This is a genomic window from Streptomyces sp. NBC_00236, from assembly GCF_036195045.1.
Taxonomy (GTDB): domain Bacteria; phylum Actinomycetota; class Actinomycetes; order Streptomycetales; family Streptomycetaceae; genus Streptomyces.
This window is the reverse complement of the sequence record NZ_CP108100.1, coordinates 2116096-2227657: the sequence shown is the minus strand read 5'-3', so window position 1 is coordinate 2227657 and position 111562 is coordinate 2116096. Positions and strand designations below refer to the sequence as shown.

At 72.1% G+C, this 111562-nt stretch carries 104 protein-coding genes, 1 other RNA gene and 4 pseudogenes (2 of these 109 running past the window's edge); 46 read left to right on the top strand and 63 right to left on the bottom strand.

The features are described 5' to 3' along the window. The 10 genes and pseudogenes from OG446_RS09870 to OG446_RS09825 all read right to left on the bottom strand — a co-directional run. Positions 1 to 391, bottom strand: partial view of a helix-turn-helix domain-containing protein gene (locus tag OG446_RS09870; protein ID WP_328893665.1) — the 5' end (the start) only. It extends 1589 nt beyond the left edge of the window; 391 of the gene's 1980 nt are visible here — the first part of the coding sequence; its start codon is at positions 389 to 391; its stop codon lies beyond the left edge, outside the window. Between the two features lie 35 nt (positions 392 to 426). Next, on the bottom strand, positions 427 to 1245 hold the full coding sequence (locus tag OG446_RS09865) for a 3-hydroxybutyrate dehydrogenase (RefSeq protein ID WP_328893664.1): 819 nt from the start codon (positions 1243 to 1245) through the stop codon (positions 427 to 429). Positions 1246 to 1358: 113 nt separating this feature from the next. After that, positions 1359 to 2102, bottom strand: coding sequence for a class I SAM-dependent methyltransferase (locus tag OG446_RS09860; protein ID WP_328893663.1), 744 nt, complete (start codon positions 2100 to 2102; stop codon positions 1359 to 1361). A 56-nt stretch (positions 2103 to 2158) separates the two neighbouring features. Then, entirely contained in the window at positions 2159 to 3316 is a 1158-nt protein-coding gene (locus tag OG446_RS09855) for a hypothetical protein (RefSeq protein ID WP_328893662.1), read from the bottom strand. Continuing rightward, entirely contained in the window at positions 3313 to 3555 is a 243-nt protein-coding gene (locus OG446_RS09850) for an acyl carrier protein (protein WP_328898257.1), read from the bottom strand. The genes OG446_RS09855 and OG446_RS09850 overlap by 4 nt, the downstream gene beginning before the upstream one ends. A gap of 84 nt (positions 3556 to 3639) precedes the next feature. Continuing rightward, a pseudogene (locus tag OG446_RS09845) lies at positions 3640 to 4080 on the bottom strand (holo-ACP synthase); the annotation flags it as partial. Further along, positions 4077 to 5093 carry an NAD(P)H-dependent flavin oxidoreductase gene (locus OG446_RS09840; protein WP_328893661.1) on the bottom strand — a complete coding sequence of 339 codons (1017 nt, stop codon included), beginning with the start codon at positions 5091 to 5093 and terminating at the stop codon, positions 4077 to 4079. The gene OG446_RS09840 and the pseudogene OG446_RS09845, both read right to left, overlap by 4 nt. Continuing rightward, positions 5080 to 5940: a hypothetical protein gene (locus OG446_RS09835; RefSeq protein ID WP_328893660.1), complete on the bottom strand. Its 861-nt coding sequence runs from the start codon at positions 5938 to 5940 to the stop codon at positions 5080 to 5082. Before OG446_RS09835 ends, OG446_RS09840 begins: the two co-directional genes overlap by 14 nt. Before the next feature lie 36 nt (positions 5941 to 5976). Continuing rightward, positions 5977 to 6858 carry a diiron oxygenase gene (locus OG446_RS09830; protein WP_328893659.1) on the bottom strand — a complete coding sequence of 294 codons (882 nt, stop codon included), beginning with the start codon at positions 6856 to 6858 and terminating at the stop codon, positions 5977 to 5979. After that, positions 6855 to 8264 carry a condensation domain-containing protein gene (locus tag OG446_RS09825; RefSeq protein ID WP_328893658.1) on the bottom strand — a complete coding sequence of 470 codons (1410 nt, stop codon included), beginning with the start codon at positions 8262 to 8264 and terminating at the stop codon, positions 6855 to 6857. Before OG446_RS09825 ends, OG446_RS09830 begins: the two co-directional genes overlap by 4 nt. 605 nt (positions 8265 to 8869) lie before the next feature. On the opposite strand from OG446_RS09825, the gene OG446_RS09820 reads away from it, so the two are divergent. The 3 genes from OG446_RS09820 (at position 8870) to OG446_RS09810 (ending at position 14239) form a co-directional block, all read left to right on the top strand. Further along, positions 8870 to 10753, top strand: a complete 1884-nt coding sequence (locus OG446_RS09820) for an ABC transporter ATP-binding protein (RefSeq protein WP_328893657.1) — start codon at positions 8870 to 8872, stop codon at positions 10751 to 10753. Next, complete coding sequence (locus tag OG446_RS09815) at positions 10750 to 12531, top strand: ABC transporter ATP-binding protein (RefSeq protein WP_328893656.1); 1782 nt, start codon at positions 10750 to 10752, stop codon at positions 12529 to 12531. The genes OG446_RS09820 and OG446_RS09815 overlap by 4 nt, the downstream gene beginning before the upstream one ends. A gap of 232 nt (positions 12532 to 12763) precedes the next feature. Further along, a complete protein-coding gene (locus OG446_RS09810; protein ID WP_328893655.1) occupies positions 12764 to 14239 on the top strand; it encodes an extracellular catalytic domain type 1 short-chain-length polyhydroxyalkanoate depolymerase in 1476 nt (491 codons plus the stop codon). 55 nt (positions 14240 to 14294) lie between these two features. On the opposite strand, the gene OG446_RS09805 is transcribed toward OG446_RS09810, so the two are convergent. Next, the gene (locus OG446_RS09805; RefSeq protein ID WP_328893654.1) at positions 14295 to 15041 is read right to left on the bottom strand and encodes an SDR family oxidoreductase; all 747 of its coding nucleotides are present in this window, start codon (positions 15039 to 15041) and stop codon (positions 14295 to 14297) included. Between the two features lie 94 nt (positions 15042 to 15135). Between OG446_RS09805 and OG446_RS09800 the strand changes: the two genes are divergently transcribed. Continuing rightward, positions 15136 to 15744 (top strand): TetR/AcrR family transcriptional regulator, encoded by a 609-nt coding sequence (locus OG446_RS09800; protein ID WP_328893653.1) that lies wholly within the window; start codon positions 15136 to 15138, stop codon positions 15742 to 15744. A 58-nt stretch (positions 15745 to 15802) separates the two neighbouring features. Here the strand turns inward: OG446_RS09800 and OG446_RS09795 are convergent, their stop codons facing one another. The 7 genes from OG446_RS09795 to OG446_RS09765 all read right to left on the bottom strand — a co-directional run bounded on the left by OG446_RS09795 (position 15803) and on the right by OG446_RS09765 (position 22315). After that, the gene (locus tag OG446_RS09795) at positions 15803 to 16684 is read right to left on the bottom strand and encodes an alpha/beta fold hydrolase (protein WP_328893652.1); all 882 of its coding nucleotides are present in this window, start codon (positions 16682 to 16684) and stop codon (positions 15803 to 15805) included. Next, positions 16681 to 17790 carry a branched-chain amino acid ABC transporter permease gene (locus OG446_RS09790; protein WP_328893651.1) on the bottom strand — a complete coding sequence of 370 codons (1110 nt, stop codon included), beginning with the start codon at positions 17788 to 17790 and terminating at the stop codon, positions 16681 to 16683. Before OG446_RS09790 ends, OG446_RS09795 begins: the two co-directional genes overlap by 4 nt. Beyond that, positions 17787 to 18674, bottom strand: a complete 888-nt coding sequence (locus OG446_RS09785; protein ID WP_328893650.1) for a branched-chain amino acid ABC transporter permease — start codon at positions 18672 to 18674, stop codon at positions 17787 to 17789. The genes OG446_RS09790 and OG446_RS09785 overlap by 4 nt, the downstream gene beginning before the upstream one ends. Then, complete coding sequence (locus OG446_RS09780) at positions 18674 to 19417, bottom strand: ABC transporter ATP-binding protein (protein ID WP_328893649.1); 744 nt, start codon at positions 19415 to 19417, stop codon at positions 18674 to 18676. Before OG446_RS09780 ends, OG446_RS09785 begins: the two co-directional genes overlap by 1 nt. Then, the gene (locus OG446_RS09775; RefSeq protein ID WP_328893648.1) at positions 19414 to 20187 is read right to left on the bottom strand and encodes an ABC transporter ATP-binding protein; all 774 of its coding nucleotides are present in this window, start codon (positions 20185 to 20187) and stop codon (positions 19414 to 19416) included. Before OG446_RS09775 ends, OG446_RS09780 begins: the two co-directional genes overlap by 4 nt. A gap of 3 nt (positions 20188 to 20190) precedes the next feature. Further along, the gene (locus OG446_RS09770) at positions 20191 to 21447 is read right to left on the bottom strand and encodes a substrate-binding domain-containing protein (RefSeq protein ID WP_328893647.1); all 1257 of its coding nucleotides are present in this window, start codon (positions 21445 to 21447) and stop codon (positions 20191 to 20193) included. Positions 21448 to 21703: 256 nt separating this feature from the next. Further along, positions 21704 to 22315 (bottom strand): TetR family transcriptional regulator, encoded by a 612-nt coding sequence (locus OG446_RS09765; protein ID WP_328893646.1) that lies wholly within the window; start codon positions 22313 to 22315, stop codon positions 21704 to 21706. A 229-nt stretch (positions 22316 to 22544) separates the two neighbouring features. Between OG446_RS09765 and OG446_RS09760 the strand changes: the two genes are divergently transcribed. From OG446_RS09760 to OG446_RS09750, 3 genes are read left to right on the top strand one after another with little or no spacing between them, the layout of a single operon-like run. Then, complete coding sequence (locus OG446_RS09760; protein ID WP_328893645.1) at positions 22545 to 23885, top strand: glycosyltransferase family 4 protein; 1341 nt, start codon at positions 22545 to 22547, stop codon at positions 23883 to 23885. Between the two features lie 55 nt (positions 23886 to 23940). Then, entirely contained in the window at positions 23941 to 24687 is a 747-nt protein-coding gene (locus OG446_RS09755) for a class I SAM-dependent methyltransferase (RefSeq protein WP_328893644.1), read from the top strand. Then, positions 24684 to 25757: a prenyltransferase gene (locus OG446_RS09750; protein ID WP_328893643.1), complete on the top strand. Its 1074-nt coding sequence runs from the start codon at positions 24684 to 24686 to the stop codon at positions 25755 to 25757. The genes OG446_RS09755 and OG446_RS09750 overlap by 4 nt, the downstream gene beginning before the upstream one ends. 84 nt (positions 25758 to 25841) lie before the next feature. On the opposite strand, the gene OG446_RS09745 is transcribed toward OG446_RS09750, so the two are convergent. Continuing rightward, positions 25842 to 26132, bottom strand: a complete 291-nt coding sequence (locus OG446_RS09745) for a hypothetical protein (RefSeq protein WP_148017523.1) — start codon at positions 26130 to 26132, stop codon at positions 25842 to 25844. 140 nt (positions 26133 to 26272) lie between these two features. Here OG446_RS09745 and OG446_RS09740 point away from each other — a divergent pair, with 140 nt between their 5' ends. From OG446_RS09740 to OG446_RS09720, 5 genes are all read left to right on the top strand, one after another. After that, positions 26273 to 26833 (top strand): hypothetical protein, encoded by a 561-nt coding sequence (locus tag OG446_RS09740; protein ID WP_328893642.1) that lies wholly within the window; start codon positions 26273 to 26275, stop codon positions 26831 to 26833. A gap of 40 nt (positions 26834 to 26873) precedes the next feature. Next, positions 26874 to 27650, top strand: a complete 777-nt coding sequence (locus OG446_RS09735) for a maleylpyruvate isomerase family mycothiol-dependent enzyme (RefSeq protein ID WP_328893641.1) — start codon at positions 26874 to 26876, stop codon at positions 27648 to 27650. A 90-nt stretch (positions 27651 to 27740) separates the two neighbouring features. Further along, positions 27741 to 28787 carry a PHP domain-containing protein gene (locus tag OG446_RS09730; RefSeq protein ID WP_328893640.1) on the top strand — a complete coding sequence of 349 codons (1047 nt, stop codon included), beginning with the start codon at positions 27741 to 27743 and terminating at the stop codon, positions 28785 to 28787. Positions 28788 to 28847: 60 nt separating this feature from the next. Next, positions 28848 to 29069 carry a hypothetical protein gene (locus OG446_RS09725; RefSeq protein WP_328893639.1) on the top strand — a complete coding sequence of 74 codons (222 nt, stop codon included), beginning with the start codon at positions 28848 to 28850 and terminating at the stop codon, positions 29067 to 29069. Positions 29070 to 29279: 210 nt separating this feature from the next. Continuing rightward, positions 29280 to 29558, top strand: a complete 279-nt coding sequence (locus OG446_RS09720; protein ID WP_328893638.1) for a hypothetical protein — start codon at positions 29280 to 29282, stop codon at positions 29556 to 29558. A gap of 146 nt (positions 29559 to 29704) precedes the next feature. Here the strand turns inward: OG446_RS09720 and OG446_RS09715 are convergent, their stop codons facing one another. Next, positions 29705 to 29938, bottom strand: a complete 234-nt coding sequence (locus OG446_RS09715; RefSeq protein WP_328893637.1) for a hypothetical protein — start codon at positions 29936 to 29938, stop codon at positions 29705 to 29707. 328 nt (positions 29939 to 30266) lie between these two features. Here OG446_RS09715 and OG446_RS09710 point away from each other — a divergent pair, with 328 nt between their 5' ends. The 4 genes from OG446_RS09710 to OG446_RS09695 all read left to right on the top strand — a co-directional run bounded on the left by OG446_RS09710 (position 30267) and on the right by OG446_RS09695 (position 33935). Next, positions 30267 to 30869 (top strand): alpha/beta fold hydrolase, encoded by a 603-nt coding sequence (locus OG446_RS09710; protein ID WP_328893636.1) that lies wholly within the window; start codon positions 30267 to 30269, stop codon positions 30867 to 30869. Positions 30870 to 31221: 352 nt separating this feature from the next. Further along, the gene (gene rsgA / locus OG446_RS09705) at positions 31222 to 32331 is read left to right on the top strand and encodes a ribosome small subunit-dependent GTPase A (RefSeq protein ID WP_328893635.1); all 1110 of its coding nucleotides are present in this window, start codon (positions 31222 to 31224) and stop codon (positions 32329 to 32331) included. 68 nt (positions 32332 to 32399) lie between these two features. Continuing rightward, positions 32400 to 32915, top strand: a complete 516-nt coding sequence (locus tag OG446_RS09700) for a GNAT family N-acetyltransferase (RefSeq protein WP_328893634.1) — start codon at positions 32400 to 32402, stop codon at positions 32913 to 32915. A gap of 219 nt (positions 32916 to 33134) precedes the next feature. Further along, positions 33135 to 33935 (top strand): SAM-dependent methyltransferase, encoded by an 801-nt coding sequence (locus tag OG446_RS09695; protein WP_328893633.1) that lies wholly within the window; start codon positions 33135 to 33137, stop codon positions 33933 to 33935. 6 nt (positions 33936 to 33941) lie between these two features. Here the strand turns inward: OG446_RS09695 and OG446_RS09690 are convergent, their stop codons facing one another. The 7 genes and pseudogenes from OG446_RS09690 to OG446_RS09660 all read right to left on the bottom strand — a co-directional run bounded on the left by OG446_RS09690 (position 33942) and on the right by OG446_RS09660 (position 41636). Beyond that, positions 33942 to 34952: an LLM class F420-dependent oxidoreductase gene (locus OG446_RS09690; protein ID WP_328893632.1), complete on the bottom strand. Its 1011-nt coding sequence runs from the start codon at positions 34950 to 34952 to the stop codon at positions 33942 to 33944. 120 nt (positions 34953 to 35072) lie between these two features. Continuing rightward, positions 35073 to 35852 (bottom strand): hypothetical protein, encoded by a 780-nt coding sequence (locus OG446_RS09685; RefSeq protein ID WP_328893631.1) that lies wholly within the window; start codon positions 35850 to 35852, stop codon positions 35073 to 35075. A gap of 251 nt (positions 35853 to 36103) precedes the next feature. Continuing rightward, positions 36104 to 37066, bottom strand: a complete 963-nt coding sequence (locus tag OG446_RS09680; RefSeq protein ID WP_328893630.1) for an N-acetylmuramoyl-L-alanine amidase — start codon at positions 37064 to 37066, stop codon at positions 36104 to 36106. A gap of 145 nt (positions 37067 to 37211) precedes the next feature. Beyond that, complete coding sequence (locus tag OG446_RS09675) at positions 37212 to 37856, bottom strand: class I SAM-dependent methyltransferase (RefSeq protein ID WP_328893629.1); 645 nt, start codon at positions 37854 to 37856, stop codon at positions 37212 to 37214. A 110-nt stretch (positions 37857 to 37966) separates the two neighbouring features. After that, positions 37967 to 39298 (bottom strand): annotated as a pseudogene (locus OG446_RS09670) (M20/M25/M40 family metallo-hydrolase). Next, complete coding sequence (locus tag OG446_RS09665; protein WP_328893628.1) at positions 39295 to 40683, bottom strand: cytosine permease; 1389 nt, start codon at positions 40681 to 40683, stop codon at positions 39295 to 39297. The pseudogene OG446_RS09670 and the gene OG446_RS09665 overlap by 4 nt, the downstream one beginning before the upstream one ends. Then, a complete protein-coding gene (locus OG446_RS09660) occupies positions 40683 to 41636 on the bottom strand; it encodes a DUF1177 domain-containing protein (protein WP_328893627.1) in 954 nt (317 codons plus the stop codon). Before OG446_RS09660 ends, OG446_RS09665 begins: the two co-directional genes overlap by 1 nt. Before the next feature lie 156 nt (positions 41637 to 41792). On the opposite strand from OG446_RS09660, the gene OG446_RS09655 reads away from it, so the two are divergent. Both OG446_RS09655 and pepE read left to right on the top strand, forming a co-directional pair. Continuing rightward, positions 41793 to 42626 (top strand): IclR family transcriptional regulator, encoded by an 834-nt coding sequence (locus OG446_RS09655; RefSeq protein ID WP_328898256.1) that lies wholly within the window; start codon positions 41793 to 41795, stop codon positions 42624 to 42626. Positions 42627 to 42697: 71 nt separating this feature from the next. Further along, a complete protein-coding gene (gene pepE / locus OG446_RS09650; RefSeq protein ID WP_328893626.1) occupies positions 42698 to 43426 on the top strand; it encodes a dipeptidase PepE in 729 nt (242 codons plus the stop codon). Here the strand turns inward: pepE and OG446_RS09645 are convergent. Further along, a complete protein-coding gene (locus OG446_RS09645; protein WP_328893625.1) occupies positions 43389 to 45200 on the bottom strand; it encodes an MFS transporter in 1812 nt (603 codons plus the stop codon). The two genes, pepE and OG446_RS09645, sit on opposite strands and share 38 nt — an antisense overlap. A 261-nt stretch (positions 45201 to 45461) precedes the next feature. On the opposite strand from OG446_RS09645, the gene OG446_RS09640 reads away from it, so the two are divergent. The 3 genes from OG446_RS09640 (at position 45462) to OG446_RS09630 (ending at position 50506) form a co-directional block, all read left to right on the top strand. Next, the gene (locus OG446_RS09640; RefSeq protein WP_328893624.1) at positions 45462 to 47780 is read left to right on the top strand and encodes an acyl-CoA dehydrogenase; all 2319 of its coding nucleotides are present in this window, start codon (positions 45462 to 45464) and stop codon (positions 47778 to 47780) included. 11 nt (positions 47781 to 47791) lie between these two features. After that, positions 47792 to 48988, top strand: coding sequence for a lipid-transfer protein (locus OG446_RS09635; protein ID WP_328893623.1), 1197 nt, complete (start codon positions 47792 to 47794; stop codon positions 48986 to 48988). 87 nt (positions 48989 to 49075) lie between these two features. Continuing rightward, entirely contained in the window at positions 49076 to 50506 is a 1431-nt protein-coding gene (locus tag OG446_RS09630) for an MFS transporter (protein ID WP_328893622.1), read from the top strand. A 16-nt stretch (positions 50507 to 50522) separates the two neighbouring features. Here OG446_RS09630 and OG446_RS09625 read toward each other — a convergent pair whose 3' ends face one another. The 4 genes from OG446_RS09625 to OG446_RS09610 all read right to left on the bottom strand — a co-directional run bounded on the left by OG446_RS09625 (position 50523) and on the right by OG446_RS09610 (position 54468). Then, positions 50523 to 51155 carry a response regulator transcription factor gene (locus tag OG446_RS09625; protein WP_328898255.1) on the bottom strand — a complete coding sequence of 211 codons (633 nt, stop codon included), beginning with the start codon at positions 51153 to 51155 and terminating at the stop codon, positions 50523 to 50525. A gap of 441 nt (positions 51156 to 51596) precedes the next feature. Next, positions 51597 to 52793 carry a sensor histidine kinase gene (locus OG446_RS09620; protein ID WP_328893621.1) on the bottom strand — a complete coding sequence of 399 codons (1197 nt, stop codon included), beginning with the start codon at positions 52791 to 52793 and terminating at the stop codon, positions 51597 to 51599. 38 nt (positions 52794 to 52831) lie between these two features. Then, positions 52832 to 53554 carry an ABC transporter permease gene (locus OG446_RS09615; RefSeq protein ID WP_328893620.1) on the bottom strand — a complete coding sequence of 241 codons (723 nt, stop codon included), beginning with the start codon at positions 53552 to 53554 and terminating at the stop codon, positions 52832 to 52834. Continuing rightward, on the bottom strand, positions 53554 to 54468 hold the full coding sequence (locus OG446_RS09610) for an ABC transporter ATP-binding protein (protein WP_328898254.1): 915 nt from the start codon (positions 54466 to 54468) through the stop codon (positions 53554 to 53556). Before OG446_RS09610 ends, OG446_RS09615 begins: the two co-directional genes overlap by 1 nt. Positions 54469 to 54782: 314 nt before the next feature. Here OG446_RS09610 and OG446_RS09605 point away from each other — a divergent pair, with 314 nt between their 5' ends. The 3 genes from OG446_RS09605 to OG446_RS09595 all read left to right on the top strand — a co-directional run bounded on the left by OG446_RS09605 (position 54783) and on the right by OG446_RS09595 (position 57799). Next, complete coding sequence (locus OG446_RS09605) at positions 54783 to 55655, top strand: MaoC/PaaZ C-terminal domain-containing protein (protein ID WP_328893619.1); 873 nt, start codon at positions 54783 to 54785, stop codon at positions 55653 to 55655. Between the two features lie 77 nt (positions 55656 to 55732). Then, positions 55733 to 56809: a Zn-dependent alcohol dehydrogenase gene (locus tag OG446_RS09600; RefSeq protein ID WP_328893618.1), complete on the top strand. Its 1077-nt coding sequence runs from the start codon at positions 55733 to 55735 to the stop codon at positions 56807 to 56809. 48 nt (positions 56810 to 56857) lie between these two features. Then, positions 56858 to 57799, top strand: a complete 942-nt coding sequence (locus tag OG446_RS09595; protein ID WP_328893617.1) for a 3-oxoacyl-ACP reductase — start codon at positions 56858 to 56860, stop codon at positions 57797 to 57799. 438 nt (positions 57800 to 58237) lie between these two features. On the opposite strand, the gene OG446_RS09590 is transcribed toward OG446_RS09595, so the two are convergent. After that, complete coding sequence (locus OG446_RS09590) at positions 58238 to 59560, bottom strand: hypothetical protein (protein ID WP_328893616.1); 1323 nt, start codon at positions 59558 to 59560, stop codon at positions 58238 to 58240. A 197-nt stretch (positions 59561 to 59757) separates the two neighbouring features. Between OG446_RS09590 and OG446_RS09585 the strand changes: the two genes are divergently transcribed. From OG446_RS09585 to OG446_RS09570, 4 genes are all read left to right on the top strand, one after another. After that, entirely contained in the window at positions 59758 to 60801 is a 1044-nt protein-coding gene (locus OG446_RS09585) for an ABC transporter substrate-binding protein (protein ID WP_328893615.1), read from the top strand. 85 nt (positions 60802 to 60886) lie between these two features. After that, complete coding sequence (locus OG446_RS09580) at positions 60887 to 61723, top strand: Nif3-like dinuclear metal center hexameric protein (protein ID WP_328893614.1); 837 nt, start codon at positions 60887 to 60889, stop codon at positions 61721 to 61723. Beyond that, positions 61720 to 62463: a zinc ribbon domain-containing protein gene (locus OG446_RS09575; RefSeq protein WP_328898253.1), complete on the top strand. Its 744-nt coding sequence runs from the start codon at positions 61720 to 61722 to the stop codon at positions 62461 to 62463. The genes OG446_RS09580 and OG446_RS09575 overlap by 4 nt, the downstream gene beginning before the upstream one ends. After that, positions 62463 to 63746: a bifunctional RNase H/acid phosphatase gene (locus OG446_RS09570; RefSeq protein WP_328893613.1), complete on the top strand. Its 1284-nt coding sequence runs from the start codon at positions 62463 to 62465 to the stop codon at positions 63744 to 63746. The genes OG446_RS09575 and OG446_RS09570 overlap by 1 nt, the downstream gene beginning before the upstream one ends. A gap of 288 nt (positions 63747 to 64034) precedes the next feature. Here OG446_RS09570 and OG446_RS09565 read toward each other — a convergent pair whose 3' ends face one another. Continuing rightward, positions 64035 to 64655, bottom strand: coding sequence for a bifunctional 4-hydroxy-2-oxoglutarate aldolase/2-dehydro-3-deoxy-phosphogluconate aldolase (locus OG446_RS09565; protein ID WP_328893612.1), 621 nt, complete (start codon positions 64653 to 64655; stop codon positions 64035 to 64037). Between the two features lie 71 nt (positions 64656 to 64726). Then, positions 64727 to 65527: a peroxide stress protein YaaA gene (yaaA, locus tag OG446_RS09560; RefSeq protein WP_328893611.1), complete on the bottom strand. Its 801-nt coding sequence runs from the start codon at positions 65525 to 65527 to the stop codon at positions 64727 to 64729. Positions 65528 to 65696: 169 nt separating this feature from the next. Here yaaA and OG446_RS09555 point away from each other — a divergent pair, with 169 nt between their 5' ends. Next, positions 65697 to 67118, top strand: a complete 1422-nt coding sequence (locus OG446_RS09555) for an RNB domain-containing ribonuclease (protein ID WP_328898252.1) — start codon at positions 65697 to 65699, stop codon at positions 67116 to 67118. Here OG446_RS09555 and OG446_RS09550 read toward each other — a convergent pair. Next, a complete protein-coding gene (locus OG446_RS09550) occupies positions 67069 to 67932 on the bottom strand; it encodes a hypothetical protein (protein ID WP_328893610.1) in 864 nt (287 codons plus the stop codon). The two genes, OG446_RS09555 and OG446_RS09550, sit on opposite strands and share 50 nt — an antisense overlap. Further along, the gene (locus tag OG446_RS09545; protein ID WP_328893609.1) at positions 67929 to 68672 is read right to left on the bottom strand and encodes a MerR family transcriptional regulator; all 744 of its coding nucleotides are present in this window, start codon (positions 68670 to 68672) and stop codon (positions 67929 to 67931) included. Before OG446_RS09545 ends, OG446_RS09550 begins: the two co-directional genes overlap by 4 nt. Before the next feature lie 132 nt (positions 68673 to 68804). On the opposite strand from OG446_RS09545, the gene OG446_RS09540 reads away from it, so the two are divergent. The 3 genes and pseudogenes from OG446_RS09540 (at position 68805) to rnpB (ending at position 70247) form a co-directional block, all read left to right on the top strand. Then, positions 68805 to 69332, top strand: a complete 528-nt coding sequence (locus tag OG446_RS09540) for a TetR/AcrR family transcriptional regulator (RefSeq protein WP_328893608.1) — start codon at positions 68805 to 68807, stop codon at positions 69330 to 69332. Positions 69333 to 69438: 106 nt separating this feature from the next. Beyond that, positions 69439 to 69784: pseudogene (locus OG446_RS09535) on the top strand (hypothetical protein). 61 nt (positions 69785 to 69845) lie between these two features. Continuing rightward, an RNA gene (rnpB, locus tag OG446_RS09530) (RNase P RNA component class A) lies at positions 69846 to 70247 on the top strand. A 32-nt stretch (positions 70248 to 70279) separates the two neighbouring features. Here rnpB and OG446_RS09525 read toward each other — a convergent pair. Beyond that, the gene (locus OG446_RS09525; RefSeq protein WP_328893607.1) at positions 70280 to 70657 is read right to left on the bottom strand and encodes a VOC family protein; all 378 of its coding nucleotides are present in this window, start codon (positions 70655 to 70657) and stop codon (positions 70280 to 70282) included. 128 nt (positions 70658 to 70785) lie between these two features. After that, positions 70786 to 71448, bottom strand: coding sequence for a ScbR family autoregulator-binding transcription factor (locus OG446_RS09520; RefSeq protein WP_328893606.1), 663 nt, complete (start codon positions 71446 to 71448; stop codon positions 70786 to 70788). 126 nt (positions 71449 to 71574) lie between these two features. Here OG446_RS09520 and OG446_RS09515 point away from each other — a divergent pair, with 126 nt between their 5' ends. After that, positions 71575 to 72651 carry a ScbA/BarX family gamma-butyrolactone biosynthesis protein gene (locus OG446_RS09515; protein ID WP_328893605.1) on the top strand — a complete coding sequence of 359 codons (1077 nt, stop codon included), beginning with the start codon at positions 71575 to 71577 and terminating at the stop codon, positions 72649 to 72651. Beyond that, entirely contained in the window at positions 72648 to 73580 is a 933-nt protein-coding gene (locus OG446_RS09510) for an NAD-dependent epimerase/dehydratase family protein (protein WP_328893604.1), read from the top strand. Before OG446_RS09515 ends, OG446_RS09510 begins: the two co-directional genes overlap by 4 nt. A gap of 36 nt (positions 73581 to 73616) precedes the next feature. Here OG446_RS09510 and OG446_RS09505 read toward each other — a convergent pair whose 3' ends face one another. The 3 genes from OG446_RS09505 to OG446_RS09495 form a co-directional block, all read right to left on the bottom strand. Beyond that, complete coding sequence (locus OG446_RS09505) at positions 73617 to 74501, bottom strand: PhzF family phenazine biosynthesis protein (RefSeq protein ID WP_328893603.1); 885 nt, start codon at positions 74499 to 74501, stop codon at positions 73617 to 73619. Between the two features lie 97 nt (positions 74502 to 74598). Continuing rightward, positions 74599 to 74772: a hypothetical protein gene (locus OG446_RS09500; protein WP_328893602.1), complete on the bottom strand. Its 174-nt coding sequence runs from the start codon at positions 74770 to 74772 to the stop codon at positions 74599 to 74601. A 159-nt stretch (positions 74773 to 74931) separates the two neighbouring features. Then, positions 74932 to 75705, bottom strand: coding sequence for an SDR family oxidoreductase (locus tag OG446_RS09495; protein ID WP_328893601.1), 774 nt, complete (start codon positions 75703 to 75705; stop codon positions 74932 to 74934). Between the two features lie 291 nt (positions 75706 to 75996). On the opposite strand from OG446_RS09495, the gene OG446_RS09490 reads away from it, so the two are divergent. Then, entirely contained in the window at positions 75997 to 77625 is a 1629-nt protein-coding gene (locus OG446_RS09490; RefSeq protein ID WP_328893600.1) for an alkaline phosphatase D family protein, read from the top strand. Positions 77626 to 77647: 22 nt separating this feature from the next. Here the strand turns inward: OG446_RS09490 and OG446_RS09485 are convergent, their stop codons facing one another. Next, the gene (locus OG446_RS09485) at positions 77648 to 78652 is read right to left on the bottom strand and encodes a Gfo/Idh/MocA family protein (protein WP_328893599.1); all 1005 of its coding nucleotides are present in this window, start codon (positions 78650 to 78652) and stop codon (positions 77648 to 77650) included. Positions 78653 to 78730: 78 nt separating this feature from the next. Between OG446_RS09485 and OG446_RS09480 the strand changes: the two genes are divergently transcribed. After that, a complete protein-coding gene (locus OG446_RS09480; protein WP_328893598.1) occupies positions 78731 to 80044 on the top strand; it encodes a multidrug effflux MFS transporter in 1314 nt (437 codons plus the stop codon). Between the two features lie 169 nt (positions 80045 to 80213). Here OG446_RS09480 and OG446_RS09475 read toward each other — a convergent pair whose 3' ends face one another. Beyond that, positions 80214 to 81569: a hypothetical protein gene (locus OG446_RS09475; protein ID WP_328893597.1), complete on the bottom strand. Its 1356-nt coding sequence runs from the start codon at positions 81567 to 81569 to the stop codon at positions 80214 to 80216. A 175-nt stretch (positions 81570 to 81744) separates the two neighbouring features. Between OG446_RS09475 and OG446_RS09470 the strand changes: the two genes are divergently transcribed. Beyond that, positions 81745 to 82743: a small ribosomal subunit Rsm22 family protein gene (locus OG446_RS09470; RefSeq protein WP_328893596.1), complete on the top strand. Its 999-nt coding sequence runs from the start codon at positions 81745 to 81747 to the stop codon at positions 82741 to 82743. 45 nt (positions 82744 to 82788) lie between these two features. On the opposite strand, the gene ddaH is transcribed toward OG446_RS09470, so the two are convergent. Further along, a complete protein-coding gene (gene ddaH / locus OG446_RS09465) occupies positions 82789 to 83685 on the bottom strand; it encodes a dimethylargininase (RefSeq protein ID WP_443050071.1) in 897 nt (298 codons plus the stop codon). A 270-nt stretch (positions 83686 to 83955) separates the two neighbouring features. On the opposite strand from ddaH, the gene OG446_RS09460 reads away from it, so the two are divergent. Beyond that, positions 83956 to 84702: a bifunctional DNA primase/polymerase gene (locus tag OG446_RS09460; RefSeq protein WP_328893594.1), complete on the top strand. Its 747-nt coding sequence runs from the start codon at positions 83956 to 83958 to the stop codon at positions 84700 to 84702. An 83-nt stretch (positions 84703 to 84785) separates the two neighbouring features. On the opposite strand, the gene OG446_RS09455 is transcribed toward OG446_RS09460, so the two are convergent. The 5 genes and pseudogenes from OG446_RS09455 to OG446_RS09435 form a co-directional block, all read right to left on the bottom strand. After that, positions 84786 to 85718 carry a hypothetical protein gene (locus OG446_RS09455; RefSeq protein WP_328893593.1) on the bottom strand — a complete coding sequence of 311 codons (933 nt, stop codon included), beginning with the start codon at positions 85716 to 85718 and terminating at the stop codon, positions 84786 to 84788. Next, entirely contained in the window at positions 85651 to 86634 is a 984-nt protein-coding gene (efeU, locus tag OG446_RS09450) for an iron uptake transporter permease EfeU (protein WP_328893592.1), read from the bottom strand. Before efeU ends, OG446_RS09455 begins: the two co-directional genes overlap by 68 nt. A gap of 30 nt (positions 86635 to 86664) precedes the next feature. After that, positions 86665 to 87930 carry an iron uptake transporter deferrochelatase/peroxidase subunit gene (gene efeB, locus OG446_RS09445; protein ID WP_328893591.1) on the bottom strand — a complete coding sequence of 422 codons (1266 nt, stop codon included), beginning with the start codon at positions 87928 to 87930 and terminating at the stop codon, positions 86665 to 86667. Between the two features lie 23 nt (positions 87931 to 87953). Continuing rightward, positions 87954 to 89090, bottom strand: coding sequence for an iron uptake system protein EfeO (gene efeO / locus OG446_RS09440; RefSeq protein ID WP_328893590.1), 1137 nt, complete (start codon positions 89088 to 89090; stop codon positions 87954 to 87956). 190 nt (positions 89091 to 89280) lie between these two features. Continuing rightward, positions 89281 to 89529: pseudogene (locus tag OG446_RS09435) on the bottom strand (hemin ABC transporter ATP-binding protein); the annotation flags it as partial. Between the two features lie 202 nt (positions 89530 to 89731). On the opposite strand from OG446_RS09435, the gene OG446_RS09430 reads away from it, so the two are divergent. Further along, positions 89732 to 90412, top strand: coding sequence for a PhzF family phenazine biosynthesis protein (locus OG446_RS09430; protein WP_328893589.1), 681 nt, complete (start codon positions 89732 to 89734; stop codon positions 90410 to 90412). A gap of 172 nt (positions 90413 to 90584) precedes the next feature. Here OG446_RS09430 and map read toward each other — a convergent pair whose 3' ends face one another. Beyond that, entirely contained in the window at positions 90585 to 91442 is an 858-nt protein-coding gene (gene map / locus OG446_RS09425) for a type I methionyl aminopeptidase (protein ID WP_328893588.1), read from the bottom strand. A gap of 58 nt (positions 91443 to 91500) precedes the next feature. On the opposite strand from map, the gene OG446_RS09420 reads away from it, so the two are divergent. After that, positions 91501 to 91740 (top strand): hypothetical protein, encoded by a 240-nt coding sequence (locus tag OG446_RS09420; RefSeq protein WP_326735859.1) that lies wholly within the window; start codon positions 91501 to 91503, stop codon positions 91738 to 91740. Positions 91741 to 91770: 30 nt separating this feature from the next. On the opposite strand, the gene OG446_RS09415 is transcribed toward OG446_RS09420, so the two are convergent. Then, complete coding sequence (locus OG446_RS09415) at positions 91771 to 93081, bottom strand: MFS transporter (protein ID WP_328893587.1); 1311 nt, start codon at positions 93079 to 93081, stop codon at positions 91771 to 91773. Positions 93082 to 93160: 79 nt separating this feature from the next. Next, positions 93161 to 93763: a hypothetical protein gene (locus OG446_RS09410; RefSeq protein ID WP_328893586.1), complete on the bottom strand. Its 603-nt coding sequence runs from the start codon at positions 93761 to 93763 to the stop codon at positions 93161 to 93163. 140 nt (positions 93764 to 93903) lie between these two features. On the opposite strand from OG446_RS09410, the gene npdG reads away from it, so the two are divergent. Both npdG and OG446_RS09400 read left to right on the top strand, forming a co-directional pair. Next, positions 93904 to 94614, top strand: coding sequence for an NADPH-dependent F420 reductase (npdG, locus tag OG446_RS09405; protein ID WP_327171129.1), 711 nt, complete (start codon positions 93904 to 93906; stop codon positions 94612 to 94614). A gap of 89 nt (positions 94615 to 94703) precedes the next feature. Next, a complete protein-coding gene (locus OG446_RS09400) occupies positions 94704 to 94883 on the top strand; it encodes a hypothetical protein (protein WP_326662973.1) in 180 nt (59 codons plus the stop codon). Between the two features lie 77 nt (positions 94884 to 94960). On the opposite strand, the gene OG446_RS09395 is transcribed toward OG446_RS09400, so the two are convergent. Next, entirely contained in the window at positions 94961 to 95758 is a 798-nt protein-coding gene (locus OG446_RS09395; RefSeq protein WP_328893585.1) for a site-2 protease family protein, read from the bottom strand. Positions 95759 to 95952: 194 nt separating this feature from the next. Here OG446_RS09395 and OG446_RS09390 point away from each other — a divergent pair, with 194 nt between their 5' ends. Further along, positions 95953 to 99285, top strand: coding sequence for an ATP-binding protein (locus OG446_RS09390; RefSeq protein WP_328893584.1), 3333 nt, complete (start codon positions 95953 to 95955; stop codon positions 99283 to 99285). Between the two features lie 10 nt (positions 99286 to 99295). Here the strand turns inward: OG446_RS09390 and OG446_RS09385 are convergent, their stop codons facing one another. From OG446_RS09385 to panB, 3 genes are all read right to left on the bottom strand, one after another. Next, entirely contained in the window at positions 99296 to 100153 is an 858-nt protein-coding gene (locus OG446_RS09385) for an ABC transporter permease (protein ID WP_328893583.1), read from the bottom strand. Beyond that, positions 100150 to 101169: an ATP-binding cassette domain-containing protein gene (locus tag OG446_RS09380; protein WP_328898251.1), complete on the bottom strand. Its 1020-nt coding sequence runs from the start codon at positions 101167 to 101169 to the stop codon at positions 100150 to 100152. The genes OG446_RS09385 and OG446_RS09380 overlap by 4 nt, the downstream gene beginning before the upstream one ends. A 196-nt stretch (positions 101170 to 101365) precedes the next feature. Then, entirely contained in the window at positions 101366 to 102253 is an 888-nt protein-coding gene (gene panB / locus OG446_RS09375; RefSeq protein ID WP_328893582.1) for a 3-methyl-2-oxobutanoate hydroxymethyltransferase, read from the bottom strand. Positions 102254 to 102492: 239 nt separating this feature from the next. Between panB and OG446_RS09370 the strand changes: the two genes are divergently transcribed. From OG446_RS09370 to OG446_RS09360, 3 genes are all read left to right on the top strand, one after another. Beyond that, the gene (locus OG446_RS09370; protein WP_328893581.1) at positions 102493 to 102630 is read left to right on the top strand and encodes a hypothetical protein; all 138 of its coding nucleotides are present in this window, start codon (positions 102493 to 102495) and stop codon (positions 102628 to 102630) included. 204 nt (positions 102631 to 102834) lie between these two features. Beyond that, the gene (locus tag OG446_RS09365; RefSeq protein WP_328893580.1) at positions 102835 to 103857 is read left to right on the top strand and encodes an endonuclease/exonuclease/phosphatase family protein; all 1023 of its coding nucleotides are present in this window, start codon (positions 102835 to 102837) and stop codon (positions 103855 to 103857) included. 223 nt (positions 103858 to 104080) lie between these two features. Beyond that, positions 104081 to 105292: an MFS transporter gene (locus tag OG446_RS09360; RefSeq protein WP_328893579.1), complete on the top strand. Its 1212-nt coding sequence runs from the start codon at positions 104081 to 104083 to the stop codon at positions 105290 to 105292. Between the two features lie 163 nt (positions 105293 to 105455). Here OG446_RS09360 and OG446_RS09355 read toward each other — a convergent pair whose 3' ends face one another. From OG446_RS09355 to OG446_RS09330, 6 genes are all read right to left on the bottom strand, one after another. After that, complete coding sequence (locus OG446_RS09355) at positions 105456 to 107210, bottom strand: NAD+ synthase (protein ID WP_328893578.1); 1755 nt, start codon at positions 107208 to 107210, stop codon at positions 105456 to 105458. Between the two features lie 136 nt (positions 107211 to 107346). Continuing rightward, on the bottom strand, positions 107347 to 108915 hold the full coding sequence (locus tag OG446_RS09350; protein WP_328893577.1) for a multicopper oxidase family protein: 1569 nt from the start codon (positions 108913 to 108915) through the stop codon (positions 107347 to 107349). A gap of 58 nt (positions 108916 to 108973) precedes the next feature. Continuing rightward, a complete protein-coding gene (locus OG446_RS09345; RefSeq protein ID WP_328893576.1) occupies positions 108974 to 109411 on the bottom strand; it encodes a hypothetical protein in 438 nt (145 codons plus the stop codon). Between the two features lie 146 nt (positions 109412 to 109557). After that, entirely contained in the window at positions 109558 to 109983 is a 426-nt protein-coding gene (locus OG446_RS09340; RefSeq protein ID WP_328893575.1) for a CBS domain-containing protein, read from the bottom strand. A gap of 122 nt (positions 109984 to 110105) precedes the next feature. Further along, a complete protein-coding gene (locus tag OG446_RS09335) occupies positions 110106 to 110810 on the bottom strand; it encodes a DUF305 domain-containing protein (RefSeq protein WP_328898250.1) in 705 nt (234 codons plus the stop codon). Positions 110811 to 110890: 80 nt separating this feature from the next. Beyond that, positions 110891 to 111562, bottom strand: the 3' portion of a protein-coding gene (locus OG446_RS09330) for a DUF3105 domain-containing protein (RefSeq protein ID WP_328893574.1). 6 nt of this gene lie beyond the right edge of the window; only the last 672 of its 678 coding nucleotides appear in the window; the start codon falls outside the window, past its right edge — the gene reads right to left on this strand; the stop codon is at positions 110891 to 110893.

Below are 111562 nucleotides of genomic sequence, written 5' to 3'. Positions count from 1 at the left end.
CCGACACCGACCCGTCGGTGACCCGCATGTAGGTGTCGCCCGCCTCCTCGTCCGGAAGCGTCAGATAGGCCGTGTCCGTGCCCAGCAGCATCCTGGCCCGCCGCACGATCGCCTTCAGCACGTCGTCCAGATCCCGGGAGGCCGCCAGGTCGCCCGCCGTGTCGAACAGCGCGGTGAGCTGGAGCTCGCGACGCCGGTGCTGCCGCAGGGCGCCCCTGATCCGCAGCGCGGTGGCCGTGGCCCGCTCCACCTCGGCGAGCTCCTCGGCGGGCACACCGTCCCCCCGCGCCTGCGAGGAGACCGCCCCCAGCGCCTCCGCGGGCGCGTCGTCGGCCAGCAGGTCGAACAGGCGCCGGAGGTGGGGCGCGGCGGAGGGGAGCGGTTCAGGCATGGCGTCCAGCGTTCGTAGGGGGTGGTGCGGGCCGGTCAGTTGGCGGTCCAGCCGCCGTCCATGGAGAGCGAGGTGCCCGTGATGTGGCCGGTCCGCGGCCCGCACAGCCACAGGACCGCCTCGGCGACGTCCGCCGGCTCGATCAGCCGCTTGATCGCGCTGCGCTCCAGCATCACCCGCCCCACCACGTCCGCCTCCGAGATGCCGTGCGTCCGTGCCTGGTCGGCGATCTGGTTCTCGACCAGGGGAGTGCGTACGTAGCCGGGGCTGACGCAGTTGCTCGTCACCCCGTACTCCGCCGCTTCGAGCGCCACCACCTTGCTCAGCCCCTCCAACGCGTGCTTGGCCGTGACATAGGCCGACTTGTAGGGACTCGCGCGCAGCCCGTGCACCGACGAGATGTTGACCACGCGCCCCCAGCCGCGTTCGTACATGCCCGGCAGGGTCCGGCGCAAGATGCGGAACGGGGTCTCCACCATCACGCGCTGGATCAGCGCGAACCGGTCCGGCGGGAACTCGTGGACGGGTGCGACGTGCTGGATCCCCGCGTTGTTGACCACGACGTCCGCGTCGGCCGGGAGTGTGTCGACGACCGCGGGGTCGGACAGGTCCACCACCCAGGCCGTCCCGCCGATCTCCTCCGCAAGGCCCTTCGCCGCCTCGCCCGACCGGTCCACCACGTGCACATGCGCTCCCGCCGAGGCCAGCGCCTGCGCACAGGCCCGCCCGATACCGCTCGCCGCACCGGTGACCAGCGCGGTGCGCCCGGCCAGCAGCGGTGCTGCGGGTACCTGCGGTGATCCGCCGGGGGAAGGGGCGGCGGGCTCGTGATCCGGTCTGCGGGAAGTCTCCATGGCCGTCACCGTAGGTACGCGGCGGCCCGTGTCACATGGCGCCGGTGCACACACCCTCCCGCCCCGGCATGGTGGCGGCGTACGTGGTGCGTGCCCCGGCCCCGGGCGTCAGGTCATACCAGGACCAGCAGGTCCATCCAGCTGGTGGCGGGCTCCTGGGGAGACCGCGCCGCGGCGCTGCGCAGGCGGGCGAGGCCTTGGGCGTAGACGTCGTCGGGCAGTGCGCGCAGTTTCGAGTCGGCGTCGCGGCGCAGGCGTCCGGCGTACTCGGTGAGTGTGGGGGCGGACTGCTGGGGCAGGGACCGCAGCAGCACCGTGCGTGCGAAGCCGGCGGCGGCGAAGGCCGCGACGACCGTGTCGACGCCGGGGTACGCGTCGATGCCCTCAGCCGTCTCCGGGAAGAAGCGGACACGCAGGTCGCGATCGCAGCGGCCCGGGAACGCGTTCCGGATGAGCACCGGGGCGCCGGGCCTGAGAGCGCGGCGCAGTTCCCGGGCGGCCGCATCCAGGTCGGACAGATGGTGGATGACGGAACCCAGCCAGGCGGCGTCCGCGCTCGCGTCGGGCACGGGCAGTCCCTCGGCACGTCCGTCGAGCGCCTCGATCCCGTCGCCGGTGGTGATGAGCGCGCGCATCGCGGCGGCCGGTTCGATGGCCAGCACCCGCACACCGAACCAGTCACGGAAGGCCGTGGCGAAACCGCCGGTGCCGGCGCCGACGTCGAGGACGGTCATGCCGGGCCGCGGCCGGAGCGTCTCGGCGATGGCCTGCCGCCAGGCCGTGAGCCCCTCCAGGGGGATCTCGCGGGCGGCCCGGTAGTCGGCGGCCGCCTGGGCGTCGTAGGAACTGCCTGCCATGGTTTCTCCTTGCCGGGCACAGGGCACGGGCGTGGGGGTTCGGGTGGGAAGGGGGATCAGGCCAGCGCGTGCAGTACGGCGTCCAGATCGGGGGCGATGTCACCGAGGACCGCATAGAAGAGCCAGCCCCGGGGCGGTGCGAGCGTTCCCGCGGCCAGGGGCAGGACCCCGCGGCCGTCCTGAACCAGCAGTCCCTCCTCGTCGAGCAGATGCACCAGCCGCTCGAAGGAGCCGGTGTCGCGCAAAGGTACGGTGCGCAGGTGCAGCCGAGCGCCGAGGAGCTGGGCGATCATGCCGGGGGAGAGGCGCGCGTTGACCTCCAGGACCGGGATCAGCTCGCCCGAAGCCGTCGTCATGGAGTCCACGGACAACGGGCCGCGGTATCCGGCGGCGGCGGCCTCGGCCGCGACCGCCTCCACCGTCGCGCGGTACCCGGCCCGGTCCAGGCGGCGCAGCAGCCCGGGGGCAGGGGCCGAGGAACCGCGGTAGGCGTGGCCCTCGTTGTGGATCTGCCGGATGCCGTGCCAGGTGACGTGATCCGCACTGTCGACGGTGAGGTGGGCGGCGAAGTCGTCGGCCCGGGTGTACAGCGGCTGCACGATCAGTTCGACGCGTCCTGGTGTCCGGGCGAGGTGCCGTTCGATCAGGGCCAGCCGGCCGGGGGCGTCGACGACGATGTTTCCCTGTCCTGAGACGCCATAGGGGTCCTTGACCACACACGGCGCGACGGCGGCGGCGCGCAGCTCCTCCGGTGAGGTGACCACCGTGCCGCTGCCGGGCAGTCCCAGGCGGGTGGACCAGGTCTTGGAGTTGACCAGCCGAACGGCTTCCGGGTCGGGCAGCTCGCCGGCCAGGCCCAGTGCCTTCGCCGCCGCGTGGGTGCCGGGCAGGACCGCGTACGGGGCGGGCCGTGCCCCGGCCAGGCCGGGCAGGCCGAGGGACGCGAGGCGTTCCTCGACGGGGCGGTCCGGGTCACCGGGGACCGCCAGATGCTGCCCCGCGAACCCCGCGGCCCGCATCAGGTCGGTGAACGCCGGCACGGGCCGACGGCTCGTCAGGAGTACGTCACCGGGCGCGCAGAGCACGGCCTGGAGCTCGTCCATGGCGCGCAGCAACTGCTCCGCGTGCCGGTCGCGCACTGCGGGCAGCGCCACCAGCCCGGGGGGCCTCCACCGGTGCTCGGCGTCGCAGCTGCCGAAGCGGACGGTGCTCACGGGGTGGCCGGGGCCGGGTGCCCGAGGAAGCGTTCGCGGATCCGGTCCAGGGAGCGGAAGTCGTCCACGCTGACCTCCTGGAGGTCGATCGTGGTGCCGGACACGTCCTCCAGGAGGTAGATGAACTCCAGGAAGTCGAGGGAGTCGATCAGACGGCCCTCGATGAGGTCCTCCTGTGGGGTGACCGGGCGGTCGAGCTCGGGGTTCTTGGACTGGATCCATGCGGCGATGCGTTCCATGAGTACTCCTGATTCCGATGCTGGTTGCGGTGGTGCTGACAGGGGTGCGGGGGAGGGCGTCGGGTGGCAGCCCGCGGCCACGGCGAGGGCCCACTCGCCCTCGTGCGTGATGCTGACGGTCCATCGGTCGATGCCGTGCGCGCGTAGCTGCCGCAGGGCCGAGCCGCGTGGGTGGACGAGCGGGGCGCCGCCGGGGCCGCGCAGCACCTCGATGTCCCGGGTGAGCACCAACTGCCCGGTCGGTGCGAGGACTTTGATGAAGGACTCCTTGGCCGCGATCCGCCCGGCGACCGTGGCCGTCGGTGTCCCGCGGACCACGGCCAGCTGGTCGCGCTCGCGCTCGGTGAAGTGGTCGGCCAGCCAGCGCTCGCCGTGCCGAGCCATCAGTGCCGCGATCCGGGGGACGTGCACCAGGTCGATGCCGAGGCGGACACCGTCCGGGCCGCTCCGCTCCGCGACGCCGGGACCGAGCAGCCGGCCGATCGCCGCCCGGAGGGAGTGGGGGGCCGGGCGGTGGGCGGTCATCGTCCGGCCGGGGCGGGTGGGGTGACAGCCGCCGCGAGGGCCTCCGCGAACTCGGCGCGCAGCCGGGCGATCACGGTGGCCGCCGGCTCGCGGCGGGTCACCGCGCCGCAGCCGAGCCCGGCGTACTGGGCCATCTCCGCGATGCGGCCGGTCGCCTCCACGGTGGGGGCGGCGGCGGAGCCGCGCGGGACCGGCCGCCGGTCTCCCATGACGGTGGTCCAGGCGATCAGTGTGGCGGGCAGGGGCTCGGGGGAGTCGGTGACCGGTCCGCGCAGCACCCGGTGCGGGCGCCCGGGCCAGCCGATCGCGTACCGGTCGGTGACGACGGTGTCCGCGGGCCGGGCCCGGAGCAGGGCCTGCTGGTATTCGGGATGAGCGGTGGACTCCTCGGTGGCCACGAAGAGCGTGCCGCACGAGGCCCCGGACGCGCCGCCGCGCACGGCGTCGAACAGATCCGCACCGCAGGAGACCGCACCCGCCGCGAACACCGGGATGTCCAGGCCGTGCCGCGCCAGGAGGTCGCGCAGGGGCTCCGTGCCCAGGTGATGGCCACCGGCCTCGACCCCCTGGAGCACCACGGCGTCGGCGCCGAGACCGGCCGCGGCCGAGGCGTCGGAGGCGCTGCCGACCTGGACGAGGAGCCGGTGCCCCGCCTCGGTCACGGCCGTGGCCGTCCGCTGCGGCGGCAGACCGTAACTGTTGACGGTGATCCGCCGGTCGGCCCGGTGCAGGACGGCGGCGACCTGGCCGGCCAGCAGCCCGCCCGCGACCTCGGGGATGACGTTGACCCCGAAGGTCCGGTCGGTACGGCGGGCGGTGTCCTCGACGAGGGCCGCGGCCTGACCGGGATCGCTCTTGTAGAGCGCGACGGTGCCCAGCGCCCCGCTCGCGCTGACGGCGCCGGCGAGCGCGGGGCCGGCGATGCCGCCCATGCCCGCCTGGATGAGCGGGAAGTCGACACCGAGGGCGCGCGCCCCGCGTTCGACGGCCGCCCGCACGTCAGGCGCGGACATCGCGGACCCGGTCCAGGGCGGCTTCGGCGCTGCCGTGCGTCAGGATCATCGCGTGGACCCAGCGCTCGACGCCGAACGCGGTGCAACTGCTGTGGGCGACCTCGCCGCCGGCGGTGATGCCGAGCCGTTCGCCGAAGAAGTTGCGGTGCCGGTTGACGGAGGCGATGGCGGTGCCGTCGCTCGCGAGGAACTCGTACTTGACCGGGTCGAGCGCCATGAGCCTGGCGCGCGAGCCGCTCTTGTCGTAGAAGGGGTCGTTGGCGGGCTCGTACGACAACCGCACGCCGAGGCGGCCGGCCAGGGACTCGATGAACTCCCGTGAAACCGCGAGGTGTTCACGGGCACCATCGGCGTTCCCCGTGTAGAGCACCTCACGCATGTGGAAGCCCCAGAGGCGGCGCAGTCCGTCGTAGTGGTCCTCGTTGCGGAAGCAGCGGCCGACGGCGGTCAGCCGGAGTTCGGCGCCCACCTCCTGTCCGGCGAGTGAGAGCAGCAGGCCGTAACAGGTGGCCGAGGGCAGCATGTAGCCGGTGGGCCGCACCGGCTGGTCCGCCACGGCCTGCCCTTCCGCGAGCTGGTCGACCGACTCCGGCGGAAAGCCGGCGGCGCTGACGCCCAGGTGGGGGAAGTTGCGGAAGTAGTCGAGCCGGGACAGGCCCTCGGCGGGCAGCAGCGGTGGTCCGACGACCGCGGGTGCGGCCAGCTGCTGGGCGAGCTCCGTGAAGTGGGCGTCGAGTTCGTGCAGCAGGGCGGCGCGGACGGGGTCGAGCACGACCAGCCCGGGGCCGGGATCGCGCAGTGTGACCGTGCCGTCGGCCGTGGGGGAGGCGAGCGTGTGCGGGGTCATCGTGAACTCCTTCGGGCAGGAACGGGGAAGGCGGGTTCAGGCCGCGGCGGGCTGAAGGACGCCGATGCGCCGGTAGAAGGCGTTCGTGCGCGAGGCGATGGCGGCGTGCGCCGCCGGGCGGGCCGGGTCACCGATGACGCGGGTGCGGAAGGCGAAGGGGTCGGGAATGCCGGCGTCACGGTAGGCGTCCACGCTGTAGAGCTGCTGCAGGGAGCTGGCGATGTACTTCTCCACGTACCGGCGTGCCGTGGCGATCTCCCGCTCGTCGTCCGTGGCGAGCAACCGCTCCCACAGGGCCCGTACGAGCTGGGCGCCGAACGCGATGTGGCGGGACTCGTCCTGGTGGTGCACGCGGTTGATGGCGCGGATGGTGTCGGGAAGGGAGCTGTCGGCGGCCATCCGGCTGTTGAAGTGGTCGACGATCTGCTCGAAGATCAGGATGCGGCTGAAGACGACGAAGTTGTCGAACTGTGCCGAGTGTCCGTCGGTGGGGAAGGCCATGGACCGGTCGGGGAAGAGCCGTCCGCCGTAGCGCAGGCAGAATTCGGCGAAGAACCACATGTGTTCGTTCTCCTCGCCGAGGAAGTGGTGGAAGAACGGGGTGGGGATCTCGTAGCCGGGTGCGTGGATGCGGCGTACGACCTCCAGCATCAGCTCACGGATACCGTGCACGTTGAGGCTGTAGAAGTTGATGCTCTCCCACTTGGACAGGGCCAGATACTGCTCGCGGGTGAGCTCCCCCGCGGCCGCCGTGCCGTGTACGGAGATCAGGTCCTCGCTCATCCACAGGGCGCCGTCGGGGATGCGGTCGGGCCAGTCGAAGGTCTGGTACGGGTTGTAGTACTCGTCCTGCGCGGCCGCCGTCAGCCGTGTGACGGCGGTCGCGACGTCGGCGTCCCAGACGGGGGTGACGGTCATCGCTGGTGGTCTCCTGAGATCGGTTCGGTGGTGCGGGGCGCCGAGGCCCGGAACGCGGACAGCGCGAGGGGGCCGGGGACGCTCCCGACGAGCAGTGACTCGAAGGCCAGCAGCAGGCGTTCGACATCCCGGCGGGGGATCAGGTCGGTGTCGGCCATCAGGTACAGCAGGCAGGTGTCCGCGGCGTACTTCGTGTGCAGGAAGAAGGTGGCGTCCTGGCGTTCCCATGAGCCGATGTGCGAGATCCGGGTCTTCGCGGCCAGTGCCGCCAGTGCGTGCGCGGAGCCGTCGGTGACCGGGGGCCGCTCCCAGCGGTCGTGCATGCGCTTGTCGTTGAAGAACTGGCCGAGGTTCAGGGTGCCGGCGCTCTGGACACGTGCCTCGTCGAGGACCTCGTCGACGGCCAGCGGGTCGTAGTGGGCGTGCCGGTAGGCGTTCATGCCGGACAGGAAGGCGCTGCGTACGGCCCGGTCGAAGGTGCCCTCGCCGACATCGAGCGAGAACAGGGCGTTCTCCGCCATGGCGGCGACGAGCCGGCGGCTGCGCTCGTCGTGACGGTTGACCGCGATCAGCTGAAGCGGCACGGTCGTGTGGCCGGTGTAGGCCCCCAGGACCGTCGCGGTCGCGGCGAGAAGAACGGTGCCGGTGCTGACCTGGCAGCGGTCGGCGAGCACGGTGGCCGCCAGGGCGGTGGCCGGGGAGTCCATGCCGAGCCGTACGAAGCGCTCCGGGCGCCCCTCGTCCCCGACCGAGGGAAAGAGGGTGGCGGGCACCCGGCCGAGCGTCTTGCGCCAGTACGTCACCGCCGCCGCGCCGCGTGCCGCACCGGGCCCGTCCGTCTCGAAGGCAGCCTGGTCCAGAGGCTGCCAGTCGGGTTCGTCAGCCGTGTCGCCGAGCAGCAACTCGCCCAGCTCGCGCTCCAGTTCGCGCACGCCCCAGAAGTCGGCGCCCAGATGGGAGAAGACCAGCGCGAGGTGTGCGGGACGGCCGTCGTCGAGGACGAGCGTGCAGCGGAAGGGGAACTCCTCGGCGTGCCGGAAGGTGCGCCCGGCCAGCTCGCCGGCCACGTCGTCGGCGACCTGGCCGGCCGTCCCGGAGGGCGCGTCGAGCACGTCGAACGGGAGCTCGCCCTCGGCCGCCACGCACTGCAGCCACCGCCCGTCGGTGGTCTCACGGAAACGGGTGCGCAGCGCCTCGTGCCGGGAGAGCAGCGTGGACAGGGCCGCCGTGACCTGGTCGACGGTGCGCCCGGGCGGGACGGTGGCTGTGCGGCGGATGTTGAAGTAGTGCGCTTCGTCGTCGAGCCAGCGGATCGACTTCCAGATGGCGCGTTGTCCCCAGGTCATGGGGCCCTCGGCGGTTCTCTTCCCGAGGAACGGCACAGTGCGGGCACCGGTGTGTGCCATGGCGGATACCTCACAGCAGGGTTCTGCCCGGGCGGCATGAGGGCAGGAGCGGGTGGGGCGGACGGGGGGTGAGGCCGGAGCGGGGCGCGGCGATCGAGGGCGTGGGTGAGCCGACAGCAGGGACCGGGATCGCCGGGCGGGGCTGTGCGGAGACGGGCGAGGGAGAGAAGCCTCGGCTCCGGTGCCTCGGCGCTGAGGCTGCGGCTGCGATGTCGGCGGCGCGGTGGGCACGGTACGGCCCCGCGGCCTGGAATATCTCGTCGTGCGCTGCGAACACCGTTGAGGCGAACGCGACTTGTGTGACTCCGGACGGGACAGTAGAGGCCCGCGACACCACATGTCCAGGCCGAGTTTTCGGCGGGCGGTCCATGGCGATCGCCTCGACAGGTCGACGTGAGGTGAATATTCGGTGAACTCTTGACGTGGGTATGGGTCTTCGCCAAGCTCTTGCCTCGCGCCGCTCCGGTGACAGTGACGTCCCGGAGACGGGCCCTTCGAGCCCGTATCTCCGCACCCCGTCGCATCCGCGTACAGGCGGCCCCTTCGTGCCGCCGCCCGCGCCTGCCCACCGGCCTTCACGCCCACCGATACGGAGGCGCTCCGCCATGTCCGTCAGCCCGCCCACCGGGCCCGTCGCCTCCCTCGGGCGCCGCGTCCGCAGATGGGCCGACACCGCACGGCTCCTGCGCGCGGTCGCTCCGGCGCCGCTCGCCGGCGTCATCGCTCTCCACCTTGCGGTCGGTCTGCTGCCGATCGCGTTCATCCTCGCCACGAGCCATGTCATCGCCGCACTCCCCGACGCTCTCGCGAGCCCGGCCGGGCAGCCACCGGCGCGGATCGGCACCGCGCTGCTGCTCGCCGTGGGAGCGTTCGTCCTGCACCAACTTCTGGCACCCTTCCAGACGTTGGCGAGCGAAATGGTCTGCCGTCAGGTCGACGGCGCCCGGATCGCCGACCTGATGACGTGCACACTCACCCGGCTCCCGCTCGCGGACCTGGAGCGCCAGGAGGTACTCGACACCCTCGCCGAGGCCCGCAGCGGCTTCGATCGCGTCTCGCCCACCCCGGGCGACGCGGCCGCCGGAGCCCTGGCGCTCCTTGCCCGGTACGCCCAACTGGCGGGCGCCACCGCGATGGTGACCCTGGTCCTCGGGCCGCTTTCCGGGCTCGTCGTCGTGGCCACCGCGCTCGTGATCCGGCACGGTCAGCGCGGATCCCTCGGCAAGTTCGGTGCCCGGCGCGCCACCATGACCGGCCGCCGACGCCGGCTGTCCTATCTGCGCCGCACCGCCACCTCGGCCGCGCTGGCCAAGGAGGCCCGGATGCTGGGCCTCGTCCCCTGGCTGCGCGAGCGCCACGGCGTCGAGGCCCGCGGCTACCTCGAACCGCTGTGGGCGATCCGGCGCGACCTGCTGCTGCGCCCCTTCGTCACCCTGGCCGCCGTCGCACTGGCCGGCGGCGGAACGGCACTGGCGCTGCTCGGCCGTGGCGGCGCCCAGGGCGACCTCTCGCTCCTGCAACTGGCCGCCGCGCTGCAGGCCGTACTGATTCCGCTGCGCTTCGGGGTGTTCTTTCCCGAGAGCGACATGCAGACCCTCTACGGCTTCACTGCGGACGACGCACTGCGCCAGCTCGAACGGAGGCAGAGCCCGCCCGACGACACGGAACCCGTACCGGAGGCCGCCACCGGCGCGATCCGCTTCGAGCGGGTGGACTTCCGCTACCAGCCGGATGCCCCTGACGTCCTGACCGGACTCGACCTGGAACTGACCCCGGGCCGCTCCACCGCGATCGTCGGCCTCAACGGAGCGGGAAAGACCACTCTGGTCAAACTGCTGACCAGGATCCACGAGCCCACCGGCGGTCGCATCACCGTCGGCGGCACGAATCTGGAAGACCTTCCGGCTCCGGCGTGGCACCGCCGGATCGCTGTCATCTTCCAGGACTTCACCCGGCTCCAGCTGACCGCCGCACAGAACATCGCCCTCGGCCGCCCCGGCCTGCTCCACGACACTCCCGCGCTGCGCGAAGCGGCGAGCCGGGCCGGGGTGGCGGAGCTGCTCGACGGCCTCGCCCACGGCCTGGACACGGTCCTCAGCGCCGACTACGAGGGCGGAACCGACCTTTCCGGTGGCCAGTGGCAGCGCATCGCCCTGGCCCGTGCCCTGCTCGCCCTCGACGACGGCGCCCATCTGCTCGTCCTCGACGAGCCCACCGCCCAGCTCGACGTCCGGGCCGAGGCGGCGTTCTTCGACCGCTTCCTGGAACTCACCCGGGGCGTCACCAGCGTCATCATCGCCCACCGGTTCTCCAGCGTGCGCCGCGCCGACCGCATCGTCGTCCTGGCCGACGGCAAGGTCACCGAGTCCGGCACCCACCAGGAACTCATGGACCTCGACGGACGCTACGCCGAACTCTTCCGCACCCAGGCCGAACGATTCACGCCCGGCACCACACCCCGCGCCGCCGGGCAAGGAGCATCCCGATGACCGCCCTGATCCAGGCCGTCCGCCATCTGCTCGCCCTGGCCTGGCGCTGCGACCCCCGGCGCCTGCTGCGCGCCGGCACCATGATGCTGCTCGGGTACGCGGCCACCCCGCTGATCGCGCTGTGTCTGAAAGGGCTCACCACCGCGGCGCTCGGGCACGACACCAGCGCCGCCGTCCTGCTCGGCCTGACCGCCGCGCTGCTCCTGGTGCTGGAGCTCATGATGAACCACTTCGCGCACCTGTCCTACTTCGAACTCGGCGACCTCGCCGAGGTCGAGCTGCAGAACGAACTCATCGCACTCTCCCAAGGGCCCTCCGGTCTCGAACAGCTGGAGACCCCCGCGTACGCGGACACGCTCGCGCTGATCCGCGAAGAGCTCCCCCGGACCCGCTCCGGACTGGAAGCCGTCCTCCAACTCGGCGGCCTGGCCGTGCAACTGGGGCTGACCGCGGTGCTCCTGGGGATGCTCAGCCCCTGGCTGCTGCTCCTGCCGCTCGTCGGGGCCCTGCCCGTGCTGACCGCGCACCGGGCACAGGAGCGCATCGACGACGCCAAGGAACGCCAGGCCCCCGCGATCCGCCTGGGCCGTCATCTCCTCGACCTGGCGACCACCCACGCCTCGGCCAAGGAGATCCGCCTGGCCGACGCGGGCGCCATGCTGATCGACCGCCACCTGCGCGACTGGGCGGCAACCACCAGGGAACTTCGCCGCGCCCACATCACGGCCGCCGCGCTGCGCGCCACAGGCCAGCTCTGCTTCGCTCTGGCGTACGGCGCCGCCATCTGGCTCGTCGTCCGGCAGGCCGTGCACGGTGGGGCGGGGCTCGGCGACGTCATCCTCGTCATCGCGCTCGCCGCCCAGCTCTCCCTCCAGGTCGCCGTCGCCCTGGGGCTCCTGCCCCTGCTCCAGCAGGCGGGTCGCACCGCGTCCCGGTTGCGCTCGCTGCGGGAGGTGACGGTTCGTACACCGGCACCGGCAGGCAGGCCCGTCCCCGCCGCGCTGGCGAAGGGGATCCGTCTGGAGAACGTCGGCTTCACCTATCCCGGCAGCGACCGGAAGATCCTCGACGGCGTCACGCTCGACATCCCGGCCGGCTCCGCCGTGGCCGTCGTCGGAGAGAACGGGGCAGGCAAGAGCACCTTGGTGAAGCTGCTCTGCGGGCTCTACCGCCCCACATCGGGCCGCATCCTGATCGACGGGGTCGACCTGGCCACGCTCGACCCCGCCCGGTGGCAGCACCGGGTGGCGACGCTCTTCCAGGACTTCGCCCGCCTGGAGCTTCGACTGCGCGACACGATCGGCATCGGCGATGTCCAACGCCTCGACGACGACCGAGCGCTCCAGCAGGCCATCGAGAGGGCCGACGCCTGCGGGGCCGCCGGGAAGGTCCCCGAAGGCCTCGACGGGCTGGTGGGCCGGGCTTACGGGGACGGGACCGAACTGTCGGGCGGGCAGTGGCAGAAGCTGGGCCTGGCACGCACACTGCTGCGCCACGACCCGCTGCTCGTGGCCCTGGACGAACCGGCCTCCGCTCTCGACGCCGCGGCGGAACACGCCCTGTTCACACGTTTCGCCGACCTGGTCGCCGATGCGCGGACGCGCGCCGGAGCCGTCAGCCTGCTGGTCTCCCACCGCTTCTCCACCGTACGCATGGCCGACGTGATCGTGGTCCTGGAACAGGGGCGGGTCAGCGAGTCCGGCAGCCACACCGAACTCGTCGAGCAGGGAGGCCTCTACGCGGAGCTCTACGGTCTGCAGGCCCGCGTCTACCGGTGAGCACGGGGCGGTCCGGGGCCGGCGGCAGCCCGTCCCCGGACCGCGCCGGGCACCTGCGACGGTCTGCCACCGGGGAGGCGGCGCGTGATCCCCGCGCTCCCGCGCAAGGGCCGCGCCGCACACAGCACGCACCCTCCGGTGTCCGCCTGCCACATGGGCGTACGGAAGCACTGCTCGTAGGTTCCGGCAGCAGCAACCCCGTATCCCGCACGCACCGACCAGGGAGGCACCCGTGCGCCCATCGATCCTGAGACGCCTGCTCCGCCGCGTCGCGTCCACGGCCGTCCTCGGCCTGCTCGCGGCGACCCTGAGCACCACCGCGGCCGCGACCCCGGCCGCAGCCGGCGGCCTCCAGCAGGTCACCGGCTTCGGCTCCAACCCCGGCAACCTGCAGATGTACGCCTACACGCCCGCCGGACTCCCGGCCGGCGCGCCCCTGGTCGTCGCCCTGCACGGCTGTACGCAGACGGCCTCCGCGTACTACACCAACTCGGGCTGGCCGAAGTACGCCGACGCGTGGGGCTTCTCCGTCGTCTTCCCGCAGACCACGTCGGCGAACAACGCGCTGTCCTGCTTCAACTGGTTCGACCCGGCCGATGACACCCGGGGCAAGGGTGAGGCCGCGTCCGTCGTGCAGATGGTCGAGTACGCGAAGCAGACCTACGGCTCGGACGGCCGGCGGGTGTACGTCACCGGCCTCTCGGCGGGAGGCGGCATGACCGCGGACCTGCTGGCCGCCTACCCGGACGTGTTCGCGGGCGGCTCCGTCGCCTCGGGACTGCCCGCCCAGTGCGCCACGAGCCAGGCGGCCGCGTCCGGCTGCCAGACGGGCCCGCAGAAGCTGACGCCCGCACAGTGGGGCGACAAGGTCCGCGCGGCCCACCCCGGATACTCCGGCCCCTGGCCCCGTGTGGCGATCTGGCAGGGCACCGCGGACTACACGGTCTACCCGGCGAACGCCACGGCGCTGCGCGACCAGTGGACGGACGTCTGGGGCATCGGCCAGACCCCGTCGTCCACCGACACCCTGCCCGGGAACACCACCCGCAGCGTCTACGACGACGCCTCCGGGAACCCGGCCGTGGAGACGTACTCCCTGTCCGGCATGGGCCACGGCCTGCCCGTCAGCCCCGGCTCGGGCGACCAGCAGTGCGGGACGACGGCCGCGTACTTCCTGAACACGATCTGCTCGACGTACTACACGGGCGTCTTCTGGGGCCTGGACGGCACCGCCCCCGGCGGGGGCGGTGACCAGCTCCCGGCTCCCGCGGGCGTGCGGGTCACCGGCACCACGGACACCACCGCCTCCCTGTCCTGGAACGCCGTCGAGGGCGCCGCCTCGTACGCCGTCCACCGCAACGGCACGAAGATCGCCTCGCCCACCGCCACCACGTACACGGACACCGGCCTCACCGCCGGGACCGCCTACCGCTACACCGTGACGGCGATCGACGCCGAGGGCACGGCCGGGTCCGCCTCGGGCCAGGTGACGGCGACCACCACCGGCGGCAGCACCCCCGCCGTCTGCCACACCGCCACCAACTACGCGCATGTGACGGCGGGCAGGGCCCACACCACCGGCGGGTACGTGTACGCCAACGGCTCGAATCAGAACATGGGCCTGTACAACGTCTTCGTCACCCACACCCTGAAGGAGTCACCGGCCGGCTACTTCGTCATCGCGGACAGCGGCTGCGTCACCGGCTGACGTCCGCCGTCGGCGGCCCGGGCCGAAGTCGTCCTCGGGCGGGCCGCCGGCGGGCTCAGATCTGGTTCAGGCCGCCGTCGACGTACAGGCTCGAACCGGTGATGAAGCTGCTCTGGCCGGAGGCGAGGAAGGCCACGGCGGCGGCGACCTCCTCCGGGCGCCCGAGCCGGCCCAGCGGCACCTGCGCCGCCAGGGCCTGCCGCAGGCCGGCGGCCTGCTCCGGATCGGGCGCGAGTCCCGACAGGCCAGGGGTGTCGGTCGGGCCCGGCGTGACCGCGTTGACCCGGATACCGCGGCCCTTGAGTTCGTTGGCCCAGGTCCGGGCGAAGGACCGGGTGGCGGCCTTGGAGGCCGCGTACACGCCGAACGCCTCGTCGCCCGAGTCCACGTTGGTGGAGCCGTTCAGGATCACCGAGGCTCCGTCGTTGAGCAGCGGCAACGCCTTCTGGACGGTGAACAGGGTGCCCCGGACGTTGATCCCGAAGAGCGTGTCGAAGTGCTCCTCGGTGATCTGCTCCAGCGGTGCGAACGCGGCGACGGAGGCGTTCGCGAACAGGACGTCCAGACCCTGGCCACGGTCCCGGACCGCCTCGTAGAGCCGGTCCAGATCGGCCAGGTCCGCGATGTCGCCGATCACGGCGGTCGCCGAGCCGATCGTCTCGACGGCCGCGTCGAGTTCCGCCTTGCGCCGGCCGGTGATGAACACATGCGCTCCCTCGGCCGCCAGCCGCACCGCGGCGGCCAGACCGATCCCCGTGCTGCCCCCGGTGACGAGAGCTGTCTTTCCTTCGAGCAGTGCCACGGCAACAACCTCCCCTGAGTTCTGCATCGATCGATGCAGAACTCGAACGTATCACTTCCGCAGCGGTCGATGCGGAAGAGGTAGCCTGCGGAGGATGGGAACGAAACAGGGCCGCACCGTCGGCCGGCCGCGAGGGTTCGACGCCGACGAGGCGCTCGAGCGCGCCATGCTGGTCTTCTGGGAGCACGGCTACGAGGGCGCCGGCCTGGCCATGCTGACCAAGGCGATGGGTATCTCCACCACCAGCATGTACGCGGCCTTCGGCAACAAGGAGGAGCTGTTCCGCAAAGCCCTGGAGCGCTACACCGAAGGCCCGAGCGCGTACCTGGACCGTGCCCTCGAGGAGCCCACCGCTCTGGGCACCGCCACCGCTGTCCTGGCCGGCACCGTCCGGGCCACCACGGGCCAGGCCGGCCCCCGTGGCTGCCTGGGCGTCCAGAGCGCCCTGGCCGCGAGCGACTCCGGACGGGCGGTCCGTGACCTCCTCGCCGCCTGGCGGAACGACGGCTGCTCCCGCCTCCAGCAGCGCTTCCGGCAGGCCGTCGACGACGGTGACCTGCCTCCGGAGGCGGACCCGGCGCTCCTGGCCCGCTACGTCAGCACCCTGTCCTTCGGCATCGCCGTGCAGGCCGCGAGCGGCGTCGGCCGTGCGGAACTCCAGGCGGTGGCCGACGCCGCGCTGCGCAACTGGCCGCTGAGCTGAGGGCCGTCCAGCTCCATCGAGCCCCCGGCCGCGGCCGATGCCCTCGCCGGGATGCGGCTCAGCGCGTGAGAGCCACCAGCCGGTCGGCGATCTCCCGCCCGCCCCGCTCGCCGGTGAGCACCGTGTAGTGGTTCACGTCCGCCACCGCCACCGGCCGCATCCGGGTCCCGCCCAGGTCCGCCCCGGCCAGCCGGGCCTCGTCGTACAGCCCCTGCCCCTCGTCCATCAGGCCGCGCGCCGCCCACAGCAGCGTCGCTTCGGCAGGCAGCTTCCGTACCGCCGTGAGCACCTCCTCGTCGAACAGGCCGACACCGTCCGTGCGGATCGCCTCGATCCGGCACGACGAGCGCAGGGCGGGCTCCTCGCCCGTCAGGTCGCGCTGGATGTACGCGTCCACCTCCTCCGACCACGCCCCCGCGAACGCCGGGTGCGCCTGCCAGAAGGCGCGGTAGGCGGCCCGGTCCGTGAAGGTCATCGACAGCCGGTCCATCGCCGGGCCGATCACCGCCGTCAGCAGTTCGTCGGGCGTCAGATGCGTGGGCGCGGGGAAACCGACGCCGCCGTCGACGAGCAGCAGCGGACCGAAGCGGTCCGGGTGCCGCACCGCGGCCAGGGCTGCCACGAACGCGCCCATCGAATGGCCGGCCAGCACCACCCGGCCCAGGCCCAGCGCCTCGGTCAGGGCGGCCACGTCGTCCGTGTGCGCGGCGATGCCGTACGGGCCCGGGAGGCCCGAACTCCCCGCCCTGCCCCGCAGGTCCGGGGCGATGAGCGTGACGCGGCCGGCCAGTTGCCGGGCCACCGTGGCCCAGGAGAGCGCATTGGCGGTGATCCCGTGCAGCGCCACCACCGTCGGCGCCCGTGGATCGGCGGCCGGCCAGCGCAGTGCGGCCAACTCGCCCCCGCTCACAGGGACGTTGATCTCCTCGTACGCGATCACTGGTCTCCGGTCTCCTTCCGGTGCGCGACGGCCCTCAGCCTGGAGGGCAGCCGGGCCAGGCCGCCCGGCAGCAGATGTACCACGGCCACGAACAGCACGCCCAGCAGGAACAGCGGCTGGGAGAGCGGCACGCGGAGTACCGCGGGCAGGTCGGCGACCGCGCCCGAACCGGCCAGATCGCCCAGCCGGTGGTCCGCCCACGTGTAGAGGACGCCGCCGACCATCGGACCCCAGCGGGTGCCCGAACCGCCCAGCACCACCATCACCAGGAGCGACAGTGTGAAGTCGGACGTGGTGGTCTGAGGTGTGGAACCGCCGGTCAGGAGCAGGTGCACGATGCCGCCGAGCGCGGCGAGCGCGCCCGCGACGACGAAGGCCGTCAGCTTGAAGCCGTACGGTTTCAGGCCCAGCACCTCCACCCGGCGCTCGTTCTCCTTGATGCCCTCCCAGACGCGCCCGGTGGGGGAGCGGACCGCCCAGGCGACGACGGACAGGGTCAGGACGAGGTAGGCCAGCGCGATCCAGTAGAGGTTCGCGGTGTGGTCGATGCCGACGAGCCAGGACGGCAGCAGATCGGCCGGGGCCGCCCGGCCCTCCTCGCCCCCGGTGACGCCGCCGGGGTTGCGGGACACCAGGATCGAGCCCGCCTGGGCGAAGGCGAGGGTCACCATGGAGAAGCCGATTCCGGTGACGCGCAGGCTCACCGACCCCAGTACGAGGGCCAGGGCGATCCCGAAGAGCAGACCGAGGACCGCGGCGAGCGCGAACGGCAGACCCGCCTCCAGCAGGAACATGTTGGTGGCGTAACTGCCCGAGGCGAAGTACAACGCATGGCCGAACGAGAGCAGTCCGGTGCGCCCGAGCAGCAGGTCGTAGCCTGTGGCCAGCGCGCCGAACAGCAGGCAGGTGGCCAGGAGTTGCAGGCTTCCCGCGCTGCCGAGCGGACCGTCCAGCAGCCCTGGCACGGGCACGGCGCTGAACGGTGCGACGGCCAGCACCAGCAGGACGGCGGCGGGCCACCAGCGCAGCAGCCGTGGGGTGCCGGCCGGTGGCGCGGGGGCCACCGGGTCTTCCGTGCGGTCGTGTGTTTCGGTGGCGGTGCTCACGCGAGCCTCCCCGTCAGTCCGCGCGGGCGGATCAGCAGCAGCGCGGCGAGCAGGACGACGACCGCCAGGTCGCCGAGGCCCGCCGCGGTGTAGTAGTTGGCGAACTGCTGGACCAGGCCGATGACGACGGACGCCACGGCGGCGCCGGTCACCGAGCCCATGCCGCCGGTGACCACGACGACGAACGCGAAGATCAGCAGCGACGTGCCCTGGCGCGGGTCGACCGAACCGAAGTACAGCCCGCCGAGCGCCCCGCCGAGCGCTGCGGCCGAGCCCCCGATCGCGAAGACGAGCGTGAACGCCTTGCGGACGTCGATGCCGAGCGCGGTGACCATGGCCCGGTCCTCGACGCCCGCCCGTACGACGAGGCCGTGCCGGGTCCGGCCCAGGAAGAGCCGCAGCGCCACCAGGACCACGACGGCTGCCGCGATCAGGACGAGGCGGTTGACGGGGACCTGTGCGCCCAGCAGCCCGAAGGTGCCGGACACGGCCTCGGGCCCGGGGAAGGTCCGGGCGTCCGAGCCCCAGATGCCCGACAGCAGCGCCGGGACGGCGAGCCCCACCCCGACCGTGGCGAGCACCTGCTCGCGCGGCCGGGTGTAGAGCGGGCGGACGACGGCGAGTTCCAGGAGCACGGCGGCCGCGGTACCCACCGCCGTACCGAACAGGACCGCGAGGACGAAGCCCGCCCCGCCGGGTCCCGCGCCGGGCAGGTTCCCGGACGCCGCCCACCAGGTGCCGTAGGCGCCGATGGACAGCAGCGCCCCGTGCGCGAAGTTGAGGACGTCCATCAGGCCGAAGATCAGGGAGAGTCCGGACGCGATGAGGAAGTAGAGGGCTCCCAGACCGAGTCCGGTCATGGTGAGCAGGACGAGGGTGGACATCAGGAATCCGCCTCCGCGGTGAGGGGGGTCAGCGGTCCGTGGCCCACGCCGAGCAGCCTGCGGGCCGCCTCCGCGTCGCCGAGCAGTTCGTCCGCCGGGCCCCGGTGGGCGGTCCGGCCGTCGGCCAGCACCACACAGTGCGCGGCCAGCCGGCGCACGACGGCGAGGTTCTGTTCCACGAGCAGCACCGGAACCGCCTCGGCGGCCCGCTCCAGCACCTGCGCGACCTCGGTGACCACCTTCGGCGCGAGGCCCTTGGTCGGTTCGTCCGCGATGACCAGCCGGTTGGTGTTGAGCAGGGTGCGGCCGATCGCGACCATCTGCTGCTGACCGCCGGACAGCGTCCCGGCCAACTGCCGGGCCCGCTGCTTCAGTTCGGGGAAGAGTTCATGGACCAGCCCGTACGCGGGCTCGCCCGCGCCGCGCCGTTCCGCCAGCCGCAGGTTCTCCGCCACGGTCAGCCCGGCGAAGATGCCCCGGTCCTCGGGGGCGTAGCCGATGCCGCGCCGGACCAGCGCGTGCGTCGGCAGCGTCACGGTCTCCTCGCCGTCGAGGCGGACGCTGCCGCTGCGCGGCACGAGGCCGAGGATGCCCCGTACGGTCGTGGTCTTCCCGGCCCCGTTGCGGCCGAGCAGCGCGGTCACGCCCTGGCCGGCGACGTCCAGGCCAACGCCGTGCAGGATGTGGCGGCCACCGATCAGGACCCGCAAGTCCGTTACGTCGAGCAGGGGTTGCCGCGTCACAGTCCCTCCCCGAGGTAGGCCTGCTGCACGGTCGGGTCGGCGGTCACGGCTTCGGGGGTGTCCAGGGCGAGGAGGCGGCCGTGGTGCATCACGGCGAGCCGGTCCGCGAGGCCCAGCAGGACGTCCATGTGGTGCTCGACCATGAGGACCGTGCGGCCCTCCTCCCGGTGCAGGGTGCGGATCAGTTCGGTCAGCGCCGGGACCTCCTCGGCGCTCACCCCGGCCATCGGCTCGTCGAGCAGCATCAGCCGGGGCTCGCCCACCAGCAGCACGGCGAGCTCCAGCTTCCGCTTCTCGCCGTGCGACAGTTCGGCGGCCGTGGCAAGGGCCCGGTGGCCGAGACCGGTGCGCTCCAGGACACCGGCCACGTCGGCGGTGAACGGGTCGGCGCGCCGCCAGAGGCGGTACGAGCCGCCCCGGGCGGCCTGCGCGGCCAGCCGGACGTGGTCGGCGACCGTCATCGCGGGCCAGAGGCTGGACGTCTGGAACGTCCGGCCGATGCCGCGCCTGGCCCGGAGGTGCGCGGGCCGGTCCGTGATGTCGGCGCCGTCCAGCGCGATCGTGCCGGCGGTGGGCAGGGTCAGCCCGCTGATCAGGTTGAACAGGGACGTCTTGCCCGCCCCGTTGGGGCCGATGAAGGCGAGGAACTCGCCCTCGCGGACGCTCAGGGTGATGTCCTGGACGATGGTCGCGCCGCCGACGCTCCAGCCGATTCCGTCCAGCCGGAGCACGGACGACGCCAGGACCGCCGGGCTGTGGGGTGCGGTCACGGTTCAGCCCGCCGAGGGCTTCGCGGGCGGCGCCACGGTGTCCATCGCCTCGGTGTCCAGCAGTTCCGGCTTCAGGGCGGCGCCCTTGCCGGACAGCCGGGCCACGAACATCGGCTGGAGCAGCGCGTGGTCTTCGGCCCGGACCTGCTGCTTGCCCTTGGCCCCGTCGAAGGTCCAGCCCTCCAGTGCCTTCACCATCGCGGCCGGGTCGGTGGCGCTGCCCTCGGCGACGGCATGCACGATCATCTGGGCGGCGGTGAAGCCGTCCGGGGTGAAGAGGTCAGGAGTGCCGCCCGCCTTCGTCACGGATGCGAGCATGGCCTTCTCCACGGCGTTGCCGCCGCCCGCGCCCGGGAAGTAGTGCGCCAGGAACGACACCTTGGCCCCGGCGGCCCCGAAGACCGGGTACGAGGCGGTCCCGGCGAGCCCGGTGACGACCTTGCCCGCGCCCAGCACGCCCTGCTGGTCCAGCGCGGTCCACAGCGCCGGGGCGGTCGAACCGGCCCAGGCGACGAAGAACAGGTCCGGCCCGCCCGCCTTGACCTGCCGGGCGAACGGCGTCAGGTCCGTCGCGCTGGGCGGCGCCAGCACGGAGCCGACCTTCGCGCCCTTCGCCCCGAGGACCGCCTTCACGGCGGCGACGTTGGCCTGGCCGAACGTGGAGTCCTGGGCGAGGACCGTGACCTTCTTGCCCTTCGCGTCACCGAGCATCGCGCCCGCCGTCAGGATGTCCTGGTAGGACTGCCGGCCCGAGCGGAACGTGTAGTCGTTGACGCCGGTCACCGCGTCGGTGGCCGCCGGGCCGCTGACGTACAGCACCTTGTTCTGCGCGGCGAGCGGCGCCATCTGGAGGGCGACGCCGGAGTCGGTGGTGCCGGCCAGCACCTTGTAGCCCTTGCCGATCAGGTTCTTCGCGGCGGAGACGGCCTTGCCGGGGTCGCCCGCGTCGTCCTGCTCGGTGACCTCGATGCGGTGGCCGGCGACCTTGCCGGTGCCCTGCGTCGCGTAGTCCAGGCCCGCCATGAAGCCGTCGCGGTACTGCTTGCCGTAGTCCGCGAGCAGTCCGGTCCGGGAGTAGACGAGGCCGACCTTCACGGGCGCGTCGGCGGACTTCCCGGACCCGCCGGACCCGGAGTCGCCCGCCGTACCGGCGGCGGTGCAGCCGGTCAGCAGCAGACCGGCGGCGGCCAGGACGGCGACGGTACGGATGTCGGTGAGGGATCTGCGGGTTCTGCTGGCTCGGCTGGCTCTGCGACGCATGGTGACCGGCTCCTCGGCGTGTTCCTGTGATGTCGCCGAACCGTATGAAGAGCGTGCCGTCGTCGATATGGTGCAGGGAACCCCACCTGGCCCATGAGGCGTGTGGGCGCCGCACATGGGCAGGGTCAGGAAGAAGCCAGGGGGCAGGGTCCTGAACAAGCCGGAGGGCCGGATCCGGAAGGAGCCGGGAAGCAGGCCCGGAAGGAGCCGGGTAGCAGGGCCCGGAGGAAGTCGGGAAGCAGGGGCCCGGGAGAAGTCAGGGAGCCGGATCCGGCGCCGTCAGGTCGATCAGCCGGCAGACCGTCTCGATGTCTATCTTCACCTGCGCGATCGACGCCCGGCCCGACAGCCAGGTGATCAGCGCCGAGTGCCAGGTGTGCTCGATGACCCGGACGGCCGAGAGCTGCTCGGGCGAGGGGCGGTCGAGCCCCATCGCGTCCAGGATGATCGCCGTCGTGAGCCGGGAGACCGTGTCCACCTCGGGGCTCACGCTGCGGTCCGCGAAGGTCAGGGCGCGCACCATCGCGTCCGCCAGATGCGGCTCGCGCTGCATCGCGCGGAAGGCCCGCATCAGGGTGTCGGCGACCCGTTCCGCCGCGTCGTCCCCGGCCGGGGGACGTTTGCGGAGCGTGCCGTGCATGTGCTGGAGCTGGTCCTGCATGGTGGCGACCAGCAGATGGACCTTGGACGGGAAGTAGCGGTACAGGGTGCCCAGGGCCACCCCCGCGGCCTCCGCCACCTCACGCATCTGGACGGCCTCGAACCCGCCTCTGCTGGCGAGCTGGGCGCTGGCGTGCAGGATGCGGCGGCGGCGGGCCTCCTGGCGTTCTGTCAGGGGCGGCGATGCCGGTCTGGCTTCCGCTGTCATGTGTCCCATCCCGAGGCTTCTGTCCGCGACCGCGAGGTTGCGGCGGCCGGTCCGGCGGCGCACAGCATGCCAGGGTGTGTGCCGTGGCGCGAATCACCTGATCCGGCCGTTGTACCGTTGCTACCTGCCGGTAGATTCGTAGCTCATTGAACCGTCCGGTCTATAACTTGTTCTAGATTAGCGCGAGCGGATACGCTCCGGCGGACACGCAGTGAGAAGGGGGCCGAGTGTGACCGCTGAGGCCATAGATTCGGGCCCCCGTACGGGCGTCGTTACGTCGGACACAGACACCGGCCCGGCCGGCGACCGGCCCCTGCGCATCGCGCTCCTCACCTACAAGGGCAACCCCTACTGCGGCGGCCAGGGCGTCTACGTACGCCACCTGGCCCGGGAGCTCGCCCGTCTCGGCCACAGCGTCGAGGTGATAGGCGCCCAGCCCTACCCCGTGCTCGACGAGGGCGTCCCGCTCACCGAGCTGCCGAGCCTGGACCTCTACCGGCAGCCGGACCCCTTCCGCACCCCGAAGCGCGGCGAGTACCGGGACTGGATCGACGCCGCCGAGGTCGCCACCATGTGGACCGGCGGCTTCCCCGAACCGCTCACCTTCAGTCTCCGTGCCCGGCGCCACCTCGCGGCCCGGCGCGGCGAGTTCGACGTGATCCACGACAACCAGACGCTCGGCTACGGGCTCCTCGCCGACCTGGGCGCCCCGCTCGTCACCACGATCCACCACCCGATCACCGTCGACCGGCAGCTCGACCTCGCCGCCGCCCCGACCCGCCGCCGCCGCGCCTCCGTACGCCGCTGGTACGCCTTCACCCGCATGCAGAAGCGGGTCGCGCGCAAACTGCCGTCCGTGCTCACCGTCTCCGGCTCCTCCAAGCAGGAGATCGTCGACCACCTCGGTGTGGACCCCCGCCGCGTCCGCGTCGTGCACATCGGCGCCGACACGGATCTGTGGTCGCCCGACGCATCCGTCGCCGAGGTGCCCGGCCGGATCGTCACCACCTCCAGCGCCGACGTCCCGCTCAAGGGCCTCGTGCACCTCGTCGAGGCGCTGGCCAAGCTCCGTACCGACAACCCGGCGGCACACCTCGTGGTCGTCGGCCGGCGCGCCGAGGACGGACCGGTCGCCCAGGCCATCGAACGGCACGGACTCGGTGACGCCGTGGAGTTCGTCAAGGGCATCAGCGACACCGAGCTCGTCGACCTGGTGCGCGGCGCCCAGATCGCCTGCGTCCCCTCGCTGTACGAGGGCTTCTCGCTGCCCGCCGCCGAGGCCATGGCCACCGGCACCCCGCTCGTCGCCACCACCGGCGGCGCGATCCCCGAGGTCGCGGGCCCGGACGGCGAAACCTGTCTGGCGGTCCCGCCCGCCGACCCCGGCGCCCTGGCAGACGCGCTGGGCCGGCTGCTCGGCGACCCGGAGCTGCGCACGCGGCTCGGGGCTGCGGGCCGCGCACGGGTCCTCGCCCGGTTCACCTGGAAGCAGGCGGCGATCGGCACCGCCGCGCTCTACCGGGAGGCGATCGCGGCCCGCGCCGCCACCGGCCCCGGCGGCCGACGGTGACCACGCGCATCCTTCTTCTCCGACTCCGACCCCTCGACCGCGAAAGCAGGCATTCGTGCTGACCGTGGACTTCACCCGCTTCCCGCTCGCCGCAGGCGACCGAGTGCTCGACCTGGGCTGCGGCGCCGGACGCCACGCCTTCGAGTGCTACCGGCGCGGCGCCCAGGTCGTGGCGCTCGACCAGAACGGCGAGGAGATCCGCGAGGTCGCGAAGTGGTTCGCCGCGATGAAGGAGGCCGGGGAGGCACCCGAGGGTGCCACCGCCACCGCGATGGAGGGTGACGCGCTCAACCTGCCGTTCCCCGACGCCTCCTTCGATGTCGTGATCATCTCCGAGGTCATGGAGCACATCCCGGACGACAAGGGCGTGCTCGCCGAGATGGTCCGGGTCCTGAAGCCCGGCGGCCGGATCGCGATCACCGTGCCGCGCTACGGCCCCGAGAAGGTCTGCTGGACGCTTTCCGACGCGTACCACGAGGTCGAGGGCGGCCACATCCGCATCTACAAGGCCGACGAGCTGCTGGGCAAGATCCGCGGCGCCGGCCTCAAGCCGTACGGCACCCACCACGCGCACGCCCTGCACTCGCCCTACTGGTGGCTGAAGTGCGCCTTCGGCGTCGACAACGACAAGGCACTGCCGGTCCGGGCGTACCACAAGCTGCTCGTCTGGGACATCATGAAGAAGCCCATGGCGACCCGGGTCGCCGAGCAACTGCTCAACCCGGTCGTCGGCAAGTCCTTCGTGGCCTACGCGACCAAGCCGCACCTGCCCTCCACCGTGACGGCCGAGGCCGGGGCGTGACTCTTCCCGAGCGGACCGAACACCTCGTCCTGCCCGGAGTCCTCACGGCCGAGGAGGCCGCAGAGACCGTCGCCGCGGTCCTCGCCGTGCAGTGCGACGACGGCGCGATCCCGTGGTTCCGCGGCCACCACCTCGACCCGTGGGACCACACCGAGGCCGCCATGGCCCTGGACGCGGCCGGTGAGCACGCCGCGGCGGAGCGGGCGTACGAGTGGCTCGCCCGCAACCAGAACGAGGACGGCTCCTGGTACGCGGCCTACCACGACGGCGATCCGAAACAGCCGACCGACCGGGGCCTGGAGACCAACTTCTGCGCCTACGTGGCCGTCGGCGTCTGGCACCACTACCTCGCCACCGGCGACGACGCGTTCGTCGACCGCATGTGGCCGACGGTCTTCGCCGCCGTCGAGTTCGTCCTGCGGCTCCAGCAGCCCGGCGGGCAGATCGGCTGGAAGCAGGAGGCCGACGGCACCCATGTGACGGACGCCCTGCTGACCGGCTCGTCCTCCATCCACCAGGCCCTGCGCTGCGCACTCGCCCTCGCGGAGAGCCGCGAAGAACCGCAGCCGGACTGGGAGTTGGCGACCGGGGCGCTGGGTCACGCGATCCGCAGCCACCCGGAGCGCTTCCTCGACAAGAGCCGCTACTCGATGGACTGGTACTACCCGGTCCTCGGCGGCGCGATCAGCGGGCAGGCCGCCCAGCAGCGGATCGACGAGGGCTGGGAGCGCTTCGTCGTCCCGGGCCTCGGTGTGCGCTGCGTGCTGCCCAACCCGTGGGTGACCGGCGGCGAGAGCTGCGAACTGGCCCTGGCCCTCTGGGTGATGGGCGAGTCCGACCGGGCCCTGGAGATCCTCCAGTCCATCCAGCACCTGCGGGCCGAGGGCGGGATGTACTGGACGGGGTACGTCTTCGAGGGCGACCGGGCGTTCTGGCCCGAGGAGCACACGGCGTGGACCGCCGGTTCTCTCCTGCTGGCGGTGGCCGCCCTCGGGGGGGACGAGGCGACCACCGCGGTCTTCAGCGGGGAGAGGCTGCCGAAGGGTCTTGAGCCCGACTGCTGCGGCTGAGACCGCGTCCTCTCCCCGGCGTGCTCAGTGCCGGATGCGGCCGGCCACCGCGCGACGGTGAACGCGCCGGCTTTCACGGCGTACTCAGTGGCGGATGCGGCCGGCCACCGCGTGCCCGACGAAGAGGTACACCACGGCGGCCAGACCGTATCCGCAGACGACCCGGGCCCATGCCGCGTCGAAGGTGAACAGGTCGTACGACCAGCCGGCGAGCCACCGGGCGCTGTGCTGCACGAAGTCGACCAGGTCGTTGCCCCGGTTGGCGTCGAGCAGGTACATCAGGATCCACAGGCCGATGATGAAAGCCATGATGTCGGCCACCACGGCTATGACACGTGCTGCGGTACTGCTTCCGTTGCCTCGTCTGTAAGACATGGACTCCGGGTTGCCGCTTTCGGCCGTACGAAACCCGGACGGCGGTCCCGGGTGGCGGCACGGGTCGGCCGAGGCCAGCCTTGCGGGGGAGTGCCGGGACCCGGCGCCCACCGTGATGTCCCCGGTCAGGGAGGCCCGCCGTGCCCCGTTCCGTACCGCTCCGCCGACTGCTCGTCGCGCTGCTGCTGTCCTGCTCCGTGCTGGTGAGCGCCACCGCGTGCGGGAGCGACTACGGCAACAGCACCAGCAGTGCGAGCAGTTCGGCGTCTGCCACGGGTACGTCGTCGGTCGAGGCGCAGAAGTTCGCCAAGACCCGGTTCGTCGCCAACGCGGGGCTCGCGGCGGGCGCGACGTACCAGTGGATCGTCAAGCCGTACCGCGCCGGGAAGTTCAAGAAGGGCGCGGACGGGCGGACCTTCGCCCTCGTCAAGGCGGGGCTCGCGGGAGCCTTCACCTACAACCGGCTCAAGGCCGCCACGGACAACGCCAAGGGCGACCCGCTCCTGTCGAAGGCCGTCGCCCCGCTGACCGCGGGCATCGCGTCGCTCAAGGGCATGGCCACCAAGCTCCGCAAGGGCGAGGTGGGCGACGGGGACGTCGGTGCGTTCGAGAGCGTCATCAACGACATCAAGGACGCCGGGAAGAGCGCGGGCGCCGAGGTCAAGGACAAGGTGCCGTCCACCTCGCAGCTCGGCGAATAACCGCATGTGGGGAGGGTTGTGGCCCGATTAGAGTGCGGGCATGACTTCCCTTGCGCATGAGCGCTACTGCGACGAGATAGTGCGGCTGACCGACGTGTTGAGGTCGGCCGTCAGCGGCGCGGACCTCGAAGCGACCGTGCCGACCTGCCCCGAGTGGACGCTGCGCGACCTCGCCGTCCACGTCGGCGGCGCCCAGCGCTGGGCCGGCGAGATCGTCCGCACCCGGGCCGCCGAGGAGCTCCCGGACGAAGCGGTGCCGGCGTTCACCCCCGACAGCGACGACCCCGCCGAACTCGACGCCTGGCTGGCGGCCGGCGCGGCCGGCACCGCCGAGGCGCTGCGGGAAGCGGGCCCGGACGCGGAGGTCTGGTCCTGGTACCGGGACCGCAGCGCGGGCTTCTGGGCGCGCCGGATGGCGATCGAGACGGTCGTCCACCTGGCGGACGCGGCCCTGGCCGCGAAGGTGCCCTACACGATGACGCCCGACCTGGCCGCCGACACGATCGACGAGTGGCTGGAGATCGTCGCCTTCGCCCAGGCCGAGGGCGACCCGGAGGCCGCGGAGCTGCGCGGCGGAGGCCGCTCCATTCACCTGCACGCCACCGACGTGCCGGACGCCGAGTGGCTCATCGAGTTCGGCGAGGACGGCTTCACCTGGCGCCGAGCCCACGGTAAGGCGACGGTGGCCCTGCGGGGCCCGCTGACCGACCTGATGCTGGTCTTCAACCGCCGCCTGGCCCCGGACAGCGACCGGGTCGAGCTGCTGGGCGACGCGGAGCTGCTGGACTTCTGGCTGGAGCGGTCCTCCTTCGGCTGACCGCCGTCGCGGCGCTTCCGGTGTGCGGGCGCGGCGGGCCTGGGCCAAGCTGGACGGGAAGCCCACCCCTTTTCCCCGAGGAGGGTGCCGATGGACCCGGTCCGGGCCCTGGAGCGGATCGCCTTCCTGCTGGAGCGCGGCAGGGGCGAGACGTACCGCGTCCAGGCCTTCCGTACAGCCGCCCGCATCGTGGCCGCGATGGCCGACGGAGACGCGGCGGAGCGGGTGGCGAACGGCTCCCTGGAACGGGTCAAGGGCATCGGCCCCCGCACCGCCCAGGTGATCCGCGAGGCCGTCGCCGGGCAGACGCCCGCCTATCTGGAGCGCCTGGAGGCCGAGGCGGCGCAGAGCGGCCCGCTCGCCGAGGGCGGTGAACGCCTGCTCGCGCTGCTGCGCGGCGACTGCCACCTGCACTCCGACTGGTCGGACGGTGGCAGCACCATTGAGGAGATGGGCCGTACGGCGGCGGAGCTCGGCCACGAGTGGGCGGTCCTCACCGACCACTCGCCCCGCCTGACGGTCGCCCACGGACTCTCGCCCGAGCGGCTGCGGCAGCAACTCGACGTGGTGGCCGAACTCAACGAGCGCTGGGCGCCGTTCCGGCTGCTGACGGGCATCGAGTGCGACATCCACCTCGACGGCTCCCTCGACCAGGAGGAGGAGCTGCTGGAACGCCTCGACGTCGTCGTGGTCTCCGTCCACTCCAAACTGCGGATGGACCCCGCCCCGATGACCCGCCGACTCCTTGCCGCGGTCCGCCACCCTCAGGCGAACATCCTCGGCCACTGCACCGGTCGCCTGCTCACCGGCCGGGGCCGCCCCGAGTCACGCTTCGACGCGGACGACGTCTTCGCCGCCTGCGCGGAGGCGGGCACAGCGGTCGAGATCAACAGCCGCCCCGAACGCCTCGACCCGCCCCGCCGGCTGCTGCGCCAGGCCGTGGCCGCGGGCACCCTGTTCGCCATCGACACGGACGCACACGCCCCAGGCCAGCTCGACTGGCAGATCCACGGCTGCGCGCGTGCCGAGGAGTGCGGGGTTCCGGCGGAGCGCGTCGTCACTGCGTGGACGGCGGACGAGCTGCTGGACTGGACGCGGGAGGGGCGGGTGGCGGGTGGGGCTGGGGTGGGGGCCTGAGCCGCAGCTGGCCCATTTCGGACGGCAAGGTCGTCCGGGCGGAGCTTGGGCTCAACCGCGATGCAGATGGCGGTGATCGGCATGGTGCATAGGCTCCATGCATGCGCCATCGTGGTGCGGCGCGGCGACCTGGCACTGGTTCGGGGGCAGTGGCTCACTGTGACCGGATCGCGCCTGGATCGCTTCGTGACCGGGGGAGTGGTCGTGGTCCTGAGCTTTGAGTCGGGGCGCCCGTTGCGGCTTCCCGTCTTCATGACGCTGGCGGTGGCGCGTGATGAGTGAAGTCCGACTGGTACAACCGGACTTCGCACTCCAGCCCTGGCGCATGGACTCGTCCGGTTCTCCGCAGATCTCCGAGGCGGGCGGACTCCGCCGAGCGGGATCAGTGGTGCGTCCTGCACGCGCGGGCGCCAGGCCACACCGCGTAGCGGGAGATCCGGGCCTGGTTTCTGCGGGCCCTCGCGCACGCCGTCGCGAGGGGAGGGGCGCGGCGTGAGAACGCGTAACCGTCTCGTCCTGGCCCCTCTTGCGCTGGACGCTGGCCGGTGGTGGACGGCGGACTGGGCTCGCGAGCGCGTGCGGTGTGGTGTCGGCGTCGTGGCGGAGCGGTGCTGCTGGGCGCGTCAGGCGGTGGAGTGCCGTTACGAGGAGAGTTGGTCGCGGCACCCCATGGAGGAGGCCAACGCCATGGCGAGGGAGGAGATCGAGTGGGCGTTCTTCGTGGCCGCACATCGCGCGGACGGCGTCTGGCGCGACGGGGCCTTGAGGTAGGTCCGCGTTCGTCGTTCGAGTGGGCTGTCGCGAGTGACCCGGCCCGGATTGCCTTCGGCGTCCCGGGGGGGCTGACTCTCGACGACGGGGTTATGTGCGGCAGTTGGTACGCCGCATTGGGCAGCCGGTCAAAGGCTCTGCCGGAGTCATGCCGGGATGAAGGCCGGCCACCAGGGCGGGACGTTGTCCGGGCACAGCGGGGCGGAGTAGGAGTCCGGCATGCCGAGCCATGTGACGAGGAACCAGGTGAACCAGAGAGTGAAGGCGAGGCCCGCAGTCAGGGCTGACGCGTGGTGACGTCTCCCCAGGGTGCTGTGCAGGACCACCCACGGCACCGCTGCGGCGATCCATATGAGCGGCGCGAGAAACAGCAGAGTCATGCTGTTGGCAGCCGCGTTGCCGCCGACGTCACAAGCAGCCCAGGCCCTCCCGATGGCAGCAGTGGCCACCACCGAGGTCAGGCCACCGAGAAGGACTCCGGAGCCGACTCCTCTGAACCACCGGCCCGGAGGACTCGGTGGCTGTTCTCCCGCGACCATCGTCCCCCGCCCTGCCCCGCCCCGCCGTAGGAGCGGAGACTACCAAGGCTGCGAGGAAGCCCTGAGTGGGTCCGCCCGGGTGTCCTCAGGGGTCGGCATTTCCGCTTCTCAGTGCCGGGAGTGCCCGCCAGTAGAGTCGATCCGAAGAGAGCCTGTGTCCGGGGGACTTATGACGGCTGTGGACGCGCCCCCCATCATCTTCGTACACGGGACGCGGTTGAGCGCGGGTCAATGGAGCCAGCAACTCGCCGCGCTCCAGGCAGACTTGTTGGGGGCGGCGGTCAACCTGCCGGGCCACGGCGCGCGAGCCGCTCAGCCCTGGAGCCTGAACGCGGTTCTTGCGGGGGCCGACGCATCGACGCGTGGTCCGTGGGCGGCGCCGTATCGGTGGGGCGTCAGGCTTGTCCCTCGTATACCGGCGGACCGGTTGACCCGCTGGAACGACTGGCTGCTGCGGCGGCTCTGTTCCCCCGGGGTGGTGGATGCCACCATTCGCGCCGGCTACGCCTTCCATACTCTGCCGGCCGCCTGGGGAGGGGTGCTGGGCCGCTTCGACGCGGATGCGATGCGCCATGTCGCGGCTCCCGTGCTCATCCTGAACGGGGAGAAGGACACCGTCTTCCGGTCCGGTGAGAAGGACTTCGTCCGCGCGCATCCGCACGCCCGCATCGAATCGATCCCGCGGGCGAGGCACCTCGTGAACTTCGACGATGCGGCTGCCTTCACCCATGCCGTCCGCTGCTTCGCTCTGCACCTGCCCGCTCACGGCTGAGCGCGTCGGGGCAGGGGTACGCCAGGTCTGCCGGGGCGCAGGGGGACCGCGAAGGCCCGATCCGGCCGATGCCGCGGCCGGGCCGGATCGGCTGGGTGACGTCGCCACGGTCGCTCGGTGGGCGAGTGTGAAATCGGGTGGTATGCTCTTGGAGGACTTTTTTGTTTTGTGACTATGTGAGGGAGGTGAGGTTAATGACCGCGGTAGAGATCGCTGCTGTCGGCAGCGCCCGGGCCATCCTCACGTCCCGGGTCCCGGTCTGACGTTCCTTTCCTCCATCGTGCTGTGAGCGTGTCCGCTCGCGTGGTGGTGGTGTGACGTCCTACGGGGCCCTCACTCAAAGGTCTCTCAGTTGTCATTCTCCTTCTCCACCCCCTCTTCCTCGTCATCCGGGTCGGCCGGCTCCACGCTGACCGCGTTCGGATGGGACGAAGCGTTCGACCGTGATTTCGCCGCGCATCGCGCCGCTGGACTGGTTCCGGCCCGGATCGTGCGGGTGGATCGCGGTCAGTGTGACGTGGTCACCGAGTCCGGCCCCGTGCGGGCGGGCTCCTCGGCGGTGTCCTCGCCGGACCCCGTCCTTTCCCCCTGCACCGGCGACTGGGCCGCTCTGCGTACCGGCTCCGATCCGCAGCTGGTGGCCCTGCTGCCACGGCGCAGTGCCATCGTGCGCTCCGCCGCCGGCCGCTCCTCGCACGGGCAGGCACTCGCCGCCAACATCGACATCGTGGTCGTCGCCGTCTCCCTGGCGGCCCCGCTGAATCCGGGGCGGATCGAGCGGCTGCTCGCGCTGGCCTGGGACAGCGGTGCCCGGCCCGTGCTCGCCCTCACCAAGCAGGACCTCGCGGACCCGGCCGACGCCGACGCCGCGCAGGCCGGGGTCGCCACGCTGGCGCCGGGCGTCGACACCGTGGTCACCAGCGCCGCCACCGGTGTCGGCCTGGATGTCCTGACCGCGCTGGCCCACGGCACCACCGTGCTGCTCGGCCCCTCGGGCGCGGGCAAGTCCACGCTGGCCAACGCGCTGCTCGGCGCCGACGTCCTGGCGACGGGCGCGGTCCGGGCCCAGGACGGCAAGGGCCGCCACACCACCGTTCACCGCGAGCTGCTTCCGCTGCCCGGCGGGGGCGTACTCATCGACACCCCGGGATTGCGGGGCATCGGCCTGCAGGATGCCGCCGACGGGCTGGAGCAGGTCTTCGCCGAGATCGAGCAGTTCGCCGAGGAGTGCGGGTTCCGGGACTGCGGTCACGACCGCGAGCCCGGCTGCGCGGTCCAAGAGGCCATCCACACCGGCCAGTTGAGCGAACGCCGCCTGGAGAGCTATCGCAAGCTGCTGCGCGAGAGCGAATGGGCGGCCTCCCGCAGCGATGCCCGTAACCGGGCCGGCCGCACCGACCAGCAGAAGTCCATCACCCGCCACCTGCGCGCGACCTACCGCTTCCGCGAGCGCCAGCAGTGACGCCGCACGACATCGCCACGGACAGCTCCGCCCCCTCTCCTCTCTGCGAAACGGACCGGTCTCTTCTCATGAACAGCCCCCTCACCTGGACCACCCGCCCCGAAACGACCGCCGACATCGCCGCGATCCGCGAGGTGAACCTCGGCGCGTTCCCGACCCCGTTGGAGGCCGACCTCGTCGAGGCCCTGCGCTCCGACCCGGCCTGGATTCCCGGCCTCTCCCTGGTCGCGGAAGCCCCGGACGGCACCGTCGCGGGCTTCGCGCTGCTGACCCGCTGCCACATCGACGACAGCCCCGCCCTCGTACTGGGTCCGTGCGCGGTACTTCCCGCCCACCAGAAGACGGGAGCGGGATCCGCCGTGATCCGTGCCGCCCTCGACGCCGCCCGCGACCGGGGCGAGAACCTCGTCACCTGTCTGGGACACCCCGAGTACTACCCGCGGTTCGGGTTCACCCCGGCCTCGGAACACGGCATCCGCCCCACCTTCGAGGTGCCCGACGAGGCCATGATGGTCCTCGCCCTCGACGCCACCGCTCCCGTCCCGACGGGCACCATCCACTACCCGGCGCCCTTCGGCGTCTGACGGATCCGGGATCCGGCCGGCCCGTCGCAGCACGGCGACGGGCCGGCCGGCCGTGGTTGGGGCAGAGCCCTGAGCTGCGGTCGTCCTCCCTCTGCCGCCTTTCCCCGCAGGGCAGTTGCCTCCTGTTCGGGCTGGTGCGGATGATGTTGGTGAGTCAGCATGGGTGTGCGCGGTACGGGGGTCGTGCGCGCAACCTGATGTGCGACTTGATGAGGGCTCATGACTGACGAGCAAGGCACCCCGACGTCGGTGGACGGAATCGACACGGGGACGCCGCATTCGGCGCGGGTGTGGAACTACTGGCTGGGCGGCAAGGACAACTACGAGGTGGACCGTCGGCTCGGGGCGACGATGGAGGAGCTGTACCCGCAGATCATCGACATAGCGAGGGCCTCCCGGGCGTTCCAGGCGCGGGCGGTGCGGTATCTGGCCGGTGAGGCGGGGATACGGCAGTTCCTGGATCTCGGCACCGGTCTGCCGACGGCGAACGCGACGCACGAGGTCGCCCAGGGCGTCGAGCCGACGGCACGCATCGTGTACGTGGACCACGACCCGATCGTCCTGGCGCACGCGCGGGCCCTGCTGACCAGCCGGCCCGAAGGGAAGACGGACTATGTGCACGCGGACCTGAGGGACGCGAAGACCGTGCTGCGCGAGGCCGCGCGGACGCTGGACCTCGACCAGCCGGTCGCCGTGATGGTGCTCTCGACGCTGGGACACGTCGCGGACTCGGACGAGGCCGCGGCGCTGCTCCGCAGCTACCTGGACGCGTTGCCCGTGGGCAGTTATCTGATGCAGTGCGACACGATCGGGACGCCGGTGACCGAGGCCGGGTCCGAGGAGTACGCCAGTGGCGGCGCCATGCCCTACATCTCGCGGCCCAAGGAGATCATGGCGACCTTCGCGGACGGACTCGAACTCGTGGAGCCGGGCTTCGGCTCGATCAGCCTGTGGCGCCCCGAGGAGCCCGTCGTCGGTGAGCCGGTCGACCAGTGGGGGTTCGTCGCCGCCAAGCGGTAGTTGTGGTTACTGGTTGAGTTCTGCGAGTACGCGCAGGGTGTGGGGGTCCGGTGCCGTCACCAGGAGGTCGGTGACCGGGCCCTTGCGCCACAACTCCAGCCGTTCCGCGATGCGTTCGCGGGGGCCGACCAGTGAGATCTCGTCGGCGAACGCGTCCGGGACGGCCAGCACCGCCTCCTGTTTGCGCCCGTCCAGGAACAGGTGCTGGATGTGCCGCGCCTCCTCCTCGTAGCCCATCCGCGCCATCAGGTCCGCGTGGAAGTTGCGGGCCGCGGCGCCCATGCCGCCGATGTAGAAGCCGAGCATCGCCTTCACCGGCAGCAGGCCCTCCGCGACGTCGTCACAGACGTGCGCCCGGGCCATCGGCGCGATCATGAACCCCTCGGGGAGACCGGTCAGCGAGGCCTCGTACACATCCGTGCGCATCGGTGACCAGTACAGCGGCAGCCAGCCGTCCGCGATCCGGGTGGTCTGGGCGATGTTCTTCGGCCCCTCCGCGCCCAGCAGCAGCGGGAGTTCGGCGCGCAGCGGATGCGTGATCGGCTTCAGCGGCTTGCCGAGGCCGGTGGCGTCCGGGCCGTTGTACGGATGGGAGTGGAACCGGCCGTCCAGGGCGACGGGCGCCTCCCGGCGCAGGACCTGGCGCACGACGTCGACGTACTCGCGGGTCGCGGTGAGCGGGCTGCGGGGGAACGGCCGCCCGTACCAGCCCTCCACGACCTGGGGGCCGGACAGTCCGAGGCCGAGCATCATCCGGCCGCCGGAGAGGTGGTCCAGGGTCAGGGCGTGCATCGCCGTGGCGGTCGGGGTGCGGGCCGCCATCTGCGCGATGGCGGTGCCCAGCCGGATACGGGAGGTATGGGCGGCGATCCACGTCAGCGGGGTGAAGGCGTCCGACCCCCACGCCTCCGCCGTCCACACCGAGGCGTAGCCCAACTCCTCCGCCTCGCGGGCGAGGTCCAGGTGCGCCGGGTTCGGGCCGCGGCCCCAGTAACCGAGAGCGAGTCCGAGCCGCATTCCGCTGCCTCCCGCGAACCGAAGATATGACGATACGTCAGATGTAGTCGGAGAGTACGACAGTGGCCCCCCGCCCGGAAGGGGCGGGGGGCCACTGTCGCTACCGCGTGCGCTGTGGTGTCAGCCGCGCTGGATGCCCGTGGTGTCCTGGAGCACACCGCGACAGCCGTCCTGCGTCTGGGCGATGAGGGCCGGGCCGCGCTGCTCGACCGCGAGGTACCAGGTGCCCGGCGCCAGTTCGGCGATCGGGGACGGCGAACCGTCCTCGCCGTACAGCGGACGGGCCACCGGCACCGCGAACCAGAACGGGGTGAAGTCCCCTGCGGGCGCCGCCTGCTGGGCCGGAGCCTGAGCCTGCTGCGGGTCGGGCTGACCGGGCTGCTGCGGCTGACCGCCGTACGCCGGCGCCTGGCCCTGCGGCTGGCCACCGTACGAGGGCTGCTGGGCACCCGGGTAGCCGTAGCCCTGGCCGGGCTGGCCGCCGTACGGAGGCTGTACGGCCTGCGGCTTCGGGGCGCCCGCCAGCGGGGCCTTGAGGGCCGGGAGCAGCGGGGAGGCGACCGCGCCCGCGGCCAGCGCGAGCGAGGCGATCAGGCCGAGGATCAGGCCGGCACCGGCGTCGATCTGGCCGAGGTCGATGATCGTCCAGAAGAGGCTCCACGCGGTGAACACCGTGGCGGCGACACCGAACTGGGCCAGGTCGAGACCGACGACCTTGCGCGGCTGCGGCTGCGAACGGGACAGCACGATCAGTACGGCACCGATCACGCCGACCATGTAGACACCGATCGCGTTACCCAGGGAGTCCCAGGAGTTCGGCGCGTCGACGCTGGTGCTTCCGTAGTCGAAGTAGTCCAGGAAAGAGGCGATGAACAGCACGACCGCTGCTCCGATCACCACGCCATCGCCTCGAGTGAGGGAGCGGATATTCACGTGAAGGTCCTTAGTCGGTCGTCTCGTCGGGGTCGTCGCTGCCACCGGTACGGCGGGTACGGCGCGAAGCTCGGGAGCGGCCCCCCATCGTACGGATGAATCTATCGTCTGCCCGGGCGGGTGGTGTTCCTGCCCGGTCCTTGGGTGGGCATCCTCCCGAATTCATCGCAGAACCACCTCTTACTACCCGTTGAGGCAGCTGCTGATGCCGTCGGCCACTACCCCCTGAGGTAGCTGCTGATGCCGTCCGCGATGCCCTGGGCGGCCTTCTGGCGCCAACCCGCGCTGGTGAGCAGGGCGGCGTCCTTCGGATCACGCATATTGCCGCATTCGATGAAGACTTTGGGCACGGTCGACAGATTCAGTCCGCCGAGATCCTTGCGGGTGTCCAGGCCGGTACCGCCGCCGATGTAATTGGAAGGCGCACTTCCGGTAGCGCGTACGAAGAGTCCGGCGATCCGGGTGCCCAGATCGCGCGAGGGACCCACGATCTTCGAGGTGTCCGCGCCACCGCCGCGCACGGCTGCGGGAAGAATCACATGGAAGCCGCGGTTCCCCGCCACCGAACCGTCCGCGTGGACGGAGACGACGGCGTCCGCCCCGGCCTTGTTGCCGATCCGGGCCCGCTCGTCGACACAGGGCCCGAACGCCCGGTCGCCGTCGTACGTCAGGACCACCTTCGCGCCCTGTGCCTGGAGCAGGGTCCGCAGCCGGTGCGAGACGTCGAGCGTGAACCGGGCTTCCGTGTAACCGGAGTTGGTGGAGGTGCCGGTGGTGTCGCACTCCTTGTGCGCGGTGCCGATGTCCACCTGCCGGTTGATCTCGGAGGTGTGGAGGTGGTTGTCCGGGTTGTGGCCCGGGTCGATGACGACCGTCTTCCCGGACAGCGGACCGGAGGCCGAGGGGGCGGTGGGGTCGGCGGACCCGGTGGACTTCTTCGACGGGGACGGGCCGGTGCGCGACGGAGACGGTGACGCGGGGGACGTCGGGGCGGCGGGTGTGGACGCGGCCGCCGAGGACGGGGCCGGGTCACCGCCCTTCCCGGGCTGCGCCTGCGCGCCGCTGTCGCCGCCGCAGCCGGAGACGCAGACGCCGATGCCCAGACACAGCACGGTCAGCGCCGCCGCGGCGGACAGCTTCGGACGGCGGGCGGTGGGGGGAGCACTCTCGTCGTGACGCACCCGGCGATGCTATCCGGGAGCCCGCGCGGTGTCCGGGGCGCTCGGATTCCCGCCCCGGCGCGTGGCGGCCGAGCGCTGTGCGGGGCGCTCGGATCTCCGCCCCGGTACGTGGCCTCCGGGACCCCGCCGCGGCGTACCCGAGCGCTCAGATTCCCGCCCCGGTACGCCGCAGCACCCGCAGCGAGTCCGTGACGGAGATCTCGGTGAACGCCCCCGACGCCAGCGCCCGCAGATACACCCGGTACGGGGCCTGGCCGCCGTGGGCCGGGTCCGGGAACACGTCGTGGATCACCAGGAGCCCGCCCTCGGCGACATGCGGCGCCCAGCCCTCGTAGTCGCCGTTCGCGTGCTCGTCGGTGTGACCGCCGTCGATGAAGACGAGGCCGAGCCGGCCGCCCCAGACGGCCGCCACCTGCGGAGAACGTCCGACCAGCGCCACCACGTGGTCCTCCAGACCGGCCGCGTGCAGCGTCCGGCGGAACGTCGGCAGGGTGTCCATCCGGCCGACCTCGGGGTCCACCACCGTCGGGTCGTGGTACTCCCAACCGGGCTGCTGCTCCTCGCTGCCCCGGTGGTGGTCGACGGTGAGCGCCGTCACGCCCGCCGCACGCGCCGCGTCGGCGAGCAGGATGGTGGAGCGCCCGCAGTACGTGCCCACCTCCAGCAGCGGCAGGCCGAGTGCGGCCGCATCGGTGGCGGCGGCGTACAGCGCGAGTCCCTCGACCACCGGCATGAAGCCCTTGGCGGCCTGGAACGCGGCGAGAATCTCGGGCTTGGGCTCGGCGGCCACGGGGTTCCTCCTGGTGGGACGGGTGCAGGGCGGGCAGTTCGACGGCGCCCCATCGTGCCGTACACCCCCGCCGACGCGGTCGGCGGGGGTGTGCGGCTGCGAGGGACGGTTCAGCAGCTCTGCCAGAGCCGCGTCATGACGCGGACGCCGAAGCGCAGTCCCTCCAGCGGGACGCGCTCGTCCACGCCGTGGAAGAGCCGGCCGTAGTCCAGGTCGTGCGGGAGCTTCAGGCCCTTGAAGCCGAAGCAGCGGATGCCCAGGTGGGTGAAGGCCTTGGCGTCCGTACCGCCGGGGTTGCAGTACGGCACCGGGTGGCCGTCCGGGTCCTCGGCGCGCACCGCGTCGCACATGGCGTCGACGAGCGGGCCGTCGAACGTGGTCTCCATCGCGATGTCGTGGTTGACCCACTCCCGGGTGACCGAGGGCAGCAGCAGCTTGTCGATCGTGTCGATCAGCTCCTGCTCGTGGCCCGGCAGGAAGCGGCCGTCGACGCGTGCCGTGGCCTTCCCGGGGATCACGTTGGTCTGGTAGCCGGCGGTGAACATGGTGGGGTTCGCCGAGTTGCGGAGCACCACCTGCATGAAGTCGGAGACCGGGCCGAGCTTCGCGAGGCTGCCCTCGATGTCGTTCTCGTCGAACTCGACGCCGTAGAGGCGGGCAGCCTCCTCCAGCAGGGCGCGGACCGGCTCGATCAGCCGGATCGGGAAGGTCTCGCGGCCGATCCGGGTCAGCGATTCGGCGAGGTCGGTGACCGCGTTCTCGTCGTTGGGGGACGAGCCGTGGCCGGCCCGGCCGGTCGCCGTGAGCTCCATCCAGGCCATACCGCGCTGGGCGTTCTCGATCGGGTAGAGGCGACGGGTCTCGTCGAGAGCGAAGGAGAAACCGCCGCCCTCGCCGATCGCCTCGGTGACCCCGGCGAACAACTCGGGGCGGTGCTCGACCAGCCAGTGGGCGCCGAACTTGCCGCCCGCCTCCTCGTCGGCGAGGAAGGCCAGGACGAGGTCCCGGGAGGGCCGCGTGCCAGTGCGGGCGAAGTGGCGGGCGGTGGCCAGCATGACGGCCACCGTGTCCTTCATGTCGATCGCGCCGCGGCCTCAGAGGTAGCCGTCCCGGATCTCGCCCGAGAACGGCGGCACCTGCCACTCGGAGGCGTCCGCGGGGACCACGTCCAGATGGCCGTGGACCATCAGGGCGCCGCGCTCGGGATCGCGGCCCGCGATCCGGGCGATGACGCTGGCCCGGCCCGGGGCGGACTCGATCAGCTCGGACTCGATGCCGACCTCGGCGAGGCGGCCCACGACCCACTCGGCGCTCGCGCGCTCGTTGCTCGTGGGGTTGGAGGTGTCGAAGCGGATCAGCTCGGCGCAGAGGTCGACGACCTCGGCCTGGGCCTCGTCGGAGGCGGGGACCAGGGGTGCGGCTGGGGCGGGGGTGGTGCTCATGCTGCTCCCACGGAAGTGGTGGTGCGGGCGGCGGGGGCTGCGTCGCCCTCGTCGTCCAGGGTGGAGGTGCCGTACGGCTTCACCCAGCCCAGCAGGCCGAGGACGCAGTACAGGACGAAGGCGGTGGCCAGCGAGTTCAGGGCCGGGATGCCGCCGTCGTAGAACTTGCCGACGCAGAACGCCACGATCCAGATGACGATCGACATCGGGACCCAGGTCGGCGAGGACTTCGGCAGGGTCTGGGACTCCCGGGTGTCGTCCAGCGGCTTGCGCATCTTCTTCACGACCCAGTACTCGGCCACGATGATGCCGCCGATCGGCGGGATGGCGACGCCGAGGATCGTGAGGAACTCGGTGAAGTGAGTCATGATCCCGACCGCGGACAGGAGCGTGCCGGCGATGCCGAGGACGATCGTGACCGCGCCGCGGTGGACGCGCTTGCCGAAGACGACCTGGAAGAAGTTGACGACGCCGAGCGAGGAGCCGTACAGGTTCCAGTCGTTGATCTTGGCGGTGGACATCAGGACCACGATCACGCCGAAGGCGCCCGAGGTGGAGAGCACGATGTGCGAGACCTCGTTGCTCTTCACCAGGTGCCCCAGGAGCACACCGGTCAGTCCGACGATGTACTCGGAGAGGATCATCGAGGAAGCGCTCTGCAGGAAGACGTGCGAGCCCTTCTTGTTGTAGCGGGTCATCTCCGGGGAGACGATCGCGCCCGTCATGTAGCCGCCCGCGATGGCGGTGGCGGCGACGGCCAGCGGAATCGTTTCGCCGGGCGGCGGCGAGTGGATCAGGTCGCTGAACGAGTGGTCGTTGAGCGTGGTGATGACGGACCAGGCGACCATCGCGAAGAAGAGCGGGGTGACGATCTTCGCGAAGTTCGCCATGTACGTGAAGCCGAAGATCACCAGGGCGGTGATGGCGATCCCGGCGAACACGCACCACATCCAGGACGGTCCGCCGACCAGCGCCGAGACGCTGTTGCCGAAGATCGTGTTCTGGACGCCGAACCAGCCGACGAGGCTGACCGCGATGACGAAGCTGACCAGCGCGGAGCCGTTGCGGCCGAAGCCCACCCAGCGGGTCAGCATCGGGGTCGCGAGACCCTCGCGCATACCGGCCAGACCGATCGCGAAGATCACGATCTCCAGGATCACCGCGCCGAGCGTGAAGGCGAGGAAGGCGTCGCCGAAGGTCATGCCGACGCCGATCGTGGCGCCGAGCGTGAACTGCGAGATCGAACCGGACTGGGCCAGCCACTGGAGCAGCATCGACCAGAAACCGAACCGCTTGTCGCGCGGGACGCGCGAGAGCGAGTAGTCGTCGCTGCCGATGCTCTTGGTCTCGTGGGCCACGGCGTCGGCCTGCGGGGCGGCTGCCATCAGGACTCCTGGGGGGTGCGGCCGAAGGTCTGCAGGTGAGCCAGCGACCCGTAGCGGTTGACGAGGTTGTCGAACTCCACCGCGTCGTGGAAGTCCAGGTGGCCGCCGCCGTAGGCCTTGGCGACCTCCACGGCGTAGCGGGCGGCGGACGCGATGTCGCTCTCGTGACTCGCGCCGGTACCGCAGCCCGGCACCGCGGCGGCCGAGGTGATGGCCAGGCCGACGACGGGGGCGGCCGTCGCGGTGGCGGGCTGGAGGATCGAATTGATGTGGTGTGCACCATTACCGTACGGCGTGATGTCCTGCGTGGTCACGGGGTACGTGACCAACGGCTCACCGGTCACCACGGCCAGCAGCTCGCCCAACTGCTCGTTGACCCGGAGCACCCAGCCCTCCTTGACGGTGGGCGACAGGGCGAGGCCCTTGTGGTTGATGATCCGGTTGCCCTTGGTGGTGTCGATGGAGAGCACGGCCTCCATCGCGTCGGTCACCTCGTGCCGGTTCATGGTGGCGATGTCCACGGGCGAGCCCATGAACGGCACCGGGTCGTGCGGCTCGGTCGGCGCGTTCGGGCAGATGTGGGTGGCGACGATCACATCGCCGGGCAGCACATCGCCGCGGCGGCGCATGTCGAGCAGCTTGGCCGCGGTGGCGACGGCCGAGACCGCGCCGTCGGCGTCGGAGACCATGCCGGTCACCTCGGGCCGGGCGCCGATGCCGCCGAGCCGGCCGACGACGCCCAGGGTGCGGGCGTCGCCTCCGGCCGTGCGTCCCCGGGAGCCGGGGATGCGGACCATCACGAAGTCCGTCGAGCCCTGCTCGCCGGCGACCGTGGTGACCTCCGCGGACGAGCCCTCGGCCCCAGCCACGGAGTCGAGGTACTCGACGACCGTCTTGCCACTGGCCTGGGGATCGTCGAGGAGATCGACGACGTCCAGTACGTACTTCAACATGGGGGGCCTTTCTCGCGCATCCATCACGCCCGTCCGGCGCCCGGCAGGGTGTGGGACGCCGGACGGGGTGCTGAGAGCAGATTCGGGATCGGATAGCGTTGAGCGCAAGTATTTCCCGTTATCTGCAATTCAGGTCTGAATGGTGAGATGGGTGAGATGACCATGGCGGACTTCGATCTGGACCGGCGCACCCCCGCCGGGGCCCTGCAAACCGTCGACCGGGCGCTCCTGGTGCTGCTCGCGTTCGAGCGCACCAGACCCGACTGGGGCGTCACGGAGGTCGCCGAGGAGTTCGGCTGGGACACCTCGGTGGCCCAGCGGCTGCTCGCCACTCTCGCGGGACGCGGCTTCCTGGTCTCCGACCCGGCCACCCGCCGCTACCGCATCGGCCCCGCCGTGCTGCGCCTGGGCAGGCTCTGGGAGCGTTCCGGATCGCTGGAGCTGCTGGCCGGGCCGGTCCTGGAGGAGCTGCGCCGGGTCACCGGCGACACCGTGCTGTTCTGCCTGCCGGACAGCTTCCACATGCGGTGCGTGGCCGCCGAGGAGGGCGAGGCCGGGCCGCTGCGCTACTACCCGCTGGTCGGCGAGCTCTACCCGGCGCACGCCGGGGCGACCAGCAAGTCCTACTACGCCTACCTGCCGGACGAGCAGCGTCACCGGCTCTTCCGGGGACGCCCGATGGCCCGGTTCACCGACCGGACCGTCACCGATCCGGACCTGCTGGAGCAGGAGCTCCTGAAGGTCCGCGCCCAGGGGTACGCCTGGACGGTCGGTGAGTACGACGCCGGCATCGCGACCGTCGCCGTGCCGGTCTTCCTCGGGCGTGAACCGTACGGCAGCCTCAGCCTGGGCGGCGCGAAGGAGCGGTTCGACGGAGCGCCGGAGAACCGTCTCGATGCGCTGCGGCAGGCCGCCGACCTGCTGGAGAAGCGCCTGACCCACCCGCCGCAGCGCCCGAAGCCCAAGGCCCGCCGGACCCGGGCCACCTGACCCGGAATCAGGCCACCTGCCCCCGGCTCCCGCGATCCGATCCGAAGAGAACGACCCCCAAGAGGAACCCCGTGAATCTGCTCCTGCTCTCCAACTCCACCCAGTACGGCCGCGGTTACCTGGAACACGCGCTCGACACGGTGGCCGCGTTCCTGCCCTCCGGCGCCCGGCTGGCCTTCGTGCCCTACGCGCTCGCCGACTACACCACGTACACCGCACGCGTCCGGACCGCCCTCGAACCGGTCGGCATCAGCGTCCGAGGTGTCCACGAGAACGCCGACCCGGTCGCCGAACTCGCCGCCTCCGACGCCGTGTTCATCGGCGGCGGCAACTCGTTCCGGCTGCTGAGCGCGCTCTACCGGACCGGTCTGCGGGACGCCGTCACCGAGGCGGTGCGCGACGGGCTCCCGTACATGGGGGCCAGCGCGGGGACGAACATGGCGGCGCCCACTCTCCGTACGACCAACGACATGCCCATCGTGCAGCCGCCGTCCTTCGAGACCCTCGGCCTCGTCCCGTTCCAGATCAACCCGCACTACCTGGACCCGGACCCGGCCAGCACCCACAAGGGCGAGACCCGCGAGGAGCGGCTCACCGAGTTCCTGGAGGAGAACGACGTCCCCGTGCTCGGTCTGCGCGAGGGCTCATGGCTGCGGGTCGACGGGCGCCAGGCCCGGGTCCAGGGCGCCCGCCCCGCCCGGCTGTTCACCCGCGGCGCGCAGCCGCAGGAGCTCCCGGTGGGGGCGGACGTCTCTCATCTGCTCACGACCGCAGCGCGGTTCGACGCTCCGGTGCGCTGAGCGTCAGCACCAGATCGGTCTCGCTGCGCGGTCCGTCCGCCGGGTACGACGCGGGCCGGGCCCGCGGCGCGTATCCGGCGGCCGATCCGGCCAGGACGAAGCTGCCGCTGCCGGGGGCGGCGAGCGCGTAGCGGCCCTCGGCGTCCGTGGTGGTCAGCCCGGCCTGCCGGCCGTGCCGGTCGATCAGGGTGACGTTGGCACCGGCCACCGGCGTGCCGTCCGCCTCCAGTACCCGGCCGCGGAAGCCGTCGGAGCCCGCGAACGGGTGCGGGACGGCGGGGAGCGGGTCGCCGGCCTCGCGCGCGGCGTCGTCGGCCGCGCTGCTCGCCAGGAGCACCGGCGCGGAGGTCTTCCGCGGTGACGGCAGGAACGCCGCCAGGACGAGACCGACCAGCACCGCTCCCGTAGCGATCATGAACGAGGTACGGAACCCCTCCATGCTGGGGACCGAGACCGACCCCATGCGCACCGAGGTGTTCGCCAGCACCATGCCGATCACCGCGCTCGACACGGAGGTGCCGATCGAGCGCATCAGGGTGTTCAGACCGTTGGCCGCGCCCGTCTCCGAGGCGTCGACCGCCCCGATGATCAGCGCGGGCAGCGAGGAGTACGCGAGTCCGATACCGGCCCCGAGCAGTACGGCGATCACGATGGTCTGCCAGGCGGCGCTCATCAGGCCGAGCCCGGCCCCGTAACCGATCGCGATGACCAGCATGCCGAGCATCAGGGTCGTCTTGGGGCCGTACCGGGCGGAGATCCGGGCGTACACCGGGGCGACGAACATCATGGTCAGGCCGAGCGGGGCCACGCACAGTCCGGCGACCACCATGGACTGGCCGAGCCCGTAACCGGTCGACGTCGGCAGCTGGAGCAGCTGCGGAAGGACCAGCGAGACGGCGTAGAACGCGACCCCGACCATGATCGAGGCGAGGTTGGTGAGCAGCACCTCGCGCCGGGCCGTGGTCCGCAGGTCGACCAGTGGCGCGTCGCTCCGCAGTTCGAAGACGCCCCAGAGCACGAGGACCACCAGGGCGGCGGCGATCAGGCCGAGCGTGGTGCCCGAGGTCCAGCCCCAGTCGCTGCCCTTGGTGATCGGCAGCAGCAGGAGGACCAGGCCGAGCGAGAGCCCGAGCGCGCCCGTGACGTCGAACCGCCCGGGAGCGCGCAGCGAGGTCTCCGGCACCGCGAGCACGGTCAGGCCCATGGCCAGGACGCCGAGACCGGCCGAGCCGAAGAAGAGGGTGTGCCAGTCGGTGTGCTGGGCGACCAGCGCGGCGGCGGGCAGCGCGAGTCCGCCGCCCACTCCGATCGAGGAACTCATCAGGGCCATCGCCGAGCCGAGCTTCTCGCGGGGCAGCTCGTCCCGCATGATCCCGATGCCCAGCGGGATGGCGCCCATGGCGAAGCCCTGGAGCGCACGGCCCACGATCATGATCACGAGGTCGTCGGTGAACGCGCATATCAGCGAGCCGACCACCATCACGGCGAGGCTGGCCAGCAGCATCCTCCGCTTGCCGTTGAGGTCCCCGAGCCGCCCCATGATCGGGGTGGAGACGGCCCCGGCGAGCAGGGTGGCGGTCATCACCCAGGTCGCGTTGGACGGGTCGGTGTGCAGGAGGGTGGGCAGGTCCTTGATGACGGGGACGAGCAGGGTCTGCATCACCGCGACGGTGATGCCCGCGAAGGCGAGTACGGGGACGATCCCGCGCCCCGCCTTCGAAGGCCGCGGATCAGGAAGCTCCGCGGCGGGCTGTTCGTGCGTCGTCTGTGGCATGCGTGCGGCCTCCGGGCGGCAGGAGAGGGAGAGGTGCGGGCGGGAGTGCGGTCCCTGGAGCGGACAGCGCTGACCGCCAAGTGCGTGCACGGTGCAACCTTCCGTACCTCCGAGGTATTCCGGTGAATTGGGCAAGAACAGGTCAAGGCGGTCTGCCCGCTTTCCGGCCCGGTCCGAATCGGTGCCCATCTGACCTTCCGTCAGATTGGAACGTGTTCTACTCTTGCGCCGTTCCAGTGGCTGCGACCGGCGAGGATCCGCATGGGCATCGGAATCACCGAAGAACACAGGGAGCTCGCGCAGGCCGTGCGGGGGTGGCTGGCACGCGCCGTACCGCCCGGAGAAATCCGCAAGCTGCTCGACGCGGAAGCCCCCGGCGCCCCCGGTGCGCGCCCCGCCTACTGGGAGGGTCTCGCGGAGCAGGGGCTGCTCGGCATCCATCTGCCCGAGGCGTACGGGGGCGGAGGCGGCGACCTCCTCGATCTGGCGGTCGTCCTCGAAGAGGCGGGCCGCGCCGCACTGCCGGGGCCGTACCTGGCGAGCGCCCTCGCCTCGGCCGTCCTGTACGAGGCCGTGCTGCATGAGGCTGTCGCGCGTGAGGCCGTCCCCGGCGAGGCTGTCGCGCGTGAGGTCGGCCCCGGCAAGGCGGTCCCGCGTGGGGCCGTCCCCGGCGAGGCTGTCGCGCGTGAGGCCGGCCCGCACGCCTCGGACCCCGGCGCACTGGTGCGCGCCCTGGCGGACGGCACACGCATCGGGGCCGTCGCGCTCGGCCCCGGCACGCTCACCGCCGTCGAACGCGAGGACGGCCACCTCCTGGACGGCGAGCTGCCGCCGGTGCTCTCCGGCGCCGAGGCCGACCTGCTCCTGCTGCCCGCCGCCTCGGCCACCGGCCCGCGCTGGTTCGCCGTGGACACCGCGTCGCAGGGCCTCACCGTGCGCCCGCACCACAGCGCCGACCCCACCCGGCCCACCGCCGCGGTCCACGCCGACGGCGTCCTGGTCCCCGCCGCACGCGCCCTGCGCACCGACTCCGGCCTCGTCCGTGACCTCGCCGCCGTCCTCCTCGCCGCCGAGGCCTGCGGTACCGCCGCCCGCTCCCTGGAAACCGCCACCGAACACGCCAAGGTCCGCGAACAGTTCGGCCGCCCTATCGGACAGTTCCAGGGCGTCAAGCATCTGTGCGCCGACATGCTCGTGCGCGTGGAGCAGGCCCGCGCCCTGGCCTGGGACGCGGCCCGGGCGGCCGGTGAACCCCGTCAGTCCGAGGAAACGCGCGGCCTGGTCGCCGCGCTCGCCGCCGCGACCGCCCTGGACGCCGCGTACGGCTGCGCCAAGGACGCCATCCAGATCCTCGGCGGCATCGGCTTCACCTGGGAGCACGACGCCCATCTGTATCTGCGCCGGGCCGTGGTGGCGCGGCAGTTGCTGGGCGCCGGGGACGGCCATCGGCAGCGAGCCGTCCGGCTGGCCACCGGCGGTGCGCGCCGCGAACTCACCCTGGAACTCCCCGCGCAGGCCGCCGCCCACCGCTCGGCGGCCCACGACGCCGTCGCCGCCGCCCGCGGCCTCGACCCGAGAGCGGCCCGCCGTGCCCTCGCCCCCACCGGCTACGCGGCCCCGCATCTGCCCGCGCCCCACGGCCTGGGCGCCGGACCCGTACAACAGCTCGCCGTGCAACAGGAGTTGCGCGAGCAGGGAGTGAAGCTGAGCGACCTGGGCATCGCCACCTGGGTGGTGCCCTCCCTCATCGCACACGGGACCGCCGAGCAGCAGGACCGCTACCTCCTGCCCACGCTGCGCGGCGAACTCCTGTGGTGCCAGCTGTTCTCCGAACCCGGCGCAGGCTCCGACCTCGCCTCGCTGCGGACCCGCGCCGAACGGACCCCCGAGGGCTGGCGGATCAACGGCCAGAAGGTGTGGACGAGCGCCGCCCAGTGGGCCGACCACGGGATCCTGCTCGCCCGGACCGACCCGGACGCGCCCAAGCACCAGGGGCTCGGCTACTTCCTCGTGGACATGAAGAACACCGAAGGCATCGACATCCGCCCGCTGAAGGAGATCACCGGCGACTCCCTCTTCAACGAGGTGTACTTCGACGACGTCCTGCTGCCCGAGGACGCCCTCGTCGGCGAGGCGGGCGGCGGCTGGCAGGTCGCCCGCAACACCCTGGGCAACGAACGCGTCCACATGGCCGACCAGGTGGCCTTCGACACCGGCCTGGAAGCCCTGATCGGCCGTGCCGAAGGACTCGACGGCGCCTGCCGGGCCCGGATCGGGGCGTTGGCCGCCGAGGCGCACGCACTGGCCTGCATCACGCTGCGCACCACGCTCCAGCAGGTCTCCGGACTGGAACCGGGCGCGGGAGCCTCCGTACGCAAGCTCGTCCAGACCGTCCACCAGCAGAAGGTCGCCGAACTCGCCCTCGAACTCCTCGGCCCCGACGGGGCGGTGTGCGAGGGAGCGGGGGAGCGGGCGGTGCACGGATTCCTGATGTCCCGCTGCCTCACCATCGCGGGCGGCACCACCCAGGTTCAGCTCAATGTCGTCGCCGAGCGCATCCTCGGCCTCCCGCGGGACTGAGAGGAAACGATATGAAGGCCTACATCGTCGGCGTCGGCATGACGAAGTTCGAGAAGCCCGAGACCCGCGACTGGCAGTACTGGGACATGGTCAAGGAGGCCGGGACCGCGGCGCTCGCCGACGGATCGGTCGCGTACGAGGACATCGAGCAGGCAGTCGTCGGCTACTGCTTCCAGGCCTCCACCGCCGGGCAGCGCGCCGTCTACGAACTCGGCCTGACCGGCATACCGGTCTACAACGTCAACAACAACTGCGCCACCGGGTCCACCGCCCTGATGATGGCCCGCCAGTTCGTCGAGGGCGGCGGCAGCGACTGCGTCCTGGCGCTCGGCTTCGAGAAGATGGCGCGCGGATCGCTCGGCGGCGGCGGATCCGACGGTGGCGCGGGCGACTTCAAGACATCCCCGGTCGCCCGGCACTACGGCATCATGGCGGCCGCCCACGGCTTCGAGATGACCCCGCCCACCGCGCAGATCTTCGGCAACGCGGCCCGGGAACACATGGAGCGGTACGGCACCACGGAGGCCCAGCTCGCCGCGGTCGCCGCCAAGAACCACCGCCACTCGGCCGGCAATTCGTACGCCCAGTTCCAGGACCCCTACACGGTCGACGAAGTGCTGGCCGCCAAGCCCATCCACCGCCCCCTCACCCGGCTCCAGTGCTCCCCGACCTCCGACGGGGCCGCGGCGGCCGTCGTCGTCTCCGAACGCTTCGTCGAGCGGCACGGCCTCGGCGACCGGGCCGTCGAGATCGCCGCCCAGGCCATGACGACCGACACCGAGGCCTCCTTCGCCTCCGGGACCTGCATCGACGCGGTCGGCCTTCCCATGTCGCGGGAGGCGGCACGGCAGGTGTACGAGACCGCCGGCATCGGCGCCGACGACCTCGACGTCATCGAGCTCCACGACTGCTTCTCCATCAACGAACTCCTCACCTACGAGGCGCTCGGGCTGTGCGCCGAGGGCGAGTCGGGGGCGCTCGTCGAGTCCGGCGCCACCACCCACGGCGGCCGCTGGGTGGTCAACCCGTCAGGCGGCCTGATCTCCAAGGGGCATCCGCTCGGCGCCACCGGAATCGCCCAGGCCGCCGAACTCACCTGGCAGCTCAGGGGCGAGGCCGGCCCCCGCCAGGTGCCGGACGCCAGGACCGGGCTCGCCCACAACATCGGGCTCGGCGGGGCGGCGGTGGTGACCCTGCTGCGGCACTGAGGTTCTGGTGGGGCCGGGACCTACGCCGATGGTCCCGGTCCGGCACGGTCCGGAAACCGATGTACGGGGCGCGGGCAGGCTGCGAGTATGACGTTCATGGTTGACGTCTCGACGCCCACACGCCGTGGCAGCGGTACCCGGACCCGTACGTGGGCGGTCGTGCTCGCCGCCTGCACGGGGCAGTTCCTCGTCGTGCTCGACGTGTCCGTCGTCAACGTGGCCCTCCCGTCCATGCGCGCCGATCTGGGGCTGAGCACCGCGGGCCTGCAGTGGGTGCTCAACGCGTACTCGATCGCCTTCGCCGGGTTCATGCTGCTCGGCGGCCGGGCCGCCGACCTCTACGGCCGCAAGCGGATGTTCCTCGTCGGCCTCGGCCTGTTCACCGCGGCCTCCCTCGCCGGCGGACTCGCCCAGGAGGGCTGGCAATTGCTCGCCGCCCGGGCGGCCCAGGGGCTCGGCGCGGCCGTGCTGGCCCCCGCGACCCTCACCCTGCTCACCGCCGCCGTCCCCGAAGGACCCGCCAGAAGCAGGGCCATCGGCACCTGGATGGCCGTCGGCGCGGGCGGCGGTGCGGCCGGCGGACTGATCGGCGGGGTGCTCACGGACACCCTGTCCTGGCGGTGGGTCCTGCTCATCAACGTGCCCGTCGGGGTGCTCGTCCTGGTCGGCGCGGCCCTGTGGCTCGCCGAGGGCCGGGCCGGCGAGCGCAGCCGGATCGACTTCCCGGGCGCACTGCTGGTCACGGCGGGCCTGGCCTCGGCCGCGTACGGAATCGTGCAGACCGAGGAGTCGGGCTGGACGGCCGCGGCGACCCTGGTGCCGCTGCTCGGCGGACTCGCGCTGCTCGCGCTGTTCGTCCTGGTGGAGTCCCGGACGGCGAAGCCGCTGATGCCCCTGAGGGTGCTGGCGGCCCGGGCGGTGGCGTCGGCGAACGTGGCGATGCTCGTGATCGGCTCGGCCACGTTCTCCATGTGGTACTTCATGACGGTGTACGCACAGAACGTGCTGGGCTACTCCGCTCTGGAGGCCGGACTCGCCCTGATGCCCACCTCGGTGGCGATCGTGGTCGGCTCCAAGTGCGCACCGCGGCTGATGGCGCGCACCGGCGCGAAGAACCTGGCCCTGATCGGCACGGCGATGGCCGCAGCGGGCTTCGGATGGCAGTCGACGATGACGGCCGACGGCTCGTACCTCACCGCGGTCTGTCTGCCCGGCGTCCTGATGATGGCCGGCACGGGACTCGCGGCCACCCCGCTCGCCACCCTCGCCACCTCGGGCGCGGCCCCCGGCGAAGCGGGCCTGGTCTCCGGCCTCGTCAACACCTCCCGCACGATGGGCGGCGCCCTCGGCCTGGCCGTGCTCTCCACGGTCGCCGCGGCCCGCACGGACGGCTCCACGGACCCGGTGGAGCTCACGGCCGGTTATGCGCTGGCGTTCCGGACGGCGGGCGGGGTGCTGCTCGGCGGGCTGCTGCTGATGGTCCTCTGGCTGCCGCGCCACGGGTCGGCGAAGCGCTGAGGACCACCCGCGGGCGTTAGAGCCACCCCTGCTGCCGGGCCGCCCGGACCGCCTCCATCCGGTTGCGTGTGCCCGTCTTCCCGATCGCCGCCGACAGGTAGTTGCGGACGGTGGACTCCGACAGATGCAGCTTCACCGCGATGTCCGCGACCGTCGCCCCGTCCACCGAGGCGACCAGCGCGTCCCGCTCCCGCGCGGTCAGCGGGCTCGGTCCCGCGCTCAGCGCGGCGGCGGCCAGGGCCGGGTCGATGACGGTCTCCCCGGTCAGCACCCGGCGGATCGCCGACGCGAGCTCCTCGACCGGGCCGTCCTTCACCAGGAACCCGGCCGCCCCGGCCTCCATCGCGCGCCGCAGATAGCCGGGCCGGCCGAAGGTGGTGAGGATCAGCACCCGGCAGTCCGGCACCTCCTCCCGCAGATCGGCGGCCGCGTCCAGCCCGCTGCGGCCCGGGAGCTCGATGTCGAGGAGCGCCACATCGGGCCGCGACGTCAGCGCGGCGGCCACGATCTCGTCGCCCGCGCCCACCTGGGCGACCACCTCGATGTCGGGCTCCAGCCCGAGCAGCAGGGCGAGCGCGCCGCGCATCATGCCCTGGTCCTCGGCGAGCAGTACCCGTACGGACTTGGTCGGCCGGTGATCCTGCGGCATCTCGTTCACGGGAACAGGGTAGGGCCGGAGGGCGGTCAGGGGGGGGCGTACGGGGCGGTTCCGGGAGGAACCGAGCCGGCGCCGGCAGCGCAATCTGCTCGAATGGGCGTGGTTCTGCACGGATGTCGACTTGTCAATAACCCTTCACCATAAGGCTGTTGATCGGGTCCCGGAAGTGTTGGCGTCCGCAGTGAGGGACGTGCTGAACTGCCTTCATGAGCCGAGGTAGACGCCCCGCACGGCCGATTCCGGCGTTCGAACTCCGTTGCGGTGGCTTGCATGTGACGATCCAGCGCATTCCGGGCCGGCTGGTGGCAGCGCTGACCACGGCTGCGGGTAGCGGCCTTGCCGCCTGGCTCGCATCCCGGTGACGGCGGTCGGCCGGGGCGGGGGCGGCCCGCTCCACGGCTTCGGTCGAACGGCGGATCCCCCGGCGCCGGGTCACGAGCCCGGTGCGGGCGAGCCGTTCCCACCGGGTTCTCCGGGGGCATCCGCCGGAAGCTCAGCCGTCACCACGAAGCCGCCTGCCGGTCCGGGCCCCGCTTCCAGCGAGCCGCCGGCCACCGCGAGGCGTTCGGTGAGGCCCTTCAGGCCGGTGCCGCCGATGCCCGGGGTGGGCGGGGCGGCCGGGGTCCGGCCGTCGTCCGTGACCGTGAGGCGGACCCGGCCGGGCGTGCCTTCGACGACGAACACGCACGTGGTCGCGGTGGAGTGGCGGACGACGTTGGTGACGGCTTCCCGCACCACCCAGCCCAGCAGCGCCTCCGTCTGCGGTGCGAGCGGGGGGCCCGAGCGGCGGACCGAGGGTTCGATGCCGGCGGCGGTCAGCGCGGACCTGGCCCGGTCGAGCTCGGTGGCCAGGCTGCCCTCGCGGTAGCCGGTGACCGCCTCGCGGATCTCGGTGAGCGCCTGCCGGCCGACGGACTCGATGTCGGCGACCTGCGAGAGCGCCGCGTCCATGTCGCGCGGGGCGAGCCTGCGCGCCGCCTCCGACTTGACGACGATCACCGAGAGCGTGTGGCCCAGCAGGTCGTGCAGATCGCGGGAGAAGCGCAGCCGCTCCTTCTCGACGGCGGTACGGGCCAGTTCCTGCCGGGTGGCGCGCAGTTCCATCACCGTCTCCGACAGGGTGAGGATCGCGGCTGTCACCGCACCCGAGATGAACGTCCCGTACCCCAGGGTCCACGGTGTCGATGTGCTGTCGTCGCGCCACACCGCGATCAGGCAGGCCGCCACGGCGAGGCCGAGCAGCCCGGCGGCGAGCCAGCGGTGGCGCAGGATGGTGCCGCACGCGAGCGAGAGCAGCGGGAAGAAGAGCAGCCAGCTGCCGCCGTAGCCGATCGCCAGCCCGAAGGTGATGGCGGCCATCGCGCCCAGCAGGACGTACGACACCGGGCTCTCGCGCTTCTCCTTGACGAAGCCCCGGAACACCACCGAGACATAGAGGGAGTTGAAGGCGAGCAGACCGATCCCGCCGATCCACGGATTGGGGGTCTCGCCCTGGAAGAGGTTGGAGAAGGAACCCAGACCCATCAGCAGCCAGGGCAGCAGCGCGTACGGTCCCGGCGGGCCGGGGCGGCGGCCCTCCTTCCGCAGGCGGCGCCGTTCCTTCCGGTCCGCTCTTCGGTTCCTGGACATGTTCGCTCCCGTCACACGGTCCTCCCGGCACGCTCCCGTCACACGGTCCTCGCGGACCGACGGTACGAGATCACGGCGTACGTGCCGAACAGGAGGAGCCACCCCGCGAGTACGCCGACCGTCGTGGCCCCGGGCGCACGGCCGTCCGTGGCCGCCCAGCCCAGGTCGGCGAACCGGTTGGCGGGCGTGAACCTGCCGACGGAGCGCAGCCACTCCGGAAGGAGTTCCAGCGGGAACCACAGCCCGCCGACGACACCGAAGCCCATCAGGCACGCGACGTTGACGACCCCGGTGCCCTGGGGGGTGAGACGGAAGCCGTTGCCCAGGCCGAGCAGGGTGAAGGGCAGGGCGCCGATCCACAGCAGCAGGACGAGGGCGGCCCACTGCCAGGCGGCCAGCCGTACGCCGTTCACCAGGCCGCCGGCCAGCAGCACCGTCAGGATCGTCGGCAGCACGGTCACCGAACCGCTGATCGCCCGGCCGACGACCGCGTGCGTGGGGGAGAGCGGGGTGATCCGCAGCTGCTGGAGCCAGCCCAGGGACTTGTCGGAGGCGACACCCGTACCGATCGACATGGCGGAGCCGAGTGCTCCGTACGCGGCCATGCCTACCATCGAGGCGGTCTTCCAGCCGTCGACCCCGTCACCGCCGCCGATGTTCGTGAAGATCAGGTACATCAGCACGGGCATTCCGGTGCCGAAGATCAGGAACGTGCCGTCGCGCAGGGTGCGGCGGGTCTCGAGCACGATGTAGCGGTACATCAGACGGTCTCCTTCGCGGACCGGGGGGCGCCGGCGGCCGGCGCGGTGAGGGAGAGGAAGGCCGCCTCCAGCGTCGCCAGGGACACCTGGAGGCCGCGGACCAGGCCGAGCCGGGCCAGTTCCACCACGGTGGCGTCCGAGTCGTCCGTGTGCAGCACCGCCCGGTCGCCGGTCACCTCGACCGTCACGACACCGGGCAGCAGTTCCAGGCCCTCGGTGGAGCGGCCCGCGAGATCGAAGGAGACCTGGCTGTGGCCGGCCGCGGCCTTGACGGCCTCACCGCTGCCGTCCGCGACGATCCGGCCACGGTCGACGACGACGATCCGGTCGGCGTTCTCGTCGGCCTCCTCCAGGTAGTGGGTGGAGAAGAGCACGGTGTTGCCGCGCCGGGCATAGGCGCGCATGGACTCCCAGAACGCGTGCCGCCCCTCCACGTCCAGGGCGGCGGTCGGCTCGTCCAGCACGATCAGCTCCGGATTCCCGGCCAGCGCGACGGCGAACCGGACCCGCTGGATCTGGCCGCCGGACAGCTTGTCGATCCGCCGGTTCGCGTACTCCGCCACGCCCGCCAGGGCCAGCGCCTCGGCGACCGGCAGCGGCTTCGGGTAGGTGGCGGCGACGAACGTGATGAGCTCGCGGACGGTGACCCGCTGGATGGGCCGCCCGTCCTGGAGCATCGCGCCGACCAGGCCCGCCCGTACCGCCTGTTCGGGGGTGCGGCCCAGGACCCGCACCGTGCCGGCGTCCGGCTCGTTCAGCCCGAGCAGCAGGCTGATCGCGGTGGACTTTCCCGCGCCGTTGCGCCCGAGCAGGGCGACGGTCTCGCCCCGCTCGACGGTCAGCCCGATCCCGTCCACCGCCCGCACCCGCTGTCCGGCCCTGCCGAAGGTCTTCACCGCCCCGGTGAGGACCACCGCGGCCCCGTTCCCCGTTGTCTTCGTCATGCATACGACGCTACGGAGCCCGGACCCGCCGTGGCAGAGGCGCATGTACGCACTCCGCAATGACAAATGTCATTGCCGCGACAGAGGGCGAAAGGCGTCCGGCCAAGGGATCTGACGAGACGTCAGCAGTCTTCACAAGTGCTGGGCGCTGCGTTATACATAGGGCCAACCGGCTAGAACGCGTTCTAGAACGGGCGTGGTCACCGGTCCCCGCACGACCTCGGTGCGGCCGACGGTGCGGACGGCCGCACCGAGGTCTTTCACCGTCGAGGAGCAGCTTCCCCATGCCCATTGATGCCGAAAAAGCTCTCGCTGCCGAACCCCGGACCAGCCACATCAGCTGGGACCACAAGGACGTCCAGCTCTACCACCTGGGGATCGGGGCGGGCGCCCGCCCCGATCTGGCCGACCCCGCCGTCGACCCCGGTGAGCTGAGCTACACGCTGGAGTCGCGGCTCCAGGTCCTGCCCTCCTTCGCCACGGTCGCGGGCGCCGGCACGGCCATGGCCGGCGGCCTCTCCGCACCCGGCGTCGACATCGACCTCGCGGCCGTCCTGCACGGCGGGCAGAGCGTACGGGTGCACCGGCCGCTCCCGGTGAAGGGCAGCGCCGTGACGACCACGAAGGTCGCCGCGGTGTACGACAAGGTCAAGGCGGCCGTGCTGGTGCTGCGTACCGAGGCCGCCGACGAGGACGGCCCGCTGTGGACCAACGACTCCCAGATCTTCGTCCGCGGCGAGGGCGGCTTCGGCGGCGAGCGGGGTCCGTCCGAGCGGACGGCCTACCCCGCCATCGCGGGCAACCACCTGGTGGAGCGTCCGGTCCGGCCGGACCAGGCGCTGCTCTACCGCCTCTCCGGGGACTGGAACCCGCTCCACGCCGACCCCGAGTTCGCCGCGCAGGCCGGCTTCGACCGGCCGATCCTGCACGGTCTGTGCACCTACGGCATGACGCTGAAGGCCGTCACCGACACGGTGCTCGGCGGCGACGCGACCCGTATCCGTTCCTACCGCACCCGGTTCGCCGGGGTCGTCTTCCCCGGCGAGACCCTCCGCATCGAGATGTGGACCGGCGGGAACGAGGTGCGGGTCGAGGTGAGGGCGGCGGAGCGGAAGAACGCCGTGGTCCTCAGCGACACCTTCGTCGAGCACTCCTGATCCCGACGTCGAGCATTCCTGATCCCGAATCCGAACCGAATTCCAGAGCATCACAGGCCCGTGAGGGGAGCCGCACCATGCGCGCAGCCGTACTGCACGAGATCGGCCAGGACAAACTCGAAGTACTCGACGACGTCGAGGCGGTGGGCTTCGGCCCCGGCAAGGTGAAGCTGCGGGTCCGGGCCACCGGGCTGTGCCACTCCGACATCTCCGCGATGAGCGGGGTGCTGCCGCAGCCCGCCCCCTTCATCCCCGGCCACGAGGGCGCCGGTGAGGTCATCGACGTCGGTGACGGGGTGGCCGGGCTGGGCGTGGGGGACCGGGTGCTGGTCTGCTGGCTGCCGGCCTGCGGCAGCTGTCCGTCCTGCAAACGCGGCCAGACGCACCTCTGTCTCGCCGGGTTCATGAACGCGGGCACGCCCAACTTCAAGCGCCCGGGCGGAGACGTCTTCGGTTTCGCCGGCACCGGAACCTTCACGGAGGAGGTCGTCGTCGGCGCGGGCTGCGCGGTGCCGATCCCCGACGACGTGCCGTTCGAGATCGCCGCGCTGATCGGCTGCGGGGTCACCACCGGCCTCGGCGCCGCCATCAACACCGCCCAGGTGGAGGCCGGTTCGTCGGTCGCCGTGATGGGCTGCGGCGGTGTCGGCATCTCCACCATCCAGGGGGCCAGGGTGCAGGGCGCCGCCCAGATCGTCGCCGTGGACCCGGTGGCCTCCCGGCGCGAGGCGGCGCTGCGGTTCGGTGCGACCGAGGCCGTCTCGCCCGACGAGTTCGCCGACGCCAAGCAGCGGATCACCGCGGGCGAGGGCTTCGACTACGTCTTCGAGGTCGTCGGCAAGTCCGCCACGGCCCGCACCGCGTACGAGCAGACCCGGCGCGGCGGCACCCTCTGCATCGTCGGCGCGGGCGCCATGGACGACAACTTCCAGGTCAACATGTTCGAGCTGTTCTTCGACGAGAAGCGGATCCTGCCCTCCATGTACGGGGGCGGGGACGTGCTCCGGTCGTACGAGCGGGCCATCGCCCTCTGGCGGGCCGGCCGTATCGACCTGGAGTCGATGATCACCCACCGGGTACGGCTCGACGGCATCAATGACGCCCTCGACCAGATGCGGACCGGCGAGTCGCTGCGTACCTGCATCGAGCTCTGACGCCCCGCAGCATCGCCCCGCTCCCTCCCGAGAGGATCCCGAGAACCGATGTCACTTCCCCTGGACGGACTGTCCGCGATCGTCACCGGCGCAGGCCGAGGCCTGGGACGGGCCGAAGCGCTGGAACTGGCGCGGCTCGGCGCGGCCGTCGTCGTCAACGACTACGGGCAGCCCGGCCGCGACGGTTCGGGCGAGGCGTCCGCCGCACCCGCCGAGGAGGTCGCCGAGGAGATCCGCGCGGCCGGCGGCCGGGCGGTCGCCCACCTCGGCGACGTCTCCGACCACGAGCAGGCCCGTGAGCTCGTCGAGCTGGCCGTCAGCACGTACGGCAGACTCGACATCCTGGTCAACAACGCGGGCATCCTGCGCGACCGGATGATCTTCTCGATGACCGAGGACGAGTGGGACTCGGTCATGCGGGTGCACCTCAAGGGCCACTTCAACACCACGCACTTCGCCGCCGCCCACTGGCGGTCGAGGTCCAAGGAGGCCGGTGGCCCGGTCTACGGCCGGATCGTCAACACCTCGTCGGAGGCCTTCCTGGCCGGCTCGGCGGGCCAGCCCAACTACGCGGCGGCCAAGGGCGGCATCGTCGGGCTGACCACCTCCACCGCGCTGGCACTGGCCAAGTACGGCGTCACCGCCAACGCCATCTGCCCGCGCGCCCGGACCCGGATGACCGAGGACGTCTTCGCGGGCTTCCAGGAACCGCAGGACGGACGGCTCGACGCGCTCGCACCCGAGCACGTCTCGCCGCTCGTCGGCTATCTGGCCTCCCCGGCGGCCGCCAAGGTCAACGGGCAACTGCTCGTCGTGCACGGCGGAATGGTCGCGATCGTCGAACGGCCCAGGGTGGCGGCGAAGTTCGACTCGTCGAAGGAGACGTTCTCCTTCGACGAACTGGACGAGCTGATCTCCCCGTACTACGAGGACCGGCCGCCGAACGAGACGTTCGCGGCGGCGGAGGTGCTGGGGCTCAAGCGCGGCTGACCACCGGCGGGACGCGCACGGAGCCGGACGGGTACAGCGCAGAGTCGGACGTGCACAGCACGGAGCCGGACGTGCACAGAGGAGGGCCCCCGCAGCCGGCCGGCTGCGGGGGCCCTCCTCTCCCTCGTTGTTCGGTGCGGCGGTCAGGCCGCCCTGCTGCCACCTTCGGCGGGGCGGCGGTGGCGGCCGTGCGGTTGAGCCGCCGAGTCGTCCGTCGCCACACCCCCTCGGTGCTTTCCGGAGCCGCCGGCTTCGGCCCGTTGCGTGTCCGCCCCCGGCGGACGCGTCTGGGTCGTGTCGGATCGCGCCTCAGACATCTGGGAAGTCACCCCGTTGTGATCGCTTACGTGTTGGTCTCCGGGGCCCTCGCGCCACCGCCCGGGAACGGTCACCGTCGGCGACCGCGGTGCGCGATTGCGTGAGATCCCCGCCTCAACTCTAGTCAGACGCCGTACGCCGCATGAGGGGCGCCTGCCCCAGGGGAACGGGTCTGCACACAGGAGGATGCGTGACGGCGGCGGAGGGTTGCGTACCGCTTTCCGCGCAGCCCGCCGGGGCCGTTTCAGCGGAGGGCTCCAGGTCGGAGGGGGCCGTCAGGAGCGCCACGGCGCAGGCCGTGTCCGCGTTCGCGTACGGCAGACCCAGTACGCCGTCGCGCGACCAGGACCCGCTGCCGGCCAGCCAGCCCTCGGGCGCGGCGAGCTGGTGCAGCCGACGGCCCGACGGGCGCCAGATGCCGGCCCAGCTGCCTGCCGCCCCGTCGATCCGCAGGGCCACCGCGCAGCTCTCCGGCATCAGCATCTGCCCCGGCTGCACGGCGAACGGTGTCACGGCGACATCCGGCAGCCGCAGGCACTCCGGGAAGCGCACCGGGAGGCAACTTCCCAGCACGCCCCAGCCGAGCCGGTCGTGTCCCGGCGCGTCGGAGCGGATCAGCAGCAGACCGCTGTCCGGATCGGCGAGCAGCAGCCGGTCGTTGCTGTCCGGTGCGATCTGGAGCAGGGGGGTCATCTCGGCGCCCCGCCCCAGGTCCACCGCGACCGCCTTGACCGGGCCGCCGCCCGCTGGTTCCCGGTCCAGGGCCAGCAGCCGGCCCGCCCGGTCCAGCCAAACCCCGCCGGAGCAGCGTCCCGGCAGGTCCGCGAGGTGTTCCGGACCGAAGGCGCCACCCGCCACGCGCCAGAGCCCGGTCGAGGACGCACCGGTGGACAGGGCGTACGCGCTGACGCCGTCCGGTGAGGGCGGCAGCAGGGTCAGCTCGGCGCATTCGACGGCGCCCAGCGGGAGTTCGCCGGTGCCGGGCCCGGTCGGGTAGAGCAGCGAGAAGGTGTGGCGGTCCGCGACCCGGCGCCGGATCAGGACCCGCCCGTCGGCCAGCGGCAGCACCTGCGAGCAGGCCTCCTCCGGCTGGTCCAGCGGGAGCGGCACGGCGTACGGCTCGGGGCCGTCCAGCGTCCAGCGCTCCGCGTACCAGGCGGTCTCCGCCCCCGCGGCGGCGTCACGGGCGGCCGTGAGCCGTGCCGCGTAGGCGCCGTCGGCCGTGAGTGTGAGCGCGGGTACGGGTGCGGGCACGAGCAAGGGGGCAGGCATGGGCAGGACCGTTTCGCCAGGGGCCGGCCCCAGCGGCTCAGGCAGCTCCGCCGCGCCCCCGGCCGGGTCCGGTGCCTCCTCGGCTCCGTCCGGCTCGTCGGACTCCGGCTCCACCGTCTCGCCGGTTCCGGCCGCCTCAGCGGTCTCGTCCTCGATGGCACAGGCAGTCATCGACTCGTCACCTCCGGCAACCGAAGCTAGTTTTCGCACTTGCTGCCGAACAACACGAGCCTCACCTCTTCACACATAAGGGTGGTGATGCCCGGATTCGCCTGAGGAGGTGGGGGTGGCTGTGCTGTGACTGATGTGAGTGTCTAAGGTTAGGCATTCCTAAGTGTTACCTGTGAGCATCTCGACTGGAGCAAGTGATGTCCCTTCGTCGCCGCGGCACTGCCGCAGTCGGCCTGGCCGTAGTGGCCGCCCTCTCCCTGTCGGCCTGCGGGAGCGATGACGGCGGGTCCGGCGCCTCGGGCACCTCCGAGGCCGGCGGCGACAAGAAGGCCGCGGTCGCGACCGGCGGCAAGGACTTCGGTGACGCGGCGAAGAAGACCGCCGGGTACGGCACCGACGCCCCGGCGGGCACCTTCCCCCGCACCATCACGCATGCCATGGGCAAGACCGAGCTCAAGGCGGCGCCCAAGCGGGTCGTCGTCCTCGACGTCGGCGAGTTCGACAACGTCGTCTCGCTGGGTGTGAAGCCGGTGGGCTACGCCCCCTCCGAGGGTGACGCGGCGATCCCGTCGTACCTCAAGAAGGACGCGGGCGACCCGAAGAACGTCGGCACGATCAACAACCTCAACCTTGAGGCGATCGCCGGACTCAAGCCGGACCTGATCCTCGGCAGCCAGCTGCGCGCCGCGGACAAGTACGACGAGCTGTCGAAGATCGCGCCGACCGTGTTCTCCATCCGTCCGGGCTTCACCTGGAAGGAGAACTACCTCCTCAACGCCGCGGCGCTCGACAAGACCGCCAAGGCGAAGTCGGCGCTCGGCGCCTACGAGGCGAACGCGAAGAAGCTCGGCGAGGACATCGGCCCGAAGAAGCCGGTCATCTCCATGGTCCGCTACCTGCCGGACAAGATCCGCCTCTACGCCAAGGCCTCCTTCATCGGCACCATCCTCGACGACGCCGGCCTGCCGCGGCCCGAGAACCAGCAGATCGACGAGCTCGCCGCGGAGATCAGCCCGGAGAAGATCGACGAGGCGGACGCCGACTGGATCTTCACCGGTGTCTACGGCGACGTGAAGGCCACCAAGCGCGACACCACCCAGGCCAACCCGCTGTGGAAGAACCTCAAGGCCGTCAAGGAAGGCCGGGCGAAGAACGTGTCCGACGAGACCTGGTACCTGGGCCTCGGCGTCACGGCCGCCGACCTGGTCCTCGACGACCTGCGTGCGGACCTCGTGAAGTAACGATTCATGACCGGCCGTCGCACCGTCCTCACGGGTCGCACCGGCCATGCTCCCCGGGGCACGGAGGCCAGGTAGCCTTTCCTCCGTGCCCCGTCTGTCTGAAGTCATCGCCGAGCTCGACGCCCTGTGGCCGCCCGAGCGGGCCGAAGGATGGGACGCGGTCGGCACCGTCTGCGGTGACCCGGACGCCGGGGTCGACCGCGTGCTCTTCGCCGTCGACCCCGTACAGGAGATCGCGGACGAGGCGCTGAAGCTCGGCGCCCAGCTGATCGTCACCCACCACCCGCTCTATCTGCGCGGTACGACGACGGTCGCGGCCGGCACCTTCAAGGGCCGGGTCGTGCACACCCTCATCAAGCACGACGTCGCCCTGCACGTGGCCCACACCAACGCGGACTCCGCGGACCCCGGCGTCTCCGACGCCCTGGCCGGCGCCCTCGACCTGCGCATCGAGCGGCCCCTCGTCCCGGACCCCACCGACCCCGCGGGCCGTCGCGGCCTCGGCCGGATCTGCACGCTCGACCACCCCGAGACCCTCGGCGCCTTCGCCGCCCGCGCCGCAGCCCGGCTGCCCGCGACCGCGCAGGGCATCCGCCTGGCGGGCGACCCGGAGGCCCTCGTGCGGACCGTCGCCGTGAGCGGCGGATCGGGCGACAGCCTCTTCGACGCGGTGCGCGCCGCCGGGGTCGACGCCTTCCTCACCGCGGACCTGCGCCACCACCCGGCCTCCGAGGCCGTCCAGCACTCGTCGCTCGGCCTGGTCGATGCCGCACACTGGGCCACCGAGTGGCCGTGGTGCGAACAGGCCGCCGCACAGCTCGACGCGATTTCCGACCGCCACGGATGGGACCTGCGGGTCCACGTCTCGAAGCAGGTCACCGACCCCTGGACCACCCACCACTCTTCTGGAGCCCCCAACTGAACGCCGCGCCCGCCGACCAGATCCGACTCCTCGACGTCCAGGCCCTCGACCAGCGCCTCTCCCAGCTTGCGCACCGGCGCAACTCCCTGCCCGAGCACGCCGAGATCGAGTCGCTCACGGCCGACCTCGCCCAGCTCCGTGACCTCCTCGTCGCCTCGACGACCGAGGAGAGCGACACCGCCCGCGAGCAGACCAAGGCGGAGCACGACGTCGACCAGGTGCGCCAGCGCGCCGCCCGCGACCAGCAGCGCCTGGACTCCGGCGCGGTCACCTCGCCCAAGGACCTGGAGAGCCTCCAGCGCGAGATCGTCTCCCTCGCCAAGCGCCAGGGTGACCTGGAGGACGTCGTCCTCGAGGTCATGGAGCGCCGCGAGTCCGCCCAGGAGCGGGTCGCCGAGCTGACCGACCGGGTCTCCGCCGTGCAGGCCAAGGTCGACGACGCCACCGCCCGCCGGGACGCCGCGACCCAGGAGATCGACACGGAGACCGCGACGGTCACCAAGGAGCGCGAGGTCGTCGCCGGCTCCGTCCCCGCGGACCTGCTCAAGCTGTACGACAAGCTCCGCGCCCAGCAGGGCGGGGTGGGCGCCGCCCGCCTCTACCAGCGCCGCTGCGAGGGCTGCCGTCTCGAGCTCAACATCACCGAGGTCAACGACGTGAAGGCCGCGTCCCCCGACACGGTGCTGCGCTGCGAGAACTGCCACCGCATCCTGGTCCGCACCTCGGACTCGGGCCTGTAATGACGCAGCCGCGCCGGTTCGTCGTCGAGGCCGACGGAGGCTCCCGGGGCAACCCGGGGCCCGCCGGTTACGGCGCGGTCGTCATCGACCCGGCGACCGGGGAGACGCTGGCCGAGGCCGCCGAGTACATCGGCGTCGCGACGAACAACGTCGCCGAGTACAAGGGCCTCATCGCCGGACTCCGGGCCGCGAAGGCGCTGGTGCCGGACGCCCCGGCCGACGGCGGGCCGCGGGTGCACGTCCGGATGGACTCCAAGCTGGTCGTGGAACAGATGTCGGGCCGCTGGAAGATCAAGCACCCGGACATGAAGCCGCTCGCGGCCGAGGCGGCGCGCATCCTGCCCGCCTCCGCCGTCACCTACGAGTGGATCCCGCGCGAGAAGAACAAGCACGCGGACCGGCTCGCCAACGAGGCGATGGACGCGGGCAAGCGCGGCAGGCAGTGGGAGCCGTCGTCCTCGACGGCAGACCTCGACAGCCCGAGGTCCTCGGTGGCCGCCGCTCTCCCGCCGGTCTCCGGACCGCCCGGCGACGCGGCGGCCGGTGCGGCCAGGGCACGGGCGGCGCTGAACCGCCCCGCGGCCTCCGGGGAGCTGAACCGTCCCGCCCCCTCCGCCACGGCCACCCCGCAGGTCGGCTGGGGCGCCGCCCCGGACCTCGGCGCACCCGCCACCTTCGTGCTGCTCCGCCACGGCGAGACCGCCCTCACTCCGGAGAAGCGGTTCTCCGGAAGCGGCGGCACCGACCCCGAGCTCTCCGCCGTCGGCCGCGGGCAGGCCGAGCACGCCGCCGAGGCCTTCGCGGCCCGGGGGACGGTGCAGGAGATCGTCAGCTCCCCGCTGCGCCGCTGCCGCGAGACGGCCGGCGCCGTCGCCGCCCGGCTGGGTCTGGAGGTCCGGATCGAGGACGGGCTGCGCGAGACGGACTTCGGTGTCTGGGAGGGCCTGACGTTCGGTGAGGTCAGGGAGCGGTACGGCGCCGATCTGGACGCCTGGCTCGCCTCCGCGAAGGCGGCCCCCACCGGAGGCGGCGAGAGCTTCGCCGAGGTGGCCCGCCGCGTCGCCGCCACCCGTGACCGCCTCGTCAGCCGCTACGCAGGCCGTACGGTCCTGTTGGTCACGCACGTCACGCCCATCAAGACCCTCGTCCGGCTGGCGCTGGGCGCACCGCCGGAGTCGCTGTTCCGGATGGAGCTCTCGGCGGCCTCCGTGTCGGCCGTGGCCTACTACGCGGACGGCAACGCCTCCGTACGGCTGCTGAACGACACGTCCCACCTGCGGTAAGGCGGTCGGCCGCGCCGCCGGTTGACCGTCTCCGAGGTCCCCGGACGCGCCGTCGGTTGACCGCTTCCGAGGTCCCCGGACGCGCCGCCGGTTGACCGCCCCCGAGGCCTCCGGACAGCACTCGGCCCCGTCGGCGGGGGGAGGCCGACGGGGCCGAGGCGGTTCCGGGAGGCCGGGGGATTGCCTGCCGGAACCCGGGTCACCCGGAGGCCGGGTCACGTGTCCCTGAGGGTCTCGTGCCCCGGCAGCCGGGGAGCATGCACGCGCAACCGCACGACTTCGTGGCGTTCAGCCGCGCAGCGCCGACGCCTCGGCGGCCAGGCGCTCCACCCGGGACCAGTCCCGGGCCGCCACCGCGTCACCGGGGACCATCCAACTGCCGCCCACACAGCCGACGTTCGGCAGGGCCAGGTAGGAGGGGGCCGAGGTGAGGGAGATGCCGCCGGTCGGGCAGAACCTGGCCTGGGGGAGTGGGGCGGACAGCGCCTTGAGGTAGGCCGTGCCCCCCGCCGCCTCCGCCGGGAAGAACTTCATGTCGGTGACCCCGCGCTCCAGCAGCGCGACCACTTCGGACGTCGTCGAGACCCCCGGCAGGAACGGCAATCCCGACGCCTTCATCGCGTCCAGCAGCGTGTCCGTCCAGCCGGGGCTCACCAGGAACCGGGCGCCCGCGGCCATGGTGTCCGAGACGTTCTGCGCCGAGATCACCGTGCCGGCGCCGACCACCGCGTCCGGAACCTCCGCCGCGATCGCCCTGATGGCGTCCAGGGCGGCGGCGGTCCGCAGCGTCACCTCGATGGCCGGAAGCCCGCCCGCGACCAGGGCCCGGGCGAGCGGCACCGCGTCGGCGGCGTCCTCCAGCACGACGACGGGCATGACGGGGGCAAGGTCCAGTACGGAGGAGGTCATGTCCCTCATCCTGCACCGGTGCCACATCGTACGCAACGAGCGTTGCGCATGATGCAACGGGCGTCCGTCGGTCAGTGGATCTCCGTCACCACCACATCGAGCTCCCACGTCCGCCCGGAGCGTGCGGGTGCCTCGGCCTCCACCACGTAACCCAGGTCCCGCAGGACCGACACCAGCTCCGCCGGACCCTTCGGCCGGGCACCCGCCTGCAGCAGGTCGCGGACCATCCGCCCCTTCGTCGCCTTGTTGAAGTGGCTGACCACCGACCGCTTCTCCACCCCGTCCACCAGCTGGGAGTGCAGCACCCGCACGCTCGCGGTGCGCTCCGCCACCGCGCCCTTCGGCTTCCACGCCGCGGTGTAGGCGGACGACCGCAGGTCCAGCACCAGACCCTCCCCGGCCGCCTCCGGCATGACCTCCGCCATCGGCTCGCGCCAGAACGCCCCGAGCGCCCCCAGCCCCGGCAGCTTCACCCCCATCGCGCAGCGGTACGGCGGGATCCGGTCGCCCACCCGCACCGCACCCCACAGCCCGGAGAACACCAACAGTGACTTCCCGGCCCGGCGGCGGGCCGCCGCGTCCAGGGACGCCAGGTCCAGCGCGTCGTACAGCACCCCCGTGTAGAGCTCGCCGGCCGGACGCGCACCCGCGGTCCGCAGTTCGAGGTTCTTCGCGACCTCGCCCCGCAGCCCCTCGCTGAGCCCCAGCACCACGCGGGCCTTCTCCTCGTCCGCCGCGCACAGCTCCACCAGCCCGTCCAGCACGGCGGCCCGCGCCCCGGCCAGACCCGGCAGCGAGAGCGACTCGGGCTTCAGGGGTGCTCCGCGCCCCGAGGCGGCCTTTCCTTCGGAGGGCGGCAACAGCACGAGCACGGCGGTTCTCCTTCGTACGTACGGATACGGGGCCCGGGCCGGTTCGTACCACGTGGTGGCAGCCCCTCACGTCAGCGTACGGGGAACCGGCGACCGCCCCTCCGCCACCCGGGATGCCGCCCGACCCGCCCCGCCATACGCTCGGTCCATGCCCCGCCGCCAGCTCCACATGACCGGCGCAGCCGACACCCCGCTGCGGGCGGCCCTGCGCGCTCTGCGCACCGAACTCGGAGTCCCCGACGGCTTCCCGGCCGATGTGCTCGACGAAGCGGCCGACGCGGCGCGCCACCCGGTGGTCTCCGGGCACGAGGACGCCACGGATCTGCCGTTCCTCACCATCGACCCGCCCACTTCCACGGACCTCGACCAGGCCATGCACCTGGAACGCCGGCCCCACGGCTACCGCGTGCACTACGCCATCGCCGATGTCGCCGCGTTCGTCCGGCCCGGCGGCGCGCTCGACACCGAGGCCCACCACCGGGTGACCACGCTGTACTTCCCCGACGGCAAGGTGCCGCTCCACCCCGAATCGCTCTCCGAGGGCGCAGCCAGCCTGCTGCCCGGCGAGACCCGCCCCGCCGTGCTCTGGGAGATCGACCTCGACGCCGAGGGCCGCACCGAGACCACCCGGGTACGCCGGGCCCTCGTACGCAGCCGCGCCAAACTCGACTACGCGGGCGTGCAGCGGCAGATCGACGCCGGCACCGCCGAGGAGTCCCTCGCCCTGCTCAAGGACATCGGTACGCTGCGCGAGGAGCAGGAGATCGCCCGCGGCGGCATCTCCCTCGACGTGCCCGAACAGGAGATCGTCGAGCGCGACGGCGGCTACGGCCTCGACTACCGCGCCCCGCTCCCCGCCGACGGCTGGAACGCCCAGATCTCCCTGCTCACCGGCATGGCGGCGGCCCGCCTGATGCAGGAATCCGGTACCGGCATCCTGCGTACGCTCCCGGTCGCCCCCGACGGCGCGGTGGCCCGCCTGCGCCGCTCGGCCGAGGCCCTGCGCATCGACTGGCCGCACCACGTCCCGTACGCGCAGGTCGTCCGCTCACTCGACCCGAGGAAGACGAACCACGCCGCCTTCCTCCAGGACTGCACCACGTTGCTGCGCGGCGCCGGCTACACCGTCTTCGACCACGGCGAACTGCCCACCCCTGCCGTGCACGCCGCCGTCGCCGACCTCTACACCCACTGCACCGCGCCGCTGCGCCGGCTCGTCGACCGGTACGCCTCCGAACTCTGCGTCGCGGCGGCCGCCGACCGTGATCCGCCCGAGTGGGTCCTGACCGCACTCCCCGCCCTGCCCAAGGAGATGGCGGACGGGACGCGGCGCGCCAACACGGTGGAGCGCGAGTGCGTCGACCTCGTCGAGGCGGCGCTGCTCAAGGACCGGGTCGGTACGGTCTTCGACGCGTACGTGGTGGATGTGAAGGAGCAGGAGCCGACCACCGGCACCATCCACATCGACGACCCCGCGATCGTCGCCCGCATCGAGGGCGGCACCGCCGGACTCCCGTTGGGGGAGCGGCTGCGGGTACGGCTCACCCAGGCAGATCCGGGATCGTCGAAGGTGCTGTTCGCGCCCGCGTGAGCGCGGCCACGACGGCGCGCGGATCATCGGCGTGGAACCGGACCGCGACCGCCTGCCCACGACGGCCGAGCGGTCGTACGAAGCCCAGCGGCGCGGTCAGCCCGACCGTCACGGTCGTCTGGCCGCCGACCGCGAGATCGAGCACCCCGTCCGGGTCCAGCTGCACCAACCGCCCCTGAGGAAAGCGCCGTTCGACCCGAGCGGCGGCGATCGCGGCAGCCGGTACCCGCAGGTCGAACAGCGCCCCGTAGCGAACACGCAGCGAACCGTCCGGTCCCACGACATGCGGGCGGGTCACACAGGCGGCGTGCAGCGCGAGCACCAGCAGCACCCCGTACACATCCAGCACGAGCAGGATCCGGTGCACCACCGGCCAGGGGATCAGCAGCGCCAGCATCACCGTCTCCACCACCGAGACGAAGACCAGGCCGTACATCATCGCCGTCTGCGGTCCCGTGTACGGGACGGGCCGTGCGCCCTCCGGCACGCCGTGGCGCCGCCGCAGCACCCACAGCCCCAGGCTGTGCAGGGCCCGCAGCTCATGCGCGACGAGCCGCCGTACCGGCGCGGGCACCACGGTCCGCAGCGCCCCGGCCGCCGCCGCCCGCCGCCCCGCACCCGCCCGCCTTCCGGCCCGCCACAACCGCCCCAGGACGGCGGCCTCCAGAGCGAGGCCCAGCAGAACCACCGCCTCGGCGCCGGCCCACACGGCTCCGGGTATCCGCACCCCGGCCAGCAGGCACACTCCCACCGCGAGTTCGGCGGGCAGCACGGCAAGGACGACGAGCCGCGCAGCGTTCACTCCTCCCGTCACCGGGTCCTCCCCTTCATCCGTTCCGTCAGCGCCACCATCACCCGGCGCACCACCTCGGCCTGCGCGGGCGGGTAGTCCGCCAGCAGAGCCTCTCCGAACCCCGTCATCGTCGGTCCGTCCTCCGGGATCGCCGCCAGCACCTCGTCGGGCACGAGGGCGGTCATCCGCGCGGCCAGCGGTGCGATGCGCGGATCGTCCACGGGCGCCGCGTCGAGCGCGTCCAGTTCCTCGTACAGTGCGAGCACCTCCGGCTCACCGGCCAGCTTCCGCAGCGCGGCGTAGACCTCGCCGCCACCACCGCCCGCCGCGTCCAGCAGCGCCAGATGCTCCCGGTCCCTGGCGGCGGTGGGGGAGTCGGTGACGGGCCCGGCGGCCAGCAGTTCGGCCAGGGCCGGCGACACGGGCTCGACCCCCGTCAGCGGCCCCTCCATCAACTGCGCCAGGCGCAGCCGCCGCTCCCCGATCTCCCGCTCCTGCCGCGCCAGATCGGCGTCCAGCTCACGCAGTACGTCCCCGAGCGGCCGCCCGGCGTCACCGGCGAGCACCTCCCGCACTTCCTCCAGGCCGAGCCCCAGCTCGGTGAGCCGCCGGATCCGGGCGAGCAGCACGGCGTCGCGCACGCTGTACGAGCGGTAGCCGTTGGCCCGGCGGGCGGGCTCGGCCAGCAGGCCGATCCGGTGGTAGTGCCGCACGGCCCTGGGGGTGAGCCCGATGAGCGCGGCGATCTCTCCGATGCGCATGGGGCCAGTAGAAACCCTGACGTTGCGACAAGGTCAAGGTGCCGGGCCCCTGCGCCCCGGTGCACCGCGCCATCTCGTACGATCGCGCCTTCGGCCCCGCATCCCGAGCCTGCCAGGAAGAGAACGCCCGTCATGACCGATTCCGCGGCCCGGCCTGCCACCGACCGCGCCCGCCAGATCCTCGCCGCGGCGCGCACCCTGCTGGAGCGTGAGGGCCCGGACGCTCTCACGATGCGCCGCCTCGCCGGAAGCGTGGGCCTCACGGCGCCCTCGCTCTACAAGCACTTCCCGGACAAGTCCTCCGTGGTGCACGCCCTGGCCGACGCGATGCTCCGGGAGACCACCGACGTGCTCGAAGCGGCCGAGACCGCGGCTCCCGGCTCCTTCTCCGCCCTGGCCGCCGCCTACCGCACCCATGCCCTGGCCCACCCCCACCTCTACCGCCTCACCACCGGGCACCCTCTCCCGCAGGACCTGGAGGAGCGCGCGGCGGCCCCGCTCTTCCGCGCCCTGGCCGGCGACGAGGGACGCGCCAGGGCGGCCTGGGCCTTCGCCCACGGGATGGTCGTGATGGAGCTCAACGGCCGCTTCCCCACGGACACCGACGTCGCCGAGGCCTGGGCGGCGGGGATCGCGGCCTTCGCCCCGGTCCGCCCCTGACAACGGCGTGCTGTCCTGTGCCACGAATGGGGGTCACACTCCCCTCGCACGGACGGCGGATTCCCCGATGTCCCATTCTGGCGAGCGACCGAGGAAGGGGCGTGACATGTCTGCCGTGCCGCACGAACCGCTCTCGCAGGCGGAGGTCCTGCTGGAGGGCTTCCTGGCGCTGGACACGCCGGAGGGCTTCCGGGCCGAGCTGATCGAAGGGGAGATTGTCGTGACGCCGCCGCCGGACGGGGATCATGAGGACTACATCAGCGTGATCATGAAGCAGGTGATCAGGCATTCGTCCCCCTCTACCTCCTGGTGGACCGTGAGCAGTCCTCGGTGACCCTGTTCAGCGTTCGCAGGGGGACGACTACCGCCAGCACTGCACGATTCCGTTCGGCAAGTCGATCCGCCTCCCGGCTCCCTTCGCGCTCGATCTGGAGACCGACGCGTTCATCTGAGCCGTCCGCTCGCCCTGTCGGGCCCGCCCCGCCGGCCGGGTAGCATGGGCCCCACGGCAGACGAGCCGGGCGGACGGCCGCGTGAGGATCTTCGGACCCTCCCGAGGAACGTCCGGGCTCCACAGGGCAGGGTGATGGCTAACGGCCACCCGGGGTGACCCGCGGGACAGTGCCACAGAAAACAGACCGCCTGGGACTTCGGTCCCCGGTAAGGGTGAAACGGTGGTGTAAGAGACCACCAGCGTCTGAGGCGACTCAGGCGGCTAGGTAAACCCCACCCGGAGCAAGGTCAAGAGGAGCCGTCGCAAGACGGCTCTGCGCGAACGTTCGAGGGCGGCCCGCCCGAGTTCGCGGGTAGACCGCACGAGACCGGCAGCAATGCCGGTCCTAGATGGATGGCCGTCTCCCCGGCCGCCGCGAGGCGACCGGGCGACAGAACCCGGCGTACAGCCCGACTCGTCTGCCGCTACCAGCGGCTTTGCGTCAGTTCCGTCCTCAGGCGTGGCTCAGGACGTTGATGACGCGCCCGTTCGGATCGCGTACGAAGAAGCGGCGCACGCCCCACTCCTCGTCGGCCGGGCCGTACACGATCTCCGCGCCGCTGCGCACCACCGCCGCGTACACCGCGTCCACGTCCTCCACCTCCACGCTCAGATCGGGCGTGACGGGGCCGGTCCTGTCGGCGGTCATGATGCTGATCTGGGCCGTGGGGCGGGAGGGCGAGGCGAGCGTCATGATCCAGCCCTGGTTCATGACCTCGTCGAGGCCCAGGAGCCCGTAGAAGGCGGCGTTGGCGCGCATGGCTCCGGAGGCGTCCCCGGTTCCGTCACCCGTGCCGGTCACGATGTTGGGGACAACACGGCGGACGGACATCGGCGGCTCCTGTCGGTGGCTGGCGCTGAGCCACCGAGCTTACGACCCGCCCCGGCCACGATGCCCTCACGCGGCCGAATGCCGACCGTGTGGTCTGGTTCCGGTGGTCACGAGGCTTGCGGAGGAGGTCAGTTGGGGGCGCCGGCCTGGCTGGGTACGGTTTCGAGGCTGCGGAGCAGACGCTCACCGCGATCTTCGGCCATGTCCAGCGTGGCCAGAACGGCCGGCGTCGAGAGGCTCGGGAGCACATAGTGCAGCAGGACCGAGATCCGCCGGCCGAGGTCCTCGCGGTTGGACAGGACCTGGGACATCACCTGGATGCCCGAGAAGGATCCCGCCAGCATCTCCGCGGCCTCGCCCGGATCCACGTGCGGCAGCAGCTCGCCCTGCCCCTTGGCGGCCACCAGGAGGTGTTCGAGCCGGTCTATCCAGCCGCGAAACGGTGTGCCGCGGTCGAGGCCCTCCACGGCCTGGTCCATGGCCAGTCCCACGCTGGCCCGGACCAGTGGCTCATGACGCAGACGGTAGGCCAGGAGCATGCCCTGGTCCACCAGTTCCTGGAGCTTCGTGAGCTGGGGCGGCAGCGGATCGCTGTGCAGCTGTATGTCCATCACCCCGAGCGCGAGGTCCTCCTTCGAGGCGAAGTGGAAGTACAGCGCGCCCTTGGTCACCCCCGCACGCGCCAGGATCTCGCTGATGGTCGCGCTGCTGTAGCCGCGCTCGTCGAACACGTCGGCGGCCGCCACCAGGATCGACCTGCGGGTCTGGATCGCGCGCGCCTGCTGTGCCATCAGCTTCTCTCTAACTGGTGGCGTGGTTGGTGCCACAGGGGGTTGGCTGGAAAGGAAAACCGGGCTGTCAGTATCTTACTGCGGGGCGGCTCGGCCCTTTGACTCGGATCCTCCTGGGGGAACTTCATGGTTCAGCTCACCTCACGCAGCGCTTCGATGTCGGTGGAGAGCGGCGAGCGGGCCGGGCACTCCACGGGTGCCGGCCGCGCCGAGGCCTTCTCCGGCAGCCCGGAGGAGACCGGGGCCCCGGCCGGGGACGAACCCGGCCGCAGAGCGGGCTCACCCGACCGGCTGAGACAGCTGGTCCACCGCACCGACCCGCTCGACGTCTTCCCCACCGGGCTCACCCGGCTCACCGACACCCAGTTCTCGGTGGCGGCCCACTGGCCGCGGTCCCACCGCTTCTTCGCCCCGGTCGGCAGCCATCAGGACCCCCTGCTCATAGCCGAGACCATGCGGCAGACGACGATGCTGATCGCCCACGCCCAGTTCGGTGTGCCGGTCGGCGACGCCTTCGTGATGTGGGAGCTGAGGTACACCTCCGCGTCCGAGCGGCTGGAGCTGAACGAGGACCCGTGGGACATCACGGTGGACGTGTCCTGCTCCCGGATCCGCCGCCGGGGCCGGAGCCTCGGCTCCATGCACATCGAACTCCTCCTGCACCGCCGCGGCACCGTGCTCGCCACCGGCGGCGGCCGGATCAGCTGCACCTCGGCTGCGGCGTACCAGCGGCTGCGCGGACACCGCAGCGCCGTCCTCGGCACCCCGATACCCCTCCTGCCCGCCGTCGCACCGCGCACGGTCGGCAGGACCTCCGAGAACGACGTCGTCCTGTCGCCCGGCACGGACCCCGGCACCTGGCTCCTGCGGCTCGACACCCGGCATCCGACACTCTTCGGCCGCCCCAACGATCACGTACCGGGCATCCTGCTGCTGGAGGCGGCCCGGCAGGCCGCACACGCGGCCACCGGCTCGGCCTTCCTGCCGACGGCGATGCAGGCCGACTTCCTCCAGTACGTCGAGCTGGACCGCCCCTGCCGGATCGAGGCCACGGTGCTCCCGGCCGACGGCGACGACGCCCTCGCGCCCGCCGGAGTGTTCATACGGGCCGTTCAGGACGGCGAACCGGCATTCACCTGCACCCTCCGCTCGCCGGAACTCCACCCGGCCGGGCCCGGCGATGTCAGAACGGACCTTTCATGACGCCCCGCATCCTCATCACCGGCGCCACCGGCTTCATCGGCAGCCGGGTGGCCGCCGCCGCCCGCGCGACCCCCGGGATCCGGCTGCGCCTGATGACCCACCGGACCGCCCTAGACGTCCCGGCGGACGGACTCCACTGCGAGACGGTGTACGGGGACCTCGCCGACCCCGGATCGCTGCGCGACAGCTGCGAGGGCATCGACGCAGTGATCCACTGCGCCTCCCGGGTCGGCTCCGACGAGCAGACCGCCCGGACCGTCAACGACCACGGAACCCGTGCGCTGGTCGACGAGGCCGTACGCAGCGGAGTCGGCCGGATCGTCCTGCTGAGCACCGCCTCCGTCTACGGCCGCGGCCCCTTCACCGCGCTGCTTCCCGGAGGCGCCGAGACCGCCCCCGTCTCCGCCACCAGCCTGACCCGGGTCGCCGCCGAACAGCACGTCCTGGCGGCCGGGGGAGCCGTCCTGCGCCCGCACATCGTGCACGGGGCGGGGGACCGGTGGGCGATCCCCGGGCTGGCCGCCCTGCTGAGGTACCTGTCGGCGGCACCGGCCGGCTGCGACGCCCGCCACTCGCTGATCGACGTGGAGAGCCTGGGCCGCGCACTGCTCGGGGCGGCGCTCGCCCCGAAGCCGCCGACCGGCGTCTACCACGTCAACCACCCCGAGCCGGTGACCTGCTCGGACCTGCTGTCCACGGTGCTCGGCGAGCTCGGGCTGCCCTGGGCGGGCACGGAGATCGCACTGGACGAGGCCCGCACCCGGCTGGCCGGCGTCCCGTACGCCACGCACCACTTCGACATGCTCACCGTGGACCACTGGTTCGCCGACGAACGGGTGGGCGAGGACCTCGGCTGGGCCCCGGGCCCGGACTTCCGGACGTCCTTCGCACAGCACGCGCCCTGGTACCGGAACTTCCTCAGCCGCTGAGGCCGCCAAGGGCGCTGAGACCGCCGATGCCGGCCCTCAGGCGCCCGCCCGGTCCGGGATACGCGTCCCCGTCCCGCTCACCCGCACCCGTGCGTCGCCCGCCCGCAGGGTGACGGCCAGCGTGCCGGGGCGGCCCATGTCCTCACCCTGATGCAGGGTCAGCGAGGCGGTCGCGGGGACCAGCGACAGGGCGCGCAGGTACGCGCCGAAGGCGGCGGCCGCCGCGCCCGTCGCCGGGTCCTCGACCACACCGCCGACCGGGAACGGGTCGCGGACGTGGAAGACGGCGTCCGAAGCGCGCCACACCAGCTGGACCGTGGTGAGGTCCAGCCGGTGCATCAGCGCTTCGAGACGCGCGAAGTCGTAGGAGAGCGCGGCCAGCCGCTCACGGCTCGCGGCGGCCAGCACCAGATGACGGGCGCCCGCGTAGGCGATGCGGGGCGGCAGGGCCGGGTCGAGGTCGGTGGCCGGCCAGTCCAGCGCGGCCAGCGCCTCCGCGACGTCCTGTGCGGCGGCCGTCGTGACGTGCGGCTCCACGCTGGTGAGGGTCGCCCGCAGTTCGGCCCCCTCGCGGGCGACGGTGACGGGCACCGGGCCGGCCGCGGTGGCGAACTCCAGGTCGCCGGGGCCGTCCCGCTCGGCGAGGGCCAGGGCGGTGGCCACGGTGGCGTGACCGCAGAACGGGACCTCGGCCTTCGGGCTGAAGTAGCGGATCGCGTAACCGCGCGCACCGGGCTCCGACGCCTCGGTCCGGCCGGTCAGGAACGCCGACTCGCTGTACCCGACCTCTGCCGCGACGGCGAGCATGCCCGCCTCGTCCATACCGGAGGCGTCCAGCACGACTCCGGCCGGATTACCGCCCTCCGGGTCGGCGGAGAAGGCGGTGTAGCGGAGGAGTTCGGGCCCGGGAAGATCAGTCATGTGCGGCACAACCGCGCCGCGGTCCGGGGCATTCCCCCGTGGTCCCGCCCCCCCTCGCCGGGCGGGACAGGGAAGGACCCGGACCGCGGCAGCCGGCTCAGAGGCAGTTCTTGGTGCCCTTGCTCGACTTGGTCCAGGAGCACGAGCTGTCGTGCTGGATCTTGCCGAGGTGGACCCCGCCCCGGTGCTTCGCGGCCGAGGCCGGGGTCGCGAGGAGCGGCGAGCCGGTGAGGGCGGCCGGGGCGAGGGGCACCGCGGTGCGTATGCGCATGCTGCGTTCCCGGTGTGGAGTTCCGGTGAAGAAATGTGAGCACAAGTGCAGCACGCGCTGACCGGTCCGGCCGGGGTGCGAATCCGGCCGGTATCGGTCGTTCGGTCCTGAGGGGTGGTCGGTTGTGTTCGCCGGTGGGCCGGTTCCCGGCCGGGTTCGTCAGCCCCGGCCCACGTACGGCATCCCCGTCGCCATCACGGTGGCGAACTGGACGTTCGCCTCCAGGGGCAGCTCCGCCATGTGGACCACCGTCCGCGCCACGTCCGAGGCCGCCATCACCGGCTCCACGGCCAGCTCGCCGTTGGCCTGGAGGGTCCCGGTCCGCATCCGCTCGGTCATCTCGGTCGCGGCGTTGCCGATGTCGATCTGTCCGCAGGCGATCCGGTACGGACGTCCGTCCAGCGACAGCGACTTCGTCAGGCCGGTCATCGCGTGCTTGGTCGCCGTGTAGGCGACCGAGTGCGGGCGCGGCGCGTGCGCGGAGACCGAGCCGTTGTTGATGATGCGCCCGCCCTGCGGGTCCTGCTCCTTCATCTGCCGGTACGCCGCCTGTGCGCACAGGAACGCCCCCGTCAGGTTCACGTCGACCACCGTGCGCCAGTCGTCGTACGCGAGGTCCTCGACCGGCACGGCGCGCGGCCCGAAGGTGCCCGCGTTGTTGAAGAGCAGATCGAGGCGGCCGAAGCACTCCCGTACGGAGGAGAACAGGGCGTCCACGTCGTCCGGGCGCGACACGTCGGCGGGGACGGTGATCACCCGGGCGTCCGGCCCGGCCAGCGCGGCGGTCTCGGCGAGGGGCTCCGGGCGGCGGCCCGCGAGCGCCACCGACCAGCCGGCGCCGCACAGGGCCAGAGCCACCGCGCGGCCGATTCCGGAGCCCGCGCCCGTGACCACGGCCGTCTTCGTCGCGGAGTTCAACAGTTTGTTGCTCATGGTGCGGCAGCGTACGCGGCCCGCTCCCGGGGACGCGGCCGGGGGCAAACGGCGCGTCCGGGTGGGGGGTTCGCGTCCCGCGGGTGATTCCCGCACGCGCCACGGCGATTCCCCGGCTGCCGCACCCGAAGTTGATGATCATGGTTTTGCCGCGTACGCGGAGTTTGCCCCTGGGGATCCATTCCTGCCGCATTCCTCATCCGGGCGACGCCCGTGCGACGCGAGCACGACAACCGCCCGATGCGTCGGCCCGATGGACTTCCCCCACATCACCAGTCAGGGGAGGGACAGATGACGCTCTCATCGCACCAGCAGGAGCTGCGCGACGCGGTCCGCAACACCGGCCGCCGCCGCTTCCTCACCGTCACCGGAGCCGCTGCCGCACTCGCGTTCTCCGTCGGTCTGCCGGCCGCGGGAGCGGCGAGCGCCGCCGAGCTCGACACCCGGCAGATCGGCGAGGACCCGTTCACCCTGGGCGTGGCCTCCGGCGACCCGCTGCCCGAATCCGTCCTCCTGTGGACGAGACTCGCGCCCCGCCCGTTCGAGCCCGACAGCGGACTGCCCGCCGCCCGCATCCAGGTGCGCTGGGAGGTGGCCCGCGACGAGCGCTTCCGGCACATCGTCAGGCGCGGCACCGCCACCGCCCACCCGGAGTTCCACCACAGCGTCCACGTGGAGGTCAAGGGCCTCGCCCCGGACCGCGTGCTCTACTACCGCTTCCGCGCCGGACAGTGGACCAGCCCCGTAGGCCGGACCCGTACCGCGCCCGCGCCCGGCGCCCACAAGCGCGAACTGTCCCTGGCCGCCGTCTCCTGCCAGGCCTACCACGACGGCTACTTCACCGCGTACAAGCACCTCGCCCAGGAGGACGTCGACGTCGTCTTCCACCTCGGCGACTACCTCTACGAGTACGCCGTCACCGCGACCGGCGGAGCCCGCAACTACACCGACCGGACCCTGCCCGCCCTCTTCAACCGGGAGACGACCACGCTGGAGGACTACCGCCTGCGGTACGCCCTCTACAAGTCCGACCCGGACCTGCGCGCCGCCCACGCAGCGCACCCCTTCGTCGTCACCTGGGACGACCACGAGACCGAGAACAACTACGCGGGCGAGACCCCCGAGAACAGCGTGCCGCCCGAGGAGTTCCTGATCCGCCGGGCCGCCGCCTACCGCGCGTACTGGGAGAACCAGCCGTTGCGCGCCCCGCAGCGGCCCGACGGCCCGGACATGAAGCTCTACCGGCGCCTGCAGTTCGGCCGCCTCGCCCAGTTCGACATCCTCGACACCCGCCAGTACCGCAGCGACCAGGCGTACGGCGACGGCTGGCAGACCCCGGGACCCGAGTCCGAGGACCCGTCGCGCACCCTGACCGGCGCCGCGCAGGAGCGCTGGCTGATCGACGGCTGGCGCCACTCGAAGGCCACCTGGAACGTCGTCCCGCAGCAGGTCACCTTCGCCCGGCGGCGCGATGTGCCGACCGGCGCCTACAAGCTCTCGATGGACTCCTGGGACGGTTACCCGGCGTCCCGCGACCGTGTCCTGAGGGGCGCCGAGGCCGCCGGCGTGGACAACCTCATGGTGCTGACCGGAGACGTGCACGTCGGCTACGGCTTCGACCTGAAGCGGGACTTCGACGACCCCGCCTCCCGTACCGTCGGCACCGAGATCGTCGCCACCTCCATCGCCAGCGGCAAGAACGGCTCGGAGAAGCCGGCCAACTGGGCCAACGTCATGGCCGCCAACCCGCACATGAAGTTCTACAACGGACGCCGCGGGTACGCCCTCGTCACGCTCCAGGAGCGCCAGGCACGGGCGGACTACCGCACGGTGTCCGCCGTCACCACCCCCGGCGCCCCCGTGACGACGGCCGCCTCGTTCGTCACGGAGGTGGGCAACCAGGGCCTGACCCCGGCCTGACCCCGGCACGGTCCGGCAGGAACTACGACGCCACGCCGTCCACGGGGTAGCGGACGCCGATGCGCTCACGTACCGCGTCGAGCGTCCGCATCACCGCGAGCGAACCGTCCAGCGGTACCAGCGGGGACTCCGTCTCGCCCGCCCGGACCGCCCGCATCACCTCGGCCGCCTCGAACTGCATGCCCGACAGACCCTGCGGCCCCGGACCGGAGGTGATCTCCTCCGGCTCCTGGCCGTCCCGGTGGAGCACGAAGTGCTTGGGGAAGAAGAAGCCCTCCGGGAAGTCGATCCGGCCGGCCGTCCCGATCACCGTGGCGGCCGTCGGGTGGTGCCCGACGAGTGAACAGGACAGCAGCGCGTTGGCCCCGGACTCCCAGCTCAGCAGTATCCCGGTGTTCAGGTCCACACCCTCGGGAGACAGCAGCGCATCGGCCTGCACCCGGTCCGGCTCGCCCAGCAGCAGCTGCGCGAACGACACCGGATAGACCCCGAGGTCCAGCAGGGCGCCACCGCCCAGCGCGGGATCGCGCAGCCGGTGCCCGGCGCCGAAGTCACCCGCGAAGCCGAAGTCGGCCTGCACGGTGCGGATCTCGCCGATCGCCCCGTCCCGCACCAGCTCCGTCATCCGCCGGATGACCGGATTGCAGTACGTCCACATCGCCTCCATCAGGAAGAGGCCGCGGTCCCGGGCGAGCTTCACCAGCTCACGGGCCTCGCGCTCGTTGATCGTGAACGCCTTCTCGCACAGCACGTGCTTCCCGGCCTCCAGGGCCAGGGCGGCCGCCTCCCGGTGCGCGGAGTGCGGCGTGGCCACGTACACCACGTCGACCTCCTCGTCGGCGACGAGCCCGGCCCAGCTCCCGTAGGCCCGGGGTATGCCGAACCGCTCCGCGAAGGCGTTCGCCGAAGCGTCCGTCCGGGAGGCCACGGCCACCACCTCCGCATCGGGCATCGCCTGCAGGTCAGCGGTGAAAGTCGCCGCGATCCCACCTGTCGCCAGCACGCCCCAACGGACAGTCCTGCTCATGCACGCTCCCAAAAAGGTGTCGACCATTCCGGCTGAGCTGAGAGCATAGAGGCGGATTCAACAACTATGGAGATGAGAATGCCGGACAGCGGCCTCAGCCGGGCCCAGCGGATACCCACGACCGACACCGGGGCCACGCCGCCCCCTCTCACCTCTCCACCCGGCTCCGCCGCCATCGCGGCAGCCCGGCGTACCGGAATCCTCGTCACCCTGGTCCTCGGCGGACTGACCGCGCTGCCGCCGCTGTCCATGGACATGTACCTCCCGGCGCTCCCCGCCGTCACCGACTCACTGCACGCGCCGGCCGCCACGGTCCAGCTGACCCTGACCGCCTGCCTCGCCGGCATGGCACTCGGCCAGCTCGTCGTCGGCCCGATGAGCGACCGCTGGGGCAGACGCCGCCCGCTGCTCATCGGGATGATCGTCTACATCTTCGCCACCGCGATCTGCGTCCTCGCCCCGACCGTCGAACTCCTCATCGGCTTCCGCCTCCTCCAGGGCCTCGCGGGCGCGGCCGGCATCGTCATCGCCCGGGCGGTGGTGCGTGACCTGTACGACGGCGAGGCGATGGCCAGGTTCTTCTCGACCCTGATGCTGATCTCCGGAGTCGCCCCGGTGATCGCCCCGGTCATCGGCGGCCAGGTCCTGCGGCTCACCGACTGGCGGGGCATCTTCGCCGTCCTCACCGTCATCGGCGTCCTGCTCACCCTTGTCGTATGGAAGTGGCTGCACGAGACCCTGCCGCCCGCCGAACGCCACACCGGCGGCGTCGGCGACGCGCTGCGCACCATGCGCGGCCTGCTGGCCGACCGGGTCTTCACCGGTTACATGATCGCGGGCAGCCTCGCCTTTGCCGCACTCTTCGCGTACGTGAGCGCCTCGCCGTTCGTCGTGCAGGAGATCTACGGCGCCTCGCCGCAGACCTTCAGCCTGCTCTTCGGCATCAACTCCGTCGGGCTGATCGCCGTCGGCCAGATCAACGGCAAGATCCTCGTCGGCCGGGTCAGTCTCGACAAGGCGCTCGGCTTCGGCCTCGCGGTCATCGTGCTGGCCTCGGTGGCGCTGCTGCTGATGACGGCCGGGGTCTTCGGGGACGTCGGACTCGTACCCGTCGCGACCGGCCTGTTCGTGCTGATGTCGGCGATGGGCCTGGCGATGCCGAACACCAACACACAGGCGCTGATGCGCACCAAGCACGCCGCCGGCTCCGCCTCCGCGCTGCTCGGCACCTCCCAGTTCCTGATCGGCGCCGTGGCCTCGCCGCTCGTCGGCATCGCGGGCGAGGCGACGGCCGTGCCGATGGCCGTCGTGCAGCTGGTGTGCGCGGTCGGCGCGATGGCGTGCTTCCTGGGGATGTGCCGGCCCTGGCAGCAGGTGGCCGGCCGGCCCTGAGGGCCGCGCGGTGGCCGCCCGGCTCCTGAGGGCCGCGCGAGGGCCGCGTGGCGTAGGTCCGCCGCGTGGCGTACGTCCGCCCGGCTTTGGGCGCCGCGTCGCGGTGAGTCCGCTCGGCTCTGGGCGCCGCGTGGCGTAGGTCCGCCCGGCTTTGGGCGCCGCGTCGCGGTCAGTCCGCCCGGGGGTAGCCGATCAGGTGCAGCCGGTCCCTGTCATCGGTCCAGCGGAACAGCCCGATCCCTTCGGCACCCTCGGCGCCGGGAATCCGCGCGGTCGGGGACAGCAGCTCCGTCGACCCCGTCGAGAGTTCGGCCTCGACGGGGAAGCCGCCCCCGGCCAGTGCGTCCGCCGCGTTGCGCACGCTCGTCGCCCCGTACGCCGTTCCGTCGTCGGTCACCGAGGCCAGGGCGAGGGTCCTGGACCCCTCGGTGTCCTCGAAGCAGAACCCCTTGCCGGCCTCCAGGTCGAACGCGAGGTTCCCGGCCACGAGATAGCCGCCCGACGGCGAGACGACGGCCTGCGGGTACTGGCCCGGGGCGATCGCCGGCTTGTGGCACGACACGGAGACCAGCGCCTTGCCCGTCTCCGTGTCGTGCACCGTCCACAGGTCATGGGTCGCCGCGAGCTTCGAGCCCTTGGCCGGCTGCCACTTCACCAGCACCACTCCGGGGGCCACGGACGTCGGGATTCCGCTCTGCCGGTCGGCGCCCTTCGGCGCCACGTTCCGGCTGAACCAGCCGCCCTGCACCCAGAACTCCCGGGCCCCGCTCACCAGCAGGCCCTTCGACGTCAGCCCGCGCACCTCGGTGAGCTGCCCGCACGACGCGCAGCCCTTCGGGTACTTCAGCGCCTTGGCGGGCACCCGGGTGATCCTTCCGGTCGCCGGGTCGACCACCACGCTCGTGGCCCCGCCGTTGCCGATCACGATGCCGGGGCCGGTGCCGGTGACGGTCGGAGCCGTGGCCCACGGCACCTCGACGCGCTGCCGGCCACCGTCCTCCACGGTGTACACGTCGAGGGAGACGATCCGGTCCGCGGGTGCCGGTGCGTCCTGGCCGACCTTCCCGTACGACCAGGTCACGAAGTACTCCTGGTCGTCCGTCGTGACGGTGAACAGCTTCGGGAAGTGCGTGGCCGCCGGCGGGCGCCAGGCGTCCCCGCTCCAGCCGGCCCGTCCGGTCTCCGAGTCGATCGTCCGCAGCCGGTACTCGCCCTCGGCCGTCCGCACCAGATAGGCGAGCCGTCCGGTCGTCCGGGAGATCGCGTAGTCGGGCGAGGTGTCGACGAGTTCCCAGCCGCGCCGCGTCGTGTACGCGGCCGGGACGGTCAGCTGCGTCGCCGGGCCCGTGCTCTTCCGCACCGGCTTCTTCGGCTTGCCGTCGTCCTTCTTGCCGCCGCCCCCGCAGGTGGCCAGCAGGAGCAGCAGCGCCAGCACCAGCAGCCCGCCGACCAGAGCCAGGCGCACCACGCGCTGCCTCGTGGTCCCTCCGCCGGCCGGAGCCAGGCGTCCGAACTGCAGTCTCATGGTCCCCCCGATGAGCAATCACCGACCCGGGGCGTGTTCTGAAAGTCCCGCCCAGGTCCTTCGCGCCGGTCAGCGTAGCAACTGGTCGGTACGCTCTCGCAGTTCGGTTCCGTACCCGTTCCGTCCCGATTCCGCACGGAGTCCGGGCCCGTTCGAGTCCGCCTACAATTCCTCGGTGAACGCCACCCTCCCCACCGCGGAAGCCCTGCGCGCGGCCCTGGCCGGACTCCTCGACGGACTGCCGCCCAAGCAGGCCGCCCAGGCCGTCGACCGGCTCATCGCCAACTACCGGGGAACCACTCCCACCGACACCCCGCTGCTCCGCGACCGCTCGGACGTCGCCGCGTACGCCGCGTACCGGATGCCGGCGACGTTCGAGGCCGTACGGTCCGTCCTCGACGCCCTGCGCGACGCCGCCCCGGACTGGGCGCCGGCCACCCACACCGATGTCGGCGGCGGGACCGGCGCGGCGACCTGGGCCGTCGCCGGGGCCTGGGACGGGCCGCGGACCACCGTCCTGGACTGGGCCGAGCCGGCCCTCGCGCTCGGCCGCGAACTGGCCGGGGCCTCCGGCCTCCCGGGACTGCGCGCCGCCGCATGGCAGCGGGCCCGCATCGGCGAGGACCTGGCGCTGGACGCCACCGACCTGGTGACCGTCTCCTATGTGCTCAACGAACTCACGCCCGAGGCCCGCACCGCCCTCGTCGACGCCGCGGCCCGAGCGGCGCAGGCCGTCGTGATCGTCGAGGCCGGCACCCCCGACGGCTACGCCCGCGTCATCGAGGCCCGCGACCGGCTGATCGCCGCAGGACTCACCGTCGCCGCGCCCTGCCCGCACAGCGACGCCTGCCCCATCGCGCCGGGCACGGACTGGTGCCACTTCTCGGCCCGGGTCAGCCGCTCCTCGCTGCACCGGAAGGTGAAGGGCGGCTCGCTGCCGTACGAGGACGAGAAGTTCAGCTACGTCGTCGCCACCCGCTTCACCCCGGCGCCGGTGGCGTCGCGGGTCACGCGCCGGCCGCAGATCCGCAAGGGCCAGGTGCTGCTGGAGCTCTGCACCCGGGACGAGGCACTGCAACGGGCCACGGTCACCAAGCGGCACGGCGCGCTCTACCGCGCCGCCCGGGACACCGACTGGGGCGACGCCTGGCCGCCCCCGCAGGACGCGGCGTAGGAGCTTGGACAGGCACCCCCCGGCGCCGCCCCTGGAGGACGCGGCCTAGGCCCGCAGCTCCTGGGTGCAGCACTTCACGCTGCCGCCGCCCTTGAGCAGCTCGCCCAGGTCCATCGGCACCGGTTCGAAACCGCGGTCGCGCAACGGGTCGAACAGGCCCGTGGCGGCCTGCGGCAGCACGACGTGGAGGCCGTCGCTCACCGCGTTCAGCCCGAGAGCGGCGGCGTCCGCCTCGTCGGCGATCAGCGCGTCCGGGAAGAGCCGTGCCAGCACGGCCCGGCTGCCCGGAGAGAAGGCGCCCGGGTAGTACATGATCTCGTCGGCCGCGTCGTCGAGGACGCTCAGCGCCGTGTCCAGGTGGTAGTAGCGCGGGTCGACCAGATCGAGGCCGATCACCGGCCGTCCGAAGAACTCCTGCGCCTCGTCGTGCGACAGCGGGCTGGACCGGAAACCGCGCCCCGCCAGGACGTACGAGGAGGTCACCGCGAAGTCGCCCTCGCCCTCGTTGATGTGGACGGGCTCGTGGATCTCGGTGAAGCCGTGGCCGCGGAACCAGTCGCGGTGGGCGGCGGCCTCCGGGAACCGTTCCTGGTACGCGAACCGGGCCCCCAGCACCCGGCCGTCGATGACGGTGGCCCCGTTGGCGGCGAAGACCATGTCCGGCAGGTCCGGGTCGGGCGTGAGCAGCTCAACGGTGTGGCCGAGGGCGCGGTAGCGGCCCAGCAGGTCCTCCCACTGGGTCTGTGCCAGCGGGAGGTCGACGGGCTTGGTGGGGTCCATCCACGGGTTGATGGAGTACGTCACCCTGAAGTGGGCCGGGGCGCACATCAGGTAGCGGCGGGGTGTGGCTTCACGAGGCAACGAGGGCTCCTCACGAATCGTCGCGGCGGCATTGGTGGCCGCTGCGGCCGGTGCGTCGCACGGGTGTGTGCGTGAGCCCATGGTGCGCCGTCGCGGGCCTTCGGCACAGTGGACCGATCGGGTGGTTCCGTACAGCTGTGTGACGTGTGACCGACTCGTCCCTGCCGAGGGTGGCGGGCACCCCGTCCCGGGCCTCCGATCACCTGAAATTCACCTGCCATTTCGTAACAATCATCATGATATCGGTCACGGCGGGGCATCGGCTGTCGTACCCCGCTTCAGGACTCTGGCCACCCGGAGCGCAGGATGGTGGGACCATGGGCAGGGGCAACGCTTGAGGTAAGGGGATTGATGGGCGCCGATTTCAGCCGTGCTCGCGGCTCAGAGAGCAGGTTTTCCCACTGGCTGCGCCGTCGGCCCAAACCGCAAGCGGGCGACGCCGACGGCAGCGCACGGGTGGCGCTGCTCCTGGCCGTCGCCGAGGCGGGGATGCCGATCGCGCCCGCCGCCCATCCGGTCGGCTACCGATGTTCGTGCGAACGTGTCGGCTGTCCCACCCCCGCCAGGCACCCGGTCTCCTTCGCCTGGCAGACGCAGTCCACGACCGACCGCGCCCAGATCGAGCGCTGGGCCCTCAGCCAGCCGCAGGCCAACTTCATCACCGCGACCGGCATGATCCACGACGTCCTCGACGTCCCGCTGTCGGCCGGTGCGCAGGCGCTGGAGCGCCTTCTCGCCGCCGGAATCGACGTGGGCCCGGTGGCCCGGTCCGGCGACGACCGGATGCTCTTCTTCACCGCGACGCGCGGTACGCCGGAGGACGAGGACGAGTGGTGGCCGTGCGAACTGGACTGCCACCCCGAGACGATGGACGAGCACCCGGGACTGCGATGGCACTGCCGCGGCAGCTATGTGCTGCTGCCGCCGGCCATGCTCCCCGGTGAGCTCGACGTCCGCTGGGTGCGGGGGCCGGAGAATCCGCTGCCGGACCCGCTGACCCTGCTGGAGACGCTGACGGACGCTTGCGCCCGGTTCGTGGGATCCGCGGAGCAGAGCGACGTCGATCACGAGTCGGTGGCCTGGCCGATGGGCCGGTAGCCGGAGCGACCGCAGCGAGAGCAGGGGTGGGGCAAGGGCCTGGGGCGACGAGAGAGCCCCAGGACCGCTCGGCACCCCAGAGCCTAGGAACCCTTCGCCGACGTCAGGCCCGGTACCCGGTTCAGCATGATCACCTTGCCCGTACCGGCACCCTTCTTCGGGACGTACACCAGCTGGCTGGAGACCCGCTCCTTCGTGAGCGTGCTCCGCACCTCGCCGGTCATCAGCGCCGCGACGTCCGGGGACACCGTCGGGCGCAGCCCCTGCGCCGCGGTCTGCCGCTCGAAGTGCTTGCTGCTGAAGAAGACCAGCGCCCCGCCGTCGGCCGTCTCCAGGCCGACCGGCGCGAACGTCCCGCTGTTCAGCGGCTGGTCGATGTACTGGTACGAGAACCCGGCCCGCCGGGTGTTCAGGCGTGCGGTGCGCCAGACCGAGGTGGCCGTGCCGGGGGCGAACACGTCCGGTGTGCCCTTCTGGAGGTACCCGGTGTACTGCGTACCCAGGTCCTCGGGTGCCACCGTCTGCGCGGAGCTGTCCGCGGCCACCGGGGTCGCCCACCCCTCGCCGTCCTTCGCGAATTCGGGGATCCGGGTCGGGGTGGCGACCGCCAGATAGGCGGCCTTCCATCCCGCGTCGGGCCCGGACTTGACGAAGACGAACAGCCAGCGGGTGTCCTGCTTCCCGCTGTCCTGATCACGGTTGGAGTCGGTATCCGCGACGAACCACCGCGGCCAGCCGGCCTTCTTCGGGATGACGTACTTCGCGTCGGTCAACTCCAGCGGCCGGTGGTTCGCGTTGCCGTCGGGGTTGTTCGTCCGCCGGGCCCGCAGACCCGCCTGGTTGATCGCACCGAGCGGACCGGTGACCTGGTCCGCGTCCAGCGCGGGGTCGTAGGCCTTGTCCGCCGCGTTGTACGCGGCGGTGAAGCCGGCGAGCGCCTGCGCGGCCTCAGACCGCGTCGCCGCCCGGACGACTTCCAGCTCGCCGTGCACCGTCACGCACCCGCTCGCCGTCATGCTCAGCACCGTCGCTGTCGCGAGCCCCGTCGCCAGCCGAACCGGCCTCAGGCTTCTCATCCGTTGCTTTCCGCGCCTTCTGATCCGTCGCACCCGCTGCGGGGCCCTCTGACCGTCCGAACCCTACCGGGGAGAGGAACAGCGCGAGTGTGGGGATCAGATACAGCGCCCACACCGTGATCTGGAGAACGGTCGGATCGGGCTGGAAGTTGAACGTGCCCTTCAGCAGCGTGCCGTACCAGCTGTCGGGCGGAATCGTGGCGCTGATGTCGAACGCCCGGTTCTGCAGCCCGCCGAGGAACTCGGCCTCCTGCAGGTCGTGGACGCCGTACGCGAGGACACCCGCCGCGACGACGACCAGCATGCCGCCGGTCCAGGTGAAGAACTTCGCCAGGTTGATCCTCAGCGCGCCCCGGTAGAACAGCCACCCCAGCACGACGGCCGTGGCGATGCCCAGCACCGCACCGATCATCGGATGCCAGCCGTCGTCCGCCGCGTGCACCGCACGCCACACGAACAGCGAGGTCTCCAGGCCCTCACGGCCCACCGCGAGCAGCGCCGTGGCGACCAGGGCGCCGGTGCCCATCGCGAGCGCCGCGTCGAGCTTTCCGTGCAGCTCCGACTTCAGGTGCCGCGCGGTACGGCGCATCCAGAAGACCATCCAGGTGACCAGGCCGACCGACACGATGGACAGCGAACCGCCCAGCGCCTCCTGGGCCTTGAACGTCATCTCCTGCGAACCGAACTCGAGACCGGCGCCGAAGCCCAGGCTGACGACGACGGCGATCGCGACACCGATCCAGATCGGCAGCAGCTTGTGCCGGTTGCCGGTCTTCACCAGGTACGCGATGAGAATGCAGACGACCAGGCTGGCCTCAAGGCCCTCGCGCAGGCCGATCAGGAAGTTACTGAACACGTTTCGGTTCCCTTTCCGCTTCGAGTCCCGTTACGAGAACAGCGCCCGGCCCCACCAGTCGTCCTTGTCGCGGACGCCCGGCGGGACGGCGAAGTGCGCCGAACCCACGTGCTGGATGTACTCGTTGAGTGCGTCGTGCGCCGCCAGGCGCCGCTGCAGCGGTACGAACGCCGTGCGGGTGTCGCGCTGGTAGGCGAGGAAGAACAGTCCGGCGTCGAGCCGGCCCAGGCCGTCCGTGCCGTCGGTGAAGGAGTAGCCGCGCCGCAGGATCGTCGCCCCGTCATTGGTGTCGGGGTGCGCCAGCCGTACGTGCGCGGTCGGCAGCATCGCCTTCAGGAACGGCTCGTCGCGCTCCTTCGCCTTGCCGACCGGGGCGCCCTCGCCCTTGTCGCGGCCGAAGACGTCCTCCTGCTCCTGCAGCCCGGTCCGGTCCCACGTCTCGATGTGCATCCGGATGCGCCGGGCCACGAGGTACGAACCTCCGGTCATCCAGCCGGCGTTGTCCTTCCGGCCCACCCACACGTGCTCGTCGAGGGCGGCGGTGTCGGTGCCGGAGATGTTCCGGGTGCCGTCCTTGAAGCCCATCATGTTGCGCGGGGTCTGGGCGTCCGGTGTCGTCGAGGACGTCTTGCCGAAGCCCAGCTGCGACCAGCGGATCGCGGTGCGGCCCATGCCGATCCTGGCGAGGTTGCGGATGGCGTGCACCGCCACCTGCGGGTCGTCCGCACACGCCTGGACGCACAGGTCGCCGCCGCTGCGGGCCCGGTCGAGGTTGTCGCCCGGGAACTTCGGCAGCTCGACGAGTGCGTCCGGACGCCTGTCCTCCAGGCCGAACCGGCCCTTGGCGAACAGCGAGGGGCCGAAGCCGATCGTCAGCGTCAGCCGGGACGGCTTGAGCCCCAGGGCCTCGCCGGTGTCGTCCGGCGGCGCCTCGGCCGGGCCCCCGTAGGCGCCGTCGCCGACCGCGTGACCGGCCGTCATCCGCTCGGCCGCCCGGGTCCACTCCTTGAGCAGCGCGACCAGTTCCGCCCGGTCCTTCGTCGTCACGTCGAACGCGGCGAAGTGCAGCCGGTCCTGGACGGCCGTGGCGATCCCCGCCTGGTGCGCACCGTGGAACGGCACCGCCGCACCGCTGTCCGCGGCCGTCACGGCGGTGTCGCCGGAGCGCACCGCGGCCACGGCGCCGCCCGCCACGGCCGCGCCGAGCGCGAGCCCGGCGCCGCCCCAGCCGAGCAGAGCGCGCCGCGAGGGGGCGCCCGCGGGCTCCTGCTGGTTCTCTCCGGCGTGCTCGGTCATGCCCACAACCTCTTTCCGGCCGGTTACTTCGTCACCGCGGCGGCGAGCTGCGACAGGGGCTCGGCGAGCGCGTTGACCGCGTCCGACAGCTCCTTGCGGTCCGCCTTGCCGACCTTCTCGTACGAGGTGAACACGTAGGAGCTCTTGTCCGTGCGGTACTGGTCCAGCAGCGTGTTCAGCTCCGCGAACCGCTTGTCCAGGGTGGAGGTCAGCGCCGCGTCGTTCTTCGTGGCGATCGCCTTCAGCAGCTGGTAGGACTTCTCGGCGCCCTCGACGTTGGCCTTGAAGTCGACCAGGTCGGTGTGGCTGTAGCGCTCCTCCTCACCGGTGACCTTGCCGGTCGCGACCTCGTCGAGGAGTTCCTTGGCGCCGTTGGCCATCGAGGTCGGGGTGATCTCCGCCGTGCCGACGCGCTTCTGCCAGTCGAGCAGGTCCTTGTAGAGGGTCGGCGCGAGGGCCTTCTCCTCGGCGCCCAGCTTCTTGTCCTGCCACAGCGCCTTCTCCAGGCGGTGCCAGCCGGTCCACTTCTGGCCGTCCTCCAGGCCGTCCTCGCGGACGTCGACCTTCGGGTCGATGTCGCCGAACGACTCGGCGACCGGCTCGGTGCGCTCCCAGCCGATACGGGAGTCGGCGTACGCCTTCTTCGCGGCCTCGATGTCACCGGCGGCGACGGCGTCCGTGAAGACCTTGACCTTCGGCAGCGTCTCGTCGGCCTGCGCCTGGACGTAGGTGCGGTAGGCGGCGACGGCCTTGTCCATCTCCGGGCTGCGCTTGGCCGCCTTGCCGCCGCTCACCTCGATCTTCTGCCGGATGCCGTGCCCCTTCATGCCGGGCTTGCAGGCGATCTCGTACGAACCGGCCTTGATCTCGGCGGTGATGGTGGCCTTGGTGCCCGGGCCGATGTTCTCGCGCTCGGCGACGATGCGGTCGTCCGGGAACAGGACGTAGACCTCGGTGACCTTGGAACCCTTGTTCTCCACGGCCAGCTCGACGTGCCCGGCCGGCAGCTCCGTCTTCGAGACCTCGCAGGAGTCGTCCTTGGCGACGACCTGGACGGCACCCTCGCCCTTGCCGTCGCTCTTCTCGGCGCAGCCCGTGACAGCGGTCAGGGCGGCCACGGTGGCGGCAGCGGTGACGACGGAGAGACGAACGGCTCGCATGAGGGCTCCACTTGGGGACGTAGGAGAAGGCTGAAAGCGGCGGACAAAGGTGGGTGAGGCGGACCTAACTTAACCGAGGCTTACCTGACCGATACCCACCTGTGCAGTGATTCAGCTCTCACTGGGGTCGCACGGGAACGGAAGCGTCACAGTCGACCCATGAGCGAGCCCCCAACAGGTCAAGCGCTGGTCAAGAAGCCCTGTCCGGAACGACGAGGGGCACCCCGGTCCGGGGATGCGGGAGCGCCTCGACCGGCTGCCGGCAGACCCCGCTGGGCAACGCACTCGTGAACACCTCGCCGGGCGGACCCGCCACCGCGATCCGCCCGTCGTGCAGCACGGCGGCCCGGTCCGCGTACGCGGCCGCGGGGCCCGGATCGTGTCGATGGAGTCGAGCACCTGCCGACCGCCCGGCCGCACCCGCAGCCCGCGTGCTTCGGCGGCCGGGTCGCCGGGAGGCGGGCACGGGCAGCTGCCGGTCCCGTACCGCGAAGAGGTGCCGCAGCGTCCTCGTGCCCAACCACCTTGCCGACGGTACGGGCCGCGAGGTCGCCCGCGACCAGCACCAGCGCACCGCCGGGCGCGCTGCCGGGCACCGGGAAGCGGTGCCCGGCCCCCCCGGGCGGTGCTTGAATGCGCACGTGAATGACTGCGACGTACCCGCCGGCAGCGGTATCGATGTACTGCGCGTGTTCTGCGGCCCCGACGGCCGGCACGGCAACGCGCTCGGTGTCGTACGCGACGGACGCGACCACCCCGACGAGGTGTCCCGGCAGGAACTCGCCCGCAAACTCGGCTTCAGCGAGACCGTGTTCGTGGACGACCCGGAGCGCGGCCATCTGGACATCTACACCCCCGGCCTCCGGCTGCCGTTCGCCGGACATCCCGTGGTCGGCGCCGCGTGGCTGCTCGACCTGGAGGTCCTGGAGCTGGAGGTGGGGGAGGTCTTCGCCCGTCAGGACGGGGAGTTCAGCTGGATCACCGCCCGCCCCGAGTGGGCGCCACCCCGCACGCTTCAGCAGTACGCCTCGGTCGCGGAGGTCGACGCGCTGCCCGCCCCGCCGCCCGGCGAGGGCTGGCTCTACGCCTGGGCGTGGGAGGACGAGGCCGCGGGCCGGGCGCGGGCGAGGGCGTTCCCCCGGAGGGACGACGGGATCGCGGAGGACGAGGCGACGGGGGCGGCGGCGCTCCTGCTGAGCGACCGGCTGGGCCGCGCCCTGAACATCAGGCAGGGCCGCGGCTCCCAGATCCTCACGGCCCCGGCCCCGGACGGCTCGGTGGAGATCGGCGGCCGGGTCATGCTGGCGCACGCGGGCCCGTAGCGGCGCGCTCAAGCCCGTTCGGCGATCGAGGACGAACGAAGCGGCGGGGCGCCGCGGCACCCGGTACACGAACAACTCTTTCCCGACGGCTTGTCGGTAAAGGGGGCCGGAGGCAACGAGAACGGCCGCCCCGGAAAAGGGCGGCCGTTGAGGGAAGGGAGGGGGGAGGGGGCTACGGGAGCGTCAGGATGTCGGCGCCCGTCTCCGTCACCACGAGCGTGTGCTCGAACTGTGCGGTGCGCTTGCGGTCCTTCGTGACCACGGTCCAGCCGTCGTCCCACATGTCGTAGTCGTGGGACCCGAGCGTCAGCATCGGCTCGATCGTGAACGTCATCCCCGGCTGCATCACGGTGGTGGCGTGCGGACTGTCGTAGTGCGGAATGATCAGCCCGGAGTGGAACGAGGAGTTGATCCCGTGCCCCGTGAAGTCCCGCACCACCCCGTACCCGAAGCGCTTCGCGTACGACTCGATGACCCGGCCGATCACGTTGACCTGGCGGCCCGGCCGCACCGCCTTGATCGCCCGCCTCAGCGACTCCTCGGTGCGCTCCACGAGCAGCCGCGACTCCTCGTCCACGTCACCGCAGAGGTAGGTGGCGTTGTTGTCGCCGTGCACCCCGTTGATGTACGCCGTCACGTCGAGGTTCACGATGTCGCCGTCGCGCAGCACCGTGGAGTCCGGGATGCCGTGGCAGATCACCTCGTTGAGCGAGGTGCAGAGCGACTTGGGGAAGCCCCGGTAGCCCAGGGTCGACGGGTACGCGCCGTGGTCGCACATGAACTCGTGGGCGACCCGGTCGAGTTCGTCCGTCGTGACGCCCGGGGCGATGTGCTTCGCGGCCTCGCCCATCGCCTGGGCGGCGATGCGTCCCGCGATGCGCATGCGCTCGACGGTGTCGGCGTCCTGGACCTCCGGGCCGCTGTACGGCGTCGGGGCCGGCTTGCCCACATACTCGGGGCGCCGGATGTTTCCGGGCACGGAACGGACGGGAGTGAGCTCCCCTGGTACAAGCAGCGACTGGCCAGACATGCCAGCGAGTCTAACCAGCGCGCCTGGGGCAGCATGGCACAGAGGAAAGGAGCCGGAGATGGCCCTGTTCAAGAAGCGCACGGTCGGCAAGCCGGGCGAGTGGTTCTACTGCCTGGAGCACAAAAAGGTCGAGGAGGGCCCCGAGTGCCCCGCCAAGGACCGATTCGGGCCGTACACCTCCCGCCAGGAGGCGCAGCACGCGATGGAGACCGCGCAGGAGCGGAATCTGGAGTGGGAGACCGACCCCAAATGGCACGACCGCCCGGGTCAGGACCCGGACGAGAACGCGAGCGGCTGAGGGCGGGGGCCCGGGGCTGACGCCCCGGGCTCAGCCCGTCGGCGCGGCCCGCAGGGCCTCCTCGCTCCGCGCCCGCCTGCGCAGCGCGTCCTCGTCCGTCTCCGAGTCGTACGTCAGGAGCTTCGGCAGGGCCGCAGCCAGCAGCGCCACCGAGGCGACACAGGCGACGCCCCCGGACCAGACCGCGGTCCTGGTGCCCGTCCACCCGGCCATGCCGCCGGCCCGGACCTGACCCAGCTGCGGGCCGACGCTGTACGAGAGCACCTCAATGCCCGCCAGACGGCCCCGCAGCTCCTCCGGGATCGTCTGGTTCCAGATCGTCGAACGGCCGAGGCCGCTGAGCATGTCGCCCGCGCCGGCGACCGTCAGGCAGGCCAGCACCAGCCATACGCTGCCGAACCAGCCGGCCGCCGCGATGGCCAGCCCCCAGACGGCCGCACCGCACACCACGAACAGTCCGTGCCGGCGCACCCGTGAGGTCCAGCCGCTGGTCAGGCCCAGGACGAGGGAGCCGACCGAGCCCGCCGCATACATCAGCCCCAGCGACCACTCGGCGTCCAGCTCGTCGGCGAGGAACGGGAAGATCGTGTTCGGGAAGGCGAAGAACATCGCCGCCATGTCGATCGCGTACGTCCCGAGCAGCACCGGCCGGCTCCACGCGTAGCGTGCCCCCTCCACGATGCCGCGCAGCGACGGCTTCGTCCCCTGCTCCGCGGGCGGCGCGGGCGCCAGCCTGCGGCACAGCACGACGGAGACGGCGAAGGTGACCACGGTGACCCCGTACGCCGTCGCATGCCCGGCATAGGCCACCACCAGACCCGCCAGCGCCGGCCCCATGATCGCGCCGGCCTGCCAGCGCAGCGAGTTCAGCGCGGCGGCGGCGCCCAACTGGTCGTGCGGCACGATGCGGGCCATCAGCGAGTCCAGCGCGGGCCGCTGGAGCCCGGCCAGCGCGGAGACACCGCCCGCCACCACGTAGAGCGGCCACAGCATCGGATCCGGCAGGGCCGCGTTCACCAGCAGCACCAGCGCGAGCAGGCCGAGCCCCGCCTCGGTGGCCAGGATGACCTTGCGGCGGTCGGCCGTGTCGGCGAGCGCACCGCCGTAGAGGCCGAACACGACCAGGGGCACCAGCTCGACCGCGCCCATCGCGCCGACCGCGAGCGGGGACCCGGTGAGGTCCTTGATCTGGAGCGGCAGCGCGATCAGGGCCATGAAGCTGCCGAAGTAGGTGACGATCCCCTGCACCCACAGCAGCCGGAAGTCCGCCGAGGAACGCCAGGGGGAGAGGTCCGGAAGCAGCGCGGCCAGCCTGGCGGCGAGGGAGGTGCGAGAGGTCACGAGGAGACATGGTCCGTCCCGGTGCGTGCCCGGTGCAAACAGATTTCACGCAGGGGGCGGCTGCCGAGGGTGTTCCTGGTCACCACCGCGCCGGCGGCGGTGCGGTCAGCTGGTCGGCCAGCCGGGACAGCCGGTCCCGGAACCGCAGCCTGCCGCGCTGCGCGGGCGCGCTGTTCTCTCCCGCCGCCGCGCTGACCAGGTGCTGGACCGTGTCCAGGTCCACGTCGTCGCCGCCCGTCACGGAGAGCGCCTCGTGGGCGAGCCCCCGCACCTCCGGATCACCGTTGTCCAGCGACAGGACCGTCGCCCCGGCCCGGCGGGCATCGTGCACCCGCTCCAGCAGCCCCTCGCCCGGCCGCTCCGGTACCACCACGAGCAGCGTCTCGCCCCGCCCGGCCGCCTCGATCCGGCCGAGCCCCACGGACAGGTGAGCCGGGTCGCCCGGCTCCACGCGGTGGCGTACCAGCGTGGGCGTCAGCTCGGGCAGCCCGGACCAGGTGGACTCGTCGACCAGATGGGCCGCCAGGTGCCACGGCTCGTACACCTCGGTCCCCACCAGCAGCAGCCCGCCGCCGTGCGGCACGACGGACGAGCGCAGCGTCCCGGCGAACTGCCGGGTCGCGGCCGGCCACTGGGTCTTCGCCAACACCTCACGCAGCAGCGCCACACGTACGGCATCCATGGCCCGGCATCATGCACCACACCGGCGCCCCACACCGGCGAACGGCGGTGGAACCACCCGTACGAGGCCCGTGCGCCGGACAGTCCCACTGGCCGAGGACGCACCGTGCCGCCCCCGTACCTGGCAGTAGTGTCGGGGCCATGACTACGAATGACAGCGGCAGCGCGCCCAAGCCCCCCGCCAAGGATCCCTGGGACCTCCCCGACGTGTCCGGCCTGACCATCGGTGTCCTCGGCGGCACCGGCCCGCAGGGCCGCGGACTCGCCTACCGGTTCGCCCGCGCCGGACAGTCCGTGATCATCGGCTCCCGCGCGGCGGACCGCGCCCAGGCCGCCGCCGACGAGCTCGGACACGGCGTGCGCGGCGCCGACAACGCCGCCTGCGCACGCGACAGCGACGTCGTGATCGTCGCCGTGCCGTGGGACGGGCACGCCAAGACCCTGGAGTCCCTGCGCGACGAGCTCGCCGGCAAGCTCGTCATCGACTGCGTCAACCCGCTCGGCTTCGACAAGAAGGGCGCCTACGCGCTGAAGCCCGAGGAGGGCAGCGCCGCCGAGCAGGCCGCCGCCCTGCTGCCGGAGTCCCGCGTCACCGCCGCCTTCCACCACCTGTCGGCGGTCCTGCTCCAGGACGAGGCGATCGAGGAGATCGACACCGATGTGCTGGTGCTGGGCGAGGCCCGCGCCGACACCGACATCGTCCAGGCACTGGCCGGCCGGATCCCGGGGATGCGCGGCATCTTCGCTGGCCGGCTCCGCAACGCCCACCAGGTCGAGTCGCTCGTCGCCAACCTGATCTCGGTCAACCGCCGCTACAAGGCACACGCCGGGCTGCGCACCACCGACGTCTGAGCCACGGCCCCGCACCCTGCGCCCGGCGGCCGGGGGCATGGGGGACACTGGACGGGACCGCGCACCATCCCCCGACAGGAGCCACCCCCATGCCCCGCCTCGCTCTCTACGCCATCGCCGTCTGCGTCCTCGCCGTCGCAGCCGCCGTGATCTCCTTCGTGCAGGGCAGCTGGCTCCTCGGGATCGTCTGGGTGCTGCTGGTCGGCCTCTCGTCCAACATGGCCTGGTACTACGTACGCCGGCAGCGCGTGAACGCCCAGGGCGCGTAGGGCGCCGGGGTGCCCAGGGCCTGCCGTCCGGATCGGGCCGGGACGCCGCGAGCCCGTCCCGATCCGGACGAGAGGCCCTACCCGGCCATCTCACAGACCGGGTTGGGCGTCTGCCAGAACCGGTACGCGTCGAGACCGCAGTACGTCTCGAACTCACTGACGCCCAGCGACCGCAGAATCGCGTCGATCGCGTCGAAGAAGGCCGCGTTCACCTCGGGGACCCACAGCAGACCGAAGACCGCGATCAGCCCGAACGGCGCGAACGGCTCCACCGTGCGCCGGAGCGAGTGCGAGAGCCACGGCTCGATCACCCCGTAACCGTCCAGCCCCGGCACCGGTACGGAGTTCAGGATCGCGGCCGTTACCTGGAGCAGCGCCAGGAAGCCCAGTGCGTACCGGAACGCGACCGGGACGCCGTCCAGCGCGTCCAGCCAGAACGGCGCGGTGCACACGAGCGCGAACAGGACGTTCGTCAGCGGGCCCGCAGCCGAGATCAGGCTGTGCCGCCAGCGGCCCCGGATCCGGCCCCGCTCGATGAAGACCGCGCCGCCGGGCAGCCCGATCCCGCCCATGATCACGAACAGCACGGGCAGCACGATGCTCAGCAGCGCATGCGTGTACTTCAAGGGGTTCAGGGTCAGATAGCCCTTCGCCCCGATGGAGATGTCGCCGCTGTGCAACGCCGTGCGGGCGTGGGCGTACTCGTGGAGACAGAGCGAGACGACCCAGGCCGCGGTGACGAAAAGGAACGTGGCGAAGCCCGGCTGCTCGGCGAAATCCGTCCACACCGCCCAGCCGGACACCGCCGTCACGGCGGCGATACCGAGGAAGACCGGGCTGATCCGCCGGTCGCTGCGGGCTGTTGCGGAGGTCATCGGCGGCTCCTGGTGGCTGCGGGGAGCGGGCGGGCGGCGAGCCCCGACCGTACAGGCGACACGCGGAAAACGTCTCGCATCGGGTGGGTGGTTCCATGAAGGGTGGGGGTATGACGGGCACGAATGCGGGCGGGGCGAGCGGGTGCGGCCGGGTGGCTGTGGATGGCCCGGACCGCGTCACGGACAATGGGCGCGTGCGCTACGGCATCCTCGGTACCACCCAGGCACTCCGCGACGACGGCACGGCCGTCGCCGTCGGCGGGGCGCGGCTGCGCGCCCTGCTCGCGGTGCTCGCGCTGCGCACCGGCCGGACGGTGCCGTTCGCGGTGCTCGTCGACGAGGTCTGGGACGGTGACCCGCCCGCCGACGCGTCAGGGGCCCTGCAGGCACTCGTGGGCCGGCTCAGACGGGCGCTCGGCCATGCGGAGGTCGTGTCCGTGGACAACGGCTACCGGCTGGCCGCCGAACCGGACAGCGTCGATCTCCACCGCTTCGAACGCCTCGTGGAGGAGGGCACGCGGGCCCTGGACGCCGGCGATCCGGCGAAGGCGCTGAGCGTCCTGGACGACGCCCTCGGCCTCTGGCGGGGGCCGGTGCTCGCCGACCTTCCCGACCGGCACGCCGTCGCGGCCCGCTGGACCGCCCGTCGCCTCGACGCCCGCCGGACCCGGATCGCCGCGGCCCTCGCGCTCGGCCGGGCCGACGAGGTGCTGCCGGAACTGGCCGCGCTCTGCGAGGAGCACCCCCTCGACGAACCGCTCCAGGCGCTGCGGCTGCGGGCCCTGCGCGACGCCGGGCGCACGGCCCAGGCGCTGGCCGCGTACGACGAGGTCCGCACCGTGCTCGCCGACCGGCTCGGCACGGACCCGGGCCCCGGGCTGAGCGCACTGCACGCCGAGCTGCTCCGTCAGGAACCGGCCCGTCCCGCCCCGCGGACGGTTCACCGGCCCGCCGCACCGGCTGTCCGGCAGGGCAACCTCCGGGCCCGGCTCACCAGCTTCGTCGGCCGCGAGCGCGACATCGACGCGCTGCGCGGCGACCTCACCCGGGCCCGGCTGGTCACCCTCCTCGGACCCGGCGGCGCCGGCAAGACCCGGCTCTCCCAGGAGACCGCGGAATCCTTCGACCCCGCGTCCTGGCCGGACGGCGTCTGGCTGGCCGAACTCGCGCCCGTCGACGACCCCGAAGCGGTACCGGAAGCGGTCCTCGGCGCACTCGGCGCCCGCGAGACCGTGCTGCGCGGCGCGGGCGCCGAAGAGCTCCGGGCCGCCGAACGGGGTGCCGGCGAACGGGGTGCGGGCGAGCCGCTGTCCCGGCTCACCGAGCACTGCTCGCGGCGCCGCATGCTGCTGCTCCTGGACAACTGCGAGCATGTGATCGAGGCGGCCGCGGCCCTCGCCGATCACCTGCTGGCCCGCTGCCCGCAGCTCACCGTCCTCGCCACCAGCCGCGAACCCCTCGGCGTACCCGGCGAGTTCGTCCGGCCCGTGGAGCCGCTGCCCGACCCGACGGCCCTGCGCCTGCTGGCCGAACGCGGAGCCGCCGCACTGCCCGGCTTCCGGGCCGACGCCGACGAGGCGACCGCGGCGGCCACCGCCGAGATCTGCCGCCGCCTGGACGGCCTGCCGCTCGCCATCGAACTCGCCGCCGCCCGGCTGCGGATGCTCACCCCGCAGCAGATCGCCGACCGGCTCGACGACCGGTTCCGGCTGCTGACGGGCGGCAGCCGCACCGTGCTCCCGCGCCAGCAGACCCTGCGGGCCGTCGTCGACTGGTCCTGGGACCTCCTCGACGAGGACGAACGCACCACCCTGCGCCGGCTGTCCGTGTTCGCCGGCGGCTGCACCCTCGAAGCGGCCGAGGCGGTCTGCGCGGACGGGCCGCGCCACGCGCGGGAGGTCGCCGGGCTGCTCGGCTCCCTGGTCGACAAGTCCCTGGTCGTCGCCGCCCCCGCGGCGGACGGCCAGATGCGCTACCGCCTCCTGGAGACCGTCGGCGAGTACGCGGCACAGCGGCTCGACGAGACGGGGGAGCGGGACGCCGTCGAACGCCAGCACCTCGTGTACTTCCGCGAGCTGGCCCGCACCACCGACCCCCTGCTCCGCGGCGCCGGACAGCGCGCCGCCATCGAGCTCTTCCAGCGCGAGTACGAGAACCTGCGCACCGCGCTGCGGCACGCCGTCGCCGCGCGTGACGAGCAGGAGTCGCTGTGCCTGGTGATCTCGCTCTCCTGGTACTGGCAGATCCGCAATCTGCGCAGCGACGCCCTGCACTGGGCCGACGCCGCGGCGGCCCTCGGCCCCGACCCCTTCGCCGAGCCCGTGGAACCCGCGCCCTCGATCCACGAACGCTGCACCGACGCGCCCCCGCCCATGGAACCCGAACTGCTCCAGGAGGCGCGGCGCCAGGTGGGGCTGGTCCAGCTGGTCAGCATGGACCACGCGATGGACGAGTGGACGAACGAGGCCAGCATGACGCGGCTCCGGGGCATCGCCTCCGTCTACCGGGCCGGTCAGCCGCAGACCTGCCGGAGCCCCGCATCGCTCTGGTTCTTCGCCGTCATGCTGACCGGGGGCGTCGCGGACCTGCGGCACCTGCTGGACGAAACGGTGCGCGCCGCACGGGAGTTCGCCTTCGAGTGGGAGCTTGCCGCGGCGCTCCAGATGCGCGCCAACGTGCTGGCCAACCGCCCCGACTGGGCGGGTGCGGCCCACGTGGACGCCGCCGAGAGCCTGGAGATCTTCCGCCGCCTCGGTGACGACTGGGGCATGGCCGAGGCGCTGTCCTCACGCGGTGAGGCGTACGAGAAGACGGGCGACTACCGCCGGGCGGCCGAGGACTACCAGGACGCGATCGGCTGCGCGGAGAAGCTCGGCGCCCTGGCCCAGGTGTCGGTGCTCCGTACCCGGTACGCGTCCGCTCTGACCGAACTCGACCGCGGGGCGGAGGGCGAGGTGATCCTGCGCCAGGTGATCGCGGACGAGCGGCACGCGGGGCACGAGGCGCGGCCGGCGGCCCGGCTCTTCCTGGCCCTGTGGCTGGGCCGCTGCGGCCGGACCGCCGAGGCGCGTGAACAGTTCTCCGAACTGCTGGAGGAGTTCAGGTCGCAGACCATGGCGATCTTCGAGGGCTTCGTCCTGGGCGGCCTGGCCTGGCTGGACAACCAGGAGGAGAACTACGCGGACGCCCTGGACCGCGGCCGGCAGGCCCTGCTGCGCCTGGGCGATCCGTTGACGCAGATGGTGGCGCCGCAGATGGCCGTGATCCACCTGGTCACCCTGGCCTGGGCGCTGGGCGGGCTCGGTGCGGAGCGCGGCGCGGAGCTCGGTGCCCGGCTGCTGGCCGCCGGCCGGGCGCTGCTGCCGAAGGGACACTTCCTCACGTCGATGGAGCGGGACAACTTCGAGCGTGCCGAGGAGCTGGTCCGTGCCGCGCTCGGGGAGGCGGCCTACGAGGCCGCGTACGCCGAGGGCGGCGGCCTCTCCCTGGAGGAGGCCGCCGCCCTCGTGGACGCGTACCGGAGCTGAACCGACCGGGTCAGGACTTCTTGCGGAACTTGGAGACCGCGAGCGGCGCCATGGCCGCGGTGATGACCACGGTCCAGCCGAGCGTCAGCCAGACCGAGTTGCCGACCGGGGTGCCCATCATCAGGGCGCGTGCGGCGTCGGCCAGGTTGGACAGCGGGTTGTAGTCGGTGAAGGTCTGGAGCCAGCCCGGCATCGTCGTGGGCGGGGCGAAGATGGACGAGCCGAACTGGAGCGGCATCATCACGATCATCCCCATTCCCTGGACGGCCTGGGCCGTCTTCATGGACAGTCCGAGCAGGATGAAGATCCACATGATGGCGGCACCGAACGCGGCCGCCAGCCCGATCGCCCCGATCAGACCGAGCACCGACCCGTGGAGCTCCATGCCGAGCGCGAAGCCCATGGCCAGCAGGATCAGGGTGGCGACCATCATCCGGGCGAGCTCGACCACGATCTTGGCGATGAGCACCGAGGAGCGGGCGATCGGCATGGTGCGGAACCGGTCCATGACCCCCTTGCGGAAGTCGTCGTTGACACCGCTGCCGACGGCCATGGCGATGTTCATGCCCATCATCGCCATCAGGCCGGGGATCAGGTAGTTCAGGTACTCCTGCCGGCCGCCGCCCATGCTGCCGCCGACGGAACCGCCGAAGACGTACACGAAGAGCAGGACGAAGATCACCGGCATCAGGAGCGCGTCGAACATCGACTCCGGATCCTTCTTGATCTGGAGCAGATTGCGCCGCACCAGCGCACCGATGTGGCGCAGGTTGTTCCGCAGCCCGATCCGGCCCTCGTCATGGAGCTTCGCGGCCGGGGCGGCCGGGGCCGCGTCGGTGGGGGTGGGCGTCAGAGTCGTCGTGCTCATGCCGCGACCTCCTGGGGAGTCGTGTCGGTGACGGTGGCCTTGTCGCCGGTGATGGCGAGGAACACCTCGTCCAGGCTGGGCAGCGCGGTGGCGACGTGCGCCAGCGGGAAGCCCCGGGTGCCGAGCAGGCCGATGACGGCGGTGAGCTGCTCGTCGCTGAGGATCGGTACGTACAGCAGTCCCTCGTCCGGGACAGCCTGGGCGCCCGCCACACCGTCGAGACCGGCCTCCCTGATGGCCTGGGCCATCGCGGCCAGCTGGGCGGGGTCCGAGGGCCGGATCTGCAGGGTGCGCCCGCCGACCTTGGCCTTCAGTTCGTCGACACCGCCGCGGGCGATGATCCTGCCCTTGTCGATGACCGTGAGCTCGTTGGCGAGCTGTTCGGCCTCTTCCATGTACTGGGTGGTGAGCAGCACGGTCGCCCCCTCCGCGACCATCCGCTGCACCTCGTCCCAGACCTCGTTGCGGGTACGGGGGTCGAGCCCCGTCGTCGGCTCGTCCAGGTAGAGGACGGCCGGGCTGCCGATCATGGAGGCGGCGAGGTCCAGCCGGCGGCGCATACCGCCGGAGTACTCCATCGCGGCCTTCTTCGCCGCGTCCGTGAGCGAGAAGCGCTCCAGCAGTTCGTCGGCGCGCGAGCGGGCCTTCTTGCGCGGCAGGTCGAGCAGCCGCCCGATCATGTAGAGGTTCTCCCAGCCGGAGAGCTTCTCGTCGACCGAGGCGTACTGACCGGTCAGGCCGATGGTGCGGCGGAGCGCGCGGGGCTGCTTCACCACGTCGTAGCCGGCCACGACCGCGTGTCCGGCGTCGGGCTGGATCAGGGTGGACAGGACCCGTACGAGGGTCGTCTTGCCGGCGCCGTTGGGGCCGAGCACGCCGAGGACGGTGCCCTCGCGCACATCGAGGTCCACGCCGTCCAGAGCCTTGGTCGCGCCGTAGTGCTTGACCAGCCCCCGTACCTCGACGGCGTTCTTGCCGTTCCTGGGGTTCTTGTCGATTCGCGTCATGCCGACCATCAGACCAGCCGCCACCGACAGCGCACCGACAGTCCGCCGACAGCAGGGCGACAGCCCGCCGATGGGGGATGTCGGCGGGCTGTCGGTGGTGCGGCAGTGGTCGGTCGGTTGCCGGGCGGAGCCGGCGTACTGCCTGGGGCATCTCGTTCGGATCAGGCCGGGCCCGCGGGGGCCGGCCTGATCCGAACGGAAGGCGCTAGTGGAAGGTGTGCTCCGGCGCCGGGAAGGTGCCGCCGACGACCTCGTCCGCGTACGCCTTCGCGGCGTCTCCGAGGATCTGGCGCAGGTCGGCGTACTGCTTGGTGAAGCGCGGCACCTTGCCACCGGTCAGGCCGACCATGTCGGTGTAGACCAGCACCTGCGCGTCGGTGTCCGGACCGGCGCCGATGCCCACGGTCGGGATGTGCAGGGTGCGGGTGACCTCGGCGGCCAGTTCGGCCGGGACGAGCTCCAGGACGACGGCGAACGCGCCCGCGTCCTGCACGGCCTTCGCGTCGCGCAGCATCTGCTGGGCGGCCTCCTCGCCGCGGCCTTGCACCCGGTAGCCCATCGCGTTGACGGACTGCGGGGTCAGGCCGATGTGGGCCATGACCGGGATGCCGGCGTCGACCAGGAGCTTGATCTGCTCATGGCTGCGCTCGCCGCCCTCCAGCTTGACCGCGCCGACCCCGGACTCCTTGATCAGCCGGGTGGCGTTGCGCAGGGCCTGGACGGGGCTCTCCTGGTAGGACCCGAAGGGCAGGTCGGCCACGATCAGAGCGCGCTTGGTGCCCCGGACGACGGCGGCGGACAGGATGGCGATCTCGTCCATCGTGACGGGCACGGTGGTCTCGTAGCCGAGGTGACAGTTGCCCATGGAGTCGCCGACGAGCATGACCGGGATGCCGGCCTCGTCGAAGACGGACGCGGTCATCGCGTCGTAGGCGGTGAGCATGGGCCACTTCTCGCCGCGCGCGGTGGCGGCGGCGATGTCGTGGACGGTGACCCGGCGGTTGCTCTTGCCTCCGTACAGCGCCTTGCTGCTGTCGGAGGGGGCTCCCGCGGGGGAAGTGGGGGACTGGTTGTGCGCAGCCTGAAGCGACATTGCCAACGGCTCCTTCGTCATCTCGAGGCGCCCTGACGGCGTCCCCGGACCGCTTCCATGGTGGCATCCCGGAGCCGCTCACGGGAAGTGGGCCCGCCGCACGGGATGGCACGCGGTGTCACGAGGCCGGTAAGGACTTTCGGTGCGAGACAGACCCGTATCGAAGCAGACGTACGTTCCGTCCATGTCCGTCCCCGGTCCTCGCAGGGAATCCGGCCTTCGGGCCGGGCGGGAACGCGATGCTCGTACGCACCGTCCACCGGCCCGACGCGCTGCTGCCCGAGGACCTCGCCGACCGCGTCAACCGCCTGCCGATCGAGGGCCCCGGACCGCGTCCTGCGGCCTCCGGCCGAGGTGAAGACGCAGGTCACCGCTGAGACCGGCCGGCTGACTCGCCCGGGCCGAGGCGAGTGTGAGCGTTCTGTCACAAGCCACCACAGACCCTCTGTGGCCGGAACCCTTCGCACCGCCCGGGTCGTCCTCGTGGCAGTACGGCCGTCGCCGACGGCCGGAAAGGCATCGCGTATCCCCTAGGGTCGTGGGCGCGGCGATGTGTACGGCAAGGCAGTGAGGACAGCGCAATGGTGCAGGCGTACAGGGCGGACACCGGGAACGGCGGCGCAGGACCGCAGCGCACCGGATCCCGTTTCCGGGACCTGCGCGACAGACTGACCAGGGACCCCGGCATCTGGCGGCGCGGGATCGTGCTGGCCGGCTGCTCGGTCCTGCTGGCCCTCGTGATGGTCCTCCACGCCCAGATCCCGAACACCATCGGCAACCTGGGCAGCCTCACCGAGACCTTCCTGCCGTGGTGCGCGGTCTTCGTCCCGCTGCTGCTGATCCTGGGCCTGGTGCGCCGCTCGGCGACCGCGCTGGTCGCCCTGCTGCTGCCCGTCCTGGTCTGGTTCAACGTCTTCGGCGGGCTGCTCACCGACAAGTCGGGCACCGGCGGTGACCTCACCGTCGCCACCCACAACGTCAACGCGGACAACCCCGACCCCGCCGGCACCGCCCAGCAGGTCGCCGGCTCGGGCGCCGACGTCGTCGCCCTCCAGGAACTCCCCAGCGGCAAGGTCACGGCCTACGAGTCGGCGCTCGCCGACCGCTTCCCGTACCACTCGGTGCAGGGGACCGTCGGGCTGTGGAGCAAGTACCCCCTGAGCGCAACCCGCCCGGTGGACATCAAGATGGGCTGGGTCCGCGCCATGCGCACCACCGTCACCACGCCCGAGGGCCCGATCGCCTTCTACGTCGCGCACCTGCCCTCGGTGCGGGTCAAGCTGCACGCCGGATTCACCGCCAGCCAGCGGGACCAGAGCGCGGACGCCCTCGGCAAGGCCATCTCCCACGAACCGCTGGAACGGGTCGCGCTCCTCGGTGACCTCAACGGGACCATGAACGACCGCTCGCTCAACGCGGTCACCTCGCAGATGCGCTCCACCCAGGGCGCGGCGGGTGACGGGTTCGGATTCAGCTGGCCCGCCTCGTTCCCGATGGCACGGATCGACCAGATCATGGTGAAGGGCGTCGAGCCGATGTCGTCGTGGACGCTCCCGGCCACGGACAGCGACCATCTTCCGATCGCCGCCCGCGTCAAACTGTGACGCAACGGTCCGTTTACCTCTGCGCACCAAACGTCTGAGAGACTTTGTTCCGAACGGGAACAAGGCCACCGGCGAGGAAGCCGGTCCGTCACCGTGCGATCCGGCCCCGGCCGGCCCGCGCCGGCGCACGCACGGCCGCGTTCCCTCCTGCCCCCTCCCGTTCCCCGAGGCCCACCGGGCCCGGCCGGAGCACATGGGGCCCACTTCGGAAAGGTCTCTCTTCATGCCTCTGGCTCTGCTCGCACTCGCGGTGAGCGCCTTCGGCATCGGTACTACGGAGTTCGTGATGATGGGCCTGCTGCCCAACGTCGCGGACGATCTGGGCACCTCCGTCCCCACGGCCGGCTACCTCGTGTCGGCGTACGCGATCGGCGTGGTGCTCGGCGCCCCGCTGCTCACCGCCGTCGGCTCGCGCATCCCGCGCAAGCGGATGCTCCTGCTGCTGATGGCACTGTTCACCGTCGGCAACCTCGCCTCCGCGCTGGCTCCGGACTTCGGCTGGCTGGTCGCGGGACGGGTACTGGCAGGACTGCCGCACGGCGCCTTCTTCGGCGTCGGGGCGGTCGTCGCCGCCCGGCTGGTCTCCGACGGGCGCCAGGCGCGGGCCGTGGCGACCATGTTCCTCGGCCTGACCGTCGCCAACATCGTCGGAGTCCCCGCAGCCACCCTGCTCGGCCAGCACCTCGGCTGGCGGGCCACGTTCCTGGTGGTCGCGCTGATCGGGCTGTGCGCGATGGCCGCACTCGCCCGCCTCGTCCCGCAGATCCCGGTCGAGGCCCACCGAGGCGTGCGCCACGAACTGCGGGCCCTCGGCAACCGTCAGGTCCTCCTCGGACTCCTGACCGCCGTCTTCGGCTTCGCCGGGGTCTTCGCCGTGTACTCCTACCTCTCGGCGATGACGACCGAGGCGATGGGCTTCGGGGAGTCCTCCGTCACCCTGGTGCTGGCGCTCTTCGGCATCGGCATGACCCTCGGCGCACTCGCCGCGGGCCCGCTCACGGACCGGGCGCTGCGCCCGACGCTGTACGGCTCGCTGGGCGCGCTCGCCGTCGTCCTGGTGGTCTTCCCGTTCGCCGCCCATGTGCAGTGGGCCGCGCTGGTGATGGTCGTGCTGCTGGGCGGGGTCGGCTTCATGACGACCACGCCGTTGCAGATGCTCGTCATGAACAAGGCCAAGGACGCCCCGACCCTGGCATCCGCCTCCAACCACTCCGCCTTCAACCTGGCCAACGCGGGCGGCGCGTGGCTGGGCGGCGTGGCCATCGCGGCGGGCTGGGGCTGGACCTCCCCGGCCCTGGTCGGCGCGGTACTGGCCGTGGCGGGTCTCGCGGTGGCGGTCACCGCGGGCGTACTGGACCGCGACCGGACCCCGTCGAGGGTGGTGGCGCGGGCGGCGGCATCCACTCCGCGAAGGACCGAGGCAGACGTGCACTGAGCCTCGCGCCAGTCAAGCCCGGCTCGCGCACACCAAACTCGGCTCGCGCCAGTCAAGCCCGGCTCGCGCACATCAAGCCCGAGCCCGGCCAAATCAAGCCCGTCCGGCGTTCGAGGACAAACCCCCGGCCCCGGACGGGCCCGCAGCACACCCACCCCCGGCGTCAGCCGGACTCGCGCCACCGGTTCGTGATCGGCAGCCGCCGGTCCTTGCCGAAGCCCTTGGGCGAGATCTTCGTGCCCGGCGGGTACTGCCGCCGCTTGTACTCCGCCGTGTCCACCATCCGCAGCGTCTTCGCCACCAGTGCCGCGTCGAACCCGGCCGCGACGATCGCGTCGAGACCCTGGTCCCGGTCGACGTACATCTCCAGGATCCGGTCCAGCACGTCGTAGTCGGGCAGCGAGTCCGTGTCGACCTGACCCGGCCGCAGCTCCGCGCTCGGCGGCTTGGTGATGGAGGCCTCCGGGATCGGCGGGATCTGCCCGCGTTCCTCCGCCGCCCGGTTGCGCCACTTCGCCAGCCGGAAGACCGACGTCTTGTAGACGTCCTTGATCGGCCCGTACGCGCCGACGGAGTCCCCGTACAGCGTCGAGTAACCGACCGCCAGCTCCGACTTGTTGCCCGGAGCCAGGACGATCTGGCCCTCCTGGTTGGACACGGCCATCAGCATCGTGCCGCGCAGCCGCGACTGCAGGTTCTCCTCGGCGAGCCCGGTGAGCCCCAGCGACCCCATGTACGCGTCGAACATCGGCTCGATCGGTACGGTCCGGAAGTTCAGCCCGGTACGCCGCGCCAGCTCGGCCGCGTCGCCCTTGGAGTGGTCCGAGGAGTACTTCGACGGCATCGAGATGCCGTACACGTGCTGCGCGCCCAGCGCGTCGCAGGCGATCGCGGCGACCAGCGCCGAGTCGATCCCGCCGGAGAGCCCGATCAGCACACTGCTGAAGCCGTTCTTCGCCGCGTACGCCCGCAGGCCCACGACGAGCGCCGAGTACAGCTCCTCGTCGTCGTCGAGCCGCTCCGCGTACCCTCCGGCCAGCTCCGCCTCGTACGCCGGCAGCGGCTTCTCGGAGAGGACCACGTGGTCGATCCGCAGCCCGTCGTTCACCACGCCCGAGGGCGCCTCGGGCGAGGCGGCCGGCAGGTCGAGGTCCAGGATCACGCTGCCCTCGGCGAACTGCGGCGCACGGGCGATGACCTCGCCCTGCTTGTCGACGACGATCGAGTCCCCGTCGAAGACCAGCTCGTCCTGGCCGCCGATCATCGCGAGGTACGCGGTCGTGCAGCCGGCCTCCTGGGCCCGCTTGCGGACCAGTTCCAGCCGGGTGTCGTCCTTGTCCCGCTCGTACGGCGAGGCGTTGATCGACAGCAGCAGCCCGGCCCCGGCGGCACGCGCGGCCGGCACCCGGCCGCCGTCCTGCCAGAGGTCCTCGCAGATCGCGAGCGCCACATCGACGCCGTGCACCCGTACGACGGGCATCGAGTCGCCCGGCACGAAGTACCGGAACTCGTCGAAGACGCCGTAGTTGGGCAGGTGGTGCTTGGCGAAGTTCAGCGCGATCCGTCCGCGGTGCAGCACCGCGGCGGCGTTCCGCGGCGATCCGGCGGGCTGGCCGTAGCGCGGCGCGGCGGACTCGGAGCGGTCGAGGTAGCCGACGACGACCGGGAGTTCCCCGAAGCCCTCGGCGTCCAGGCGCGCGGCGAGCGCACGCAGCGCCTCCCGCGACGCCTCGACGAAGGACGACCGCAGGGCCAGGTCCTCGACGGGGTATCCGGTCAGCACCATCTCGGGGAACGCCACCAGGTGGGCGCCCTGTTCGGCGGAGTGCCGGGTCCAGTGGAGGATCGACTCGGTGTTGCCGGCGAGGTCGCCGACGGTCGAGTCGATCTGATTCAGTGCGAGGCGTAGTTGAGGCACGCCGCCCAGTGTAATCGTCTGACTGACGCGATGTCCTGGCGGGCCGGGCGAAAAGTGGCGGGGAGGGTGCCGGAGATCTGCGCCGCGAGCGCGGCCGGAATCGCCGGCACCCTCCCGGGGCCCGCCAGGTGGCAGGTCAGCGGCGGTAGCCGAGGACCGTCATCATGCCCGCCTCCGCGTGGTACAGGTTGTGGCAGTGGAGCATCCACAGACCCGGGTTGTCCGCGTCGAAGTCGACGGTCAGCGTCTGCCGGGGCAGCACGATCGCGGTGTCCTTACGGGCCCCGGCCGCGCCCCCGGCCAGCGCGAAGGTGTGCCCGTGCAGATGCACCGGGTGCCACATCGCGGTCGGGTTGTGGAACTCCATCCGGACCCGCTCCCCGGCCTTCACCGGATGACGCTGGTCGGCGGTGTACGGCTTCCTGTCGAAGGCCCAGTCGTACGCCTCCATGGAGCCCGTCAGCCGCATCCGCACCGTCCGGTCGGGTTCGCGCGCGGCCAGGGCCACGGAGGCGTCCGGGGACAGCCGGTCGGCCGTCACCAGTTCGCCGTCCAGCTCCTTCGGCCGCACGGACGCGCCGGGCGCCGCACCGCCTCCGGTCCGCAGCAGGGCCATCGCCGAGGCCTTCTTGCCCTCGGCCAGCACGGTCAGCGGGAACACCCCGTCCCCGGCGGTGACCAGCACGTCGTACCGCTCACCCATCGCGATCAGCAGCGCGTCGGTCGTGGTGTGCCGGACCGGGAAGCCGTCGGTGTGCGTCACCGTCATCCGGTGGCCGCCGAGCGCGACGCGGAAGGCGGTGTCGCCGCCCGCGTTGATGATCCGCAGCCGGATCCGGTCGCCCGGCCGTGCGGTGAAGGCGGAAGGGTCCTCGGCCACGCGGCCGTTGACCAGGTAGTACGGATAGTCCACGTCGCCGGCGTCGCCGCCCAGCAGCTCACTGGTGGCGCCCATCAGCATCCGCGAGGGCCCGCCGCTCGCGGGCGAGACCGTCGACTGCATGGCGTGCCCGCTGTGCCCGCTGCCCCCGGTGAGTTCCTGGAGCACGGCATCGGGGGTGGAGCCGTCCACGCCGTCGACCCAGTCGTCCAGGACGACGATCCACTCCTTGTCGTAGCCGAGGGGTTCCTTCGGGTCGTCCACGATCAGCGGCGCGTAGAGCCCGCGGTCCAGCTGGACGCCCGAGTGCGGGTGGAACCAGTACGTGCCGGGGTCCGGCACCGTGAACCGGTAGGTGAAGTCCGCCCCCGCCCCGACGGCCCGCTGGGTCAGCCCGGGCACCCCGTCCATGTCGTTGCGCAGGGCGAGTCCGTGCCAGTGCAGCGAGGTGGGCTGCGGCAGGTGGTTGGCGAGGGAGAGGGCGAGCGTGTCGCCCGCGGTGACCCGGATCTCCTTCCCGGGGAGCCGGTCCCCGTACGCCCACGAGCTGACGGTGTGCCCGCCGCCGAGGTCGAGCCGGGACGGGGTCGCGGTCAGGGTGACCTTGTGCGCGGGGCCGGTGCCCCGCCGCTGCTCGGCCGCGGCGACCTCCGGGCCGTCGGGGGAGACGTAGCCCTCCGGGACGGTGGTGCCGGACGGGGCGGGGTGGTTCATGGCGGAGTGGTCCGCGGCGGCGTCGCGGCCGGCGCAGGCGGCGAGAACTCCCGTACCGGCAAGGGCGATCGAAGCGCCGAGCACGGCGCGTCGGGTGTGCTGAGCGGGCATGACTGAGTGCACCTCAAGGATGTGGTCGGTGTGCGGGGGGACGGAAGGCGCGGGGCGCCTATATCCGAAGCACCGACAGTCCGCTGAGGACGGCCTTGCGCGGCCGGGGCGGGGGAGGAGGCCGGGGCACCCGCGGCGACCGGCCGCGGCCCGGGCCCGGCCGCGGGGCGGCGCACCGCCGCACCAGCAGCCACAGGGTGAGCAGGGTGAGGCCCCAGGTACCCAGTACCGCGACGCAGACCGACAGGGGGTCCATGCCGGGCATCGGCGCCGGGGTGTCGTGCCGCACGGCCACCGCGGGCCCGTGCGCCACGACCGGTCGGGTCGGTCCGGATGCCACGACCGGTCCGGTCATCACATGCGAGGCGGCCGGTGTCGCAGGCCCTGGGCCACTGTGCTCGGCCGGGTGCCCGACCGTGTGCATGGTGAAGATCCCGAAGAGCAGCGCGGCGAACAGCAGCAGCCGCCCGCACGTCGCACTCCTCGTTCCGGACATGCCGGCACCTTACCCCCGCCGGGTATACGAAACGCGGCGGCCCGCCGCCCCCGCGCGGCGGACAACGGGCTGTCCGGCGGCGGCGACGGGCTGTCCGGCAGGGATGTCGGGCCGTCGTCCGGTCGTCCGGTCGTGCGGCGTACCGGTCAGTTGCGGGAGTAGACCTTCTCCGCCCACCCGGCGATCTGGTCGTCGGAGAGGTGCTGGGCCAGATCGGCCTCGCTGATCATGCCGATCAGCTTCTTGTTCTCGACCACCGGCAGCCGGCGGATCCGGTGGGTCTGCATCTCCTCCAGCACCGCCTCCACCTCGGCCTCCGCGTCGATCCAGCGCGGTGTGCCCTGGGCGAGGTCACCGGCGGTCACCTTCGACGGGTCCCGGCCCATCGCCACACAGGCGACCACGATGTCGCGGTCCGTGAGGATGCCGACCATCCGGTCCTGCTCGCCGTTCTCCGAGATGGGCAGCGCGCCCACGTTGTGGTCGCGCATCAGCTGGGCGGCGCGGTCGAGGGTCTCGTGCGCCGGGATCCAGGTGGCGCCGGTGTGCATGATGTCCTTGGCGGTGGTCATGGGCTTTCCTCCTGCGTGCCGATGGGCACTCGCGTAAAACCCCGAGCGAACCCATCGTGAGGGGCTCGCCCGGGGCACGCGACCGCTATCACCCATTCGGGTGCACCCCGGGAAAAGCGGTTTCAGGACGGCTTTCCCGGCCGGGGCGCGGCGCCCCGTTCCGTCAGCATTCCGGCCATGGCCCGCAGCTCGGACTGCTGGCCTTCGACCATGCCCCGGGCCAGCCGCTTCTCGGCCTTCACGGTGCACAGGTCCGCACAGCCGCGGGCCATGTCGACACCGCCCCTGTGGTGGTCGGTCATCAGCTGGAGGTACAGGATCTCGGCCTGTCTGCCACTGGCCCGGCGGAGCTGCCCGAGCTCGGTACGCGTCGCCATCCCGGGCATGAGGGACCCGTCATGGGCCTCGTGGCCGCCGTCCATGCCCGGCATCCCGGCCATGTCGTGGCCCGCGTGCTCCCCGGCGGCCATCCAGGCCATCGGTTCCTGCCCGGTGGCCGCCTTCGGCAGCTCCCACAGGTCCAGCCAGCCGAGCAGCATGCCCCGCTGGTTGGCCTGTGTGTTGGCGATGTCGTACGCGAGACGGCGCACGTCCTCGTCGTCGGTGCGGTCGCGCACGATGAAGGACATCTCCACGGCCTGCTGATGGTGGACGGCCATGTCGCGGGCGAACCCGGCGTCCGCGGAGCCGGACGCCGGGATCCGCACGGCGGGGGCGGACACGTGCTGCCCGCCCCCGTCGCCCCGCGCGGAGGCGACGGTCGCCGCCCCCGCGAACAGGAGCGCGAGCACGACGGCGGCAGCGGCCACCCGGCGGACGCGCCGGATGCTCCCCGCGGCCTCCCCGCCCTCCGCGGCCTTCCCGCTCTCCGGCGGTTCCGCGCCCTCTGCCTCCTCCGTCACCTCTGTCACGGAGCCGCCCGCCCGCCGGTGCACGCGGCGCCCGGCTCGGGCGTCTGCGGGCCCTGCACGTACTTGGCGAAGAACTGCGCCACCCTGCGGTCATCGGCGCTGTCCACCGTGACCTGCTTGCCCCAGGCGCTCAGCATGATGCTGCCGGCCTGGTCCTTGTACGGGCTCATCAGTGAGTACGGCGTCTTCGCGACCCGGTCAGCCAGCTTGTCCACGTCCGAGGCCGAGGCCTTGTCCGTGTACGTCACCCACACCGACCCGTGCTCCAGCGCGTGCACGGCGTTCATGTCAGGAATCGCCTTTTTGTATACGTCGCCGTCGCAGTTCATCCAGACGGGGCTGTGGTCACCGCCGACCGGCGGCTTCATCGGGTACGAGACGGTCTCGGTGACGTGGTTGCGGGTCAGCTTCTTCGCGTCCCACGACTTCTCGCCCTGGATCGGTCCGTCGGCCAGTTCCTTCTTCTCCGCCTCGGACTGCTCGGCGTTCTTGGCGTCGGCGGCCTTCTGGTCGGCCGAGGCCTCGGACCGGTCGATGAGTGTGTAGGCGCCGAAGCTGACGAGACCTGCGACGACGACGGCGCTGAGGCTTATGACCAGCACACGGGTGCGGCGGTCACGCGCACGGTCGGCCTTGCGCATCTGCTCTATGCGGGTCCTGCGGTCGAA

Excerpts from the sequence above, each read along its gene's own strand:
- OG446_RS09865 (WP_328893664.1), bottom strand. The coding sequence starts at position 1,245 with ATGGAGACTTCCCGCAGACCGGATCACGAGCCCGCCGCCCCTTCCCCC.
- OG446_RS09860 (WP_328893663.1), bottom strand. The coding sequence starts at position 2,102 with ATGGCAGGCAGTTCCTACGACGCCCAGGCGGCCGCCGACTACCGGGCC.
- OG446_RS09850 (WP_328898257.1), bottom strand. The coding sequence starts at position 3,555 with ATGGAACGCATCGCCGCATGGATCCAGTCCAAGAACCCCGAGCTCGAC.
- OG446_RS09840 (WP_328893661.1), bottom strand. The coding sequence starts at position 5,093 with ATGTCCGCGCCTGACGTGCGGGCGGCCGTCGAACGCGGGGCGCGCGCC.
- OG446_RS09835 (WP_328893660.1), bottom strand. The coding sequence starts at position 5,940 with ATGACCCCGCACACGCTCGCCTCCCCCACGGCCGACGGCACGGTCACA.
- OG446_RS09830 (WP_328893659.1), bottom strand. The coding sequence starts at position 6,858 with ATGACCGTCACCCCCGTCTGGGACGCCGACGTCGCGACCGCCGTCACA.
- OG446_RS09825 (WP_328893658.1), bottom strand. The coding sequence starts at position 8,264 with ATGGCACACACCGGTGCCCGCACTGTGCCGTTCCTCGGGAAGAGAACC.
- OG446_RS09820 (WP_328893657.1), top strand. The coding sequence starts at position 8,870 with ATGTCCGTCAGCCCGCCCACCGGGCCCGTCGCCTCCCTCGGGCGCCGC.
- OG446_RS09815 (WP_328893656.1), top strand. The coding sequence starts at position 10,750 with ATGACCGCCCTGATCCAGGCCGTCCGCCATCTGCTCGCCCTGGCCTGG.
- OG446_RS09800 (WP_328893653.1), top strand. The coding sequence starts at position 15,136 with ATGGGAACGAAACAGGGCCGCACCGTCGGCCGGCCGCGAGGGTTCGAC.
- OG446_RS09785 (WP_328893650.1), bottom strand. The coding sequence starts at position 18,674 with ATGTCCACCCTCGTCCTGCTCACCATGACCGGACTCGGTCTGGGAGCC.
- OG446_RS09770 (WP_328893647.1), bottom strand. The coding sequence starts at position 21,447 with ATGCGTCGCAGAGCCAGCCGAGCCAGCAGAACCCGCAGATCCCTCACC.
- OG446_RS09765 (WP_328893646.1), bottom strand. The coding sequence starts at position 22,315 with ATGACAGCGGAAGCCAGACCGGCATCGCCGCCCCTGACAGAACGCCAG.
- OG446_RS09745 (WP_148017523.1), bottom strand. The coding sequence starts at position 26,132 with ATGTCTTACAGACGAGGCAACGGAAGCAGTACCGCAGCACGTGTCATA.
- OG446_RS09735 (WP_328893641.1), top strand. The coding sequence starts at position 26,874 with ATGACTTCCCTTGCGCATGAGCGCTACTGCGACGAGATAGTGCGGCTG.
- OG446_RS09730 (WP_328893640.1), top strand. The coding sequence starts at position 27,741 with ATGGACCCGGTCCGGGCCCTGGAGCGGATCGCCTTCCTGCTGGAGCGC.
- OG446_RS09725 (WP_328893639.1), top strand. The coding sequence starts at position 28,848 with ATGCAGATGGCGGTGATCGGCATGGTGCATAGGCTCCATGCATGCGCC.
- OG446_RS09715 (WP_328893637.1), bottom strand. The coding sequence starts at position 29,938 with ATGACTCTGCTGTTTCTCGCGCCGCTCATATGGATCGCCGCAGCGGTG.
- OG446_RS09710 (WP_328893636.1), top strand. The coding sequence starts at position 30,267 with ATGACGGCTGTGGACGCGCCCCCCATCATCTTCGTACACGGGACGCGG.
- OG446_RS09700 (WP_328893634.1), top strand. The coding sequence starts at position 32,400 with ATGAACAGCCCCCTCACCTGGACCACCCGCCCCGAAACGACCGCCGAC.
- OG446_RS09695 (WP_328893633.1), top strand. The coding sequence starts at position 33,135 with ATGACTGACGAGCAAGGCACCCCGACGTCGGTGGACGGAATCGACACG.
- OG446_RS09690 (WP_328893632.1), bottom strand. The coding sequence starts at position 34,952 with ATGCGGCTCGGACTCGCTCTCGGTTACTGGGGCCGCGGCCCGAACCCG.
- OG446_RS09665 (WP_328893628.1), bottom strand. The coding sequence starts at position 40,683 with ATGGCAGCCGCCCCGCAGGCCGACGCCGTGGCCCACGAGACCAAGAGC.
- OG446_RS09660 (WP_328893627.1), bottom strand. The coding sequence starts at position 41,636 with ATGTTGAAGTACGTACTGGACGTCGTCGATCTCCTCGACGATCCCCAG.
- OG446_RS09655 (WP_328898256.1), top strand. The coding sequence starts at position 41,793 with ATGACCATGGCGGACTTCGATCTGGACCGGCGCACCCCCGCCGGGGCC.
- OG446_RS09645 (WP_328893625.1), bottom strand. The coding sequence starts at position 45,200 with ATGCCACAGACGACGCACGAACAGCCCGCCGCGGAGCTTCCTGATCCG.
- OG446_RS09640 (WP_328893624.1), top strand. The coding sequence starts at position 45,462 with ATGGGCATCGGAATCACCGAAGAACACAGGGAGCTCGCGCAGGCCGTG.
- OG446_RS09635 (WP_328893623.1), top strand. The coding sequence starts at position 47,792 with ATGAAGGCCTACATCGTCGGCGTCGGCATGACGAAGTTCGAGAAGCCC.
- OG446_RS09630 (WP_328893622.1), top strand. The coding sequence starts at position 49,076 with ATGACGTTCATGGTTGACGTCTCGACGCCCACACGCCGTGGCAGCGGT.
- OG446_RS09625 (WP_328898255.1), bottom strand. The coding sequence starts at position 51,155 with ATGCCGCAGGATCACCGGCCGACCAAGTCCGTACGGGTACTGCTCGCC.
- OG446_RS09620 (WP_328893621.1), bottom strand. The coding sequence starts at position 52,793 with ATGTCCAGGAACCGAAGAGCGGACCGGAAGGAACGGCGCCGCCTGCGG.
- OG446_RS09615 (WP_328893620.1), bottom strand. The coding sequence starts at position 53,554 with ATGTACCGCTACATCGTGCTCGAGACCCGCCGCACCCTGCGCGACGGC.
- OG446_RS09605 (WP_328893619.1), top strand. The coding sequence starts at position 54,783 with ATGCCCATTGATGCCGAAAAAGCTCTCGCTGCCGAACCCCGGACCAGC.
- OG446_RS09600 (WP_328893618.1), top strand. The coding sequence starts at position 55,733 with ATGCGCGCAGCCGTACTGCACGAGATCGGCCAGGACAAACTCGAAGTA.
- OG446_RS09595 (WP_328893617.1), top strand. The coding sequence starts at position 56,858 with ATGTCACTTCCCCTGGACGGACTGTCCGCGATCGTCACCGGCGCAGGC.
- OG446_RS09590 (WP_328893616.1), bottom strand. The coding sequence starts at position 59,560 with ATGACTGCCTGTGCCATCGAGGACGAGACCGCTGAGGCGGCCGGAACC.
- OG446_RS09585 (WP_328893615.1), top strand. The coding sequence starts at position 59,758 with ATGTCCCTTCGTCGCCGCGGCACTGCCGCAGTCGGCCTGGCCGTAGTG.
- OG446_RS09570 (WP_328893613.1), top strand. The coding sequence starts at position 62,463 with ATGACGCAGCCGCGCCGGTTCGTCGTCGAGGCCGACGGAGGCTCCCGG.
- OG446_RS09565 (WP_328893612.1), bottom strand. The coding sequence starts at position 64,655 with ATGACCTCCTCCGTACTGGACCTTGCCCCCGTCATGCCCGTCGTCGTG.
- OG446_RS09555 (WP_328898252.1), top strand. The coding sequence starts at position 65,697 with ATGACCGGCGCAGCCGACACCCCGCTGCGGGCGGCCCTGCGCGCTCTG.
- OG446_RS09545 (WP_328893609.1), bottom strand. The coding sequence starts at position 68,672 with ATGCGCATCGGAGAGATCGCCGCGCTCATCGGGCTCACCCCCAGGGCC.
- OG446_RS09540 (WP_328893608.1), top strand. The coding sequence starts at position 68,805 with ATGACCGATTCCGCGGCCCGGCCTGCCACCGACCGCGCCCGCCAGATC.
- OG446_RS09525 (WP_328893607.1), bottom strand. The coding sequence starts at position 70,657 with ATGTCCGTCCGCCGTGTTGTCCCCAACATCGTGACCGGCACGGGTGAC.
- OG446_RS09520 (WP_328893606.1), bottom strand. The coding sequence starts at position 71,448 with ATGGCACAGCAGGCGCGCGCGATCCAGACCCGCAGGTCGATCCTGGTG.
- OG446_RS09515 (WP_328893605.1), top strand. The coding sequence starts at position 71,575 with ATGGTTCAGCTCACCTCACGCAGCGCTTCGATGTCGGTGGAGAGCGGC.
- OG446_RS09510 (WP_328893604.1), top strand. The coding sequence starts at position 72,648 with ATGACGCCCCGCATCCTCATCACCGGCGCCACCGGCTTCATCGGCAGC.
- OG446_RS09505 (WP_328893603.1), bottom strand. The coding sequence starts at position 74,501 with ATGACTGATCTTCCCGGGCCCGAACTCCTCCGCTACACCGCCTTCTCC.
- OG446_RS09500 (WP_328893602.1), bottom strand. The coding sequence starts at position 74,772 with ATGCGCATACGCACCGCGGTGCCCCTCGCCCCGGCCGCCCTCACCGGC.
- OG446_RS09495 (WP_328893601.1), bottom strand. The coding sequence starts at position 75,705 with ATGAGCAACAAACTGTTGAACTCCGCGACGAAGACGGCCGTGGTCACG.
- OG446_RS09490 (WP_328893600.1), top strand. The coding sequence starts at position 75,997 with ATGACGCTCTCATCGCACCAGCAGGAGCTGCGCGACGCGGTCCGCAAC.
- OG446_RS09485 (WP_328893599.1), bottom strand. The coding sequence starts at position 78,652 with ATGAGCAGGACTGTCCGTTGGGGCGTGCTGGCGACAGGTGGGATCGCG.
- OG446_RS09480 (WP_328893598.1), top strand. The coding sequence starts at position 78,731 with ATGCCGGACAGCGGCCTCAGCCGGGCCCAGCGGATACCCACGACCGAC.
- OG446_RS09475 (WP_328893597.1), bottom strand. The coding sequence starts at position 81,569 with ATGAGACTGCAGTTCGGACGCCTGGCTCCGGCCGGCGGAGGGACCACG.
- ddaH (WP_443050071.1), bottom strand. The coding sequence starts at position 83,685 with ATGGGCTCACGCACACACCCGTGCGACGCACCGGCCGCAGCGGCCACC.
- OG446_RS09460 (WP_328893594.1), top strand. The coding sequence starts at position 83,956 with ATGGGCGCCGATTTCAGCCGTGCTCGCGGCTCAGAGAGCAGGTTTTCC.
- OG446_RS09455 (WP_328893593.1), bottom strand. The coding sequence starts at position 85,718 with ATGACGGCGAGCGGGTGCGTGACGGTGCACGGCGAGCTGGAAGTCGTC.
- efeB (WP_328893591.1), bottom strand. The coding sequence starts at position 87,930 with ATGACCGAGCACGCCGGAGAGAACCAGCAGGAGCCCGCGGGCGCCCCC.
- efeO (WP_328893590.1), bottom strand. The coding sequence starts at position 89,090 with ATGCGAGCCGTTCGTCTCTCCGTCGTCACCGCTGCCGCCACCGTGGCC.
- map (WP_328893588.1), bottom strand. The coding sequence starts at position 91,442 with ATGTCTGGCCAGTCGCTGCTTGTACCAGGGGAGCTCACTCCCGTCCGT.
- OG446_RS09420 (WP_326735859.1), top strand. The coding sequence starts at position 91,501 with ATGGCCCTGTTCAAGAAGCGCACGGTCGGCAAGCCGGGCGAGTGGTTC.
- OG446_RS09410 (WP_328893586.1), bottom strand. The coding sequence starts at position 93,763 with ATGGATGCCGTACGTGTGGCGCTGCTGCGTGAGGTGTTGGCGAAGACC.
- npdG (WP_327171129.1), top strand. The coding sequence starts at position 93,904 with ATGACTACGAATGACAGCGGCAGCGCGCCCAAGCCCCCCGCCAAGGAT.
- OG446_RS09400 (WP_326662973.1), top strand. The coding sequence starts at position 94,704 with ATGCCCCGCCTCGCTCTCTACGCCATCGCCGTCTGCGTCCTCGCCGTC.
- OG446_RS09395 (WP_328893585.1), bottom strand. The coding sequence starts at position 95,758 with ATGACCTCCGCAACAGCCCGCAGCGACCGGCGGATCAGCCCGGTCTTC.
- OG446_RS09385 (WP_328893583.1), bottom strand. The coding sequence starts at position 100,153 with ATGAGCACGACGACTCTGACGCCCACCCCCACCGACGCGGCCCCGGCC.
- OG446_RS09380 (WP_328898251.1), bottom strand. The coding sequence starts at position 101,169 with ATGGTCGGCATGACGCGAATCGACAAGAACCCCAGGAACGGCAAGAAC.
- panB (WP_328893582.1), bottom strand. The coding sequence starts at position 102,253 with ATGTCGCTTCAGGCTGCGCACAACCAGTCCCCCACTTCCCCCGCGGGA.
- OG446_RS09370 (WP_328893581.1), top strand. The coding sequence starts at position 102,493 with ATGCTCGTACGCACCGTCCACCGGCCCGACGCGCTGCTGCCCGAGGAC.
- OG446_RS09365 (WP_328893580.1), top strand. The coding sequence starts at position 102,835 with ATGGTGCAGGCGTACAGGGCGGACACCGGGAACGGCGGCGCAGGACCG.
- OG446_RS09360 (WP_328893579.1), top strand. The coding sequence starts at position 104,081 with ATGCCTCTGGCTCTGCTCGCACTCGCGGTGAGCGCCTTCGGCATCGGT.
- OG446_RS09350 (WP_328893577.1), bottom strand. The coding sequence starts at position 108,915 with ATGCCCGCTCAGCACACCCGACGCGCCGTGCTCGGCGCTTCGATCGCC.
- OG446_RS09345 (WP_328893576.1), bottom strand. The coding sequence starts at position 109,411 with ATGTCCGGAACGAGGAGTGCGACGTGCGGGCGGCTGCTGCTGTTCGCC.
- OG446_RS09340 (WP_328893575.1), bottom strand. The coding sequence starts at position 109,983 with ATGACCACCGCCAAGGACATCATGCACACCGGCGCCACCTGGATCCCG.